Here is a 113,473-nt window from a genome sequence, read left to right as displayed (position 1 = left end):
GCGGTCGACGAGGTGCGCGGCGAGCAGGAGGTGGAAGGCGTGCCCGGGGGTGAGCGTCGCGGGGCTCGCCCCGCACAGCAGCCGGGCGGCCTGCTCGACCAGTGCGGTGTCGGCGAGCGAGGAGCCGTGCGCACCCGCTGCCCCCGTCGCCATGCCGCCGGAAGCCATGGCGGTTCCGTGCTGGCCCAGCCCGAACAGCGTGTGCAGCGCGGTCTGGCCGAACGCGAGGAGCGCCGCGATGCCCGGCAGCGAGCGGGCCCGCCCGGCGAGCGGCACCACGAGCAGCAGGCAGCCGAGGAAGCCCGCGCCCAGCGTCCACAGCGGCACCCGCGCGCAGGAGGCGAGGGTGTGCCCGGCCGCGGCCAGCGCGACGCAGACCGCGGCGAACACCGCGGCCCGCAGGATCCGGAGCCCGGCTCCGGGACGCGCCGTGCGCGGGTGGGGGGCAGTCATGGCGGGCCCATCATCGCACTGCCCCGGCCGGTGCCCCGCGGCAGGGCCGCGGGATCGTCCCTCATACACCGATTCCTCCCACGGCGCATCGACCGTATGGGCGGAGTCACGTCAACGGAGTGCTTACGGCCGCCTACGGGCGGCAATACGTAACGGTATGTCGAGCCGCGGCCAGGAGGCTGGAGCATGAGCATCTGGTGGTCACTCCATCTGCGCCGCGAGGCCGCGAGCGTGCCGCTCGCCCGGCGGCTGCTGATCGGCACCATGGAGACCGCGGGCGTCGACCCCGAGATCTCCTACGACCTGTCCGTCGCCCTCACCGAGGCCTGCGCGAACGCCGTCGAGCACGGCGGACACGGCTCGCACGGCGGCTCCTCGGGGGCGTACCGGGTGACCGCGTACCTCGACGGCGAGAAGTGCCGTATCGAAGTGGCCGATGCCGGACCGGGTTTCCCCCGCGTCCCCGAGATCCGGCCCGCGCGCGTGGACGCCGAGCACGGCCGCGGGCTCTGCCTCATCCGGGAACTCGCCGATCACGTCCACATCGGCGCCAAGCCCGGCCGTGGCGGCACGGTGGTCAGCTTCGACAAGATCCTCAAATGGAAGAAGGATCCTTCCCTGCTGACGGCATAGTGGGTCCGTGCAGATCGACGACGTGGACATAGCGGCCGGCGTGACGATGCGCCTCCTCGCCCGGGAGGACGCCGACGCCCTCTCCGCCGCGTACACCGAGAACCGCGACCACCTCCGGCCGTGGGAACCCCGCAGACCCGCCTCCTTCTTCACCGGGCCCGGGCAGCGGGAGCGGATCGAGGAGCTGCTGCGGGAGTTCGCCGGGGGCACGGCGGTGCCGCTGGTGCTCCAGGCGGCAAACGGCCGGATCGTCGGCACGATCACCCTGTCAGGGATCGTCCGGGGCCCGTTCTGCAACGGCAACCTCGGCTACTGGGTGGCCGCGGACCAGCAGAACCGCGGCCTGGTCAGCACGGCGGTGCAGCGGATCTGCGGCCTCGCCCGGGACGAGGCGGGACTGCACCGCATCCAGGCGGCCACGCTGCTCGCGAACACCGGATCCCAGCGGGTGCTGGCGAAGTGCGGGTTCGAGCCGATCGGGGTGGCCCCGGACTACCTGCACATCGACGGGAAGTGGCGGGACTGCCGGCTCTTCCAGCGGATCCTGCACGACCGGGATCCCCTCGCGGGCCGGCACTAGCCGTCCAGCACCTTCGCCAGGACCTCCAGCGCCTCCGGGTACACCCGCTCACGGGGCGTGCCGTAGCCGACGACCAGGCCCTGCGGGCGGCCCGGCCCGGGAGTGTGCCAGTGGTCGCCGAGCGCGCCCAGGGCCAGGCCCTCCGCCTCGGCCCGGGCCAGCGCCTCGGCCTCGTCGGGCACGTCGATCAGGGCGTGCAGGCCCGCCGCGATCCCGTGCACGCCGCGGCTCGCCCCCAGCCGGTCCAGCAACTGGTCGCGGCGGCGCCGGTAGCGCAGCCGGCACGCGCGCACGTGCCGGTCGTAGGCGTGGCTGTCGATCAGCTCGGCGAGGGCCAGCTGCCCGATGGTCTCGGTGTGGTGGTCGCTGTGCAGCTTGGCGTCGGCCACCGCCTCGACCAGGTGCGGCGGCAGCACCATCCAGCCGAGCCGCAGCGCCGGGCCGAGCGTCTTGGAGGCGGTGCCCAGGTACACCACCTGGCCGGGCGCCATGCCCTGCAGCGCGCCCACCGGCTGGCGGTCGTAGCGGAACTCCCCGTCGTAGTCGTCCTCGACGATCAGCCCGCCACGCGCGCGTGCCCAGTCGCCGAGCGCCCGCCGCCGCTCCGGGTGCAGGGTCACCCCCGTCGGGTACTGGTGCGCCGGGGTGACCACCACGGCGGCGGCCTCGCCCAGCTCCTCGGGGCGCACCCCGCGCGTGTCGACCGGCACCGGCAGAACCGTTCCGCCATTGCGCCGCACCACCTCCCGGTGGAACGCCAGCCCGGGGTCCTCCATGGCGACGGCGGCCCCGTCCAGCACGCGGGTGAGCAGCGCCAGGCCCTGGACGTATCCGGAGGTGACGACGATCCGCTCCGGCGGCGCGAGCACCCCGCGCGCCCGGCCCAGATAACCGGACAGTGCCGTGCGCAGCTCGATGCGGCCGCGCGGATCGCCGTAGTCGTACGCCAGCGAGGGCGCCGTCGCTATCGCCCGGCGCAGCGCGCGCAGCCAGGCCGCCGCGGGGAACGCGCCGACGTCCGGGCTGCCCGGGCGCAGGTCGAAACGCGGGGCACGCGTGCGTGCGGCGGTGCCGGGTTCCGCCGACTCGACGCTCGGCAGCTCGGCGACCCGGGTGCCCGAACCCTGGCGCGCCGTCAGATAGCCCTCGGCGACGAGCTGGTCGTAGGCGGCCTTGGCGGTGCCGCGCGAGATGCCGAGTTCGGTGGCGAGCCGCCGGGTGGCCGGCAGCCGGGTCCCGGGCACGAGCCGCCCGTCCCGTACGGCGTCCCTCAGGGCCCGCTCCAGCCCCAGACGGCGGCCGTCCGCCGCCTCGGGTTCGAGATGCAGGTCCACGCCCACGCCGGACCAGAAGTCGTCCACGAACACCCTCCCCCTAGGTACGTGCAGCCCTCGCACTCGTCAGGACACGCCGATGGCCGGGCACCTCCCGGGTGCCCGGCCATCACTGTCCTATCAACCCTTCAGCGCGGCCATCCACGCCTCGACCTCGTCGGACCGGCGCGGCAGACCGGCCGAGAGGTTGCGGTTGCCGTCCTGCGTGACCAGGATGTCGTCCTCGATCCGGACGCCGATGCCCCGGTACTCCTCCGGCACGGTCAGGTCGTCGGCCTGGAAGTACAGGCCCGGCTCGACGGTGAGCACCATGCCGGGCTCCAGCGTGCCGTCGACGTACGTCTCGGTCCGCGCGGCGGCGCAGTCGTGGACGTCCATGCCGAGCATGTGGCCGGTGCCGTGCAGGGTCCAGCGGCGCTGCAGGCCCAGCTCCAGGACGCGCTCCACCGGGCCCTCGACCAGACCCCACTCGACGAGCTTCGCGGCGAGCACGCGCTGGGCGGCGTCGTGGAAGTCGCGGTACTTGGCGCCCGGCTTCACGGCCGCGATGCCGGCCTCCTGGGCCTCGTACACGGCGTCGTAGATCTTCTTCTGGATCTCGCTGTACGCGCCGTTGACCGGGAGGGTGCGCGTGACGTCGGCGGTGTAGAGGGTGTGGGTCTCCACTCCGGCGTCCAGCAGGAGCAGGTCGCCGGAGCGGACCGGGCCGTCGTTGCGGACCCAGTGCAGCGTGCAGGCGTGCGGGCCGGCGGCGCAGATGGAGCCGTAGCCGACGTCGTTGCCCTCCACGCGCGCGCGGAGGAAGAAGGTGCCCTCGATGTAGCGCTCGGACGTGGCCTCGGCCTTGTCCAGGACCTTCACGACGTCCTCGAAGCCGCGGACCGTGGAGTCGACGGCCTTCTGCAGTTCGCCGATCTCGAACTCGTCCTTGACCAGCCGGGCCTCGGAGAGGAAGACGCGCAGCTCCTCGTCGCGCTCGGCGGTGACCTTGTCGGTCAGGGCGGCCTCGATGCCGGCGTCGTGCCCGCGCACCACGCGCACCGGGCCGGTGGCCTCGCGCAGCCTGTCGGCCAGCTCGCGCACGTCGGAGGCGGGGATGCCGTACAGCGCCTCGGACTCGGTGAGGGAGTGCCGGCGGCCGACCCACAGCTCGCCCTGGCCGGAGAGCCAGAACTCGCCGTTCTCACGGTTGGAGCGGGGCAGGAGGTAGATCGTCGCCTCGTGGCCGTCGCCGCTGGGCTCCAGGACCAGGACGCCGTCCTCGGTCTGGTTGCCGGTGAGGTAGGCGTACTCGACCGAGGAGCGGAAGGGGTACTCGGTGTCGTTCGAGCGGGTCTTCAGGTTGCCCGCCGGGATCACCAGGCGCTCGCCCGGGAAGCGGGCGGAGAGCGCGGCGCGGCGGCGCGCGGTCTCGGCGGCCTGCGGGATCGGCTCCAGGTCACGCAGCTCCGTGTCGGCCCAGCCGGACTTCATGTTCTCGGCCAGCTCGTCGGAGACGCCCGGGTACAGGCCGTTCTTCCGCTGCTTGATGGGCTCCTCGGACTCCTCCGGGGTCTCCGGGTTGAGTTCGTCGGACACGTGATCCTCCTCGATACGCCTTCTGATCTCCCCCGGCGGCCCGGCGCTCGCGACTGTGACCGAGCGGGGGGCCTCCATCATCGTACGGTCGTACCGTGGGCGGACCAGGGACGGATGCCCTGCTATGCCCGGTCATGCCGGCGCGCGGGCGCTGCCCGGACGCGGGTCCCAGGTGCCGCTCAGTCGAAGCGGGCCGCCAGCAGCACCACGTCCTCCTCGCTGTCGGCCCCGTCCAGGCCGTCCGGCAGAACGGTGCGCAGGACGTGGTCGGCGACGGCACCCGGGTCGTGACGCACCGCACGCGGGATGCTCGCGGCGGCCGAGTGCAGGCGGACGAAGGCGCGGTCCATCGCGTCGCCGGTACGGTGCAGCAGCCCGTCGGTGTAGAGCAGGACCGTCTCCCCGGCCTCGGCCTGGATCTCCACGCTGGGCGCCTCCCAGCAGGCGAGCATGCCGAGCGGGGCGGAGACGGAGGTCTCGGCGAACTCGGTGCGCCGCTCGCCGATCAGCAGCGGCGGGCTGTGCCCGGCGCCGGCCAGGGTGATCTTGCGCAGGGCGGGCTCGCAGTAGGCGAACAGCGCGGTGGCCGAGCGGGCGGGCTCGGTCAGCCGCAGCAGCAGCTCCAGATCGGACAGGACCGCGACCGGGTCCTCGCCCTCCATCACGGCGTAGGCCCGCAGCGAGGCGCGCAGCCGGCCCATCGCGGCGACAGCGCTCGCGCCGGAGCCGGTGACCGAGCCGACGGAGAGGCCGAGCGCGGCGTCCGGCAGCGGCAGCGCGTCGTACCAGTCGCCGCCGCCGCGCTGGCCGGTGCGGTGCCGGGCGGCGAGCTGGACGCCCGGCACGCGGGGCAGCCGGCTCGGCAGCAGTTCCTCGGTGATGGTCGCCATGCGCGCGCGGGTGCGCTCCACCTCCACCAGCCGGGCCAGGTGCTCGCTGGCGTGCCGGACGTAGAGGCCGGCGAGGTGGCGTCGGCGTTCGTCGGGTTCGGCCGGTTCGTCGTAGAGCCAGACGGCGGCGCCGAGGCGGCCGGCGGGTTCGCTCGCCAGGGGCAGGGCGTAGCTGGCGGCGTAACCGAGGCGGACAGCCACCTCCCGGTGCCGGGGATCCAGACCGTCCTCGGCGAGCAGATCGGGGTGGACGATCTCGGCGGCCGTGCCCGTGTCGTACGGCAGCGCGCCGCGCGGGACCGTCTCGATGTGGCCGAGGTCGGCGCGGCCGAGACCGAGGCCGAGGGTGGTGCGGGGGCCGTGTCCGTCGCCGGGCTCCAGGACGACCAGGCCGCGGCGGGCGCCGACCAGGGCGGCTCCGGCGCGCAGCAGTTCGTGCAGGGCGCTTTCCAGTGTGTTCGTGCGGGACAGGCGCTCGGTGAGTTCGTGGAGGGTGGTGAGGTCCGAGACCCAGCCGGCCAGCCTGTCCTGCAGGAGGGCGCTGGGCGCGGGGGCGCTCGGGGCGGGGACGGGGGCGGCGTCCGGGCACGGGGCGGGGGGAGTGGGCGCAGTGTGTGCGGGCGCCGGAACTGCTGAATCGATTCCAGCCACTTTCGGAGGGTGCGGGGCGTTCATGGCGTCCGGCCTTCAGACCGGTGCGTATTGCTGAAAAGCATCGCAAACCCCCATGTCATTCTGCGCCGCTAGCAGTGTCTCCACATGTACACGCACTCGTGAGGGGATGTCCAGCATTGTCCTGCTGGGATTCCTGGTGTCCATGGGTCGTACGAGGTTTTTCTCGAACCCCTTGCCTTACTGCCAAGTTGGCTGAAAACTGCCTCGGGTATCGGTTCATTGCGGTCGACTGGCCTTGCTCCACGGAGCGTCACAGCGGTCGTGATGGGTACGTACTCGGTGAAGGCCAGGGGTGGTTGGGGGCCACCCGGAACCTGGCGACGGACCCGGGCGTCATAGCCACCGACGGCCGAGCCCCATCCTCCTTGGCGGAGGCGGAGAGAAACACGCGCGACGGCAAAACGCCATACTTCGCCACCCCCACGCCGCAACCGTGCTTGTGTCAGACGCACCGGGGACGCGGACGCGGCCCATGCTCGACCCCTTGGGGTTCCCCCTGCCGTACGCGGGGGTGTGATGCGCCCATAGGTACGCACAGTGAAGTGACCGACACATGGTGTGATGTGGACCACGGTGTTGCCAGCGGTGCAACGGAAAGGAACGAGCGCTCATGCGCGAGATCCTCGGAAGGCGACGCAGGCTCCTGTCCAGGCGGAACGACGGGAGGCCTGAGCTGATCAGCGCGGCCCTGACCTTCGCGACCGAGTGGCAGTGGCCCGTACTCCCGGGCGTGGCGCCGGACCCGCAGGGCCGGGCCCGCTGCGGCTGCCCCGACCCCGAGTGCACGGTGCCCGGTGCGCACCCCTTCGACCCCGGCCTGCTCGCGGCCACGACCGACGCCCGCATGGTGCGCTGGTGGTGGACCAACCGGCCGGCCGCGCCGATCGTCCTGGCCACGGGGGGCAAGGCGCCCTGCGCGGTCAGCCTGCCGGCGCTCGCCGCCTCCCGCGCTCTCGCCCTGCTCGACCGGCGCGGCATGCGTCTCGGCCCGGTGATCGCCTCGCCGACCCGTTGGGCGCTGCTCGTCAAGCCGTACTCCATGGAGCAGTTGGGCGAACTGCTCTACGCCAAGGACTTCGTCCCCGGCTCCCTGCGCTTCCACGGCGAGGGCGGTTACCTCGCCCTGCCCCCTTCCGAGACCGGCCAGGGTGCCGTCCGCTGGGAGCGCGCCCCGCTGCCCGGCTCGGCCTCGCCCTGGGTGCCCGATGTGGAGGCCGTGGTCGACGCCGTGGTCGACGCCCTCACTCGTACGGGTGTGAGCGCGCCCGAGTTGTAAGGGTGTCGGCGCGGGCGCGGCGGGCGGGCACCGCTTGCTCGTTATCGTCCGCACATGCTGCGAATTTCTGGGGGACACGGCCGCCGGGGCTCCGGGCGGCACAGCCGCCGGTCACCGCGACGCGCGGCGCCGTCGGCAGGGGTGCGCCCGGCGGTGGTGCGCCGGCCCGACCCCCGAACCCTGCGGCTGCTCGCGCTCGTGGGCACCGTGACGGCCGCGGTCGTGCTGCCGCTGGCCATGGCGTCCGCCAGGCAGGTGGGTGAGGCCACCCGCAACGCCGTGACGGCGAAGGCACCGGACGCCCCGCCGGTCCCGGGGCGCGTCGGCGCGTCGGAGGGCGCCCGGCACACCGGCGAATCCGCCGAGAGCACCGGGGACTTCGGGCGGCATGCGGAGGGCTCCGGGTCGGACGCCAAGGCTCCCTCGTCCGGCAGGCAGGCCGGCCTGCTCGGGCTCGGCCTGGCCACCGCCGCGCGCTGCGGCCCCCAGCTCACGTCCCCCGAGGGAATCGAGGCGCAGACCTGCGTACTGACCCAGGGCGCTGACACCTGGGCACGCACCTACTACCGCAACGCCACCGGCAAGGCACTGGACTCCGCGCTGAGCCTGATGGGCCCGGACGGCCACAACGTGCAGATGCGCTGTCTCACCGGCACCGACGACGAGCCCGCCACCTGCGAGACACCCCGGCGGCGCAGCGAGGGCGGAATGGATGCCTACACCGCCGTCACCGAGTTCGCCGAGCCCGGGGCCGACGGCGGGCTGCTGCTGCGCTCGGGCAGCGACTCCGCGGACGTGGGCGGGAACTCCGGAGTCCCCCGCAGCAGTTGATCATCCCCGACGCGGCGCCCACCGCGCGCGGACATGGAAAGACCCGGTTGCTGGCGACGGGGGATGCACCAGCAACCGGGCTACTGGAACGGTAACAAGAGATCGGCGGTTCGCAAATTCCGGCTCGGTCATTCGGCCACCGATTTCCCTGTCACCAGGGGGAGTTGTGACAGGAGTCACCTGTTTCGCGGCCGTGCGCGCGCCTTACCGACCGTTCAGTCGTGGCACGCGCACGGCGGCTGTCAGCTGAGCGTGACCTGCCGGTTGGTCAGTCCGCCGCGTGCCCGGCGCTCCTCCGCCGTGAGCGGCTCGGTGACGGCCAGCGCCGCGGCGAGACGCTCGGCGAACTCGGCGGCCGGCTTCTCCACGTCGTCCGCCGTGACCCCGCTCGGCAGGTCCCACACCGGCACGGTGAGGCCGTGAGCACGGAAGGAACCCACGAGCCGGGTGCCCTCGCCCAGGCTGGAACGGCCCGCCGCGTGCAGCCGCGCGAGAGCGTCCAGAAGCTGCTCCTCGGGGTGCGGCATGACCCAGCGCAGGTGGTTCTTCTCCGGGGTCTCGCACCAGTACGCGGCGTCCACACCGGTCAGCCTCGCCGTAGGGATGGCCGCGGCGTTGGCCCGCTCCAGGGAGGCGGTCACCTCGGGCGTGGCGTTCTCCGCGTCCGGCACCCAGAACTCGAAGCCGCTGTGCACGACCGGCTCGAACGGCGTGTCGAGGTCGAGCAGCTCCTGCAGCCGCGGACCGCCGGCCGGGGCGCGGCGGCCCTGCACCGGGGTGCCGGGCTCGGCCTCGAGGGCCCGCTGGAGGGTGTCGGCGAGGTCGCGGCTGAGGTCGCCGGACGACGTGTCGTTCTGCAGGCCGAGCAGGACCGAGCCGTCGTCGCGGCGCAGCGCGGGCCAGGCCATCGGCAGCACTGTGGCCAGCGTGACCGACGGAACGCCCTCGGGCAGGCCCTCCTTGAGGGTCAGCCCGACCGTCGCCGCCGGCACCAGCTCGCGCAGCGCCACCCAGTCGCACTCGCCGGTCAGCCCCTCGAACGGGCGGTGCACCAACTCGGTCACCGCGTGCGCCGCTGCACGGCCGTGGCACGCCTTGTAGCGCCGGCCGCTGCCGCAGGGGCAGGGCTCGCGGGCTCCGACAACCGGGATCTCCTCATCCGTCAGCTGCGGCTTGGCCTTCGTCTGGGGTCGCTTCTTGGCCATCGTGGGTGTCTCCCGGTTACGGCGCTTCTCGTACGGGCGCGAGCCTAGCCCCTACGGCCGTGACCGTCGGGAACCTGTGGACAACGCACGTCCGCTCGACGCCGACCGTGTGAACCGGCGGACGGTCCCGGTGTGCCCGCGGGCCGGTCCGGGCCGTCGGCCGGATCCGTCGGTCCAGGAGCGGCCGAGGCCGTCCAGCCCCGGTTTCCAGCCGCGCTTTCGGCACCGTGCTCGACGGCGCCGCCCTCGCTGCACCGGCTCGGCACCCGTCCCCCGACTCGCGGGCGTCAGGCGCTCGACCCGCGGGGCTGAGGCGCTCGACCCGCGGGCCTGAGGCACTCGCCCATCGGCCCGCGGGTGTGGTGCGCCTCGTCAGTCCAGGCCCTCGAACGCGTCCGCGAAGTCCAGGTCGGCCATGCCCGCGAGGGCGGGAGACGCGACGCGCGTAGCGAAAGCGTCGCGGCGGCACCCGGCATCGGGGTCGTGGACGTCCTCGTGGACCACCACCCAGACCGTCACCTCGCCGTGGACGTCGTCCCGGACACCCCAGTCGTCGGCCAGGGCCGTGATGATGTTCAGCCCCCGGCCGCCGTGCGCGGTCACCGACGGGGTGGCCGGCGCCGGGCGGGTCGGACCGCCGCCGTCGGTCACCTCGACGACGAGCCGGCCGCGCGTGTCGACCCCCCACGAGGCGCGCACGTCGCCGTCGCCGGAGAGCGCGTCACCCAGGGGTCGCCCGTGCTTGCAGGCATTGCTCAGCAGTTCGGAAAGGATCAGTACGGCATCGTCGATGACCGATTCGGCCACGCCACCGCTGCGCAACTGCGAACGCATCCGGTGCCTCGCCTTCCCCACGCCCGCAGGACCATGGGGAACGGCCATGCTCGACGACGTGGGCACCTCCTGTGCCACCACCAACGCCACCCCCGAGACCTCCTTTGCCCCACGCCACGGTGTGGATGCCCCCTTGGCCTGTACCGGAAACCGGCCAATCCCCTTCCGCTGACGCATTCGCAACGGCCTTGTGCGGAGCGAACGCGCCGGAGCACTCCCTGTGACGAGGGCCTCTTCCTCTGGTCGTCGCATGGCTGGATTTCAGTGGTGTGGCCGAGAGTGGAGGATTCAGCAGCCGCACAGCCGGGTCAAGGGGTGTACGCGGGTCCTTACCGGCCTCTTTAGGTCACAGTGGCCGCACGGGATCACAGCCGACCCAGCCGACCCAGCACCGCGCGCGGGCGGTTGGTGATGATCGCGTCGATGCCCAGCTCCACGCAGAGGTCGACGTCCTCGGGCTCGTTCACGGTCCACACGTGCACCTGGTGACCGGCGCGCTTGAGCCGCTCCACATAGGCGGGGTTGTTGCGCACGATGCGGATCGAGGGTCCCGCGATCCGCACGCCCGCGGGCAGCCGGCCGTCGCGCAGCCGCGGGGTGAGGAACTGCACCAGGTAGACCGTCGGCAGCGTCGGCGCGGCGGCACGCACGCGGTGCAGCGAACGCGCCGAGAAACTCATGATCCGGACCGGCGACTCGGCGGCGGAGGCCGGCGCGTCCAGGCCGAACCGCTTGAGCAGCGACAGCAGCCGCTCCTCGACCTGGCCGGCCCAGCGCGTGGGGTGCTTCGTCTCGACGGCCAGCTCCACCCGGCGCCCGGCGTCGGCGACCAGCTCCAGCAGGCGCTCGAGAGTCAGCACGGACGTGTCCGCCGGGTCCTCCGGCCGGTTCACCCAGTCGGGCTCCTCGTCCCGCCCGCGCCAGGGTTCGCGCGTCTTCCAGGAGCCGAAGTCGAGGGCGGCGAGGTCGGCCAGTTCGAGCGCCGAGACGGCGCCGCGGCCGTTGGAGGTACGGTTCACCCGCCGGTCGTGGACGCAGACCAGATGGCCGTCCGCGGTCAACCGTACGTCGCACTCGAGGGCGTCGGCGCCGTCCTCGATCGCCTTCCTGTAGGCGGCCAGGGTGTGCTCGGGCGCATCCTCGGAGGCGCCCCGGTGGGCGACGACTTGGATGGAGCGCTGTGGTGCGTGGGTCACCGCGTCATGGTGCCACCGTCCGGCGGTACGCGGGGTGGCCGGGCGCGCCTGCTGCCCGTTTATATAACTTTTGCCGGAAAAGCCTTGTGTAAAGAGTGGCCGCGGACCCACAGCCACCGCTTATGGTGCTCTGACGGCCCATGGGAAAAGCTGACTGCATACAAACGGAACAGTGAAGACTGACCACAGCACCATGCACAGCTGCCGAGCGTGACGAGTGCGACCGAGAACAAACAGCCGTGGATCGAGGAGAAGAGCTGTGAGCACCGAGAACGAGGGCAACGAGGTACCCCCGGCCCCGTCCGCACCTCCCGTGCCGGTGGCCTCTCCCACAGCCCCGCAGGGAGCCGTTCCCGCGGGCAACGAACCGACGGCCCCCCTCCCGCCGGTCCCGCAGGACGCTCCGGCGATCGCTGGGGCGCAGCCCGACCCCGCCGCCGGAGCGCAGCCGGGCGGCCCCGGCACCCCGCACGCCCCCGGACCGCACGCCCCCGGTCCGTCCGCCCCCGGCGCGGCGCCCGGCGGTTCCTGGCCGCCCCCGCCGTCGGGCACCCCGCCGTACGGCGAGGGCCCGTCCCACGGTGCCGGCGGCTTCGGCGGGGGTGGCACGGACGGCCCCGGGGTCTGGGGAGCGTCGTACCAGCAGCCCGCCCCCAAGCCGCGCAGCGGCCGCGGCGGACTGGTCGCCGCGGTTCTCGTGGCCGCGCTGGTGGCGGGCGGCCTGGGCGGCGGCCTCGGCTACACCCTCGCCAAGGACAGCGACAACAACGGCTCCACCACCGTCTCCGCCTCCGACAGCAACGCCGCGCAGGTCAGGCGCGCGCCCGGCACGATCGCCAACGTGGCCGCCAAATCCCTGCCCAGCACCGTCACCATCGAGGCGGAGAGCAACAGCGGCGAGGGCGGCACGGGCACCGGCTTCGTCTTCGACACCCAGGGCCACATCGTCACCAACAACCACGTGGTGGCGGACGCCCTCGACGGCGGCAAGCTGACCGCCACGTTCCCGAACGGCCGGAAGTACGACGCCGAGGTCGTCGGCCACGCCCAGGGCTACGACGTGGCGGTCATCAAGCTCAAGAACCCCCCGTCGGACCTCAAGCCCCTCGCCCTCGGCGACTCCGACAAGGTCGCCGTCGGCGACGAGACGATCGCCATCGGCGCCCCCTTCGGCCTGTCCAACACCGTGACCACCGGCATCATCAGCGCCAAGAACCGCCCGGTGGCCTCCAGCGACGGCAGCTCCACCAGCAAGGCGTCGTACATGAGCGCCCTGCAGACCGACGCGTCGATCAACCCGGGCAACTCCGGCGGTCCGCTGCTGGATGCCTCCGGCGCGGTCATCGGCATCAACTCGGCGATCCAGTCCACCAACAGCGGCGGCGGCTTCGGCGGCTCCGGCCAGGCCGGCTCGATCGGCCTCGGCTTCGCCATCCCGATCAACCAGGCCAAGTACGTCGCCCAGGAACTGATCAAGAACGGCAAGCCGGTGTACGCCAAGATCGGCGCCTCCGTCTCCCTGGAGGACTCCACCAACGGCGCGAAGATCACCGACCAGGGTGCGGCCGGCTCCGCCGCGGTCGAGGCGGGCGGTCCCGCGGACAAGGCGGGCCTCAAGCCCGGTGACGTCATCACCAAGCTGGACGACATGGTGATCGACAGCGGCCCGACCCTGATCGGCGAGATCTGGACCCACAAGCCCGGCGACAAGGTCACCATCACCTACAAGCGGGGCGGCCAGGAGCACACGGCCGAACTGACCCTGGGCTCCCGGGCGGGCGACAACTGATCCCGAGAGGTCGTACGCCCCACCGCGCCCGCCGACCGTTCGGTCCCGGTACGCTGTACCCGCTCCGCCCCAGGTGGGCGATGCCGGGAGGCGTGCCCGAGCGGCCGAAGGGAACGGTCTTGAAAACCGTCGTGGCAGCGATGTCACCGTGGGTTCAAATCCCACCGCCTCCGCAGGTGAACGGCCCCTGACCAGGTAAGTCGGTCGGGGGCCGTTCTCATGTGCACTGTCCGTCAATCACCGCGGTTCCCCGTCAGTTACCGGTCGATCGGGCACGGCAAGGGCACGGCCCTTCGGCTACTCGTAGACGACAGCCGCGCTGAGGGCCCGCGCAAAGAACGTCCAGTCGCCGTCCGGCGGCAGCTCTTCGCCGAGGTACCGGTAGGAGCCGGGCGAGTCCGTGATCCACGCGGCGAGCGCACCGAGGTAGTCCTCTACGGTGCGGTTCTCCCACTCCTCGCCTCGTCGGTGAAAGTCGTCACAAAGGCTGTGGATCATGACGGCAAGGGACTCACGAGTCATGACTTCCTTGAAGGGATCGGGCGCATCGTTGGACATGGCTGGACCGTAGCGTGGTCGGCGTAGGCCCGTCCGTCGATGGGTGACTGCTCCGCGCCAGCTTTGCAGTCCGGCCTCATCCTTAATCAGGTCAATCATCGCGAGCTCTAGGCACTGGATCTTGGCCGCCATGCGGCGTGGGAGCGGTCGCCAGGGTTCGCCCTGATTTGCCTTCGTCCGCCCTTGTTGGTGTCAGCCGCTGGTGTCAGGCATCAGCGGCCCACTTGACGGTCGTCCTGGATAGGGAGTGGGGGCGCCACTCAGTCACCGTCGCCAGCACGACGAGCCTTGGCGAACGCTCCGCGCCAGACCTGAAGCACCGCACCAAGCACGATCAGCCCCATAGCCACGGCGGAAAGAGCCGCCGCCGCTGCGGAAGAGAAGCCGAGGAGTTTGGGTCCTCCGTCCAAGACGAAGCCGCCACCCATCGCTATCCAGCCCCAACCAGCCCAAGGCGACGGCGTATACGCCGCAGTCCCTCGGCCACTCAAGGTGAACACGCCCATGGCTACGAAAAAGCAGCCGGCACCCAACATGATCCACGCTGACATGGCACCCCTCCGCGGGAAGGCTACGGCACGGGTCGAACGGCTTTGGGTGGCGGGCCTGGCGGTGTCGTAGAGCACCAGTTTGGAAGATCGCGTGTGCGGACCGGGCCTGAGCTGGCACTTCGCTGACCTGCGGTTCCCCGGCTCGCTCTCCGGTGTTCCCCGCTACTCCCCGCCACTTGCCGCCCGATCGGACACGCGAAGGGGACGGGCTGGACCCCCGCTGAGTGATCTACGGCTCACCCCACTCGGGGACGCACATCATGCTGTGAGCCGGTACGACGGGTTCGCTCGGCAGTGGATCGATTCCACGGACCCGTACGGCCACGATATCGGCGGGGATGAGGGAGATCGGGTCGGAAGTCTCATCAAACGCCACCTGAAGGCCTCTGGGACGTCTTTGGCGGGCAACTCCACCATGGCGAGACTGACCCATCGGTCGTAGGTCGTGGGGTACACGGGAATCGAACCGCCGCATTCCGCGCAAACTGGTGGCTCGATCCAGGTCACGTCATCGGGGTCGGGCTCGGGTCTGGGGCGGCTGTCGCTCCATCAGCTCGGGGGCACCCTTCGCGGCACCCCCGGCAATGCCGTGATGGCGACGAGGGTTGCAGTCGCGGTGTCGAAGGATTGCAGTGATGCTGTCAGGGGGAGCGTGGCTGGCCACGCACGGGCAGTGTGCGTCGGTGACCGCGCTGTACAGGAAGGGTGCTGCCATGACAACGGTGCCGGACAGGACACGGAGAGGACCCGGAAAGCCCGGCAGCGGCGAAACGATCAACGATGCTGCCTCGTTCGCCGGGACCATGATGCTGCTCAGCGGGCCCCTCAGCATTCTCATGGGCGCGTCCGGCATCGCACAGGACACCCTGTTCTCCGCGTCCCGGTACGCCTACCGGTTCGACCTGACCGCTTGGGGCTGGATTCACCTTGTGATCGGAGTGGCACTTGTCATCACCGGCCTGGGAGTCCTGACAGACCAGAGCTGGGGGCGCGGGGCCGGTGTAGCGGTGGCAGGGATCAGCCTGATCACCCAGTTCATGTTCGTTCCGTACTACCCGTTGTGGGCCATCCCTGCGATGACACTTGACCTCCTGATCCTGTTTGCGCTGACGAGGGTCCATATCGAGACCAGGGGCGGCCGGTGAACCCAGCACTCTCGGCTCTGCCTGGGTCGATGGTGTGCGGGATGAGAGCCCCCAGCGTCCGCCACAACGGGGCCGCAGCCGGGAACGGCGCCCCCTCCACCCCGGTGCCGGCCGATCCCCTGCCGGAGGCACCGTTCTGACCGTGGCCGCGATGTGCGGTGATCGGCTCATGGCCACCGGCCCTGTCCACACGTGGGCGCGCGTCGGCGCAGCGCGGGTGGAGCGGGCCGGAGGCAGGAGCATCGCCCGCGGCGGAGCCGGGAGCGCGCCCGGCGGAGCGGAGCGCAGCCGGGGCTTGATGAGGCACCGCCGCCGCAGTCTGAACGCGGCCTCAAACTGACGTTCCCTGCACCGTGTCGTCCTCAAGGTCGCGAGCTCGTCGCAGCTCTCCCACCCGCTTCCTGACGCGGACCCGCCCGGCCTGGAGCACTGGCGCTGGTGGGCAGTCACCGGCTGCCGCGACGTTCCCCGCTGCCCCCCGCCGCTCGCCGTCTGACCGGGCGTGCCGGGCGCCGCGTCACGGCCGGTGCCCCGTCATCCGTGCTGCCGAGGCGATCGTCGCGCGGGCCTCGTGTTCCGTCAGGCCGGTGTTGAGGGCGGCCTCGGTCAGGGGGTCGGCCAGGGCCGGGCCGATGCCGTTCTCGTAGGCGCGGCAGGCCGCCCAGAAGAGGCGGGTGTTGCGCTGGCCCTCGTGTGCGGAGAGGACGAACTGGACGAGGCCGCGGCCGTGGTCGCCGGGGGCCGGCGGGGCCGCGTGCGCGGGGCGGGGCGGTGGCGCGAGCAGGCGCAGCAGAGAGGGCGGACAGGGCGCCGGGGCGAGGTGCGCGGTGCCGGGGGCGGTCGTGTACACGCCGTGGTCGGTGCGGGAGCCGGGGCCGACGAGGTAGCCGCCGGCGCCGCGGATGTCGATGCCGGGGGCGAGGCGGCCGGCGGAGTTCGGCACGACGACGTCCGGCGGGCCGGTGAGCCACAGGTGACGGCCGCCGGACGGAGTGCGGACCACGACCGTCTCCGGGATGGTGAACAGGTGGCGCAGGGCGAGTTCGCGCAGTGCGGTGGAGGAGTTCGTGCCGGACTTGGTGTCCAGGTCGACGCCGATGAGGTGGTACGGCGGGAGCCCGCAGGCGATGCCGTAGCCGGTGGCCCAGGGTGCGGCGGCGAAGAGTTCGCGGATGCGGGTGGGGTCGCTCGAGGCGTCGTACACGCCGTGGCCGAAGCGGCCGCACGCGCCGTGGCAGCGCGGTCCGGCTGGGTCGGGGTCGTCGTGGTGGGGGGAGCGCAGGGCCGGGAGCTTCGTCCGGGACAGGGGGATGACGGCCAGTCCGCGTTCGGCGGCTGACAGGGCGTGTGCGAGGGCCAGCGTCGTGGCCTGCCGGTCGATGGTGGCCATGACTTCATGTTCGTACGTCTGTTCGAAAAAAGGAAGAGGGGGCTGTAGTGGCGCGCCGGGTGCGGGAAAGTTGGCCGGATATGTGAAGGAACGATTCGTCCCTTGTGTCGCTTGAGCGGGGAAAGGGGTGGCGGAGGGCGCTGGGGGTGCGAGGCGGCGGAAGGTGGCGAAAGGGGTTTATCGACTTGTCATCACGCTTGCGTGCGAATCGGGCCTTGTGAGGTGGTTCGCCAGGGATGCGGTGGGCAACTCTGACTCGCGACGTCGTCCACGACAGTCGGAGCGGTCGGCCAACTGCCCCGGCACAAGCCTTACTTGACGTACTCCTGGCCCCAGGGCCGGAGTGCTTGGTTCTGGAGGAACAACATGGCAAGCATCCGTACCGCCCGCGTTCTCACCGCCGTCGCCGCGCTCCCGCTCGCAGTCGCCCTCTTCGGCGGCATGGCGGCCGCCGACAACGGTGCCCTCGCGGGCAACGGATCGAGCGCCAACACCGGTGTGGCGGGCATCATCGGCAGCGGAGTCGGCCACGACAACAACGGAAACGCGTCCACCACGCAGCAGAACGCGGTCGGCAACGGTGCCTCGAACCAGAGCAACAGCGCCCAGGTCAACGGTTCCGCGTTCACAGCCGTCCAGCAGGGCAACGAGAACGCGGCCATCCACTTCACCCCTCTGTGGTGAGCCTCGGGCGAGGTCCCTCCCGGTGAGGGGTCTCCAGGGGTGTGCTCAGGGGTCGTAACGCGTCTGCGCGGCGGTACTCGGTACCGCCGCGCAGGTGTATCCGGGTGCCGGTGCCGGTGCCGTCGCCGAGGTGGGCGGCCGGCCGTGACAGGTGGCCGACCTTGACAGGCGATCATATCTGACGGACAGTCAGAAACTGTCCTGTCAGGTACACGAGGCCGGGAGGGCCCCCGCCGTGCACCTCGCCCCCACCGAACGGCAGCAACGCCTGCGCGCCGAACTGCGCGCCTACTTCCGGTCCGTGCTGCCCCCGCGTCCCGAACCGGCCGGCTCCCGTGCCGTGCTGCGCCGTATCGGCGCCGACGGCTGGCTCGGCCTCGGCCGGCCGGTCGGGTACGGCGGCCAGGGCCGCGGCCCCGACGAGCAGTTCGTGTTCTTCGACGAGGCGCACCGGGCCGGCGCCCCGGTCTCCATGGTCACCCTCAACACCGTGGGCCCCACCCTCATGAAGTACGGCAGCGGGCCGCAGAAGGCCCACTTCCTGCCCCGCATCCTCAGCGGCGAGGCCGTCTTCGCGATCGGATACACCGAACCCTCCGCCGGCACCGACCTGGCCGCGCTGCGCACCCGCGCCGTACGCGAGGGCGACGGCTGGCGGATCGACGGGCAGAAGGTCTTCACCTCGGGCGCCCAGCACGCCGACTGGATCTGGCTCGCCTGCCGCACCGACCCGCGGGCGCCGAGACACCGGGGGATCTCCGTCCTCGTCGTGCCGACCGACGCGCCGGGGTTCTCCTGGACGCCGATCGAGACGGTGGGCGGTCAGACGACCACGGCCACCTTCTACGACGGCGTCCGCGTCCCGGCCGACAGCCTGGTCGGCACCGAGAACGAGGGCTGGTCGCTGATCACCGGCCAGCTCAACCACGAGCGGGTCGCGCTCGCCGCCCTCGGCATGCAGGCGGAGCACTTCCTCGCCGCCGCGCTCGCCGCCGCCCGTACACCCGATCCGGTGACGGGCAGGCGCCGGATCGACGAGCCATGGGTGCGCTTCCGGGCGGCCGAAGCGCATGCCCGGCTGGCGGCATCGCGCCTGCTCAGCTGGCGTCTGGTGGCGGACGTGGGGGCGGGGCGGCTGGCCCCCGGGGACGCGAGCGGGGTGAAGTTCGCGGGAACCGAGTCGGCTGCCGCGACGTATCGCATGTGCCAGGAGATCGCCGGGGAGGCGGCCCTGGTCCGCTCCGGTTCGCCGGGTGTGTTCGGGGACGGCGAGCTGGAGCGGCTGAACAGGGCGGCGCAGATCAACACGTTCGGGGGCGGGGTGAGCGAGGTGCAGCGGGAGATCGTCGCGACGACGCGGCTCGGGATGGCCAGGGGGCGGCGGTGAGCACGGCGGAGCCGGTTCCCGACCCGCTCGGCGCGCGCCTGAAGGCATACGAGGAGCAGGCCGCCGCCGTCGCCGGGGTGGGCAAGGACCCGGTGAACGCGCCGATGATCCGGCACTGGTGCGAGGCCATGGGCGACACCAACCCGGCCTACAGCGGCCCGGACGCCATCGCCCCGCCCACCATGCTTCAGGCCTGGACGATGGGAGGCCTGTCCGGGCACGAGGGCCGCACGGGCGCCTACGACGAACTGCTGTCCCTCCTCGACGCGGCGGGCTGCACGGCCGTGGTGGCCACCGACTGCGAGCAGGAGTACCTGCGGCCCCTGCGCCCAGGGGACCGGGTCACGTTCGACTCGGTGATCGAGTCGGTCTCCGACCGCAAGGCCACGAAGCTGGGCACCGGGTACTTCGTCACCACCCGCACGGACGTCCGGGCCGGCGGCGACCTCGTGGGCAGGCACCGCTTCCGCATCCTCAAGTACGCCCCGGCACGCCGCACACCCCCGGCCCCGCGCCCCCGCCCCGTGGTCAACCGGGACAACGCCGGCTTCTGGCAGGGCGTGGCCGAGCACCGGCTCCTCGTCCAGCGCTGTGCCGGCTGCGGGACCCTGCGCCACCCCTGGCTGCCGGGCTGCAACGCATGCGGCTGCCTGGACTGGGACACGGTCGAGGCGTCCGGCGCGGGCACGGTCCATTCCTACGTGGTGATGCACCACCCGCCCTTCCCGGCCTTCGAGCCGCCCTATGCGGTCGCCCTCGTCGAACTCGCCGAGGGCGTACGGATGGTGAGCAACGTGACCGGGGTCCCGTACGACAAGGTGCGCATCGGCCTGCCGGTCCGGGTGGAGTTCCGCACCTACGAGGACGCCGGAGGCGCGCTCGTCCTGCCGGTCTTCCGGGTGGCCGAGGGCGAGGGCGGGGTCTGACATGGACTTCACGCCCACCGACGCCCAGAGTGAGGCCCGTGAACTGGCCGCGCGGATCTTCGGCGACCTCTCCACGCACGAGCGGCTGAAGGCCGCGGGCACCGGCAGCGACCCGGACCTGTGGAAGGCGCTGTGCGCGGCCGGCCTGGTCGGCGCGGTGGCGGATCTGGGCCTGCTCGGACTGGTGCTGCTCCTGGAGGAACAGGGGCGTGTGACGGCCCAGGTGCCCTATGCGGCGAGCTGTGTGTACGGCGTCCTGGCGGTCACCGCCCACGGCAGCCCCGAGCAGCGGGACCGGCTGCTCCCGGCCCTGGAGGACGGCTCGGCGGTGATCACGGGCGCGTTTCCCGCGCAGGTCGCCGTAGGGAGCTCGGCCGCGCGGGATGCGGTACGAGCCTCGGCGCCGGGTGAGCTGTCCGGCACCGTACCCGTCGTGCCCTGGCTGCGGGATGCCACCCATGTCCTCGTCGCCGGCACCGGCCGCCGGCTGTGGCTGGCGCCGCTCGGCCGGGGCACGGGCATCACTCCGGTCGAGCTGACGGCCCCCTGGTCGGCGGGCCGTCTCACTCTCGCCCGGGCACCGGCCGAGCCGCTGGGCGGCCCGGGCGCCTGCGCCGACGTCCTGGCCACCGCGCGTACGGCCTTCGCGGGACTGCAGGCCGGGGTGTGCGCGGGCTCCCTGGCACGGGCCGTGGCACACGTCGGCAGCAGGGAGCAGTTCGGGCGCCCGCTCGCCACCCGGCAGGCCGTCCAGCTCCGCGCCGCCGACGCCCACATGGACATCGAGGCGATACGGGTGACCGCCTACGAGGCCGCCTGGCGGCGGGACGCGGGACTGCCGTACGCCTCCCATGCGCTGACCGCCGCCTGGTGGGCGTCCGAGGCGGGGACCCGGGTGGTGCACACCGGCCAGCATCTGCACGGCGGGGCGGGCGCCGACCTCGGCCATCCGGTGCACCGGCACTTCCTGTGGGGCAGGCAGCTGGACGCCCATCTGGGCTGCGGGGCCGAAGTGCTCCAGGAACTGGGGGAGTTGATCGCGCGTGGGGAGTGAGAGATGAGGACGCCGCCGACGGCGGGCGCCGAGCTGCCCCCGCTGGAGATCCCGGTCACGCGGACGCTGATCGTGGCGGGGGCGATCGCGTCACGCGACTACCAGGACGTGCACCACGACGCCGAGGCGGCCCGGCAGAAGGGCTCGCCGGACGTCTTCATGAACATCCTGACGACGAACGGCCTGGTCGGCAGGTACATCACCGACCACTTCGGTCCGGCGGCCGTGCTCCACAAGGTCGCCATCAGGCTGGGCGTGCCCAATTACCCGGGCGACACGCTGGTGCTGAACGGCAGGGTCGAGGCGGTCGACGGGGACAGGGCCACCGTTCGGGTCGTCGGCGCCAACGCCCTCGGCACCCATGTCACGGGCACGGTGACGGTGACGGTCCCGACGGCCACGTCGGCCCCCGCCTCGGAGGGTGCCTCATGAGCCGCAACGCCCGCGACACCCTGGGCGGCCGCGCCGCGATCGCCGGGATCGGAGCCACCGAGTTCTCCAAGGACTCCGGGCGCAGCGAGTTGCGGCTGGCCGTGGAGGCGGTGCGGGCCGCCCTGGACGACGCCGGTCTGGTCCCGGCGGACGTGGACGGGATGGTGACGTTCACGATGGACACCAACCCGGAGATCACGGTCGCCCAGGCCTGCGGGATGGGCGAGCTGTCCTTCTTCTCCCGGGTGCACTACGGCGGCGGCGCGGCCTGCGCGACGGTTCTGCAGGCGGCGCTGGCGGTGGCGGCGGGCGTGGCGGAGGTCGTGGTCTGCTACCGCGCCTTCAACGAGCGCTCGGGCCGCAGATTCGGTGCCGGCGTGCAGCACCGCGAGCCCTCGGCGGAAGGTGTGGCGCTCGGCTGGGTGCTGCCGTTCGGGCTGCTCACCCCGGCCTCCTGGGTGGCGATGGCGGCCCAGCGGTATCTGCACGCGTACGGGCTGACGCCGGAGGTGTTCGGGCATGTGGCCGTGATGGACCGCAGGTACGCGGCGACCAATCCGGCGGCGTACTTCCACGGCCGCCCGATCACCCTGGCCGAACACGCGGCGTCCCGCTGGATCGTGGAGCCGCTGCGGCTGCTGGACTGCTGTCAGGAGACCGACGGCGGCCAGGCGCTCGTCGTCACCTCCGTGGAGCGGGCCCGGGACCTGCGGCATCCGCCCGCGGTGATCGCGGCGGCCGCACAGGGGGCAGGCCGGGCGCAGGAGCAGATGACCAGCTTCTACCGCGACGATCTGACGGGCCTGCCGGAGACGGCCACGGTAGCCCGCCGGCTGTGGCGGACCTCCGGTCTGACGCCGGCCGACATCGACGTGGGGATCCTGTACGACCACTTCACGCCGTTCGTGCTGATGCAGCTGGAGGAGTTCGGGTTCTGCGGGAGGGGGGAGGCGGCGGACTTCGTGGCCGAGGAGCGGCTGCCGCTCAACACGCACGGGGGCCAGCTCGGGGAGGGGTATCTGCACGGGATGAACGGCATGGCGGAGGCGGTGCGCCAGCTGCGGGGCACGTCGGTGAACCAGATACCGGGCGCGGCACGCACCCTGGTGACGGCCGGCACCGGAGTACCGACATCGGGTCTGCTCCTGACGACGGACACCTGACCGCCCCGGCCCGGACCTCCGCCCGGGGATCAGGGTCGGCCCGGTGGGGACGGCCAGGGGGATCGGTGCCGAGTCAGGGTCTGACCCGCAGACCGGTTGGGCCCGCCGTCCACCTTCAGGAGGTGGAGCGGACCCCACCCCTACAACCTGAGGGGGACTCCGCTTCGGGACCTGCGGCCGATCCGGCGGAGGGGGCCGCGCTCCTAGCGTGGAGCCATGACCACACCCGTCTGCACCAGCGCCTCGGCCGCCGCCGCACCCGGGCGGCAGGCCCTGCCCCACTCCCGGCTCCGGCCGAGCGGGGAGGCTCCCGCGTACCCGACGTTCGCGGCGTATGTGCGGGCCCGTCAGCCGGTCCTGCTGCGCACCGCGCGCTCGCTGACCGCGAACCCGAGCGATGCCGAGGACCTGCTGCAGACCGCGCTCGCCAAGACCTATGTGGCCTGGGAGCGGATCGAGGACCAGCGGGCGCTCGACGGCTATGTGCGCCGGGCGCTGCTGAACACACGGACCTCGCAGTGGCGCAAGCGCAAGGTGGACGAGTTCAGCTGCGAAGAGCTGCCCGAGCCGGAGCCGGTACCGGGCGACGACGACCCGGCCGAACGGCAGGCGCTGCACGACGCCATGTGGCGGGCGATCACGAAACTTCCGGCGCGGCAGCGGGCGATGGTCGTCCTGCGCTACTACGAGGACCTCAGCGAGGCCCAGACCGCGGAGGTGCTCGGGGTGTCGGTGGGCACGGTGAAGTCGGCCGTGTCCCGCGCGCTGGCCAAACTGCGCGAGGATCCCGAGCTGGGCCTGGTGCGTTAGCCCCTCCAATTCGCCTCCCCCTAGTGACATACCGCGCGGTATGTGAGCAGAATCAGCGCAACCTCTACCACCGCGTAGGCGACGCTGCCCCGGGAGGACTCCGTGCTGAGCACCATGCAGGACGTACCGCTGACCGTCACCCGCATCCTGACGCACGGGACGCTGGTGCACGGGCGGTCGCAGATCATCACCTGGACCGGGGAGGCCGCACCGCAGCGGCGCAGTTTCGCCGAGGCGGGAGTGCGGGCGGTGCAGCTCGCCAACGCCCTCCGTGACGAACTAGGGGTCCGGGACGACGACCGCGTGGCGACCCTGATGTGGAACAACGCCGAGCACGTCGAGGCCTACTTCGCGATCCCGTCCATGGGCGCGGTGCTGCACACGCTCAACCTGCGCCTGCCCGCCGAGCAACTGGTGTGGATCGTCAACCACGCGGCCGACAAGGTCGTCATCGTCAACGGCTCGCTGATCCCGCTGCTCGCCCCGCTGCTGCCCAAGCTGCCGACGGTGGAGCACATCGTCGTGTCGGGACCCGGCGACCGTTCCCCGCTCGCGGGCGCCGCCGCACGGGTGCACGAGTACGAGGAGCTGATCGCGGACCGGCCGACCACGTACGACTGGCCGGAGCTGGACGAACGCCAGGCCGCGGCCATGTGTTACACCTCCGGCACCACCGGCGACCCCAAGGGCGTGGTGTACAGCCACCGTTCGATCTATCTGCACTCCATGCAGGTCAACATGACCCAGTCGATGGGCCTGACCGACCAGGACACCTCACTCGTCGTGGTGCCCCAGTTCCACGTCAACGCCTGGGGTCTGCCGCACGCCACCTTCATGACCGGCGTGAACATGCTGATGCCGGACCGTTTCCTGCAGCCCGCACCGCTCGCCGAGATGATCGAATGCGAGCGGCCGACCCACGCGGCGGCCGTCCCGACCATCTGGCAGGGCCTGCTCGCCGAGCTGAGCCACAGGCCCCGCGACGTCGCCTCCCTCACCCAGGTCACCATCGGCGGCTCCGCCTGCCCGCCGTCCCTCATGCGGGCCTTCGACGAGCTCGGCATGCGGGTGTGCCACGCCTGGGGCATGACGGAGACCTCGCCGCTGGGCACGGTCGCCCGTCCGCCGGCCCACGCGGCCGGCACCGCCGAGGAGTTCGCCTACCGTCTCACCCAGGGCCGCTTCCCGGCCGGCGTCGAGGCCCGCCTCACCGGCCCCGGCGGCGAACGCCTCCCGTGGGACGGCGAGTCCGCGGGGGAGCTGGAGGTGCGCGGCCCGTGGATCGCCGGCGCCTACTACAACGGCCCCGACGCCGAACCGCTGTGCCCCTCCGACAAGTTCAGCGAAGACGGCTGGCTCAAGACCGGTGACGTCGGAACCATCTCCCCCGACGGCTTCCTCACGCTCACCGACCGCGCCAAGGACGTCATCAAGTCCGGCGGCGAGTGGATCTCCTCGGTGGAGCTGGAGAACGCGCTGATGTCCCACCCGGACGTCGCCGAGGCCGCGGTGGTCGCCGTACCCGACGACAAGTGGGGCGAGCGTCCGCTGGCCACGGTCGTTCTCCGGGAGGGCGCCACCGCCGACTTCGAGACGCTGCGCGCCTTCCTCGCCGAGGAGGGCCGGATCGCCAGGTGGCAGCTGCCCGAGCGCTGGACGATCGTGGAGTCGGTGCCGAAGACGAGCGTGGGCAAGTTCGACAAGAAGGTGCTGCGCAGGCAGTACGCCGACGGACAGCTGGACATCACCCGGCTGTAGGCCGCCGTCCGCAGCGCCCCGGCACCGACTGACCCGGGCGACAGGTCAGTTGGTGCCGATCCGCGCCAGCAGGTCCACGATCCGGCTCTGTACGTCGGCGCTGGTGGACCGCTCAGCGAGGAACAGAACGGTCTCACCCGAGGCCAGCCGGGGCAGGTCGGCGGGGTCGACCGCGGCGGTGTAGACGACCAGCGGGGTGCGGTTGAGCTGCCCGTTCGCCCGGAGCCAGTCGATGATCCCGGTCCGGCCGGCCTGCCGCCGCTGCACCTGCATCAGATCCATCACCACGAGGTTCGGCCGGAACTGCCCCGCCAGCGTCACCGCGTCGTCGTCGTTCGCGGCCCGCGCCACCTGCATCCCGCGCCGCTCCAGCGTCGAGGTCAGCGCCAGGGCGATCTCCGCGTGCTCCTCGATGAGCAGCACCCGCGGCGGATGCTGCTCGCTGTCGCGCGGCGCCAGCGCCTTCAGCAGGACGGCGGGGTCGGCGCCGTACGCCGCCTCGCGCGTCGCCTGCCCGAGCCCGGCCGTCACCAGCACCGGCACCTCGGCGGCCACGGCGGCCTGCCGCAGCGACTGCAGGGCCGTACGCGTGATGGGCCCGGTCAGCGGGTCCACGAACAGCGCGGCGGGGAACGCTGCGATCTGCGCGTCGACCTCCTCACGGGAGTGCACGATCACCGACCGGTAGCCGCGGTCGCTCAGCGCCTGCTGGGTCGTCGCGTCCGGCGCGGGCCACACCAGCAGCCGGCGCGGGTTGTCCAGCGGCTCCGGCGGCAGCTCGTCGTCGAGCGGCTGCGGACGCGGGGTGTCGGCGACCTCGACGGCACCGCCGGGGCCGTCCAGCGGTTCGGGACCTTCGGCGGCGTTGGCGTCCGGCGCGCCTATGGCGTAGGACCGTCCGGCGCCCTCGGTGCCCGGGACGAGCCGGGACTGCCCGGCGAGCGACGCCTGGGCCGGCGCGGCGCCCGGCTGACCGGGAGCCGCCTGCTCCCCCGGCTGCTCCGGGCGGATGGCCGGGTCGGGCGGCGTGCCCAGCTTGCGCCGGCGGCCGGAACCGCCCGGTGCGTGCGGCGGCGGGGTGGCCGTCGGCTGCTGCACCTGCGCGGCCTGCCGCGAGAACGGCACGCCCTGCCCGAGCGTGCGGACGCTGATCGCCCGACCCTGCGTCGAGTTCGGGTCGGTCGCGAGCCCTTCGGCGGGCAACGGCTGGGCGGCCCGCGACGCCTGGGTGCCGGGGGCCGGCGTGCCGGCCGGCGGTACGGCGGTGCCCGCGCCGGGGGTGTCGTCGGTGCCGGGCCACTGCTGCGGCACGCCGGGCGTCTGGGCGCCCGCCGGCACCGGTCCGGCAGCGGCCTGAGCGGGCAGCGGCTGGGCGCTCGGGACACCGCCGGGCGGCGTCGTGGCGGCGGGCTGCTGGGCCGGGACCGCCTGTACGGGTGCCGCAGGAGCCGCCGGTACGGGCCGGCCCGCGGCGTCCCGCGCGGGCGCGGCCGGGTGCGGCACGGCCGGCTGCTGACCGGGCACGGAGACACCGGCCTGCGCGCCGGGCACCGCCTGCGCCGTAGCGGGCGTCTGCCCCGCGGCCGCGCCGGGACCGGCCTGGACGGGGATGCCCTGTCCGGCCGTACCCTGCGCCGGAACGCTGTGAACCGGCGTGCCGTGACCGGGGGTCGGCGTCCCCGCCGGCTGCGGCCCGCCCTGCCCGGCTGCGACCGGTACGGCCTGAGGGGGAGTCACCTGTCCCGGAACGCTCGGGACGGCCTGCGCGGGAGCGGCCTGCGCCGCAGGCGCCGGCTGTACCGGGGCCGGCTGTGCGGCGCCCGGCGCCACCGCGGAAGCGGCCCCCTGCGCCGCGGCGCGGCGGCGCCGGCCGGTCGGCGCGCTGGTCGGATGCGGCTGCGGCGGAGTATGGTCCCCGGCCTGGTCGAGCGGTACGGCGTCGTGCCGGCCGTCGCCCCCGGGCGGCCCCTCGACGGACAGCGGCAACTGAGCGGGCACCTGCACCGGGCCGCGGGCCTGACCGGGAACGGCACCGGAAGCCTGCACCGGAACCGGCGGCTGCCCCTCGACGGCACCCGCGACCGGGCCGACGGGCACACCGGTGCCCGGACCCAACGGCCCGGCGGTCCCGGGCCCCGCGGGCCCGGCCGGTACCCCCGCGGCCGGGACCGGACCCACTCCGATCGCCGAGTCCGCGGACGCCGGTGATCGGTCGGCCTCGGCCGGCGGCAGGGCGAAGACGGCACGGGCACCGGCCGCCTCCTGGGCCGCGGCACGCTCCGCCGCTGCGGCCAGCGCACGCCGGCGCCTCCCGGTCGGCTGCTCGCCCTCGGCCGGAGCGGCCTGCGCGTTCGCCACGGCGTCGGCACCCACTGCCGGCTCGCTCCCCGCCGCCGGCAGTGCGGGCGGCAGTGCGGCCTGCGGGGCGCCGGAGTCGGTGCGGGCGGGCCGGCCCGCGGGCATGCCCTGGGGCGGGACGGCGGAACCGAGTCCCGTACCGGAGGCGGCGGTCCCCGCGGCATGCTCGGCCGCGGTCATCACCGCACCCTCGCTCACGCCCTCGCCGTCACCGGCGCCGCCCTCGGCGGGCCGGCCACGGCGCCGCCCGGTACCCCCGGAGGGGGCGTCCGCGCCCTCGGCCGGGACTGCGCCGGCCTCGAGGGCGGGCGCGGCTGCACGCCTGCGGCGCCGCCCGGTCGGCGTGGTCGCCTCGGCCTCACCGGCCTGGACCGCACCGGGCACGTCACTGTCCAGGAAGGCGTCGGTGGAGGCCCGCCGGGCCCGCCGCCGCCCGCCACCGGCCCGCTCGGCGGCACCGGCCTCGACGACGGCCGGCTCACCGCCGCCGGAGACGAGTCCGGCGGCCCCCTGCCCGCCCGGTTCCTGCACGGCCGGAAGCGCAGCGGCAGGCGCCCGCCCGGCGGCCGCCCCGTCGACCGTCCCGGCGCCCCCGCCGAGCGGTACCTCCAGCACGAACGCGCTGCCGCTCATGCCCGGCACCTCGTGCGTCTGCAGCACGCCGCCGTGGGCCCGGACGATCCCGCGCACGACCGGCTCGTGCACCGGGTCTCCCCCGGCGTACGGCCCGCGCACCTCGATCCGCGCGACCTCACCGCGCTGCGCCGCCGCGACCACGACGGTGTTGTCCAGGTAACCGCCCACGGACACGGGCGAGTTCCCGGTCGCGTCCACCCCGGCCACGTCCGCCACCAGGTGCGCGAGCGCGGTGGCGAGCCGCTGCGGGTCGACCTCGGCCTCGATGGGCGGCGCGTGCACGGCGAACTGCACCCGTCCGGGACCGATCAGCTCGACGGCCCCGTCCACACCGGCGGCGACGACCGCGTCCAGCATCACCTTCGTACGGGTGATCTCCTCGGCGCCCGCGTCCAGCCGCTGGTAGCCGAGGACGTTGTCGATGAGGGTGGTGATCCGCGAGTACCCGGCCGACAGGTGGTGCAGCACCTGGTTGGCCTCGGGCCACAGCTGCCCGGCGTCGTCCGCCGCCAGCGCGGCCAGCTCGCGCCGCAGCTCCTCCAGGGGCCCGCGCAGCGACTGCCCGAGCAGCGTGAGCAGCTGCTCGTGCCGCCCGGCGAGGGCCTCGTAGCGGTCCTTCTCCCGCTCGGCGAGCGAGGCGTACCGCTCCTCGCCGGCCGCGAGCTGCTCAGCGTGCTTTTCGTGCAGCTCCTCGAGCTCGGTGACGTGCTGCTGGCGCAGCGCGGTCAGATCGGAGGCGTGCTCCTGCGAGAGCCGCTCCAGCTCCTCGGCGTGCGCCTGCTCCAGCGCGGACTTCTCCTCGGCCAGCGTCTCCAGCGGACGCCGGTCGGTGAAGGTCATCACGGCACCGACGAGCTGTTCCCCGTCGCGCACCGGCGCGGTGGTGAGGTCGACGGACACCTTCTCGTCGCCCTTGGACCACAGCACCTGTCCGCGCACCCGGTGCTTGCGCCCGGAACGCAGGGTGTCGGCGAGCGGCGACTCCTCGTACGGGAACGGCGAGCCGTCGGCGCGCGAGTGCAGCACCAGCGTGTGCAGCTCCTTGCCGCCCAGCTCACCCGCCCGGTAACCCAGTATCTGGGCGGCCGCCGGGTTGACGAGCACGATCCGCCCGTCGGTGTCGGTTCCCACGACACCTTCCGCGGCGGCCCGCAGGATCATCTCGGTCTGCCGCTGCGAGCGCGCCAGCTCCGCCTCGGTGTCCACGGTCCCGGACAGGTCCCGTACGACGATCATCAGCAGCTCGTCGCCGGTGTAGCCGTAACCGTCGTACGCCTGCTGCCCGTTCTCCAGGGTCGCGCTCGTGACCTCTACCGGGAACTCCGCCCCGTCGGTCCGCCGCGCCACCATCCGCGCGGGCTTGGTCCGCCCCTGCGGGTCCATGTGATCGGGCCGGCGCATCGAGCCGGGGATCAGCCGCGAGTCGAACTGCGGCAGCAGATCGAGCAACCCGCGTCCGACCAGCGCGGTGCCGGGCGCCTCGAAGGCCTCCAGCGCGATGGTGTTCGCGTTGACGACGGTTCCGTTCGCGTTGACCAGGACCAACGCATCCGGCAGCGCGTCGAGTATGGCTGCGAGGCGAGCAGCGCCTCGGGATGGCCTGCTGCTCACGAGACGCTTCCTCCCTGTTACCGCACCTTGCCGACCGCTCGGGCCATCTTGCCAACCGGCCCGCGACGTGTCACGCGAGGGAGTCTAAGGGCACACGTTGCGCTCGCGACGCCGGATGAGAGGGAGGTCCCACGACGAAGTGACACCGAACCGGCCACCACCCGCCGACCACGGCCGAAAGGCTCCGCGAGACCTTCGCCGGACCTTTACGCGGCCGGTGGTTCCGTCAGGAGAACCCCACGAGCCACCCGGCCCGCCCGGGCCGGCGGGCCTGCACCTCGGGGCCCTGCTCCGGCAGCAGCGGCACCATCCGGTCCCACCGTCCGGTCGCGCACCCGTTGCTGCGGTCGTACGCGGCGTCGACCCTGCGGCCGGCCCAGGTGCCGGTCACCCGGGCCGTGGCCGGTCCGCCGTAGAGCAGGGTGCAGGGGGTGCCGGGTGCCACCGGAGCGAAGAGGTCCCGCCCCCACCGCGTGCGCCCGTCCAGCGCCCGGCAGGCCTCCGCCGCGTCCGGGTGACTTCCGCCGGCCGGATGACAGAACAGCTCGTAGGTCCCGTCCTGCCCGGTTCCCGCATGCCGCACCACGACGGTGAGGTGATCACCGGCCCGGTCCTCGGGCCGCACGGGTGGCGGCACGACGGGCGCGGCGACGGCCGGTACGACGGAGAGGGCGACCAGGCCCGATGCGGCGGCGACGAGCACGGAGGACGCGGCGACGCGCCCCGGCCCCCGCCGGACGAGTGCCCGGACCGGTCCCCACTGGAGAAGAAAAGCCATGCCCTGACCAACGCCCGGGACCCCCGGACGTTGCGTCCGCGCCTCGCCGGGTGGGAAGCCCTTTGCCCTGTGGCCCGACTGCCTAGTACCGTGGGGGGCGATTGGTGACAGGCCGCTCGGCTGTGTCATCATCTGCACGCACCACTCGCGCGCTCGCGTGAGCGGTTGTGCTGGAGGCGTCGCCTAGTCCGGTCTATGGCGCCGCACTGCTAATGCGGTTTGGGCCTTAAAGCCCATCGAGGGTTCAAATCCCTCCGCCTCCGCACCGATCCCGAAGCCCCGGTCCCCAGGACCGGGGTTTCGGCGTTCCCGCCCTCTGTCGCCGCTCGCCCCCGTCTGCGGGCGTTTTCCCAGCTCACAAGGGGTGTGCCAATCAGATTTCACATGTCGGCGGCAGTCATGTAATGTTCTTCCTGTCGCCGGGACGGGCCGAAAGGGCCGAAACGGAGACAAGAACAACAAGAGAACAAGCACTCGTAGCTTAACGGATAGAGCATCTGACTACGGATCAGAAGGTTGCAGGTTCGAATCCTGCCGAGTGCACACAGAACAGAGGCCCCGGAGCGATCCGGGGCCTCTGGCGTTTCACGGGCGCACCAGGCCGGCGCACACGAGGCCGGCGCACACGGCCGTGAACGCGCCCGGCCGGGCACCGAGGTGTCGTGCGTCAGCACTCCTCGTCCGGGTCGTCGCTGTTCAGCTTCTCCAGGTACTCGTGTGCCAGGGCGGTGGCCCGGGTGAACCAGTCGGTGATGATCGCCAGTTCCTCGGGAGAGTAGTCGGAGAACAGGGCCGTCAGGCGTCTGTAGTGGCCCGCGTACACCGCCTCGACCCGGGTGACGGCGTCCGGAACGGCGGCCACGCGGACCCGGCGCCGGTCCACGGAGTCGGGTCGGCGGGTGACGTAGCCGGAGCGTTCGAGGCGGTTGAGGATGCCGGTCACCGCGCCGGTGGTGACGTGGGCGCGGGCGGCGAGGTCGCCGGCCGTCAGCAGATCGTCGCCGGCCTCGAGGACGAAGGCGAAGCACGTCAGGTCGGTGACGTTCAGGCCCAGCCGGCGGGCCAGCTCCTGCTGTCCGATCAGGTGGGCGGCGATGAGGTGGTCCATCGCGGCCAGCGCCTGGGCCGGCGTGGCGGGCGGTCGCGGCGTGCCCTGCATCTTTCGTAATCCCTTAGTTCGTGAGATGTTCGGTCATGCAAACGTCTTAGCTCGTGAGGGAAAAGCGTTTCCCCGGAGGCAGCTGTATGAGTCTGTACGACGAGGGTCATACGATCGCCGGCTGGACCGGCTTCGGTGTCGCGGCGGTGGGCAGCGGTGCGGTCGGGTGGGGGGTGTGTACGGCCTCGCTGCCGTTGGCCGGCGCCGGCCTCGCGGTCGTGGCCCTGAGCCTCCTGGTGACATGGGTCCTGCACCTGGCGGGCTGGGGCAAGCCGCCGGGAGTGCGGCCGCGGGAGCAGTGGGGGATACGGATCCGGGACGCGCGGGCCCGGGAGGGCCATCCGGCGTGCATGAGCTGCAGGCTGGCCGGGCGGGGGCGCGAGGAGAGTTTCGTGGCGCCGGCCGTGGTGCCGGTCGCGGAATCCGCCGAACCGGCCCCCCTGTCACCTATTGAGTGAACCTCGCCTGCCCGGACGGCAGTTGGGCGACGAGCGCGAGGGCGTGCGTGCGGAGTGGCCATGGCTGGGGACCGAGGCGTGATCGAGTCCCCTGCCGCCGGTGCCCCGTTGTCGGACCCACCTTCTACCCTCACCGGTGATGGCACGCGTATGGAAGTGCACGGGGCTGCGCTGGTCGCCCGAGGGGCCCGCGCTGGTGTGGGACGGCGGGCGGCGCAGTGCGCTGCCCTGGGGGAAGCGGGTCGGCTTCGCGGTGCCGCAAGGGGATGTGCGCAGGTGTGCGGGGGCCCGGGGGCATGCCTGTCCGCTGCGGGCCGTGGTGCCGGCGCGGAGTACGGGGGCCCGGTGCGAGGAGTGCGCGCGGCTGGACCGGGCGCACTCCGTGGCCGCCGACACGATCGCCGACGACCCACGGCCCTACCGGGTGTATCTGGCCTGGTTCGGGCCCGGCATGGTGAAGGTCGGCATCACCGCCGTCGAGCGCGGCGACGCCCGGTTGCTGGAGCAGGGCGCGGTCTGTTTCAGCTGGCTCGGCACCGGCCCCCTGATGGCGGCCCGGCGCACCGAGGAACTGCTGCGGGCCGCACTCCAGGTGCCGGACCGGATCACGTACGCCGAGAAGCGGGCGGTGCGGGCGGCGCTGCCGGAGACGGGGGCGGACCGCGCCGCGGAGGTGCGCGAGCTGCATGCGCGGGCCGTGGCGCTCTCCGGGTGGCCGGAGTCCCTGCGCCCGGAGCCCTGCGAGGTGACCGACCATGTGCGGGTCTTCGGGATCGCTGCCGCCCCCGCCCCGCTCGGGGAGGTCGTCGAGCTCGTCCCGGGCGGAGCCGTGAGCGGGGAGCTGGTCGCGGCCGCCGGACCCGATCTCCACCTGGCGGTCGACGGGCGCGGGGTGGTCGTGCTCGACACACGGCTGATGGCCGGTTGGGAACTCGTGTCGCCGGGTGACGCCCGCGCCGCCGCAGGCGCGGGCGGACTCACCTTTCCGGTCAGGGAGTTCCGCCGGCCGCCCCAGGGACTGTTCTGAGGATCGCGAGGCGGGGGCCGGGGAAGGCAAAGACTCGGATCCCGTACGGATCCCTTTCGGCAAGGGCCATGGACGCCGGCCGGCGCACAGCTGACCGTGGTGGACATGAGCGATCACGCCGACACCGGTGGACGGCCCGCCGGCCTTCCCGAACCGCCCTACTACGCCGTCGTCTTCACCTCCACCCGCACCGCCCAGGCCCTCGCCGACGGCCCCGACGGATACGCACGCACCGCCGAGCGCCTCTCCCGACTGGTCCGCGAAGTCCCCGGCTTTCTCGGTGAGGACTCCGCCCACACCCCCGGTGGACTCGCCGTCACCGTCGCCTACTTCCGTGATCTCGCCGGGATCGAGCAGTGGCGCGACCATCCGGCGCACCTCGTGGCCAAGCGGCGCGGGCGGGAGCGGTGGTACGAGCGGTACGCGATCCACATCGCCCGGGTCGAGCACAGTCACGCCTTCTTCCGAGGGGCTGCCTGAGAGGTGCCTGTGGGTTTCTCAGGCAAATCACAGACAGGGGAAAGTCTCTTCTCAGAGGGCGCCGACAGGGTGTGCACCATGACCACGACCTCGCCCCAGGGGCGCACCGAACTGCTGAGGCCGGACGGGAGCCCCGTCCGGGTGCTTGTGGTGGACGACGAGCTGCCGATCACCGAACTGCTGAGCATGGCCCTGCGTTACGAGGGCTGGCAGATCAGGAGTGCGGGAGACGGGCAGGGCGCCATCCGGACCGCTCGTGAGTTCCGTCCGGACGCCGTCGTGCTCGACATGATGCTGCCCGACATGGACGGGCTCTCCGTCCTCGGGCGGCTGCGCCGTGAGCTGCCGGACGTGCCCGTGCTGTTCCTGACCGCCAAGGACGCGGTGGAGGACCGTATCGCCGGGCTCACCGCCGGCGGCGACGACTACGTCACCAAGCCGTTCAGCCTGGAAGAGGTCGTCGCGCGGCTGCGCGGGCTCATCCGCAGGTCCGGCGCCGCCGACCGGCGGTCCGACTCCGTGCTCGTCGTCGGGGACCTGACGCTCGACGAGGACAGCCACGAGGTGTCGCGGGGCGGGGACTCCATCCACCTGACCGCCACCGAGTTCGAGCTGCTGCGCTTCCTCATGCGCAACCCGCGGCGCGTGCTCAGCAAGGCGCAGATCCTGGACCGGGTCTGGTCGTACGACTTCGGCGGGCAGGCCAACGTCGTCGAGCTGTACATCTCCTACCTGCGGCGGAAGATCGACGCGGGACGTGAGCCGATGATCCACACCCGGCGTGGGGCCGGTTACCTGATCAAGCCCGCCGCGTCATGAGCGGACGACGACGGCCGGGTCCTCCGCAGCGACTGAAGCGACGTGGGGGTCCCCCCGCTCGAGCGGAACCGAGAGTGGGGAAGGGACAGCCGCGCACCCTGCGGACCCGGCTCGTCGTCGCGTCGGTGCTGCTGATCGCCGTGGTGTGCGCGGTGATCGGCACGGTGACGACGCTGGCGCTGCGTTCGCATCTGTACGGCCAGTTGGACGCGCAGCTGCGTGAGGCCGTGACGCGCGCGTCGGGCGACTTCGCGCCGCCGGGCCCGGCCCGGAACGACGGCGTGCCCGGGCTGGGCAACCAGCAGAACCCACGCCGTAGGGCGACCGATCTCAGCGAGTTCGTCAAGCACGGTCCCCAGCCCAGCGGCACGGTGGCGGCCACCGTCGTCGACGGCTCGGTCGGCGACGGCGAGGTCGGCAAGAAGTCCGCGTCCACGTTCGACATGAGCGCCAAGGAGCTCACCGGCCGTCAGAAGGCGGCTCTCGGCGAGGTCGCCCGCGACGACAGAGCGCACACCACGGAGCTTCCGGGGCTCGGCACGTACCGCGTCCAGTACAAGGGCGGCTACTACGTCGGCCTTCCCACCGAGGAGACCGACAGCAACATCAACGCCCTGATCCTCATCGAGGTCAGCGTCACCGTCGCCGGGCTCGTCGCCGCCGGTATCGCCGGTTCCGTGCTCGTCGGCCTCGCCACCCGCCCCCTGCGCAAGGTCGCCGCCACCGCCACCCGCGTCTCCGAACTCCCCCTGCACACCGGTGAGGTGAACCTCAGCGAGCGGGTCCCGGCGTCCGAGTGCGACCAGCACACCGAGGTCGGCCAGGTCGGTGCCGCGCTCAACCGGATGCTGGACCATGTGCACGGAGCGCTGCACGCACGGCAGCAGAGCGAGATGCGGGTACGGCAGTTCGTGGCCGACGCCAGTCATGAGCTCCGCACACCCCTGGCCTCGATCCGCGGGTACGCCGAGCTGACCCGGCGCGGCAGGGAGCAGGTCGGACCGGACACCCGGCATGCGCTGGGCCGCATCGAGTCCGAGGCCGGCCGTATGACCCTGCTCGTCGAGGACCTCCTTCTCCTCGCCCGTCTGGACGCCGGCCGGCCGCTGCAGTTCGAGCAGACCGATCTGATTCCGCTGGTCGTCGACACGGTCAGCGACTCCCGCGCGGCCGGCATGGACCACAACTGGCGGCTCGACCTGCCCGACGAGCCCGCGCTCGTGTCCGCGGACGCCGCACGCATCCAGCAGGTGCTGGTGAACCTGCTCGGCAACGCCCGTAAGCACACCCCGCCGGGTACGACCGTCGTCGCGCGGGTGCAGCGGCGCGGGCCGTGGATGTGCGTCGACGTGGAGGACAACGGGCAGGGGATCCCGCCCGGGCTGCTGCCGCACGTCTTCGAGCGGTTCGCGCGCGGGGACTCCGCCCGGTCGCGGGCCACCGGGTCCACCGGGCTCGGACTCGCCATCGTGGAGGCGGTCGCGGCCGCGCACGAGGGTGCCGTCAGCGTCGACAGCGTTCCCGGACGGACCGTGTTCACCGTGCATCTGCCCGCGCTCCTGCCCGCCGCCCCGCGGCCCGCGCCCGAGAACGACTGGCAGGCGCACTCACAGGCACAGCACAGTGCCACCACACGGGTGCAACAGGGGGCGTGACGAGAGTCGGTCCCATGCGAACCGACTCTTCTCCCGGCACCCTGCCGGCGCGGGAGCACCTCCCGGCCGCAGACGCCGGAACGCCTGTCCTGGACGTAGTGATCCCCGTCTACAACGAGGAGAAGGACCTGCAGCCGTGCGTCCGCAGACTGCACGAGCACCTCACGCGCACCTTCCCGTACGCCTTCCGCATCACGGTCGCGGACAACGCGTCCACGGACACCACCGCGCAGGTCGCGGCGCGGCTGGCGGCGGAGATCCCCGAGGTCGCCAACGTCCGCCTGGAGCAGAAGGGGCGGGGCCGCGCCCTCAGGACCGTGTGGTCCGCGTCCGAGGCGCCGATCCTCGCCTACATGGACGTCGACCTGTCCACCGACCTCAACGCCCTGCTGCCGCTGGTGGCACCGCTGATCTCCGGCCACTCGGACCTCGCGATCGGCTCCCGGCTCGCCCGCACCTCCCGGGTCGTACGCGGCCCCAAGCGCGAGTTCATCAGCCGGGCCTACAACCTGATCCTGCGCGGCTCGCTCCAGGCCCGCTTCTCCGACGCGCAGTGCGGTTTCAAGGCGATCCGGCGGGACGTGGCACAGGCGCTGCTGCCGCTGGTGGAGGACACCGGCTGGTTCTTCGACACCGAGATGCTGGTGCTCGCCGAGCGGGCGGGCCTGCGGATCCACGAGGTGCCGGTCGACTGGGTCGACGACCCGGACTCCACCGTGCACATCGTGAAGACGGCGACCGACGACCTCTTGGGCGTGTGGCGGGTCGGCAAGGCGCTCGCCACCGGTTCGCTGTCGCTGGACCGGCTCACCCGGCCCTTCGGCGACGATCCGCGGGACCGCGAACTGGCCGACGTCCCCACGGGACTTGCCCGTCAGCTCGTCGGATTCTGCGTGGTGGGAGGCCTGTCGACCCTGTTCTACCTGCTCCTCTACAGCGGCTTCCGGCAGTTCTGCGGCTCCCAGGCCGCCAACGCCCTCGCCCTGCTGGTCTCGGCGGTCGCCAACACGGCCGCCAACCGGCGGCTCACCTTCGGGGTGCGCGGCCGGGGCGGTGCCGTACGGCACCAGGCGCAGGGCCTGGTCGTCTTCGGTATCGGTCTGGCGCTGACCAGCGGCTCGCTGGCCGCCCTGAACGCGGCCGGCGGCCACCCGGCACACTCCACCGAGCTCGCGGTGCTCATCTGCGCCAACCTCGCCGCGACCGTGCTGCGCTTCCTGCTCTTCCGTGCCTGGGTCTTCCCCGACCGCGGCGGTCGAACGTCGGCCACCGTCGTCGCCGCGCACATCCCCTCCTCGCCGACCTGCAGCACGACGGCCGCCCCGAGTGCGCCGTTCCCGCAGCGGCCGGTGCCGTACCAGCGGCCCTACGGCCCGTATCAGACGACCACCCAGGTCCGCGCCGGTGAGGCTGCGGACGGCGACTGGAGGGACGCCACCGTGCGGCTGCAGCCGGTGCGCCCTCACGACACCGAGCCGGGGGAGCCCCGATGACCGTCCACCAGGAGAGCCGTACGACCGTCTGGGGGCCGCCGCCCACGGCACCGCCGCAGGCCGCCCGGGCCGGTGAGCCCGGGCAGCCGTTCGCCCGCAGACTGTGGCGCGGCCGCCCCGAGGACCCGTGCTGGGCGCGCCCGGCCTTCCTCGGCCTGCTGGCCGCCACCCTCCTCCTCTACCTGTGCGACCTCGGCGCCTCCGGCTACGCCAACTCCTTCTACTCCGCGGCCGTGCAGGCGGGCAGCAAATCCTGGAAGGCGTTCTTCTTCGGCTCGCTGGACGCGGGCAACGCCATCACCGTCGACAAGCCGTCGGCCTTCCTGTGGCCGATGGAACTGTCGGTCCGGGTCTTCGGGCTGAACTCGTGGGCGATCCTCACCCCCGAGGTCCTCATGGGCGTCGGCACGGTGGCGGTCGTGTACGCGGGCGTCCGGCGCCGGTTCAGCCCCGCGGCGGGTCTGATCGCCGGCGCGGTGCTCGCGCTCACCCCGGTCGCCGCGCTGATGTTCCGGTTCGACAACCCGGACGCGATGCTCGCCCTGCTGACGGCGCTGGCCTGCTACTTCGTCGTACGGGCCGTGGAGGACGGGCGGACGAGGTGGCTGGTGTGGGCCGGGACTGCGATCGGCTTCGCGTTCCTCGCAAAGACCCTGCAGGCGTTCCTGATCCTGCCTCCGCTGGCGATCGTCTACGCCGTCTGCGGCCCGGTGAGGCTGCGCGGGCGCCTGGTCCAGCTGGGCCTCGCGACCGTCGCGCTGGTCGTCTCCGGCGGCTGGTGGGTGGCGATCGTCGAGCTGTGGCCGGCGTCCTCGCGCCCGTACATCGGCGGTTCGCAGGACAACAGCTTCCTGGAACTGACCTTCGGCTACAACGGCCTCGGCCGGATCAACGGCGACGAGACCGGCAGCGTCGTCCCCGGCGGCAACGGCAACAACGGCGGGGCCGGGATGTGGGGCGCCACCGGCTGGGACCGGATGTTCAACTCCGAGATCGGCGGCCAGATCTCCTGGCTGCTGCCGGCCGCGCTGATCCTGCTGGCCGCGGGCCTGTGGGCGACCCGGAAGGCGCGCCGTACGTCCGTCGGGCGGGCGTCCTTCCTGGTGTGGGGCGGCTCGCTGCTGATCACCACGGTGGTCTTCAGCTACATGGCGGGCATCTTCCACCAGTACTACACGGTGGCTCTCGCGCCCTACCTCGCGGCCGTCGTCGGCATGGGTGCCGGGCTGCTGTGGGAGCGGCGCAAGGAGATCTGGGCGTCGATCACCCTCGCCGCGGCCGTGGTGGCCGCGGCGGCCTGGGGCTACGTCCTGCTCGACCGCACCCCGGCCCATCTCCCCTGGCTGAGGTGGCTGGTGCTGATCGGCGGGCTGGCGGCCGCGCTGGGCCTGGTCTTCGCCGGCCGGATCTCCCGGCGGTCGGCCCTGGGGGCGGCGGCGGTGGGGCTGGTGGCCGCGCTCGCGGGTCCGACGGCGTACACCCTGAGCACGGTGGACTCCGCGCACACCGGCTCCATCCCGACGGCCGGTCCGGCGGGCGCGAGCATGATGGGCTTCGGCGGTGGCGGGGGGCCCGGAGGCGGCGACGGCGGCGGTCTGCACGGGGGTCTCGGCGGTGGTGGCACGCCTGGGCGGCAGGGCCGGCAGGGCCGGAACGGCAACGGCTTCCCGGGCGGCGGCTTCGGCGGCGGCATCCCCGGCCGGCAGGGACAGAAGGGTCAAGGCGGACAGGGGCGACAGGGCCGACAGGGTCTGCAGAACGGCCACGGCTTCCCCGGTGGCGGCCGGACGGGTGAGGGCGGCCGGGCGGGCGGTGGTGCGGGCGGACTGCTGAGCGGCGCGAACGTGTCCTCCGCCGCCGGGAAGCTGCTGGAGAAGGACGCCTCGAAATACACCTGGGTGGCCGCGTCCGTCGGTTCGCAGAACGCGGCCGGCTATCAACTCGCCACCGGTGAACCGGTGATGGCGATCGGCGGCTTCAACGGCACCGACCCGTCCCCGACACTCGCCCAGTTCGAGAAGTACGTGGCGGAGGGAAGGATCCACTACTTCATCGCGGGCGGCGGCATGGGCGGGGGCATGGGCGGCAGCAGCAACGGCACCGCCTCCCGGATCAGCTCGTGGGTCCAGAACACCTTCAGGAAGGTGACGGTCGGTTCGGCGACCTTCTACGACCTGACCCGGAAGAAGAGCTGACGGAGGGCAGCCGACGGAAAACCGTGTTGTACACCGTATAGCGCACGCTATACGGTGTACAACATGTCTTCGTCCCCCGGTCATCCCAGGCGCTGGCTGATCCTCGGCGTCATCTGCCTCGCCCAGCTCACCGTGCTGCTCGACAACACCGTCCTGAACGTGGCCATCCCCTCGCTCACCCGTGAGCTGCACGCGGCCACCTCCGGCATCCAGTGGATGATCAACGCCTACTCCCTGGTGCAGTCGGGCCTGCTGCTCAGTGCCGGCAGCGCCGCCGACCGCTACGGGCGCAAGAGGATGCTGATCGCGGGGCTGGCCCTGTTCGGCACCGGTTCGCTGGTGGCCGGGCTCGCCGGGTCCACGACCCAGCTGATCGCCGCGCGGGCCGGCATGGGCGTCGGCGGCGCGCTGCTGCTGACGACCACGCTGGCCGTGGCCATGCAGATCTTCACGCCCGAGGAGCAGCCGAAGGCGATCGGCGTCTGGAGCGCGGTCGCTGCGCTCGGCTTCGCGGCGGGCCCGCTCATCGGCGGGTTCGTACTGAACCACTTCCGGTGGGGAGCGATCTTCCTGATCAACATCCCGGTCGCGGTGCTGGGCCTGGTCGCCGTGGCCGCTCTCGTACCCGAGTCCAAGAACCCTCGGGGCGAGGGTCCGGACCTGCTCGGCGCGCTGCTGTCGACCATCGGCATGGCCGCGCTCGTCTTCGCGATCATCTCCGGCCCGCGCCACGGCTGGACCTCGGCGCGGGTGCTGGGCACGGCCGCCGTCGCGGTGGTCGTGCTCGGTGCCTTCGCCTGGTGGGAGAGCCGGGTGGCCGAGCCGATGCTCGACGTCCGCTTCTTCCGGGACCAGCGGTTCATGGGCGCGGTCGCCGGGGCCGTGCTCATCACCTTCGGCATGGGAGGAGCGCTGTTCCTGCTGACCCAGCACCTTCAGTTCGTGCTCGGGTACGGGCCGCTGGAGGCAGGCCTGCGGACCGCTCCGCTGGCGTTGACGGTGGTGCTGCTCAACTTCACGGGACTGTCGGCGAAGTGGTCCCGCCGGCTGGGGACGCCGGTGTCCATCGCGCTCGGGATGGCGCTGATGTCCTTGGGACTGGTGGCCGTCGGGCAGTGGGACTCCGGTGGCTATGGCGGGACGCTGCTCGGTCTGCTGCTGATCGGGGCGGGGTGCGCCGTCGCCAACCCGGCGATGGCGCACGCGATCATGAGCGCGATCCCTCCGGAGAGGGCCGGGGTGGGGGCCGGCATCAACGGCACCGTTGCCGAATTCGGGAACGGTCTTGGTGTTGCCGTCCTGGGTGCTGTGCTCAGCTCTTCCGTGGCCTCGGGGAAGTCGTTGTCGGCCGGGCTCGGAGCCGGGCAGATGGTGGGGGCCGTTGCCGTGCTGACGGGTGGGCTGCTGGCCGCGGGCCTTTTGAAGCGGGCGGAGGGGAAGGCCGCCTGAGAGCTCGGGGCGCCCGGGTATGTGTGGCACGTGCGGGTGTGCGGTGGTTTCTCGCGCCCACGCGGCGGTAGCCGCATATCGAGGCAGCCTCGCGCCCCTTAAGTTGGACCAGTGGCCGGAAACTAGGAAGGTGTGCCGGTGGTGAAGGAAGCAGGTCGGTCCCCGCGGGCCAGCGTCTGGCTGGAGGAGAAGACCCGCCGCGGTGGCCGGAGCGGCGGGCAGCCGTCGGGACTCGACCGCGGACGGATCACCTCGGTCTCCGTACGACTGCTGGATGCCGAGGGCCTGGCGAAGTTCTCCATGCGGCGGCTGGCCGCGGAGCTGAACGTCACCGCGATGTCCCTGTACTGGTACGTCGACACCAAGGACGACCTGCTCGAACTCGCCCTCGACGCCGCCTTCGGGGAGTTGCGGCTGCCCGATGCGGACGCCGGGGCCGAGGACTGGCGCGAGCAACTGCGCGCACTGGCCACCGAGTACCGGGCCCTGCTGGTGCGCCACCCCTGGCTGTCCCCGCTGGCGGGACGCTACCTCAACATCGGCCCGAACTCACTGGCCTTCTCCCGCGCGGTGCAGCGGGTCGTCCGCAGGGCGGGGCTGCCCGCGCGCGGAGTGACGGGGGCGATCGCTGCGGTCTTCCAGTTCGTGTACGGCTTCGGCACCATCGAGAGCCATTTCATCGCCCGGATCGCGGACACCGGGCTGAGCCCCGACGAGTACCACGAGCAGGCCATGGCCATGGTGTCCGAGGCCCCCGGGACCGCCGAGGTGGTCAAGGAGTCCACGGACATCATGGCGGCCCGCGGCGGCGACACGGTCGGCGAGATGCTGGACCGGGACTTCGACTTCGCCCTTGACCTGCTGGTCGCCGGCATCGAGGCGATGGTCGGCCGCGGCTGACTACTCCTCGCCCGCAGCCAGCCGCGCCGGAAAGCCTCCGGTGGCGACCGGTCCCCAGCGCTCCGGCGTCACCCGGATGATCGACTTGCCCTGCTTGACCATCGCCGCGCGGTACTCTTCCCAGTCGGGGTGCTCGCCGGCGATGTTGCGGTAGTACTCGACCAGGGGTTCCACCGAGTCGGGGCTGTCGACGACCTCGGCCGTGCCGTCGATCTGGACCCAGGGGCCGTTCCAGTCGTCGCTCAGCACGACCAGGCTGACCCGGGGGTCGCGCCGGGCGTTGCGGGTCTTGGCCCGCTCGGGGTAGGTGGAGACGACGATCCGCCCCGAGTCGTCGACCCCGCAGGTCAGCGGGGAGGCCTGCGGCCCGCCGCCGGACCGGCGGGTGATCAGCAGGGCGCGGTGACGAGGTCGTACGAAGTCCAGCAGCTCGTCCAGCGATACACGGGTGTTGGTAGCGATGTTCGGTGCCATGGGGGCAGCCTAGGGGCAGTGCGGGCCCCCGGGGCTGACCCTGCTGTGCCTACGCCTGGGGCAGCGCGTCCCCTTGCACCGCCTGGATGTCCAGCTCGACCTTCAGGGTCGTGCCGATCGCGGCGATACCGGCCTGCAGCACCTGGTTGTAGTTCATGGCGAAGTCCTCGCGGTGCAGCTCGGCCGTCGCGCGGAACGCGGCGCGGGTGCCGCCCCACGGGTCCGCGCCGGTGCCGAGGTAGGCGAGGTCCAGGTCCACCGGTCGTACGACGCCGTGCATGGACAGCTCGCCCTGGACCGTCCAGCGGTCGGAGCCCGACTGGGTCAGGCCCGTCGAGCGGTAGGTGATCTCCGGGTGGTTCCCGACGTCGAGGAAGTCACCCGAACGAAGGTGCGTGTCCCGCATGCCGTTGCCCGTGTCGATGGACGCGGCCTTGATCACCGCCTCCACACGGGACTTGGCGACGTCGTCCGGCGCGATCTCGATCGTGCCGCCGAACTCCGTGAACCGGCCGTGCACACTGGAGATCCCCAGGTGCTGGGCGACCGCGGCGACGGAGGAGTGCACCGGGTCGATGGTCCAGGGCCCGGGCGGCGGCAGCTCGGTGCCGCCCTGCCGGGCCAGTGTGATCGTGCCGACCTCGGCCCGCCCGCTCGCGGTGACGATCGCGGAGGAGGCCGCGGGCGCGTAGCCGACGGCCGTCACGATCACCGTGTACGCCCCCGGCGTCAGCTCGGTGGTGTCCCGTACGGCTCCCTCGGCGTCCGCGTCGGCGCGCAGCACCTGCGTACCGGTCATGTCGGTCACCGTGACGACCGCGTGCGACACGGCCCACCCGTCCCGCGTACGGATCTTCGCGGTCAGTCCCATCCCGTTTTCTCCCTGCAAAGCCTTACAAAATGGTCGTAGTGAACCGGCCCGTGACGGGGACACCTCCGCTCGGAGCGTGCCCCGCCACGGGCCGGGTGGAACTACTCGCCGGGGTGGGCGAGTTCGATGTCGTGGCCGTCGGCCCCGGCGCCGGCGAGGGTCAGCGCGGTGGCCACCGGCGGGTAGCCGGTCGCGATGACGGTGTACTCGCCGCTGTCCAGGTCGGTGAAGGCGTACGCCCCGTCGGCGCCGGTGGTGGCGGTGCCGACCACGTTGCCCGCCTGGTCGACGAGGGTCACCCGGGCGTCGGCCAGCGGGCCGTGCGGGGCCCGGACCACGCCCTGGAGCTGGGCGCCGGCGTCCAGGTCGACCTCGATCCGGGTGACCCCGGTGGCGCCGATCTCGACCGGCAGCGCACGCGGCCGGAAGCCGTTCGCGTTGACGGCCAGGGTGACCGTGCCCGGCACCAGGTCGGTGAGGGCGAACTGGCCCTGCTCACCGGTGGCGGCGGTGGCCAGCAGGTCACCGCGCACATCGGTGACGATCACCATGGCGTCCTTGACCGGCAGCGCGCTCCCGGCGGCCCGGACCACACCGGTCAGCCCGCTGGTGCCGCTGAGCAGGATGTCGTACGACAGCGGCTCCTCGCCCACCACGACGGTGGAGGCCTGCGGCTGGTAGCCGTCGGCGGAGGCGATCAGGACGTAGCTGCCGGTGCCGGGGGCGTCGACGGAGTAGGAACCGTCGGCCTGCGCGACCGCGCGGCCCAGCTGGCGGCCGGACAGCGAGATCAGGGTGACCGCGGCCTGCGGGACCGGGGCGCTCTCGGCACCTCGGACGAAGCCGTGCAACGGGGTGCCGCCACCGGTACCGGGCCCGGCGATCGTGGCGACGGCGGTCGCCACCGGGTGGGCGGCCGCTGCCGTGGCCGGCGACTCGGCGGAGGCGTCCGGCACGACGGGCGTGGCCCAGCTGGGCACCTGCTGCGCTGCGGGTTCCTGCACGGTGTCCTCCAGGGTGGTCTCGACGGCGGCGGCTTCCGCGACGGCGCCGGCCTTCTCCTGCGCGGCCTGGGTCAGCGCGCCGGTGGTCCGCAGCGGAACCTCCTTGATGAACAGCACCGTGACGAACGCGATCAGGGCGAAGGGGGCCGCGTAGAGGAAGACGTCGGCGATGCCGTGGCCGTAGGCGCCTTCCAGCCAGTTGCGGACCGGCTTGGGCAGCGCGTTCATGTCCGGCAGCTCGCCGCCGCCCACGGCCTTGGCCGCGGCCAGCCGCGCCTTCGGGCTCAGGTCGGTGATGGAGTCCTTGGCGTAGTGCGTGATCCGCTCCGACATCACCGAGCCGAGCACGCCGACGCCGACCGCACCGCCGAGGGAGCGGAAGAAGCTGACGGTGGAGGAGGCGGCGCCGAGGTCCTTGGGGGTGACCTGGTTCTGCGTGGACAGGACCAGGTTCTGCATCATCATGCCGACGCCGATGCCCAGGAGCGCCATGTAGACGGACAGCTCCCAGTAGGGGGTGTCGTAGCGCATCAGGCCGAGCAGGGCCAGACCGGCCGTCAGGAACACACCGCCGGCGACCAGCCAGCCCTTCCAGCGTCCGGTGTTGGTGATGAACCGGCCGGAGACCATGGAGGCGACGAACAGGCCGCCGATCATGGGGATGGTCATGACGCCGGACATCGTCGGGGACTTGTCGCGGGCCAGCTGGAAGTACTGCGAGAAGAAGACGGTGCCCGCGTACATGCCGACACCGACGAACAGTGAGGCCAGCGAGGCCAGTGAGATCGTGCGGTTGCGGAACAGGCGCAGCGGGATGATCGGCTCGGAGGCCCTGGTCTCGGTGAACACGAACAGCAGCGCCAGCACGATCGTGCCGCCCACCATCGTGTACGTCTGCCAGGACAGCCAGTCGTACTTGTCGTTGGCGAAGGTCACCCAGACCAGCAGCAGCGAGGCCGCGGCGGTGATGAAGAAGGCGCCGGTCCAGTCGACCTTGACCTTCCGCCTGGTGACCGGAAGGTGCAGCGTCTTCTGCAGGACGACCAGCGCGATCAGCGCGAAGGGGATACCGACGTAGAGGCAGTAGCGCCAGCCGAGCCAGGAGGTGTCGGTGATGACGCCGCCGAGCAGCGGGCCGCCGACGGTGGCGACGGCGAAGGTGGCGCCGGTGTAGCCGGAGTACCGCCCGCGCTCACGCGGGGAGATCATCGCGGCCATGATGACCTGCACCAGGGCGGACAGACCGCCGGCGCCGAGGCCCTGGATGACACGTGCGCCGATCAGCATCGCCGGGTTCTGCGCGAGACCGGCGACGACGGAGCCGATGATGTAGATGACCAGGGATATCTGGACGAGGGCCTTCTTGCTGACCAGGTCGGCGAGCTTGCCCCACAGCGGCACGGAGGCCGTCAGGGCGAGCAGCGCCGCGGTGACGACCCAGGTGTAGGCGGACTGACCGCCGCCGAGGTCCTTGATGATCGTCGGCAGTGCGTTGGTGACGATCGTCGAGGAGAGGATGGCGGCGAACAGGCCCAGAAGCAGGCCGGACAGCGCCTCCATGATCTGCCGGTGCGTCATGGGGGCGTGCTCCGCGGAGCCTCCCCCGTGCTTGGCATGAGCCCGCACACCGGCTGGTGTGGTCGTTGCCATGGGCTTCCTTTTCTTACGTGCTTGCGGGTGTACGGGTGGTCTGTTCGACTGCGGGGGCGGCCACGGCGGCCGGGAGCCGGAACTGGGTGGCCCGGCAGTCGCCGAAGGACTCGCGCAGGCGGGTCATCAGCCGGATCAGCTGGGCGACCTCCTCGTCGGTCCAGTCGGCGAGCCGTTCGGCGAGCAGATGCGTGGTGCGCCGGGACAGCTCGTGCAGCTGCTCCAGGCCCGCGGGCGTCAGGCGCAGGATGCGCGAGCGCTTGTCCGCCGGGTCCGGGTGCCGTTCGATCCAGCCGCGCACGGCGACGTGCGCCACATGCCGGCTGGTGACCGACATGTCCACGGCGAGCAGCTCGGCGAGCTTGCTCATGCGCATGTCCCCGTGGCGCCCGAGCAGGGTCAGCACGGCGGCCGAGCCGGCCGGACAGTCGGGCGGCAGGATCCGCCCCATGTCCCGCTTCACGGCTCCGACGGCGCTGAGCTGACGTGCCAGCTCCTCGAACTGCGCCTGCTCCGCCATCACACCTCCCGCATTCGTTGCTTGGGGCAACCATAATCCTGTTTGGTTGCTGCAGGCAAATAAATGGGGGTCGAGGTGAGTAAAAACTTGACAAAAGCAAGTATTGCAACTGTAAACATGCAGGTCGGTGCGGGCGAGGTGCCCCCGTCTGTCCCGGTGGCCCCCTACTTGGGCGGCCCGGCCCGTCTTCGCTAAGGTCTCGGGCCATGGCTAACACCCAGGGCCCCCAGGGCAATTACGACCCCGCCGGCAACACCCAGATGTTCCGCGCGTTCGTCGACGAGGCTCCCCAGGGCCGGCAGCAGCAGGCGGCCGCATCCTCCGGTCCCCGCATCGGCCTGATCATCGGCGTCATCGTCGCCATCGCCGTGGTGGCCGGTGTCGCCTGGCTCGCGCTGAAGTAGAGCTCACCCGGGACTCGCCTCCCGGGCTCACTCCCACTGGACGGACACGTCCCGCGTCTCGATGTGCATGCCGAGCGGCACGCGCCAGGCGTCGACGCACACCGTCCAGGTGGGGTTCCTCTGCGTGCCCGGCGCGATCGGCACCGGGAGGTCGACCGTCGAGGCGACCGTCCCCCAGTCGATGCCGAGCGCGCCGATGATGTGCGTCCCGAACGTCACCGAGCCCGAACGCACCGCCGTCCCGCCGGAGTTGCGGAAGCCGACGGTCACCTTCTGGCACCAGCGCTGATCGGTCGGCTTCGTCGTGGGCCCGTCCCAGAAGAGGTCGGCGGGCGTGGGCGGCCTGCTGCTGGGTCCGGGGGCCGGGGGCGGTGAGGCGGCGGGCGGTGTCGTACCGGCGCCCGGGCCGCCGGAGGGGCGGGGCGCGCCCGACGGGCTGGGCGCGCCAGAGGGGCTGGGCGTGCCCGGTGGAGGTGCCGTCCGCTCCGGGCTGCCGGGGGCCGCATTCGAGGCGCTGTTCCCCCGGGGCGAACCCGGCTCGCGGGAGACCGGGTTGCCCCTTGCGCCGCCGCCGTCGAGCGGTACCAGCGTCACCGGCCCCGTAGGTGCGGCCGCCGCGCTCCCCCTCGGGCCACCGGCCGCGCCGACCGCGACATAGCCGCCGCCCGGGCCGTGGTCCCCGCAGGCGGCCAGAACCCCGCCCAGGACGACGACGGCCGCCGACGCTGCCGTTACGGCGCCTCGGCGGCCACGAGTCCGTCTCGCACCTGTCGTCCCGGCCGTCCCGCGCGGCCCTGTCGCTCGCAGCATCGGGCCAGTGTGGATGACGGGTCGTCAGAAATGAAGGGTCAGTCCGAGATCAGGCCCTCCCGCAGCTGGGCCAGCGTCCGGGTCAGCAGCCGGGAGACGTGCATCTGCGAGATGCCGACCTCCTCGCCGATCTGCGACTGGGTCATGTTGGCGAAGAACCGCAGCATGATGATCCGGCGCTCCCGGGGCGGGAGTTTGGCCAGCAGCGGCTTCAGCGACTCGCGGTACTCCACGCCCTCCAGGGCCGTGTCCTCGTAGCCGAGCCGGTCGGCGAGCGAGCCCTCGCCGCCGTCGTCCTCGGGGGCCGGGGAGTCCAGCGAGGAGGCGGTGTAGGCGTTGCCCACCGCCAGGCCGTCGACCACGTCCTCCTCGGAGACGCCGAGGACGGCGGCCAGCTCGGTGACCGTGGGGGAGCGGTCCAGTTTCTGGGACAGCTCGTCGCTGGCCTTGGTCAGGGCGAGGCGCAGCTCCTGCAGCCGGCGCGGGACCCGGACCGACCAGGAGGTGTCCCGGAAGAACCGCTTGATCTCGCCGACCACCGTCGGCATCGCGAAGGTCGGGAACTCCACGCCCCGCTCGCAGTCGAAGCGGTCGATCGCCTTGATCAGGCCGATGGTGCCGACCTGGACGATGTCCTCCATCGGCTCGTTGCGGGAGCGGAAGCGCGCGGCCGCGTAGCGGACCAGCGGCAGGTTCAGCTCGATCAGGGTGTCGCGGACGTAGGCACGCTCGGGGCTGTTCTCGTCGAGCGCGGCGAGCCGCAGGAACAGGGATCGGGACAGAGTGCGGGTGTCGATGTCACCCGCGGCCGGCAGGGCCGGCAGGTCGGCGGCCGCCGGGGCGGGCGGGGCCGGCACGGCGTCGAGGGCCGTGACGCCCTCGATGCCGTCGAGGACGTCGAGTGCGTCGAGCTCCTTGGGCGCTGCCTCGCTGGTCGCGGGCGTCAGCACCTTCGAGCTGCCCTGTTCTGCGGACATGCCACCCCCTTTGGGTCGCGGGACGGTCGTGGCGGCGTCGTCTTTCGAGCAACGCAGCCTTCACCTGAATACCGGCACGGAAGGCTCGGCAAACGCGTCTTCCGCAGAATGTCACATGTCGGCAACACGCTGTAGTGACATGTCGACATGTGTGAGGTGAATCGGCCCTGGAAAGAGGGGGTCTGACGCTTTTTCGGGGCTGAACTGTCGGCATCTGCGCTGGTGAGCGATTCGCTCGCCGCGGTGATGGATCGCTCGGGTTTGCGATGCAGGCCGTGTTCCCGGGTGTGCTTCCGTGCGCCCGCTGTGCTCCGCCTCGGGCCCTTCTACGCGTCGATGCGATTCGCGGAGCGCAGGCGCTGGAAGCTGCGGGCCAGGAGCCGGGAGACGTGCATCTGGGAGACGCCGAGTTCCGCGCTGATCTGCGACTGGGTGAGATTGCTGTAGTAGCGGAGGAGAAGGATTCTCTGTTCGCGCTCGGGGAGTTGGACGAGCAGATGCCGGATCAGATCCCGGTGCTCCACGCCGTCCAGGGCCGGGTCCTCGTAGCCGATGCGGTCCAGCAGTCCGGGCAGGCCGTCGCCCTCCTGCGCGGCCTCCAGGGAGGTGGCGTGGTACGAGCGCCCGGCCTCGATGCAGCTCAGCACCTCCTCCTCGCTGATCCTGAGCCGCTCGGCGATCTCGGCGGTGGACGGGGAGCGGCCGTAGAGCGTGGTGAGGTCCTCGGTGGCGCTGTTGACCTGCACCCACAGCTCGTGCAGCCGGCGCGGTACGTGCACCGTGCGGACGTTGTCCCGGAAGTACCGCTTGATCTCGCCGACCACCGTCGGCATCGCGAAGGTCGGGAACTGGACTCCCCGGTCGGGATCGAACCGGTCGATGGCGTTGATCAGGCCGATGGTGCCGACCTGGACCACGTCCTCCATCGGCTCGTTGCGGGAGCGGAAGCGGGCGGCGGCGTAGCGCACGAGCGGGAGGTTCGCCTCGATCAGTGCCCCCCGCACCCGGTTGTGCTCCGGCGTGCCGGGCGTGAGCTGCTTCAGCTCTGCGAAGAGGATCTGGGTCAGGGCGCGGGTGTCGGCGCCGCGCCGCTTCTCGGGTGGCGGGGAGGCGGGCGCGGGAGCGGGAGTGGCTGCCTCCTCCTGGGGTGGCGCAGTACTGGCCGACACGGTCAACGCCACCTCTTCATCGGTCAATCATCCGTCAAAAGCGGTCATAGCATCACAAGACATGTGCACGCTGCGCAAGCACCGCATAACGCCGTGTTGTGGTCGCACTCTGACAGCGGGGACGACGAGTTGGGGCGCCGAACACACGAAAGCCCCCCGCCGTTCCGGCAGGGGGCTCGGGTGGGCGTCGGCTCAGAACTCGTAGTCGGCGATCACCCACGTGGCGAACTCGCGCCACAACGCGACACCCGCCTGATGGGCCGGGTGCTCCAGATAGCGCTTGAGGGCGTCGGTGTCCTCGACGGCGGAGTTGATCGCGAAGTCGTAGGCGATCGGCCGGTCGCTGATGTTCCAGGCGCACTCCCAGAAGCGCAGCTCCTCGATCCGGTCGCCCAGCGACCTGAAGGCCTCCACGCCCGTCACGACCCGCGGATCGTCGCGCTCGACGCCCTCGTTGAGCTTGAAGAGGACCAGGTGGCGGATCATGGGGGGTACCTCAGCTCTTTCCTCCGTTGGCGACCCAGGTCATGAAGTCGCCGATGGCCTTGGCCGCGTCCGATATGCCCTCGAAGCCTATCTGGACGTAGTCGGCGGCCTTGGCCGGGTCCGTGATGATCACGTACAGCGCGAAGACCACGAGCACGTATACGGCGATCTTCTTGGCGTTCACCGCCACCGCGGCCTCCCCTGTGCGTGCGCCCTGCGCGCCCCTGTATGTCCGCCCTGCGGGCCCCTGCTGCCGGCGGCGAGTGTAACCTTCGCGCCCCTTCCGGGAACCAACGGCCCGCTGTCCGGGCTTTTTTGCCGGGCCCGACACCCGCGTCGCGGCACGGGACGGACCCGCAGGCCGGTGGGTCCGGCAGGGATCCGCAGGGCGTGGACGGGCCCCGACCACCGGGCGCGGGCCGCCGCCATTCCCCCGCGGACGGCGCGCACTTGGGGGTCCACTCGCCCTCCGTCGCCTCCCCGGGACGTGCGAAGGGCCCCGTCCTGCGACGGGGCCCTTCTCGGAGCGGTAGCGGAGGGATTTGAACCCTCGGTGACTTGCGCCACACTCGCTTTCGAGGCGAGCTCCTTCGGCCGCTCGGACACGCTACCGAGGGAGACCTTACAGCACACGGGGGTGTGGTTCTAAATCGGTATTCAGCGGTCCCGGAAAAACTCGGTGAGGAGCCGGGCGCAGTCCGTCGCGAGGACGCCCGCGACGACTTCCGGCCGGTGGTTGAGCCGCCGATCGCGGATCACGTCCCACAGCGAGCCGGCCGCTCCCGCCTTCTCGTCCCGGGCGCCGTAGACGACCCGGTCGACGCGGGACTGGACGACCGCGCCCGCGCACATCGTGCACGGCTCCAGGGTGACCACGAGCGTGCAACCGGCCAGCCGCCACTCCCCGAGCCTGGTGGCGGCCCGCCGCAGCGCGAGGACCTCCGCGTGGGCCGTGGGGTCACCGGTGGCCTCGCGTTCGTTGTGCCCGGCGGCGAGCACCGTCGTACCGTCCGGGGACAACACGACGGCGCCGACGGGGACGTCCCCGCCCCGGACGGCCCGTCGGGCCTCGTCCAGGGCGAGCAGCATCGCGGGCCGCCAGCGGTCGCGTACCGGGTCCGTCGGGACTGCCGTGTCGTCGTTCGCGGTGGTCAGCGGACGGTCTCCAGGACCTCCGAGGCGCCCAGGGCCTCGGCGATCGTGCCCAGCGCGTCCTCGGCGTCCAGCGAGCGCAGCTCCTTCTCGCTGATGCCCAGGTCGTCGAGGATCTGGCTGTCGCCCACCGGGCTGTGCGGCACCGCGTCGGCGGCGGTGCCCTCCTCCTCGTCGTCCTCGTCGGACTCGGACTCGCCGTCCTCCGTGCCGTCGAGGTCCAGGGAGTCCAGGTCCGGACCGTCGTCGGCGCCGGGCTCCCGGCCCAGCAGCTCGTCGGTGAGCAGCAGCTCGCCGTACGCGCTGCGCTGGGCGGCGGCCGCGTCCGAGACGTAGATGCGAGGGTCGTCCTCGCCGTCCACGCGGACGACGCCGAACCAGGCGTCCTCCTGCTCGATCAGGACGAGCACCGTGTCCTCGTCGGGAGAGGCTTCCCGGGCCAGGTCGGCCAGATCCGACAGGGTCTCCACATCGTCGAGCTCTGTGTCGCTCGCTTCCCACCCGTCTTCGGTGCGCGCGAGCAGTGCGGCGAAGTACACCGTGACTCTCCCACTGGTCATAGGCGTGCCGGTTGGGGGTCCCCCCGGCGGAGGTACTTGGGCGGAGAGAGCCTGGGCTCCGAGCCCCACCCACTCGGAATCGTGGCAGAAACAAGGCGCTCAGGGGACGTCTTCGGCTCCCTGTGTCTTGCAGCCACCTGCGGATCGTACGCGGCTTTGCCAGGCACGCACGCACACCCACCTCGCAAACACCGGTGCGGGCGCGGATCTTCCTTACTCAGGACTTCCCTGCCAGATCTTGCCCAACAGTGTCCCTTTCCTGCAGGCGGCCTACCAGCGGAACGTCCGCATGCGCATCGCGTGGCGCAGTCGGGCGGCCTTGGCGCGCCGGGGCTGGACCCGGGCACGCAGGGCCCGCGCCTCGGCGAGTTCACGCAGGAACCGGGCGCGGCGGCGCCGGCGCTCGGCCTCCGTCTCGGGCGCGGCGGCATCGTGTGTCGCGGGCTCGCCGGCGGCCCCGGCGCGGGCCGTGCCGCCGGGCGTGTTCTCGGGAAGGTCAGGCAGGTCAGGCACGTCACACCACCCCAGTTCCGTCCTTCCCACTTTCCCTCGGACGGCCGCTTCGATGCCAGGGCCGGAGGGGTTTCCCGCCGCGGGTACCGTTAGGGGCATGCGTCTCCACGTCGTCGACCACCCCCTGGTCGCCCACAAGCTCACCACGCTGCGCGACCAGCGCACCGACTCCGCGACCTTCCGCCGGCTCGCCGACGAACTGGTCACCCTGCTGGCCTACGAGGCCACGCGGGACGTGCGCACCGAGGCCGTCGACATCCGGACGCCGGTCGCCCGGACGACCGGCGTCAAGCTCGCCCGCCCCCGCCCGCTGGTCGTGCCGATCCTGCGCGCCGGCCTCGGCATGCTGGACGGCATGGTCCGGCTGCTGCCGACCGCCGAGGTGGGCTTCCTGGGCATGATCCGCAACGAGGAGACGCTGCAGGCCTCCACCTACGCCTCGCGCATGCCGGAGGACCTCTCGGGCCGTCAGGTGTACGTCCTGGACCCGATGCTGGCCACGGGCGGCACGCTGGTCGCGGCGATTCAGGAGCTGATCAAGCGGGGGGCCGACGACGTCACCGCCGTGGTCCTCCTCGCCGCCCCCGAGGGCGTCGCACTGATGGAGCGGGAGCTGGCGGGGACGCCGGTGACCGTGGTCACGGCGGCCGTGGACGACCACCTCAACGAGCACGGGTACATCGTGCCCGGGCTGGGGGACGCGGGGGATCGCCTCTACGGGGCCGCCGAGTAGCTGTCCGGGGCGGTTCTCAGCAGCCCTTCTTAGCAGAAGCCGTCGGCTTCGGCGCCGTCAGGGCCGTCAGTGCCTGCTGTGCCGCCGTCGGCTCGGCCAGGCTCTTGAAGCCGTCCCCGAGGATCAGGTCGACGTCGGCGCCCTTGCGGGTGTCGGTGCGCTGCTCGGCGCCCGGGAGCTGGGTGCCGAGCACTGCGAGCGAGGTGTTCTGCGCGCTGGCCGGTCCGAGGACCACGCCCGCGCTCTGGACCTTCTTGTCGAACTCCTTGCCGGCGTTGCCCACGTCACCGATCTTGAAGCCGCGCTTCTTCAGCTCGTCCGCGGTGGTCTTGGCGAGCCCGGTGCGCGCGGTGGCGTTGTAGACGTTCACGGTGATCCGGTCCGGCTTCGGCAGGGCGTTCACCTGTGCGGCCGTGGCCGTCCTGGGACGGCAGGCGGTCTTCGAGCCGGCCGCCGCGGTCTTCTTGGCACCGCCGGCGAAGACATCGATGAGCTGCAGGGTGCCCCAGCCGATCAGGCCGAGCACGGCGACGGTCGCCACCACGGCGGCGACGAGTCTGCCGCGTCGGCGCGGCGGACGCATCCGGGGGTATTTGTCCCCCGTGATCCGGTACTGGCCGCCCATGCCGGGGGGAGTGAGCATGCTCATGGGCGCAGCGTAGTGCGCCCGAGCGGCGATGCCTATTAAATGATCAGTCGATGCCGCTCAGCGGAACCCGAAAGGGCCAAGGTCCGGCGGCCGTGCCGCGGCGGGTCAGTCGAGTTCGAGCACGCGTGCGTGCAGCACCTGGCGCTGCTGGAGAGCGGCGCGGACCGCGCGGTGCAGCCCGTCCTCCAGGTAGAGGTCGCCCTGCCACTTCACGACGTGCGCGAAGAGGTCGCCGTAGAACGTCGAGTCCTCCGCCAGCAGGGTCTCCAGATCGAGCTGCTGCTTGGTGGTCACGAGCTGATCGAGGCGGACCGGGCGCGGCGCGACGTCCGCCCACTGCCGGGTGCTTTCCCGGCCGTGGTCGGGGTACGGCCGGCCGTTTCCGATGCGCTTGAAGATCACACGGAAAGCCTACCGGTCAAGACCTTCCGGGCGCAGCCATGGCGGCGGAGTGCACCGCTTGAAAAGATGCCGCGAAAGGGTCAAACATGCCGCTATTGGGAGCAGGGTACCGAGATGAGCGGCAGCGGGACGCGGCGCGATCCGCCCCGGGTGCCCTCCGCCGAGAAGGTGAAGATCGTCCCGGGGCACGTCCTTCAGGGCTCCGCTCTCGCCCCCGCGCGGCCTCCTGTGGGACGGCGCCTGCCCCCGGACGCCCGGGGCCCGCATCCCGCTCCCGGGCAGTCGGCGGCTCGCCCCTCCACGCCGTGCACACCGTTGTGCACAGGCTGTGGACCGCGAGCCGGAGCAGGAGCGGCTCAGTGCCCGGGTGGTGTTCGGCTCCGGCGGTGTCCGGGTCCGGCGAGTGTCCGGGTCCGGCGGTGTCCGGGCCGGACGTGAGAGCACCGGCTCCCGGTTTTGCACGGCCCGGCGTGGGCGGTGGTCCGCCCACGCCGGTACCGGTTCAGTGGTTCCGCTCCTTGGGCGGCCGCTGTGGTTCCTCCTTCTGTTCCGGCCTGGGCGCCGTCGCCCGCCGGGCCTCGGCGCGCAGCAGGGCGCGCAGCACGGCGTAGGGATCCATGGGCATGGCTGTGCTCCTTGCGTCTGACGGACCTTGCGCGGGGACGCGGGTCTGTCAGCAGCGCAGGACCACCGTGCGGAGCGGGGGCGGGGCGTACGGCACGCGGGGCGCGGCGCGGCACGGCACGGCCGCGGGGTGGACGGGCGCAGCGCCGGGGAGGGGCGCGGGGCGCTCGGGTACGTCGGCCCGGTGGACGGCGCGGGCGGGGGGCTCTACGAGCGTGTCCAGGACGTCGTGCTCGAAGGTCCCGGCGGACATGCCCAGCGCAGGGGCCGCCTGGGCCTGCACATGGGCGCCGGGCACCCACAGGGCGAGCAGCAGCACGAGCACCCGCAGCAGACCGCGGCTGCGGGGGAGGCTCGCGGTCCTGCTCACGGCAGGTGTGTGCCCGGGGCGGGCGCGGGGGGGCAGCACCGCGTGCAGGAGATTCGCCCGCACGGCGTACGAGCGGGCTCCTCGTTCGACGCCGGCGTTCACAGCGTCCGTGGCACCGACTTGGCCCGGCCGCGGATGCCGAACGCGGTGACGATCTCCAGGATTCCCACGACGACCAGCCAGATGCCGGCGACGACGGTCAGTACGGCGACCGACCGGAACGGCGAGTCGATGAGCACGATCCCTGCGGCGAAGGTGACGACGCCCAGCAGGATCTGCCGGCCCCGGCCGGGCATCCGGGAGTCCTGCAGGGCGGCGATGGTCTGGGTGATCCCGCGGATCAGCCAGCCGATGCCGATCCACAGGGCGAGCAGCAGGATCGACTGCATGGGCCCGCGGAAGCAGAGCAGGCCGAGCAGGATCGACAGGGCGCCGCTGATGAAGGCCAGCACGCGCAGCGAGGTGGTCTGGTGCGTGCCGAAGGCGGACATCAGCTGGAAGATGCCGCTGATCAGCAGGTACAGACCGAAGAGGATGCCGGCGGCGAGCAGGGAGTGGCCGGGCCAGACCAGCACCAGGACGCCCAGGACCAGCGAGGCGATGCCGGTGCCCAGGACCACCTGCCAGGCGGCCCGGGACAGCGCGTGCAGCGGGCCCTCGAACGCTGGTTCGGGCTCGTGCCGGTGGCCCGGTCCCGGCGTCGCGTGGACGTTGCGGTCGTCGTACTCACGGCCCCAGTCCGGACCGGTGTTCGGTGCCTCGGTCATGGTCCATGCTTGGACCGGCCGCCCACCGTCCGCCACCCGGGTGGGCCGACGGGCTTACCTCCCGGCCTTCGCCGACTTGGCGGACTTCGCCGCCGCCTTCATCTCCTGCTTGTGGGCGCGGACCTTGGCCAGCGACTGTGGGCCGGTGATGTCGGCGACCGACCGGAAGGACTTCGGCTCGCCGTACGCCCCCGCGGCCTCCCGCCAGCCCTTCGGCGTGACCCCGAGCTGCTTGCCGAGCAGCGCGAGGAAGATCTGTGCCTTCTGTTTGCCGAACCCGGGCAGCTCCTCCAGCCGCTTCAGCAGCTCGGGACCGGTCTGCACGCCGCGCCACACCGCCTCCGCGTCGCCGTCGTAGTGCTCGGCGAGGTACTGGCACAGCTGCTGGATGCGCTTGGCCATCGAGCCCGGATAGCGGTGCACGGCCGGCTTCTCGGAGAGCAGCGCGGCGAAGGCCTCCGGCTCCATCGCGGCGATGTCGTGCGCGTCGAGGTCGCCGGCGGCTCCCGCGCCGAGCCGGTCGGCGATGGTCCGGGGACCCTTGAACGCCCATTCCATCGGGACCTGCTGGTCGAGCAGCATGCCCACCAGCGCGGCGAGCGGCGAGCGCCCGAGCAGCGCGTCGGCCTCGGGATCCTGGGCGAGGTGCAGGGTGACGTCCATGGGTCGATGATCACCCGGCCCCGCGCCGGACGCAGCCGGGGGGCCCGACCACCCGGTCACTGCGGCGGACCGCCCCGGTCAGGTGAGCAAGGTGGCCGATCTCTGCGTACCTGTACGAAGGCGCGCCTGCAGCGAGGCGGGTGGGCCGGTCCTGGTGGTGGACGGAGGGGACGAGGTGCTGCGCGACCGACACCGATGGCCACGACGGCTGACCATGCTGTGCGCGGGCCTCCTGCTCCTGCTGCTCGGCACCGCGGCCCCCGCCTCGGCCCACGCTGCCCTGCGCACCACCGACCCGGCCGACGGAAGCGTCCTGGGCACGGCCCCGCGGCACGTCACCCTGACCTTCAGCGAGTCGGTGGGCCTGCTCACCGACTCCTTCCGGGTCTACGCCCCCGACAACCATCTTCTGCGCACCGGCGCCGCCGACCACGTCCCCGGCCGCTCGGACACGGCCCGTGTGCCGCTCCCCGCCAAGCTCGCCACCGGCACCTACACGGTCGCCTGGCGGGTGGTGTCCGCCGACAGCCATCCGGTGTCCGGCGCCCTCACCTTCTCGGTCGGCAAGCGCACCGCGACCGCCGCGAGCCCGGTGCCCGACCGCACGGAGAACCCCGCCACGGCGGCCCTGTACAACATCGCCCGCTACCTCTCCTATCTGTCCGTGGCCTTCCTCCTCGGCAGTGCGGCGTTCGTGGCGTACTGCCGCCCACCGGCGGCGGCCCCGCTGCGCACCCCGGCACTCGCCGCAGCCTGGACCCTCCTCGCCACCACGACCGTCCTGTACCTCCTGCGCACTCCCTACGAGGAGGGCACCGCCCCCGCCCTCTCCCTGCGCGACCTCACCCATCCGGCCGCCACCCGACCGGGCGCCCTCCTGCTCGTCCGGCTCGTGCTGCTGCTCCTGGCCGGCGCCGCCGTGACGCTCCTGCGGGCCCGCCGCAGAAGACTCCCGCGCCGTACGACGCTCGTCGTGGCCGCGTCCCTCTCGCTGCCCCTCGCCCTGACCTGGACGGCGGCCGAACACGCCTCGGCGGGCATCCAGGTGCCCGTGGCGATCACCTCCGGCACCCTCCATCTGCTGGCCATGGCGGCCTGGCTGGGCGGCCTGGCCTCCCTCCTGCGCACCCTGCCCCGCACCTCCCTCGCCACCCTGGCCCGCTTCTCCCGCCTGGCGTTCGCCTCCGTGACCGTCCTGGTCGTGACCGGCGTCTACCAGTCCTGGCGGGGCCTCGGCTCCTGGCAGGCGCTGACGGACACCACGTACGGCCGCACCCTGCTGGCCAAACTGGCGGCGGTCACCGCACTTCTGCTGGCGGCGGCCTGCTCCCGCACCTGGACCACCCGCCTGCTGCACATCCGGGCGACCCGTACGACGCCCGCGGTCCGCACCCCGGAACCGGCGAACGGCCCCCCACTGCCCCCGCTCCCCCCGGAACCCGCGACCCCGCTCCCGGACCCCCCGTTCCACGTCCTTCGCCGTTCGGTGCTGGCCGAGGTGGCCGTCGCCGCGGTGGTCCTGGCCCTGACGACCCTGCTCACGAGCACCGTGCCCGGCCGCGCGGCCGTCGAGGCGGCCGAGGCGCGGACACCGGCGGCCGGCATCCCGACGGCTTCCGTCACCACGGTTCCGTTCGACACCGGCACGCCCGGCGGCCACGGCATGGTCCAAGTCACCCTGGACCCGGGCCGCGTGGGCCGCACCTCCGTCCAGGCGGTGGTCTACGGCCCCGACGGCGGCCTGTCCACGGTCCCCGAACTGCGTGTCTCCTTCACCCTGCCCAGCCGGCGGATCGGCCCCCTGGACACCAAGCTCACCGACCGGGGCGGCTACTGGGCGGCCGACTCCTTCGGCCTGCCGATGCCGGGAACGTGGACGATGAGGGTCACGGTGCGCATCTCGGAGGTGGATCAGGTCAGCGTGACCCGGAACGTGCGGATCAGCGGCTGACAGAGGAGTCCGGAAAACCCCCGAAAGACAGAGGGTAATCCATCGGGCCGCACCGGGCCAGTGCCGTTCAAGTGCCGTCCTGCGGCAGTTGAACAGGGAATTCGACTGCTGCCGGACGGCAGTTGAACAGCCATTCAGGACGGTTGACCCAACTCCCGTCCCCGGGCCAAGATTTCATCAGTCGCCGGGAACAACCCGGGGAAAACGGTGAAGGGAAGTGAATCACGATGGAGAACGTCGAGTTCGACGACATCGAGTTCATCGAGACGGCCGAGGAGCTGCTCGCCACCTCCTACTACAAGAACATCCAGTAATTGTTCTTGAAGTAGCGCAGTGGTGAGAGGGCGGCGTCTTCGGACGCCGCCCCTCGCTGTATGACCGGCAGAACCGAGCAAAGAGCTGGAAGGTTGTCGCAGTGACGACATCAGATGAGGCCTGGGAAGAGCGGATCGCCGCCCTGTGGGCAGCCCTCGACGACCACGAGGAGGAGGAATTCCTCGAAAAGGTGAGGGGGCTCACGGCGGAACTTCCGGCGGGTGACCCGAGGATCCCCTTCGAACTCGCCTGTGCGCATGACTCCACGGGCAGTTCCGACCGCGCGGTCCCGCTCTACCGGCAGGCGCTGGAGGCCGGCCTCACCGGCGTGCGCCGCCGCCGCGCGGTGATCCAGCTGGCCAGCTCGCTGCGCAACGTCGGCCAGGTCAAGGAGAGCGTGACCCTTCTGGAGACCGAGCGCGAGGCCGGTTCCGACGCCCTGGACGACGCGGTGGCCGGCTTTCTCGCCCTCGCGCTCGCGGACGTCGGCCGGGAGCGGGAGGCCCTCTCCTACGCACTCGTCGCACTGGCCAGACACCTGCCGAGGTACAACCGTTCGCTCGCGAACTACGCCCGGGACCTGACCGGAGAGCCCGCGTAATCGCCCGCTGCGCGCGGCCCGGGTGCCTTCACCACGGCACCCGGGCCGCTTTTTGTTTTCCGTCGCTGTTCAAGTGCCGCCGGGCCGAAGTTGAACTCATTGACCCAACTCCCGGTTCCGGGCGAAGATTTCATCAGTCGCCGGGAACAACCCGGGGAAAACGGTGAAGGGAAGTGAATCACGATGGAGAACGTCGAGTTCGACGACATCGAGTTCATCGAGACGGCCGAGGAGCTGCTCGCCACCTCCTACTACAAGAACATCCAGTAATTGTTCTTGAAGTAGCGCAGTGGTGAGAGGGCGGCGCCTCCGGGCGCCGCCCCTCGCCGGAACCTTCGCGGGCCACTCACGGCTTCCCCGTCCCATACGCAATCGAATTAATTGAGAGGCAGGCATGGCGGAGTACGCATTCGCGGACCTGGTGGGAGACGAGCAGGTCTTCTTCACCGAATACTTCAACAAGAAGCCCATGCTGCGGAAGAACGCCGTGCCGGGGGACCCGCGCGACATACTCTCGCTCCGCAAGCTGGACCAGCTGGTGAACCTCGAGGTGATCCGGCCGCCGTACATCAAGGCCAACCTCAAGGGCAACGGCGTGCCCGAGCAGGGCTACAGCCGCAATGTCGTCGTGCAGGGGCAGACCATCACGGACGTCGTCGACCCCGAGAAGCTCTACGAGCTCTTCCGGGCCGGCGCCACCCTGACCTGGTGCTCGCTCAACCAGATCGACCCCGGCATGCGCGACTTCACCCGTGTGATCACCGAGAAGATGGCGGTGCGCACGGACACGGTCGCCTTCCTGACGCCGGCGGGGAAGAAGGGCTACCCGCCGCACCACGACCCGGTCGACCTGTTCATCGTCCAGCTCGAGGGCACCAAGCACTGGAAGCTGTGGAACCCGCCGACCCCGCGGCTGGGCGACAACGCCCAGTACACCCTGGAGGGTCTCGGCGAGCCGGAGATCGAGGTCTCCCTTCAGCCCGGTGACGTGCTCTACCTGCCCTACGGCACGCCGCACGCGGCGACCGCCGAGGCCAAGGCCTCCCTGCACCTGTCCATCATGATGCGTCCGCGCATGTGGCGGGACCTGTTGTGGGAGACCCTCGAACCGCTGTTCACCGACGAGGTGTTCACCGGCTACCCGCACATCGGCGAGTGGCGCGAGGTGGACGTCGAGGCCGCCTTCAAGGACAAGGTCCAGGAGCTGGTGGCGCGTCTGGCGTCCGTCGACGCGGCGGCCGAGCTCGACCGGCTCGCCGACATCGGCCGGCACCTGGACGGCAGCTCCAAGGGCACCACCTTCCAGAACATCGCCGACACCGACGACATCGGCCCGGACACGCGGTTGCGCCGCGGCAGCGTGGCCGTGACGTTCGGTGACGACGAGGACGGCCGCACCCAGCTGGTCGTCAAGGGCCACAAGATCGCGGTACCCACACCGATCGCCGAAACCCTGGCCGCGCTCGGCCCGGACGCGGAGATCGCGGCGTCCCACGTGTTCCCCGGTGTGGACGTGCTCCGCTCGGCCAAGGCCGCTCAAGGACTCACCCGCCTGGGCGTGTTCGAGCTGGCCGCGGCCGGGTGACGAGCCGCCGGTACCCCTCGCGAACCGTCGCGGGTCCCCGCACCTGAGGGGCCCGCGGCGGCTTCGCCGGGTGTCGGGCGGCGCCAGCCCCGACCCAGCAGCAGGAGGCAGGAGAAGGTGGACACCTACTCTTTCGAGGACTTCGTCGGCGACACGGACGTCTTCTTCACCCAGCACTTCGACCGGAAACCGCTGCTGCGCAGGGGTGCGCTCGCGGGCCGGCTGGCCGGTCTGCCCTCGGTCCGGCACCTCGACGACCTTCTCGCCCTGGAGACGGTCCCGCCGTCGTACGTGCGGGTGACCAAGGGCGGCAAGGGCGTGCCCTCCGGCGCCTACACGCGCACGGTCGCGCGCGGCGCCGCGCTCGCCGAGGCGCTCAACCCGGAGAAGGTGTACGAGCTGTTCCGCTCCGGCGGCACCGTCACCTGGAACTCCCTCAACCACGTCCTGCCGTCCGCCCGCCGTCTGAGGGAGCCGTTCACCGACGCGCTCGCCTGCGACGCCGAGGTGGTCCTGTTCGTCACCCCGGCCCGCACCGACGGCTTCTCCCCGCACCACGACTCCATCGACGTCTTCGTCGTCCAGGTCGACGGCACCAAGACCTGGCGGGTGTGGGCCACGCCGGAACACCGCCGAGGCGACGAGGCCTCCTACACGCCGGAGGAGCTCGGCGAACCCGTCATCGAGGTGACGCTGGAGCCCGGTGACGTCCTGTACGTGCCGCACGGCACCCCGCACGCGGCGGCCGCCAAGAGCGAGCTGTCGCTGCACCTGTCGGTCGGGGTCGAGCCGCGCCGCTGGCGCCACCTGCTGCAGGACACGGTCACCGCGCTGGTCGAGGACGACGACTTCCACGCCTTCCCGTACCTGGCCGACGGCGAGGACGCCGCCGTGGCCGCGCTCGCCGGGAAGCTCGAGCTGCTGCGCGAGCGGCTCGCCCACCTGGACGCGGCCGCCGAGGCCAAACGGCTCGTCGCCGCCGGCCGCACCCGCAACGGGGCGGGCGGCACCCGGGAGTTCGCCCGGCTGGCCACGGTCGACACGCTCGGGCCCACGACCGTGATCCGCCGTACCGCCGTCCCCGTCGAGTTCGGCGTCAGCGACGGCGGCAAGACCACCCTGCAGGTCGCGGGCCACCGGCTGGCCGTGCCGGACGCCGTCGCCGACGCGCTGCGGGCTCTCGACGGCGACCGGACCGTCACCGCCGCCGCGTTCTTCCCCGAAGTTCCCGAGGCCAGGTCCCTCGGTGTCGCCCGCGGCCTCGCCCGGCTGGGCGTCCTCGAAGCCATGGGCGGCCCCTCGGTCGCACCCACCGCTCACCACGAGAGGAAGTGAGCCACGAGATGGCCACCGACACCACATCACCCACCACCGGGGCCGGCAGCCCGCCGGTCTCCCGGGCCGCCTGGCGCGACGTGTACATCCTGGCCGGGATGCGCGGCCTGTCCTTCGCCGGTGACATCGCCGCCGAGACGGCGATCGCCCTGCAGCTGCAGGCCAACGGCGCCGGCTCCTACGCCGTCATGGCCCTGCTGCTGGCCGCGACCGTGCCGCCGGTGCTGCTGTCGCCGCTGACCGGCAAGGTCGCCGACCGCTTCGACAGCCGGACCCTGATGGTCGCCGTCGGCTCCCTGCAGGCCCTGATCTGCGTGGCGATGACCATCTGGACCTCGCCGGCCGTCCTGATCGCCCTCTCCGCGCTGCTGTCCGCCGGACTCGCCTTCACCCACCCGGTGTTCGGCGCCCTGCCCAGCGCGATCGTCGGCAAGGACAACGTCCCGCGGGCCTCCTCGATCTCCCAGACCTGGGCCATGGCCGGCATGGTCGCCGCGCCCGGCATCGCCGGCTTCCTCATCGGCCGCTTCGGCGTGACCGTGCCGCTGCTCATCGACGCCCTCAGCTTCGCCGCCGTCGTGGCGGGCGGCCTGCTCATCCGCACCCGTCTGCACAAGGGCCGCGACGCCAAGGCCGCGGCCGGCAAGGACGCGGGCGCCGACGAGCCCGCCGCCACCCCGTACAAGGTGACCTCCGACCGCTTCCTGACCGCGGTGCTCATCCTGAGCGGCGCGGTGATGGCGGCCGCGAGCATCATCAACGTCCTCATCGTCTTCTACGTCCGCGAGACCTTCGGCGCCTCCGAGGAGACGTACGGCCTGATCATGTCGGCGTGGATGCTGGGCCTGATCCCCGGCGGCATGCTGGTGCGCCGTCTGAAGCGGCTCAGCCACGAGGCCATCCTGATCGGCACGTTCCTCTGCATCGGCGTGGCCATCCTCGGTACCGGCCTGGCCCCGGGCGTCTGGTGGATCCTGCCCTTCTACGTCCTCGGCGGCATCGGCAACGGTGCCCAGGCGACGGTCACCCACATCCTGCTCAACGTCCGGGTGCCCGACACGCACCGCGGCCGTGCCTTCGCCGCGCTCGGCGCCGTCTCCAACACCGGCCCCGCGCTCGGCTACCTGATCGGTGGCGCCATCCTCAGCTTCACCACGCCGCGCTACGGCTTCCTCGCCGCCGGTGTGTTCGCCCTGGCCGCCCTGGCCGTCTTCGCCAACGGGGTGCTGAAGAACTCCGACGCCGAGGCGCCCGCCGCTCGACTGAGCGAGGCCACGCGATGACGGTGGCCTCGGACCCGGCACTCGCTCCCGCGTACCTGCCGCACGACACGGAACCGGATGCTTCCGTCAGGCCGCAGGACGACTTCTACCGCTTCGTCAACGGGCGCTGGGTGGACGGCTACGCACTGCCGGCCCACCGGGCCGAGGCCACCACCCTGACCCTGCTGGCGGACCAGGTGGAGGGCGACGTGGAGCGGGTCATCCACGACGCCGTCGCCCACCCGGAGCGCAGCGGTGCCGACCGCCGCATCGCCGGCCTGCACGCCAGCTTCATGGACGAGGAGCGCATCGAGGAACTGGGCGCCGCCCGGGGTTTCGCGGCCGACCTGGCCGCCGTCGGGGCCGCCGCCGACCGCGAGGCGCTGGCCGAGGTCATGGGCCGGCTGCAGGCCCAAGGGGTGGGCAGCGCCTGGGACTTCTCGGTCGCCGTCGACACCGCGCGGGCCGACCAGTACGTCCTCACCCTCTCTCAGGCGGGCCTCGGGCTGCCCTCGGCGGGCCACTACGGGCGCACGGAGCTGGTGGCCGGCTACACCGGGCACATCGCCGTGATGCTCGGCCACGCCGGGCTTCCCGACGCCGGCCGGGCCGCGGACGACGTCGTACGCCTGGAGACCGGGCTGGCCGCACGGCACACCGTGGCCCAGCCCGGCAGCCGGACCCCGGTACGGCCGCTGACCTGCACGGCCGGCGAACTCGCCGCCCGGGAGGGCGGGTTCCCGTGGGCGGCCTGGCTGCGCGGCCTGGGCGACGTGCCGGAGACGGCCACGGTCCGGCTGCGCCAGCCGGACTTCGCCGGCGGACTGGACGAGTGGTGGCGCAGCACCGGCCTGGACGAGCTGCGGCTGTGGCTGTCGTGGCGGTACGTGCACGAGATGGTGCCGTTCGGCCCGCGCCAGGTCTTCGCGGACAACTTCGCCTTCTACGGCCGTACTCTGAACGGCTTCACCGAGCCGCGGCCGCGCCGCCTGCGGGTGATCTCCTTCGTCGAGACGTTCCTCGGCGACGCCATCGCCGAGCGCTATCTCGCCGAGCACCTCGCCCCGGGCACGGTCGAGGCCGCCCGCGAGCTGGTCGCGGCGCTCGTGGACGCCTACCGCGAGCGCCTGGAGCGGGCCGCGTGGATGGCACCCGGCACCCGGGAGGCCGCCCTGCGCAAGCTCGACGACATGGTGTTCGAGATCGGGCACCCGCAGGCCGCCGGGCCGGACGGCGAGGACGCCCTGCACGTGGATCCCGCGGATCTGCTGGGCAACGTCAAACGCGGCCGGGCCCGGCACATCGCCCGGGAACTGGCCCGCCTCGGCACCCCGGTCGACCGCACCGAGTGGAAGATCCACCCGCATCAGGTCACCGCCTACTACCGGCACGGACTCAACCAGGTCGTCATCCCCGCCGGACTGCTGCGGCCACCCGTGTTCGACCCCGCGGGCGACCCCGCGCGGAACTTCGCGGTGCTGGGCGCGATCGTCGGGCACGAGATGGCGCACGCCTTCGACAGCCGCGGCTCGCGCTACGACGGCCGTGGCCGGCTGCGGGACTGGTGGGCGCCCGAGGACCGGGCCGAGTTCGCCCGCCGCACGCAGCTGCTCGTCGCCCAGTACGACGCGTACGAGCCGGAGGGCTTCCCGGGGCTCAGGGTCAGCGGGGCCCGCACGGTCGGCGAGAACATGGCCGACATCGCCGGAGTCACGGTCGCGCACGCGGCGTTCGCCGCCCGCCGGGGCACGTGCGGACCCGAGGAGACGCGCCGCTTCTTCGCCCACTGGGCGACCATGTGGCGCGCCCGCACCACCGCGGCACGGATGGCCGAACGGCTCGCGTCGGACCGGCACCCGCCCGCCGAGTTCCGCTGCAACGGCGTGCTCGGCCACGTCGACGCCTTCCACGACGCCTTCGACGTGCGTCCCGGCGACGGCCTGTTCATCGACCCCGCACAGCGTTTCTCCCTTCTGTGAGCCTTCCGTGAGTCTGTGAGGACCCGACATGCTGCCCACCGACATCGACCTGCTGCCCGTCCTGGGGCGCCCCACGCTCTCACCGGACGGCACCCACGCCGTCGTCGAGGTCACCCGCGCCGACGTGGCGGGCGACGACTACACCACCGAGATGCTGATCGTGGACACCACGGGCGCCACCCCGCCGCGACGCGTCACCCAGGGCCCCTACGACGGCGCGCCCGCCTTCTCGCCCGACGGCCGCTTCCTCGCCTTCCTGCGCCCCGGCGCCCACGGCCGGGCCCAGATCCACCTGCTGCCGATGCAGGGCGGCGGCGAGGCCTACCCGGTCACCGACCACCCGATGGGCGCGGGCCAGCCGGTGTGGAGCCCGGACTCGACCCGGATCGCCTACACCAGCCGGGTGCCCGCGCCCGGCCGCTACCGGGGCCCGGCCGAGCAGGAGCGGCCGCGCCGCATCACCACGCTCGTCTACCAGCTCGACGGCTTCGGCTACACCTACGACCGGCCGCGCCAGGTGTTCGTCACCGACCCCTTCGCCCCCGACGCCCCGGCGCTCCAGCTCACCAGCGGCGACTACGACCACGGCGACCTGGCCTGGAGCCCCGACAGCCGGCTCCTGGCGTTCGTGACGGCCCGGCACGCGGAGCGCGGCGACGACTCCCGCAACGACGTCTGGGCCGTCGGCGCCGACGGCACGGGCCTGCGGCCGCTGACCGACGGCGGGATGTACCTGTTCACGCCGCGCTTCTCCGCCGACGGCCGCTCGGTCGTCTTCTGCGGCGCCGAGCTCGACAAGAACAACAACTCGTGCGCCACGGCGAGCTACGCCCTGTGGTCGGTCCCGGTCCGGTCCGCCGACGAGGCGCCGGCCGCCGGTCCGGCCGTACCGCGCCGTCTCACCGGCGACGCCCATCACCTCAGCTTCGCCAGCCAGATGATCTGGCCCGCCACCGACGGGGTGTACTTCGCCAGTGACCACCGCGGCGAGGTCAACCTCGTCCTGGTGCCGTACGACGGCGGCGAGCCCGTCCCGGTCGTCACCGGCCGCCGGCAGGTCAACGGCTACGCGGTCGCCGAGACGCCCGCCGGGACCACCGTCGTGGCCGTCGCCGCGAGCGACCGCAGCGCGGGCGACCTCCTGGTGTGGCGCGACGGCACCGAGCGCGTCCTGACGACGTACGGCGCCGAACTCGAGGCGCGCGGCCGGCTCCTGCCCATGGAGGAGTTCACCGCCCACGCCGCCGACGGCTACCCGCTGCACGCCTGGGTGGTGCGCCCCGAGGGCCCCGGGCCGCACCCGGTCATCTTCCAGGTCAAGGGCGGCCCCTACACGCAGTGGGGCTACACCCTCAACGGTCCGGCCGCCTTCGACGAGGCCCAGGTGTACGCGAGCGCCGGGTACGCCGTGGTGCTGGGCAACCCGCGCGGCTGCTCCGGCTACGGCCAGGCCCACGGCGCCCACGTGCGCGACGACCTGCCGGGCAAGTCGGCATCCGACCTGCTGGCCATCCTCGACAAGGCGCTCGAGTCCCCCGACCTGGACGGCAGCCGGGTCGGCGTGATGGGCGGCTCCTTCGGCGGCTACATGGCGGCCTGGTTCAATGCCCACCACGGCGAGCGGTTCCGGGCCATGATCGGCGAACGGGGCCTGTACGCCATCGACAGCTACGCGGCCACCAGTGACGACGGGGCGGACCTCGCGGTCTCGCTGTACGGCGGCGACCGGACCCGCTGGGCGGAGCAGAGCCCGCTGACGTACGTGGACCGGATGGCCACGCCGATGCTCATCATCCAGTCCGAGGACGACAAGCACTGCCCGCAGGAGCAGGCGCAGCGCCTGTTCACGGAGCTGAAGGTGCGCGGGGTGCCGGTGGAGATGCTGCTGTTCCCGGGCGAGGGGCACGACATGTCCCGCACCGGGCTGCCGAGTCACCGGCTGGCCCGCTTCGAGGCGGTCCTGGAGTGGTGGGGGCGGCACCTGTGAGCGGCCTGGCGGACGTGGCGGGCCTCGCAGACCTACGACCGAAACGGGAGGACGTACCGATGGCCGACATCCTGGTGCAGGGGACGGGCGGCCGGCTCTCCCTGGACATCGACGCGGACCGGCTGCTGCGGCGGATCGGCGAGCTGGGCCGGATCGGCCTGGACGAGCGGACCGGCGGCATCACCCGCGAGGGTTTCAGCGCGGCCGACCGCCAGGCGCGGGGCTATCTGATGGACGAGGCCCGCGGCGCTGGCCTCGTCCCGGCGGTCGACGCGGCCGGGAACGTCATCGTGCGGCCCGGTCCGTGCCCCGGCGAGCAGTCCGGCGACCGGCAGGCCCTGATGATGGGCTCGCATCTGGACACCGTCGTCAACGGCGGCCGCCTGGACGGCGCCTACGGTGTGCTGGCCGCCCTGGAGGTGCTCCAGACCCTCACGGAACGCGGGGTCGCGCTGCCGTACGAGCCGGTCGCGGTGGCCTTCGCCAACGAGGAGGGGGCGCTGTTCCCGCAGCCCTTCTGGGGCTCCATGGCGATCGCCGGGCGGCTGGCCGAGCTGCCCCGGGAGCCGCGCGACCACGACGGACGGCCGCTGCGCGAGGCGCTGCGGCAGGCCGGCGGCGATCTGGACGCGCTGGGCAGCGCGGGCTGGGCGCACGGTTCGGTCGCGGCCTACCTCGAACTGCACGTGGAGCAGGGGCCGGTGCTGGAGCGCAGCGGCAGCAGGATCGGCGTGGTCGACGCCATCACGGGCCGTACGGTGCTGACGGTGGAGGTGCGCGGCGCGGCCGGGCACTCGGGCACCAGCCCCATGGAGGGGCGGCGGGACGCGCTCGCGGCCGCGGCCCGGGTGGTGCTGGCCGTGGAGCACATCGCGCGGGACCGCAAGCTGTGCCGGGTGGGCACAGTGGGCCGGCTCGACCCGCACCCCAACACACCGAACACCATCCCCGGCGCGGTACGGCTGTCCGTGGACCTGCGGGACACGGACGTGTGGCGGGCCGCGACGGCCGAGGAGACCCTGCGCCGGGCCCTGAAGGCGATCGCCGCGGACACCGGAACCGAGATCGAGGTGGTCGCCGAGACCCGCTCCGACCCGGTGTCCACCGACCCGGTGCTGCGCGCGGCGATCGAGTGCAGCGCCGAGGAGCTCGGCCTCAGCCACGAGACCCTGCCGAGCGGCGCCGGGCACGACGCACAGATGGTCGCCGACATCGCGCCGATCGGGATGGTCTTCGTGCCGAGCATCGGCGGCATCAGTCACGTCCCCCAGGAGGACACCTCCCCGCGGGACCTGGTCGCAGGGGCGCGGGTGCTGCTGCGGACCGCGCTGCGCATCACCGGACACGCCGAACGGACCGTTCCCGCGCGGGCGGCCGGGCCGCGTCCGGCTCATCAGGACTAGCCCACAGGGAGTGGAGAAGCCATGCAGACGAAGCTCAAACAGAGCGAACGCGTCGCGGTGTTCTGCGGCGCCAGGCCGGGTGTGCAGCGCGAGTACACCGACTTCGCGCGGGAGTTCGGCCGGTCGATCGCCCGGCGCGGACTCGACCTGGTGTACGGCGCCGGAGGCGTCGGGGTGATGGGCGCGGTGGCCGCCGGGGTGCTGGACGGCGGCGGCACCGTCACGGGGGTGATCCCGCGCAGCCTGCACGAGCGGGAGCGTGCCGACAACGCGCCCGGAGGGGTCTTCGTGGTCCGTTCGATGCACGAGCGCAAGGCCCTCATGTACCGGCTGTCGTCGGCGTTCGCGGTGCTGCCCGGCGGCATCGGCACGCTGGACGAGCTGATGGAGGTGGCGACCTGGAACCAGCTGTCGCTGATGCGGAAGCCGATCGTCGTGGTGAACCACAGGGGTTTCTTCACGCCGATGCTGGCCATGCTCGACCACCTGGTCGCCGAGGGCTTCCTGAGCGAGCAGGAGCGGGGGCTGGTCCAGGTGGCAGACACGGCGGAGGAGGCCCTAGACCGGCTCGGGCACCCGGAGCCGACGGGGTCGGCGGCCGCCCTGCCGGTGCCGGCGGCGACCGCGGCCGTGCCGGCCTGACGGCCGGTGCGGCACCGGTGAGGAACCGTTTCCCCAGGTGCTCGTGGGCGGCAGCGGCTATTCGGGCGTCGCCGGCAGGTAGCCCTTCTGCACCGCGTACACACCCGCCTGGAAGCGGCTGCGGGCGTCCAGATGGGTCATCAGGCCGTGGGCGATCCGGCGGGCGGTGCGGGGCGAGACCCCGAGCCGCTTGGCGATCGCCTCGTCCGTGGAGCCCTGAGCCAGTAGTCTCAGGGCCTCCAGCTGCTGACGGGTGAGGGAGCCGGGATCCGGCGTCCTCACCCCGTCCAGTGCGTCGGCCGACTGCCACACGCTCTCGAACAGGGCGTGGAGCGAGGCGATCATCCCCTGGGACGTGACCTGGACGGCACCGGCGGCGGTGTTGCCGCTGTCGGTGGCGAGGATCGCGGCTTCCCGGTCGTAAATGATCATCCGATTGGGCAGTGTGGGCATTGTCCGGACCTGGCACCCCAGTTCCGTGAGCCACCGCGCGTAATCCATGGTCTCGGGGCAGGACCGAATGGAGTCGAGATAGATCGTGCGCATGCGCACACCACGTTGCAGCAACTGCTCGTTCAGCGGACGGGACGCGCGCATGTTCGCGGGCGTCTGCGGACCTCCCGGCGCGAAAGTCAGCAGCTCGTGCGTGACTTTGTCGTGCATGGCCGCGAGGTGATCGCGAATGGCGTCCAGCCCGTCGAGATACTGCACACCGGAAGCGGAGGGCTGGGTATGGCGCTGACCGTCGAATTCGAGAATGAGTTTCGCGGCCGCCGCCCGACTGGCCTCGAGACGCTGCTGGTGCGCGGCGAGCTGGGCCTGTTGCTGGGCCAGCAGGACCTCCATGCCCACGTGCGGGCTGACCGCGTACAACTGGCTGGGATCCTCGGCCGAGACGCGCACCAGGGCCAACTCGCTGAGTTGGTCGAGTGCCCCCCGCACTTCCTGCTCCGAGAGATTGAGAAGTGAACAAAGTCCGGTCACGCCGCTGTGCGGGTTGGCGAGCATCGCTCGGTAGACGGACTCTGTAACAACGTCAAGGCCTAGAACATGAAGCATTTAATTCGCCAGCTCCAAGTCGATGTCCAGAACCCACTGCCGGATCGATACCGCTCGTGAACAGCGCTCAAGGGTGTGCTGACGATACGTTGCCGGGTTGTTATCGGCAAGCAGGTGTCCGTAAACGGGTGCTTTGTAACCGGCTTCCAGGCATCGGTAAGGCGCACTCCATGAGAATGTCCCTGGATTACCTGAGGTAGCGCCATGTATCTCGTCCATGTACATCTGCAGCCCCATCCGCGCGGCGAGGTCATGCCCGACGTGGCCGCGGCGGCCATCGCCGGCTGCGGGGCGGGCATCGAGGGGTTCGAGCACGTCAGCGTGCACCGGGGCGAGGAGGCGGCTCCGGTTGTGGGGATCTATCTGCGGGCCCGCTGCCTGGAAGAGGCGGAAGCGGCCGCCGAGTTCCTGTGGTGGCGCGCCTGCGCCTCCCATCCCTGGCTGCGCGACTGGCGATTTCGGCGTGCCGAAGTGCCGCTGGTGGAATCCCACTTCCAGCCGTGGACGGCGGAGTGAATTGTTCCGCCACTGGTTCTCGGCTCCCTTGACCGAGTCCGGCACCACTCAGGGGATCGACCGTGCCGCCGGGGCCGGGCTGGACAGAGTAGGACAGGGACGGTTTGCCCCACGCGGAACCACTTTTCCCGCCCCTCGGCCTGCGTCAAAACTTCTGTCTGCCAGCGCAGCACAGCCGACAGAAAGGCAGCAGATATGTCGCGCAGGATCTCTCGCAGGGCGCCCCGTCGCCTCTTCCAAGGTGTGATCGTCGCCGGAGCGGTCTTCATGACCGCGAGCGCGGGTGTCACCGCCGCAGCCGCCCTGGCCCCCGCCCCGGCCGGCCACGTCTCCGCCTCCGTCGCCCCCGGCAACAGCGAGGACGACCTCGGCTGGCAGTGACCGTCCCGCAGGTGACTTCCGCACTACTAGGGGGAGCTGTTGTGGAGCAAGACACCCAGGGCACCAAGGGGACACCGCACACCGCGGACGAGCTGATCAGACTCCGTGACCAGGGACTGGGGCACCAGCCGGTCGAGCGGACACCGATCGCCGCACTCGTCGTCGACTTCGACGACTTCTCGCCCCGCATCGACGGCGAGGACGAGGACTACGTCCGCACACTGGCCGAGTCGGAGGCGGAACTGCCGCCCATTCTCGTCCACCGCGCCAGTATGACCGTCGTCGACGGCGCGCACCGGCTGCGCGCAGCGTGCCTGCGCGGTGCCGACCACATCGCCGCACGCTTCTTCGACGGGGACCTGGCCACCGCACGGCTGCTCGCCGTCGCCACCAACGTCACGCACGGACGGCCGCTCACCACCGACGACCGCGTCGCCGCCGCCCGCCGCATCTTCGCCTCGCATCCGCGCTGGTCCGACCGCGCGGTCGCGGCCGTCACCGGCCTGTCCGCGAAGAAGGTCGCGCAGGTGCGCAGCGGTGCCGCGGCCGAGCCCGGGGCCCGCAGGATCGGCCGCGACGGCCGCTCCCGGCCGGTCGACTCCTCCCAGGGCCGCGAACTGGCCGCCCAGCTCATCAGGAGCGAACCCGGTGCCTCGCTGCGGCAGATCGCCGCGCGCACCGGGCTGGCGCCGGCCACCGTCGCCGACGTCAGGGCGCGGCTGCGGCGCGGCGAGAGCCCGGTACCGGTCCGGCGGGACCGCGCCGCCCGGCCGGTACCGGTCACCGAGCACACCGGCCCGCCGCCGGAGCGGCGGATCTCCGCCCCGCCCGCGCGCCGGCCGCTGCGGGACGACGAACTCCTGCGCCTCTTCGACGCGTTGCGGCGCGACCCGTCGCTGCGGTTCAGCGACACCGGCCGCAGCGTCCTGCGCATGCTCGACGCGTGTGCCGCGGTCGCCCGCGACCGCGGCCGTATCGCGGCCACCGTTCCCCCGCACTGCAGGGAGTCCCTGGCCCAGCTCGCCCAGGGGTACGCCGGCATCTGGAACCTCCTCGCCGACGACCTGCAGGGCGGCGGGGACGGGGCGATGGCCTCTCTGGGCGCCTGAGCGCGCACGAACGAAGGTGACCGAGGGGGAGGAGGGAGGCATGGAACCCACGACGAGCCGGGCGGCGCACCCGCCGGCCACCGTCCCGCGCCCGGAGACCGCCGCCCTCCGCCCGGGCGCCGGAGCTTCGCAGCCGGCCGGCGGCGTCGCTCTGGGGCGGCTTCTGGGGGACTGGCGGGGTGGGGGCGGAACCGTCTGCCGGCAGCTGGCCGGAGCGCTGCGCGCTCTCGTCCGAGACGGCCGGGTCGCCTCCGGAAGCCGGCTGCCCAGCGAGCGGCGGCTCGCCGCCGACCTCGCCGTCAGCCGTACGACGGTCGCCGCCGCGTACCGGTTGCTGCGCACCTCGGGCCACGCGGAGAGCAGGCCCGGCTCGGGGACGTACGCCGCACTGCCGGCGCCGCGGGCGGCAGCCGGCACGGGAGTTCCCGAGGGCGTCATCGACCTGGTGACGGCCGCGCTGCCGGCACCCGAGCCGTGGTTCTCGGCGGCGCTGGACGCGGCCGTACGGGACCTGGCGGGATACGCGCGCACCCACGGCTGCTTCCCCGCCGGGCTGCCGGAGCTCAGGGAGGTCGTGGCCGCGCGGTACACCCGGCGCGGTGTGCCGACCCACCCCGAGCAGATCCTCGTCACCGGCGGCGCGACCGGCGCCCTCGCGCTGCTGCTGCGCACGCTGACCGGCCGGTACGACCGGGTGGCGGTCGAGTCGCCCGGACACCCGAACCTGCGGCGGGCGGTGGACGCGGCCGGCGCCCGCCCCGTGCCCGTCGCCGTGCGCGAGGACGGCTGGGACCTGCCGGCCTGGGCCGCCGCACTCCGCTCGGCCAACCCCCGCCTGGCCTGTCCGACCCCCGACTTCCAGCAGCCGACCGGCCTGCTGATGCCCGAGGAGCAGCGCCGCGCCCTGCTCGCCCTGGCCGTGTCCGCCGGCGTGACCCTGGTGGTCGACGAGACCCTGGCGGAGCTGCCCCTCACCCCCCAGGTCACGCCCCCGCCCCCGCTCGCCGCCCTCGACGCGGAGGGCGCGGGGAACGCGGGCACCACCGTCATCACCGTCGGCTCGGCGGCCAAGACGCTGTGGGCCGGGCTGCGCGTCGGCTGGATCCGCGCCACGCCCCAGCTCGTCCGCACCCTGGCCGCCCGGCGCGTCGGCGTCGATCTCGCGCCGCCGGTCCTCGAACAGCTGGTGGCGTGCCGGCTGCTCGACGACTCCGACGCCGCGGCGGACGCCGTCGCCCTGCAGCGCGCACGCGCCCGCAGCGGGCGGGACGCCCTCGTCGCGGCCCTGCGACGTGACCTGACCGGCTGGACCTTCCGCGTCCCGGACGGCGGCCTCGCCCTGTGGGTCCGCGCCGGGGGCCGGCCGGCCCGGGAACTCACCGCGGCGGCGGAACGACGGGGCGTGCGGCTGGCCGCGGGCTCCCGCTTCGGCACCGGCGACGTACACGACGGACACCTGGAAGGATTCCTGCGCGTCTCCTTCGCCCGGCCTCCCGAGGTCCTCGAGGAGGCGGTACGCCGCATCGCACGACACGGGAAGGGTCCGGTTCCGGCATGACGGACAGCGCCATCATCAAGCTCACCGCGGCACAGGCCGCCGAACGGATCGCCTCGGGGGAGGTCACGGCCGTCGAGGTCACCGAGGCCCACCTCGCCCGTATCGACGCCGTGGACGAGAAGGTGCACGCCTTCCTGCACGTCGACCGCGAGGGCGCCCTCGCCCAGGCCCGGGCCGTGGACGACAAACGGGCCCGCGGCGAGAGGCTCGGCCCGCTGGCCGGCGTGCCGCTCGCGCTCAAGGACGCCTTCACCACCCGGGGTGTGCCCACCACCTGTGGTTCCCGCATCCTCGAGGGGTGGCTGCCGCCGTACGACGCGACGCTGACGCAGCGGCTGAAGGCGGCCGGGGTGGTCATCCTCGGCAAGACCAACATGGACGAGTTCGCCATGGGCTCCTCCACCGAGAACAGCGCGTACGGCCCCACCCGCAACCCGTGGGACATGACGCGCGTCCCCGGCGGCTCCGGCGGCGGCTCGGCCGCGGCCCTGGCGGCGTACGAGGCGCCGCTGGCCATCGGCACCGACACCGGCGGCTCGATCCGCCAGCCGGCCTCCCTCACCGGAACCGTCGGGGTCAAGCCGACGTACGGCTCGGTCTCCCGCTACGGCCTCGTCGCCTACTCCTCCTCGCTGGACCAGGGCGGTCCCTGCGGCCGCACGGTGCTGGACACCGCTCTGCTGCACGAGGTGATCGCCGGTCACGACCCGCTGGACTCCACCTCCATCGACGCCCCGGTCCCACCGGTTCTCGAGGCCGCCCGCGACGGCAGTGTGCGCGGCATGCGCGTCGGGGTGGTGCGCGAGTTCGCCGGCCAGGGCTACCAGGAGGGAGTGATGCGGCGCTTCACGGAGTCGGTGGAGCTCCTGCGGGAACTGGGCGCCGAGGTCGTCGAGATCTCCTGTCCGTCCTTCACCTACGCCATGCCCGCGTACTACCTGATCGCGCCGTCCGAGTGCTCCAGCAACCTGGCCCGCTTCGACGCGATCCGGTACGGCGTCCGGGCGGGCGACGACGGCACCCGCTCGGCCGAGGAGGTCACCGCGCGCACCCGCGAGGCCGGGTTCGGCCCCGAGGTCAAGCGCCGCATCATCCTCGGTACGTACGCGCTGAGTTCCGGCTACTACGACGCCTACTACGGCAGCGCCCAGCGCGTGCGCACCTTGATCATCCGGGACTTCGCCCAGGCGTTCGCCCAGGTGGACGTCCTGGTCTCGCCGACCATGCCGACCACCGCGTTCCCGCTCGGCGAGCGCGTCGACGACCCCATGGCCATGTACCTCGCCGACCTGTGCACGATCCCCGTCAACCTCGCGGGCAACGCGGCCATGTCGCTGCCCTGCGGCCTGGCGCCGGAGGACGGCCTCCCGGTCGGCCTGCAGATCATCGCCCCGGCACTGGCGGACGACCGCCTGTACCGCGTCGGCGCCGCACTGGAACGGGCGTTCACCGAGCAGTGGGGCCACGGCCTGCTGGAGCAGGCCCCGGCCCTGTGACCCAGCCGCGCGAGAGAACCGCCGACAACCAACGCGTCACAACAAGGGAGGAAGCTCCATGAAGGTGCAGTTCGAGGAAGTGACCCCGCACGAGATATCCGGCGTGGTCGACGCCCTGGTCACCACCAATCGGGGCGCCGACGGCAGCGTGGCGTTCCACCTCGTCGTCGGGCCGGCCGACCGCCCCGCGGAGTGCGACCGCATCGAGTTCGCCCTCGACCCCGAACACGCGGCCGCCCTCTTCGCCAACCCCCCGGCTCCGTCCGCCGGTTCCCTCCCCGCGGTCCCCTGCCGGGTCGGCGTCGAGTTCCACTCGACGTCCTCGGCCCGCTGGTGACGCCGGGCCGTTCCCTGCGCGCCTAAGGGCCGGACCACGGAAGTGACCCGGCCCTTGGGCGCAGCTTCGTCCGTACGACGCGGAGGACTCGGCCATGGGCGCGATTCCGCAGGAAATCCGCGGCGCCGCAGGCAGGGCGGGCGCCTCTCGCGCGGCCCCCTGCCCGCGGCGCCGCATCACCTCCCTGTGCCGGCCGGACGCTCCGGGTTCCGCGGCGGGCCGTCGCAGCGGCGGACCTCCACCCGGCCCGAATCGCTGAGCGGCATCCTTTCCGCCCAGCTCAGCGCCTCCGCCTCGGAGGGGACGTCGATGATCCAGAGTCCGCCGACCTCCAGCACCCCTTCGCCGGCGCGCCCCTCGTGTGCGGCGCAGGTGGGGCGGGCGAGCCGTGCTCCGTAGACGACCGGGACGCCGGCCTCCGCCATGGCGCGGCCGTACGCCCGGTTGGCGGCGAAGCGCTCCTCACGCTCCTGCGGGGTCATCCGGTCCCAGTCCGTCTCCTGTCCGAAGACCAGCAGCGCGAAATCCATGTCCGTCCCCTTTCCGGGCCGCTCACCGGCTCTCCGGCGCGGCTACATCTGACGGCTCGCCAGGCGGGCGAAGAGCCCGTCCCGGTCGGCGAGCAACTCCTCGTACCGGCCCTGCTGGACGATCCGTCCCTGGTCCATGACGACGATCCGGTCGGCCTCGGCGACCGTGGAGAGCCGGTGCGCGATCACCACCCGGGTGGCGTTCAGGCGCCGGGTGCTCTCGGTGACCAGGCGCTGTGTCGGGTTGTCCAGTGCGCTGGTGGCCTCGTCGAAGAAGACGATGCGGGGCCGGGAGACCAGCGCCCGGGCGATCATCAGGCGCTGGCGCTGGCCGCCGCTGAGGGTGCTGGTGCCCTCCGAGAGCACGGTGTTCATGCCCATCGGCAGGGCCGCGATGTCCTTGTCGATTCCGGCCATCTCGGCCGCCGCCCAGGCGTCGTCCAGGGAGTGGTTGGTGCTGCCGACGATGTTGGCCTTGATGTCGCCGGCCAGCAGCGCCCCGTGCTGCAGCACCACGCCGCACTGCCTGCGTACCGCCGAGACCTCCAGCTCGCTCAGGTCCTGCCCGTCGTAGAGCACCGTCCCGCTCTCCGGCCGCTCGAAGCCGAGCAGCAGCCGCAGCACCGTCGACTTGCCGCTGCCGGACGGACCGACGATCGCCACGAACTCCCCGGGCTCGATGGTCAGCGTGACGTCCTGCAGTGCGGCGGGGCCGTCCTGGCCGTAGCGGAAGGTCACGTGGCTCAGGCCCAGCCAGCCGGACAGGTCGCCCGGGTCCGCCTTGGTGTCGTCCACCTCGGGCTTGCCCTCCAGGATCGGCCGCAGCCGCTCCAGCATCGGAACCACGCCCAGGGCGGTGACCGCCGCCGAGGTGAACTGCAGGCTCGAGGCGATCAGCAGATTGAACGCGGTGAAGAAGGAGAGGAAGACCGGGATGGGGACCTCGCCGTCCAGCGGGCCGGCGATCACACCGAAGACGACCACGGAACACACCAGGGGGAAACCGGCGTTGAAGGTGGTGACGGCGTTCTGGATCCGGCGTGAGGAGGCGGCCAGACCGCGTCCCTTGCCGAACTCCGCCGACCACACCCCGAACACCCGGTCCTCGGCGGCGGTGACCCGCAACTTCGGTACCGCGGTGAGCAGTTGGAAGACGCGCGCGGACATGGTCTGCTCGTGTGCGTAGAGCCGCCGCTGCCAGCGGACCTCCAGCCGTCCGGCGAGCAGTCCGAAGCCGACGCCGAACAGCACCAGCGCGGTCGCCAGGCCCGCCAGCCGCAGATCGTAGAAGTAGACCAGCACCAGGTTGGCCAGTCCGGTCAGCAACCCGAGGGTCGCCGTGGTCATCATCCCGGACAGCGTCTCCTGCGCCGCGCTGACGCCCAGCACGGTCGTCCCCAGCTCCCCGGTGGAGTAGCCGGAGAAGAACGACGCGGGCAGCGAGAGCAGCCGGGTCCAGACTCCCACCTGCATGGCGGCGGTCGAGCGGCTCTCGATGCGCAGCACGGCGATGTTCTGCACCACCGAGAGCGCGGCGACGGCCATCGCGGAACCGATCACCACCACCGCTCCCTCGGTGATCAGGCTGCGCTGGGCGTGCGCCACGAAGGTGCCGAGCACCGCACCCGTCATCACCGGGACCAGCAGCCCGATCACCGAGACCATCGTGGCCATCCCCGCGAACATCCACAGATCGCGCCGGTTGTTGCGGATCCCGAAGCGCAGCAGCCCGCCGACCGTGCGGACGGTGAGCGGCAGCGGCCGGTAGAGCACCGTCGCCTTGTTCTGCAGCTCGCCGGCGAGTTCGGGGGTGAGCGCGGTGACCGCGCCGTTCTCGGCCAGGACGTAGCGGCCGCTCACCGGGAGCAGCGCGACCGCGCCTCCGCCGACCTTGCGGTAGCCGACCATCGGGCCGAGGTCCCCCCGCCACCAGCGGCCGTCGAGCCGGACGCTCCGGGTGCGCACGCCCGAGGCCAGGGCGATGGCCTGCAGCTCGTCCAGATGCCGGTCGTGGCCGTTGCCCGCCACCGGCGCCCTGACGGTGAAGCCCTGGTGGCCGGCGACCAGCCTGGTCGCCGCGAGGGTCGGCGGGTCGCCGGCGGCGTCACCGATGCGCACCCGTGAGGACGTGTCGTGCAGGATGGACTCGAAGCCGCGCGCGGAGTGCGCCAGCGTACCGGCGTCGCGCTCCTGGCGGGCGGCGAGCAGTTCGGTCTCGGCCGCGCGCCTGGCCCCGACCCGGCGGTCCACCGCGTAGAGCAGCCGGCCGCAGTGCGTCTCCAGCCGCTCCCACAGCTCGCCCCCGTCGAGCAGTTCGGGCAGCGAACGGGCGCCGACGGTGGCGGCGCTGCTCGCGACGAGCCAGTCCCGCTCGGTGAGGCACACGTCCGTTCCCGCGGTGAGCTCGCCGTCCGCCCCCTCGGGCAGTTCGACGGTGCCGTCCTCGATGCGCACCCACTGCACCCCGTCCACCGAGCGGAGCGCCTGTCCCTTCTTGAGCACGGTGGGCCCGGTGGTGGACAGCGGAGTGAACTCGCGCGGCGGCAGGGTGTCGCGCAGCGCACCGGCGAGCGCGGTGAGGCCCTTGGCGAGTCCGCGAAGGAACTGGTCCACGGCCTGCTGCTGTTCGGATGCGAGCAGGGCCCGGGCGGCGGCCCCGGCCGCCGTACCGCACGGGCGGCCCAGTGCCGCGAGTCCCTCGGTCCAGGCGGTGGCCAGGAAGGCGACCTCGGCGCCGAGCACCGGGCGGGCCACGATGCCGTGCAGCGGGCCGGCGGGTGCGCCTGGCAGCAGCGCGCCGGCCTCGATCCGGCACAGGAAGTGCCAGCGGCCGCTGGGCGCGCCGCCGGAGAGCTGGACCGCGAACACGTCGACGGCTCCGGCCAGCACGAGCAGCATCCGGCTCGGGTCGTCCAGCACGAGGTAGCGGTCCGCCTGCTGGTCCACCGGATCGGCGGCCTCGGTGAAGAACGCGGCGAAGGCACAGCCGGCGGTGGGGGAGCCGCCTGTGACCGGGGCGGTCCCGGTGCCGGCCTCCCCGGTGGCGGCGGCCTTGCCGGTGACAGCGGTACTCACAGCTCGTCCTCCTCCTCGCGCCGCGAGGACTCGATGAGGGCGGTGTAGTGGCCGCCCAGCGCCAGCAACTCCTCGTGGGTGCCCCGTTCGACGATCCGGCCCTGCTGCAGCACGACGATCTCGTCGGCGTCGCGGACCGTGGAGAGCCGGTGGGCGATGATCAGGCAGGCGCAGCCGCGCCGGCGCAGGTTGTCCATGATGGTGCGCTCGGTCTCCGGGTCGAGCGCGCTGGTCGCCTCGTCCAGCACCAGCACGGTGGGCTCCGTGGCGAGTGCCCTGGCCAGCTCCAGGCGCTGGCGCTGCCCGCCGCTGAAGTTGCGGCCGCCCTCCAGGACCGGGCTGTGGACGCCGCCGGGCCGGGTCATCACGGTGTCGAAGACGGCCGCGTCGCGCAGCGCGGCGGTGACCGCCTCGTCGGGCACGTCGTCGTTCCAGAGCGTCAGGTTGTCGCGGACGGTGCCCTCGAAAAGGGAGATGTCCTGGTCGACGTAGGCGAGCGAGGCGGCCAGCACGGTGCGGGAGATCTCCTCGCGCGGTCTGCCGTCGAGCAGGATCCGTCCCTCGCCAGGGGCGTAGAGCCCCGTCAGCAGCCGGCCCAGGGTGGACTTCCCGCTGCCCGAGCCGCCGACCACGGCGACCCGCCGCCCCGGCACCACCGTCAGGCTCAGGTCCTTGATCACCGGCTCCGACAGCGGGCTGTAGCTGAAGCTGACGTTCCTGAACTCCAGCGTGCCGTCGAGTTTGGCGGTGGCCGGGGGGTCGGGGACGGCGAAGCAGGCGGCCACCGGGTAGCGCTCGACGTCGTACAGCCGCTTGATGTCGGCCGTGACGTCCTGCAGCCGCCCGCCGAGATTGGTCAGTTGGGTGACCGGTCGGCTGAGCGCGGACAGCAGCGTCTGGAACGAGACCAGCAGGCCCACGCTCATCGCTCCGTCCACCACCCGCTGCCCGCCCACCAGCAGGATGAGACCGCTGTTGAGGGCGGCCAGCATCGGTGGCACCACGGTGAGGACCGCGCTGGGGATGCCGAGCTTCTGCTTGGCGGAGACCACCTTGGCCAGGAAGCCGGCCCAGCGGCTGAACGCCTCCGGTTCGGCGCCGGACGCCTTGACCGTCTCGATCAGCGACAGGGTGGTGAAGGTGGTCGCCGTCAGATTGCCGCGGTCCGTGCGCAGGGCGGCCACCGCGTCCGTCCGGGCGCGTGACACGGCGTGCAGCACCACGACGTTGAGCAGCGCCATGCCCACGCCGATCACCCCGAGCAGGACGTCGTAGCGGATCAGGATCGCCGCGTAGAACAGCACCAGGCCCAGGTTGATCACGGTCAGGGCGAGGTCCCGGGACAGGATCTCGGCGACGGTGTCGTTGCCGGCCACCCGCTTGGCCACCTCGGCGGGGCGCCGTTGCAGGAAGAAGTCCACGGGCAGCCGCAGCAGATGGCGGAAGAACCGGGCCGAGCTCACCAGCCCCATCCGGATCTCGAGCCGCAGCAGGTAGTGCCGCTGCACCGACGTGAGGACGAAGACCGCCACCGAGGTCAGGGCCATGGCGACCAGCAGGGGGAGGAGATAGCCGCTCCCGCTGCCGGCCAGTACCCGGTCGATGAAGACCCGGGTGTACGCGGGGATCGCGATGCCCGGGACGACCAGCAGCAGACTGGCCATCAGAACCAGCGGCATCGCCCGGCCGGTCGGCAGCCGTCGCTCCAGCAGGGCACGCCCGACCCCGCCCCTGCTGCCTCCGGGCCGGAAGTCCGGGCCCTTCTCGAAGGACAGCACGATCCCGGTGAAGCCGGAGTCGAACTCCTCCCACTCCATCAGCCGCGGCCCGCTCGCCGGATCGTTGACCGCGACGACGGTCCGGCCGTACCGGGTGCGGATCCCCTCCACGACCATGAAGTGCTGGAAGGCCCAGAAGATGATCACGGGGCCGGTCAGGTCGCGCAGCCGGTCGGCCTCGGTCTGGTAGCCGCGGGCCGTCAGGCCGAAGGCGCGGGCGGCGGAGAGCAGTGTGGACGCGCGGGCGCCGTCCCGGGACACCCCGCAGACGCCGCGCAGATCCTCCAGCGGAACGTGACGGCCGTGGTGGGCGAGGATCATGGCGAGGCTGGCCGCGCCGCACTCCACCGACTCCATCTGCAGAACGGTGGGAACGGCGTGCCGCCAGCGGCGTGGCCGCCGTGTCCAGCGGCCCCTGGCACGGGACCCGTCGCCGCGCCCGGGGGTGCCGCCGGGCCCCGTGCCCGGTGTGTCCCGCCGGGCCTCGGACATCGTGGATGTCATCGCAGCGCCCCCTCAGCGGCCGAGAATCAGGTCGAAGGGCGTCTGTCGGCCCACATTGATCGTCGCGGTGACGGACACCTGGGTGCTCAGCGGCATCGGCGGACCGTTCTGCGAGGTCCAGGCGAAGCCGGTCCGGGTCGACGCGTCGGGAATCAGATCCACCACCACCAGGCGCGGCGGCGCCCCCCTCAGATAGGGCTCGGCGGCGAGTTCCCCGCCGACCAGGCCGGACACGGCCTCCTTGGTGAGCGCGTACGGGCTGATCGAGCCGATCCTTCCGCGCAGCAGGCCGAACGCACCGGCCGGCGCGGTGGACACCGAGAGGTCCACGAGGTCGCCCTGGTGCAGTGCGGCCGCGCGGGTGGCGGGGACGAAGACCATCGCGACCATCCGGTCCCGCGCGTCGTCGGTGCGCTCGACGGAGACGACGGGCGAGCCCGGTGCGACCACCTGCCCGTCGGTGACCGACAGCCCGACGACCCGGCCGCCGAAGGGGCTGGTGATCGCCCGCAGACGGCCCTGGGCGTCCTGCACCTTGACCACCGCCTGTCCCGGCCGGACGCTGTCGGCGGGCCGTGCCAGGACGCTGCGCACCATCCCGCCGTACTGGCTCTGGATCATCGCGGTGCCGCTGGGCCGGGTCAGCAGGCCGGGCGCGTCCACGGTGATCGGGATCCGGCCGGCGAAGGTCCACAGCAGCGCCGCGCTCATGGTGATCAGCACGACGAACAGCGCGATCCAGCCGCGCGGCGCGGCCAGCAAGGTCGGGGAGTCGAGCTCGTCCGGCTCCCGCATCCGCTGCAGAGCCTTGAAACGGAACTTCATCGCCGGTCCCCTCTTCGGGATGTCATCTCTTGGGCTCTCTTCGCGGCACGCCGACGTCCTGCCGCAGCGTCGTCGGCCTGCTGCCGACGACCAGTTCGCCGACCGTGCCCTCGGTGAAGAAGTCCAGGCCGCTGGCCGCGGCGAAGTCGGCCGCGTCACCTCCGCCGAGGCCGCAGACCGCGAGGTCCATCGCGGTGCCGACCAGGTAGAAGGTCTGGTAGAGCACGCCGACGTGCTTGAGGATCAGCGGATAGGCGACCGTCTCGTACTTCCACATCACCCGGCCGAAACGGGCGGTGACCAGCAGCACCACCTGGGGATCGGCCGTCATCAGGGCGGACTCCCGGGCACCGGAGACCAGCGCCGCGGTGGCCGGGCCCGGCTCGGCGACCAGTTCCAGCTCGTGCCGGTCGGTCGCGTAGTGCCACAGCCCCGGTCTCAGGCCCTCGCACTCGGTCACCAGCGGATAGACCTCCAGCTCGTGCACCGCGCCGCCGCTCGGGTACGGACGGTCGGCGTGCTCCTGGCGGTCGCCGCCGGTGAAGGTCTGCCGCCGGCGCATGGTGCGGTAGAGCAGTTCACCGAGCCGGTCCACGGTCAGCGGCGCCCCCTCGTCGTGGTCGCGGACCGAGCGGCGCTGCTCCAGCACCTCGGTGAGGGGCTTGTCCGTACGGGCGAGCGCGGCGAGGTCCGGAACGGCCAGCGCGACCTTCTCGCCGGGGAACGGCGGGGGAGAGGCGGGCTCGGGCGCGAAACGGTCGCCGAACCGGTAGGTGCCGCCGTACCCGGCCACCGTGGAGGGCTGACGGGTGCGGGCGTGGAACATCAGGTCGAGGGCCGACCACTGGGCGAACCGCCGCTCGGTCGCCTCCGGTTCCTGTCCGGCCGAGCCGTACGCCAGCAGCCCGGCGACGTCGAACAGCCGGAGGATCTGGCGGACGGCGTCGAGCGTGATCCCGCCCGGCAGCTGGGCCAGCGCGGCGGGGCTGGTCCAGGCGGCGAGCGCGGGAAGCAGCGCCGCCGCGCCGGTGCCGAGCTCCACGGCCAGCGCGCTGCCGGGTGCGCGGACCACCAGGGCGCCGTCCTCGGCCCCCGCGGTGGCGAAGCGGGAGAGTTTCACCTGCCGGGTGGGGTCGGGGACCGGGCCGGGCAGGGCGGAGCCCCGGCCGATCGGACGCAGCCGGGCCAGCGGTTCGTCGGCGGCGCCCGTCACCGCGTGGACGGAGTGCTCCAGCATTCCGGCCATGCCGAGCCGGCGGAACGTCAGCTGCCAGCGCAGCAGCCCGCTCTCGCCGTCCCGGGCGGCCACCAGGGCGCCGAGATCCTCCTCGGTGTGTTCCCCGAAGGCCAGCGCGGCCACCGCCTCGCGGGCCCCGGCGGACAGGTCCGGCAGGTTCAGTGCGCCGATGGGGGCGGTGAGCCGGATCGTGCGCGCGGCCGGCGCCGGGTCACAGACGGCGTCGCGGCGCAGCCGGACGCGGCGGACCACCCGGGGGGTGCCAGGGCCGCTGCCGGTCGCCGCGGGGGCGGCGGGGCCGGCGGCCGCGGCCGTCGTCCGGGTGCCGGTGTGAGCGGCGGCCCTGTGTGCCGCGGTCTGCGCGGCTGTCGCTGTCGTCTCTGCGGTCATCTCTGCGTGTCCCGGCCCGTTCTAGAAGAAGACGTTCTTCGGGTTGAGCTGCTCCTCGGTGTGCGCGGTGGCCAGCCAGCCCTGCTCGACCGGTACGTCGTAGAGCCGTCCGGGAGCCAGCCGGCGCCAGAAGTGCCGCATGCCGGGGGCGATCACCTTCACCACGCTGAGGTCGAGGTCGGGCCGGCTCTGGTCGAGGACGATGATCTCGATGCCGCGGGCCCGCGCCCGCTCCACGCAGTCCCGCACATGGTCGGCCAGGTCGTCGCCGGCGGGCGGAGCGAAGTCGGTGACGGCGGTGGGCGCCAGGTGCTGGGCCGGGAGCAGCCAGGGCTCCTGGGCGACCGTGGCCGTCCGGCACCACTCCAGGGTCTCCAGGTCGTCCGTCCGGTACAGGGTGGCGCCGTTCTCGTCGCGGCGGTCCACGAACGGGAGGAACTGGTTGACCTCGGTGAGCGCGCGGATCGCGGCGATCCGCGGGTCCGGGTGCGCCCCGAAACCGACCATGATGTCCTCGACCTCGTGCCTGCGCCGGGAGATGGCCGCGAAGGTGGGCACGCCCAGGTCCGAGGTGATGTCCAGGACCCACAGCTCACGGTCGACCGAGGCGTAGAACTCACGCATGGTCCGCACGTAGGGGTCGTTCAGCGAGTCCAGGTCGAACTCGGGCCGCGGCAGCCGGTTGTACCACCACAACGCCACCGCGTCCCGCTCGACGACCTCGCAGAACCCCTGCAGGATCGCCTCCTCCAGGGTGTTGCCGCTGGCGCAGCCGTTGGAGTCGCCGACGCAGTAGAAGTGCCGTGCCAGGTCGGGATGGCCGTACCAGGCGTAGCCGGAGGGGATCAGCCGCTCGGCGTCGTGGGTGAGTGACCAGGCGCGCGACCAGTCGAGTGGGGCGTCGGCCGGGAACGGGTCGGGCACCAGGTGCAGCCGGTGGGAGGGCTGCGCGTTCCATTCGGCGCGGCCCTCGAACTGGACCTGGGAGAACAGCAGCAGACGGTCCATGTGGACGGCGGTGTCCGGGTCGAGGTCCCGGTAGGCGGCGCGCACCACGGGCTCCTCGCCGCGCCAGACCGCCGAGTAGCGCTCGATCGCCTCGCAGACGGCACTGACCTTGGCCTGGATCTCCGAACGGCCCTTCCCCCCGCTCTGGCCGCGCATGTTGCGGCGCAGCAGGTCCATGTTGTCGTTGACCATCGCGAAGTTGTGGCCGGCCGTGAAGCTGTAGGTGATGCCGTTGCCGGTGTCGTCGTGCGCGCCGAGCCGGGTGATGGCACCCAGGTGCGGGCTGATGTGGTGCTTCAGCCGGTCGTAGGTGAACTGCGGTGCCTGGACGCGGTATCCGCCGTCGGTGGTGTGCCCGGCCGGGCTCGACGACAGCACGACCTTGGGGCTGCGCTCGGCGATCAGGCCGGGGTCGCCGCAGCTCGGGCACTGCGGCTGGCGGACCAGGGTGTGCTCGGCGCTCTGCAGGGTGGCCAGGTCCCAGGTGACCATCAGCCCTTCCAGCGCGGCACAGGAACCGCTCGCCAGGAGCTTCGCCGCCTGGGCGGCCAGCAGCTGCCCGAGCACGGCGGGACCGGCCGGGATGGCCGCGCGCGTCGGGTGCAAGGGGGTGGCCTCGCCACGCTTGCCGGCCAGGTAGCGCTCGACCTGCCGGTTGCCGCTGATCCGCTGCGCGATGCAGGTCCAGCAGCCGGTGACGCCCGGCCGCAGCAGCGGGCCGAGCCAGAGGCTGGTGCCGGTCGGCTTGGCGAGCAGCCACGGGCGTTCATCGGCCAGCCGGGCGGTGTTGAGCCGTTCCAGCGCCGGGTCGAGGTAGTCGTCGGCCAGCACGATGAGCAGGGCGTCCGCACCGGCGGCCAGTGCCCCGGCCTCGTCCACCGCACGGGCGCGCAGGCCGGTCGTCTCCAGCGCCTCGACCACCGGCGTGGCCGTGGTCCCCCCGAGGGCCAGGACCAGCAGCTCGGTGCGGTCCGCGGCAGCCTGCACGGCGGCCGGGTCGACACCCTGGGCGTCCCAGTAGGCCAGCACGTCCTCGGGCAGGTCGGGGCGGCCGTCGGCGAGGTGTCCGGCGGCCTCGTAACGCCGCAGCGCGGTCAGCGCCTGACCGAGCGGCACACTGCCGCCGAGCTCCTGCAGGATCTCGGCGACCGTGCGCCGGCCGTCCAGATACGGCAGGAGACGCACGGCGGCGGCCCCCGGGACCATGTAGTCCTGGCCCTCGCCGAGCAGGAAGACCTTTCCGTCCACCACTTCGCTCAGAAAATGAGCCTTGAGTCGTGGCCTTTCCATGCGTCATCCCCCCGTGTTCACGAGTACTGCTGTCTCCGCCGATTGAGAGGTGAATTGCTCTCACGGCATTCGAACACGACGTGAAAACCTGTGTACATACTGCACATTCGGCGCCCGGCGGATCCATACGCATCGGCGCTCATTACGTATTCGGCGGCTCCCGGTACGTAGGCGCATACGTATCCCGACGCGCGTTGACAGCGTCCTGGTGTGCGCGATACTGGTGTGCCGGTGGGCCCTTGACGGCCCAGGCGCGGGCGGGGCCGCGACCGCGCCGTGGCGCCAACGGGGGGACGCATTGTCGGCAAGCAGTCTGCTGCATCGTGAGCGGGAACTGGCTGAGCTGGACCGGGCTCTGGACGAGGCCGGCGCCGGACGGCCCGCCGTGGTTCTGATCCAGGGGCCGAGGGGAATCGGGAAGACGGCGCTGCTTCGCGCCGCGCTGGGCCGGATACCCGGCGATGCCGTCGTGCTGCGGGCGCGATGTCACGACAACGAACGTGACTTTTCCTACGGCGTCGTCCGTCAGCTTTTCGACCCGTTCATGAACAAGCCCGACCAGCTGAACGAGCCCGACCGGCAGGACCGGTCGCAGCGGCCGGAATCCACGGCGAAATCACCCGGCGGATATCTCGCGGAGGCCCTCCCGGGCGCCGAACCGGCGGTCTTCGGCCCGGACGGCGAAAACGGCCGTCACCATGTGCTGAACAACCTTTTCAACGCCGCCCGTTCCCTCACCACCCGCACCCCGGTGGTGATGGTGATCGACGATCTGCATCTGGCGGACGAAGCGTCCCGGCAGTGGTTCTCCTACCTCGCCCGCCGGCTCGACGGCCTGCCGGTGGCGCTCCTCGTCACCGCCGCCGCCGAGGCCGCCGACCCGCTCACCGCCGACCTGGGCGCGCTCGGACACACCCGCACCCTCACCCCGGGACCGCTCTGCGACAGCTGTGTCGCCGAGCGGGTGAGCTCCGTGTTCGGGGCGCCGGTCGATCCCGAGCTCGCCGCCGTCTGCCACGACCTGTCACAGGGGAACCCGCTGGTCCTCGAGGAGCTGACGGCCCGGCTGCTGGACGCTCGTACCTCGCCCGGCGCGCCCGACCTGGAGGCGGTGCTGCGGATCGGCGCCGCGACCCTCGCCGACACCACGCTCAGCTGGCTGCGGCGCAGCCGTCCACGGGCGATGGAGCTGCTCACCTCCCTGGCGGTGCTCGGCCCCGGCGCGGAGCTGACCACCGCCGCGCTGCTGGCCGGCCAGGGCGACCTGCTGGCCGACGAGGCCCGCGAGGCACTGCGGCGCACCGACCTGATCGACCCCGGCCCGCCGGAGACCTTCCGCCACGAGCTGGTCCGCACGGCCGTGCTGGCCCGCACCGATCCGCGTGACCTGGTCGCGCTGCACGAGCGGGCCGCAGCCCTGCTGGTCCGGCTCGGCGCACCCGCGGGCCGGGTCGCCGAGCACCTGATGTCCTCCGGCACCACCGGCCTGGACTGGGCGCTGCCGGTCCTGCGGGCGGCCGCCAGGGAAGCCGCCGCCGACGGCTGCCTGGACGACGCCGCCTGCTATCTGCAGCGGGCGCTGGCCGAGGCGACCGACCCCGAGCTGATCCAGTCGCTCACCGTGCAGCTCGGCACCGTCGAGCTGCACCGCGATCCGGCCGCCTGCGCCCGGTACGCCGCCGGTCTCGCGGTGGCCGCCGACCCGGTCGAGCGCGCCCGGCTGCTGCTGCCCTTCGCCCATCCGGTCCTGGCGCTCACCGCCGCCGGAGCCGCGGTGCCGTTCGCCGAGACGGCGGGCGCACTGGCCGCCACCGGGGACCCGGCGGCCGAGTTGCTGCTGCCGCTCGCCGCCCAGGCGGTCCTCGCCGGACAGCGCACCGCCGTACGGCGCGCGGTCGCCTCGCTGCGTGCGGCCGGGGACGAGCCGGCCGCTTCGGACTTCCTGGGCGCGCTGGCCGCCATGGCCGCGGCCGGCGGGCGCTCACCGCGGCGCGCGGTCCGGCTGGCGGCCCGCTGTGTGAGCGGTGCTTCACCGGCCGAGGCGGGCATCGGTGTGCTCGGCGCGGCGATGGCCTTCGCCTGGAGCGGCCGGCTGGACGAGGCCGCCGCCTGGGCCGCCCGGGTGGTCCGCTCCGCCCAGCGCCTGAACCACCCGGGTGAGCTGGCGCTGGCGCTGCTGGCCCGCTCCGACATCGCCTACCGGCAGGGACACCTGGACACCGCGCTGTCCGACGCCGACCGGGCGGCCCGGTCGGCCGAGCAGGTCCATGCCGACGAACTGGTCAGCGCGGCGACGGCACTGCGGATGCGGGTCCTGTTGCGGCGCGGCCGGACCCCGGACGAGTCACGGCTCACCGGCGCCCCGCTGCCCGCCGACGCCCATCCGCTGGTCCGGGCGGTGGTGCTGGAGGCCCGTGGGCTGGTCGCGGCGGCGCGAGGCGACCACGAGAAGGCGCTCCGGCTCTTCCTGGAGTGCGGCCACCAGCTGGCCGTGCGGGGCATCGCCAATCCGGCCTGTGTCCCCTGGCGCACCCACGCCGCCCAGGCGTACCAGAACCTGGGCGAGTACGCCGCGGCCCGGACCATCGCCGCCGACCCGCTGCCCGGCGCGGACAGCCGCCCCCGCCCGGCACCGGTGCGCGGCCCGGTGATCGGTACGCGCGATGCGGGGCCGGTGCGGCTCACCCCGAGCGAGCGCCGGGTGACCGAGCTCGTCCTGCAGGGGCTGAGCAATCTGGAGGTGGCCGAGCGGCTCTGCCTGAGCAAACGCACGGTCGACACCCACCTGGGCCGGATCTACCGCAAGCTCGCCATCAAGGGGCGCGCCGAACTCGGCGCCGCGGTCAAGGCGTTGTGACGGCGGTCAGCCCGAACTCGGCGCCGAACGGGTCGCGCAGCACGGTGGGCTCACCCGGGCCCGAGCGGATCACGGTCGCCCCCCCGGCGAGCGCCCGGCGCACCGCGTCCGCCGGGTCGGCCGCGCCGAAGTACGGCAGCCACAGCGGTCGGCCCTGGTCGCTCTCGACCACGCGGGCCCGGGCGGTCCCCTCCAGTTCCAGCTCCGGCTGCTCCTCGTCCGAGGCGAGCCGGTAGCCGAACAGTTCGCCGTAGAAGCGGGCGGCCCGTGCGGCGTCGGGCACCCGCAGCTCGTGCCCGGACACCGCGCCGGGCTCGTCCGCCAGCACCACTCCCCGGTCGTGGTGGCCCTCCCAGAAGCCGACGACCACGCCCGAGGGGTCGACGGCGAGGAAGAGCCGCCCGTCGTCACCCGCCGGCACCGGGTTCATCACCACGCGTCCGCCCAGCCGGCCGACCTGGAGGCAGGTGTGGTCGGCGTCCTTGGTGGCCAGATACACGTTCCAGGTGGCGTTCGGCGGCATTCCGGCCGGGCTGGCCCCGAAGCCGGCGACGATGTGCCCGCCCAGCGTGGCGAGCTGGTAGCCGGACGCCTCGGTGGTGAACTCCCAGCCCAGCAGGGCCGCGTAGAACGCCTGACTCGCCGTCAGGTCCGGAGTGATGCAGTCAACCCAGCACGGTGTGCCGGCAGCGTAGTGGGTACGTAAAGGCATGATGCGCGCTCCTCGTGGCGTACTTCCTGGTCGATCAATCCCGCCGCCTCCTCCGCCCCGCTGACGCCGGGCAGTTCCAGACGGTAGGCCGGTGCTCCGTCGAGCAGTCCGGCAGAGCCCTCCGGCCATGCCTGCGCGGTGCAGGCGCGGGGCGTCAACCGGACGGCTTCATCGGCACTTCGGCACAGTTGGACCAGCGTAGGCCGACCCAGCCTGGCCCGGACCGGGGCCACCGGCCCGAGACACTCCGGCCGCACCAGCAGCACCTCCCCGCCGGCCGGCGAGGCGGCCACGCGGCACAGCTCGTTCGGCAGCCCCGCGCCCCGCAGCCAGGCGGCGGCCCGGCCACGCGCCTGCAGGGGCACGAGATACGGCAGGACCTCACCGGTACGGCGGTCCAGCACGAGCAGCCGCCCGGAGACGAACTCCCAGGAGCGGTGTGCCAGTGCCGCCCCGACGTTCGCCTGCTCCGCGTACGGTCCGCCGATCAGCGCGACCGTGGTGTCTCCCCGGGCGAGCACGACGGCCTGCACCAGGCAGAACCGGTCCTGCAACGCGGCGAACGGTGGCAGGGCCGGGGGCACGTTCCCCCAGCCCCGGAAGGCCCGGCGCAGCAGGGGGGTGCCGTCACCGCGCCGGACCAGGAACTCCGCCGGAGCGGAACCGGCCGGCCGGAAGAACTCGACACGCAGGTGCTGGGGGTTCCCGGAGTTCTTCACCATGTGCGGACCGAAGTGGAACGCGACCTCGTCGCGGTCGGCCGAGATGACACCGACTTCGATGCCGAAGAAATTCAGCACAATCGGTTCCAAAGCCGTCACAGCATCTCCTGACGGGTTGTCGCACATTCCCTCGCGCTTCGCCCAGGGCGCGGGCCGGCGCTAACGCGGACCCGAACGCAGGCGCCAGCCGTCGAGCTGGGCGGCCGCCCACAGCGCCCGGCGGCACAGGTCGGCGCCGGCCGCGTCGGCCGCGCAGGGGCTGGCGCCGGTGTAGAAGAGCACCACGTCGGTGCGCCCCGGACGGGCGGCCACGCTGACATGCTGCAGCCCGCTGTGCTTCTCGGCCACGGCCCACAGCAGCGAGCCCAGCAAGGTCCCGTCCAGGACGTGGTCGGCGCTCGGTCCGACCAGCGTCGCGGTGGCCATGTGCACGGTTGTTCAACCCTTTTGGATCGGTGGTGCGGATCGTGCCCGGGCTCGGGCCCGGTCTCAGTCCCAGTGGATGTCCTCGTCACCGACGTGCGTCGCGCGGTAGAAGTCGCCCGGGAGCAGACCGGAGAGCGTTCCGTCGTGGACGGCGGTGTGCACAGCGGCGTCGACGACGGCGGTCGTGGCCGTCGGCAGAGAGCCGCCCGCCACCGCGTGCGCCGGCCCGGCCAAAGCGCCCAGCGCGGCGAACATCGCAAGCAGAGTGGACCCGACAAGTCTGTTGCAAGAAAGCATGATTCCCCCAGGAATTGCGGTACTCCGATTACCGTCGCAGGTCGATTTCTGATGTCCGGCCATCACCGGGTGACGGCGAATCATCAGCGACGGATGGTTCGGAAGGAGAAGGCCCCCGTGGCCTTCCGGCAGGGAAGAGTCTGCTGGAGCCGTCCACGTATCGGAAGGTCTTCCGGGCGGCATGAAAAGCGCTTTGGCACGTTGGTGCCACGCGAATGCGGCGGCACGGGAGTGGGGCGCTGAGGCGCAGTCGGCCGCTTGTCGGCCGCCGGGCCCACTCACGTCGTAGGATGATCCGTCGGCGGGTACGCCCGGACGAGTGCCGGGGGACAGGGGGCGTGCGTGCGAGGGGTGATACGCCAGTCATGCGGGGAATCGACAGTGCGGCGCAGACGGTCTACCGTCTGATGCTGACTGATCATCATCTAGGGGTCGAGGAGCTCGCCTCCCGGCTGGGCATGAGCGAGGCCGAGGTGCGGGCGGCGCTCGACCAGCTCGCCGACCTCCGCTTGCTGCGGCCTTCCGAGGAGGTGCCCGGGGCGGCCCCCGGCGGACTGCTGCCGGTCGATCCGCGGGTCGGACTGGCGGCCCTGCTGCAGCACAACGAGTTGCTGCGGCAGCGCCGCGAGCAGGACTTCGAGGAGAGCCAGGCCGCCATCACCCGGCTGCTGGCCGAGTACCGCGACGAGTCGGCGAGCGAGGACGACCACCGGATCGAGCGGCTGATCGGAATGGCGACCGTGCAGGCCCGGCTGGAGGAGCTGACACGCTCGATCTCCACCGAGTGCCTCGCGTTCAGCCCCGGTGGCGCCCGGTCCGCCGCCTCCCTGGAGGCGAGCCGCCCGCTCAACATGGAGGCTCTCACCCGGGGCGTCCAGATGCGTACCGTCTTCCTGGACAGCGTCCGCAAGGACCGTGCCACGACCAGGCACGCCGAGTGGCTGACGGACCTCGGCGGACAGGTGCGGACGGTGCCGGCGCTGCCGTTGCGGATGGTCATCTTCGACGGGGAGATCGCCCTGGTCCCCCTCGACCCGGCCAACACCCGCAAGGGAGCGGTACAGATCACCTCGGTGGGTGTGATCACCGCCCTGGTCTCGCTGTTCGAGCAGGTCTGGGCCGACGCGACGCCGCTCGGCACGCCACAGGAGCGCGACGAGCAGGGACTGACCCGCCAGGAGCAGGAGTTGCTCAGGCTGCTGGGGCAGGGCTACACCGACGAGGCCGCCGGCAAGCACCTCGGGCTGTCCCTGCGCACCGTCCGCCGGATGATGGCGGATCTGATGCAACGGCTCGGCGCCCGCAGCCGCTTCGAGGCCGGCCTGTACGCGGGCCGCCGCGGCTGGCTCTGAACCCACCACGACGGCAGTCCCGGCGCGAGCGCGCCGGAATGCTGAATTCCGTTGTCGGGTCACTGCGCATACGTACACCGGGAATTAGCCGCCGTACGTACCTCCGTTTTTCGGTATGTACGGGCTTCGGCGGGGGTGTTTGAATGGCCGCGTTGTCACCGACGCCGGGGAAGGCGGCTGGTCTTTGGCGGGGATGACTCTTCCCTGCGCGGCGGACCGGAAATACCTCGTCCTGGCAGCAAGAGGAAAGAGGAACCGTGACCGAGTATTTTCTGTCCGCCTATCTCACTCCCCCCGGTCCGGGCGCGGTGTTCTCCGTGCGGCACGACCAGAACGTCGCCCTCTGGCGGCGTGAGGGATCGGCCCTGTCGCTGGTGCGGGTCTGGGAGCTGGAGCGGGTCAGCGGACAGAAGCACCACTTCTGGCCGCTCTACACCGAGAAGCGCGCCACGGCGTTCCTGGACGGCCTGCTGGCCGAGGAGGGCCTGACCCTCGCCGACATCACCGCCTGCTGGGGCACTCCGGGGCTGCCGAACGACCGGCCCGTGGCGAAGCCGGCCGGTGCCGAGGACTTCCCCGTCCACAGCCTGGCCCACCTCTTCAGCGGAGTCATGCGCGACACCACGCTCTTCCGCGAGGAACAGATCATCGGCCTGGCCATCGACGCGCTTCCCGACTACGCGCAGGAGAGCCGTCCCAATCGCTACTGGTACGCGGGCTGCGTCGCCAAGGCCGGGCGGATCACGTTCGCGCCGGTCGAGTCACCCGGTCCGCTGTACACGGCGGCCGAGACCGTCTTCGGCCTGGAACCGGGCTCGCTGATGGCCCTGGCCTCGGCCTCACCGACCAGCATCGAGTTCGACACCGAAGCCGCGATCGCGGATGTCACGTTCTTCGGCGGGTCGGCGACGCAGCCGTGGAAGCAGGCGCACGATCTGGTGCGCGACATCGTCGCCGAAGCCGAACGTCAGCTGGAGGGAAGGACCCTCGACCCCGCGCTCAGCCGCGAGGACAACCTGCGCAGCGCGGTGATGAAGGCCGTCCAGCGCTGCTGCGAGTCCATCGCCGTCCGCAATGTCGAGCGCCTGCTCACGACGGGCGGGATCCGCGCCGAGGACACCTATCTGTCCACCAGCGGTGGCTACGCGCTCAACTGCCCCACCAACACCCTGCTGATGGACCGGTTCGGCTTCAAGGGGCTCATCACCCCGCCCTGTGCCAACGACTCCGGACAGGGCATCGGCCTGGGGCTGCTCGGCCTGTACGGCTCGGGTGCGCTGGAGACGGCCGACCTCCACATCGACTCCGCCTACTTCGGCCGCGACGTCACGGACACCGAGGACGCGCTCGCCGAGTTCGCCCCATGGATCGCCTCGGTCACCGACTTCTCGGCGGACCGGTTCGTCGCCGATGTGTCCGACGGTGCCATCGCCTGGGTCGACGGCCGGGCGGAGCTCGGTCCGCGCGCGCTGGGCCACCGCAGCCTGCTCGGCGACCCGCGGTCCGCGAAGGTCAAGGACCTGCTGAACGACATCAAACGCCGCCAGTGGTGGAGGCCGGTCGCGCCCGTCGTGATGGCGGAGCACGCACCCCGGTGGTTCGCCTCGGACCGCGAGTCGCCGTACATGCTCGAAGCGGTGCAGGTGCGGCCCGAAGTGCGCGACCTGGTGCCCGCGATCGTCCATCTGGACGGCTCGGCACGGCACCAGACCGTCACCGCGTCGGCCAACCCGGCCCTGCACCGGGCGCTGGACGCCTTCCGGGCCGCGACCGGCGTGCCGATCCTGTGCAACACCTCGCTCAACGACAAGGGCGAGGCCATCGTGGACACGGCGGCGGAGGCGCTGAACCTCTGCGTCCGCAAGGGCATCGGCGTGCTGTACCTCTGCGGGCGGCGGGTGGAACTGCGGGCGGATCCGGTGCCGGCGACCCCGGCGCCGGGGGGCCCGCGTCCGCGTGCCCTCGAGTACTTCGCGGGCCAGGAGGCCGACCGCGACGCGCTGTGGCAAGGGTGGCTGGACCGGGGCTACACGGTCGAGGGCATGTACCACCTGTCCCGCAGCCATGGACTGCGCGCCGAGCAGGAGTTCTCGACCCCCGAGCGGGTCAACATGCTCGCCGCCTACCGCGCCGAGGTCGACCCGTCCTTCGCCGGGCTCGTCGAGAACTTCCGGCGAACCCACGGCCCCGGCGGTTCCTTCGTCGACCCCTCGACGCTGACCGGCGCCTTCGGCGTCATCAACCCGCTGCGCCGGAGCCGCTGACGCGTCGGCCGCACGGACGGACGGGGGGCAGGGCGTGATGCCCTGCCCCCCGTCCGTACGCCTGCTCAGCCCAGATGCGAAGCGATCAGTGGGGCCACCGCCCCGGGACGCTCCAGGAGCGGCAGGTGCCCGGAGTCGAGCAGGGTCAGCAGCCGGCAGTCCGGGACCGTTGCCTGCAGCAGCTCGCCGTTGCGGACGAAGGCGGGCATGTCGTCGTCACCGACGATCACCAGGGTGCGCGCGGTGATCCGGCGCAGATCGTCCTCGGTGTGCCGGCAGGCGGTCAGGCCGTCCATGGCGCGGTTGCCGAGTTCCGCCCAGCTGTGCCGGGCGACGACCGCCCGCAGCGCGGCCCGTACCTTTGGGTGCCGCTCGGTGCCCTTGAAGATGTCGGGCGGCGACTGCATCCACAGGTCGGCAAGCTGCTCCCCCGGGCCGGTCATCCGGTACAGCATCGCCAGCTGGCGATAACGCACCTTCGCCGCGCCGTCGTTCGGGGTGCCGGCCAGGGTGGGTGCCGCCACGACCAGGCGCTCGACCAGCTCCGGCCGCTGTGCGGCGAGTTGCACCGCGGCCATCGAACCGAAGGACAGCGCGACGACCCGGCGGGCTCCGGTGTCCTCGGCGATCCCGGCGAGCCGCCCGGCCAGTTCGGTGAGTGTCAGCCCGGCCGGGATCGGGGCGGAGCCGCCGTGGCCGGGCAGGTCCACGCCGATGTGGCTCCAGCCGGGCAGCCGGTCCCACAACGGTCGCCACACGGTGGAGTCCATGGTGTAGCCGTGCAGCCAGAGCACGGCCGGTCCGCTGCCGTGACGGTGCAGACGGAGGTCCGTCATCGTTCCGCCCTTCCCGCCTCGCCGCACGCCCGTGCCTCGTCCGCCGTTCCGGTCAGGTCACCGAAGGCGGCGCAGAACGCGCGGAAGGCGCGCACGGGCGCGTCGCGCGCGTCGTAGGCGACGGGCGCGCGGGGGTTCAGGTGCTCCCAGACCACCTTGTCCTCACCGAGCGCCTTCTCACTGCCCTGGATCAGGGCCGGCAGCGCGGACCGCCGATCGCCGCGCACGCCGATCGCGACCCGCGCGACGCAGCCGCCCTCGGCCGTCGGCACCGAGCCGGTGACGATGACATGCACCTCGTCCGGCGGCCCGAATTCGGTGACCACCACCGACGGGCTGAACGCGCGGGCCAGGAAACGGGGTCTGTAGTCCCACCGCACCGTCCTGGTGCGCACCGCCTCCCAGCGCACCTGCTCCAGCCGGCGGGCGTCCTGCCAGGGCGAGGTCTGCATCAGGAACTCGCCCTCGATCACGAGTTCCCCGTCGTCACCCGTCCGTGTCGCCATCCCCAGGGTGCCGGGCACGCCGTGGACGGACTTGAAGTGGTCGGGGTCGAAGGCGTTCTCCACGACGTACTCGGGCGTCACCGCGACCGGCAGAGTGATGGCCTTGACCAGCGGATACGTGGTCTCCCAGGCTTTCACGGCCTGCTCGAAGCCGCGGTCGCCGTCCGGGGCGCCGGAAAGCCGGACGAAGAGCGCCTCGCCCCAGGCGAGCACCGTGTGCTCGCTCACCGACCAGCGCTTGGAGGTGTCCCCGAGGGCGATCCGCTTGCCGTGGAAGGGGCAGACCACACAGTCGCCCTGGCGCTTGCCGCCGTATCCGAGATGGGCGCCGCGATGCGGGCAGTCGGCGTCGAAGACCCGGATCCGGTCGTCCTCCCGCACGGCGATCAGGCGGCGGGGGCCGACCGCCAGCGGGGTGACCTCCTGGGCCAGTTCGGACCGGAAGGCCAGCAGGTACCAGCCGTTGTGCACAGTCGTGGATTCCATCGTCATCGATTCGCCAATACCTTGAGCAGTTCCTCTGCCGCCCGCTCGCCGCTCGCCAGGGCTCCTTGCACCCAGGGCAGCCGACTGCCGCCGACGGTCGCCTCGCCGGCGAAGAAGAGGGTGTCGTCCAGTGGCGCGGCCCAGGTCCGTACCGCGCCCTCACAGCCGATGCGCGGGGCCGTGAACGCGCCGGTGGCCCAGGGATCCCGCCCCCAGTCCGCGGTGGTCAGGCCCGCCACCCGGGCGCCGGCGGTCCAGGGCATGACGGTCTCCAGCAGCGCCGACAGCGCCGGGGCGCTGCGCACGGTGGCCCGCAGGGCGTCCGCCGCCCCGGCCTTCGCCACGAACAGCACCTCCGGCCGGCCCGCGGAGCAACGGACGAAGCCGCCCCTGCCGTCGACGTCGAAGGTGATGACGGTGTCGGGCGCTGCGCGGCCCAGGGTCACCACCGCGCAGTACCCGTCGCCGAGCGGCATCCGGGTGGCAGCCGCGATCTTCGCGTCGAGCTCCGCGCACGCGGGCCCGGTGACGCGCAGCCGCCCCCGCGCCACCACCGGCGGCGGCACGGTGATCACGGCGGCGAGTGCGCCGGTCGTCCCTCGCGCGGTGCCGGCCTCGACCCGTCCGGGGGTGTAGCGGATCTCCTGTACGGGATCGCCGAGAGCGATCCGCAGATCCTGTGCGAGCAGCAGCGGCAGCCGGTCGAATCCGCCGCGCACGGCGAACTCGCCCTCGCCGACGACGGTGTCGCCCCGATGGGCGTCCGACACACCCGCGGTGCTCAACTCCTCGGGATCGGCGGCCCAGTTCTGCCGGAACCACTCCCGTGCCACCCGTCCCTCCCGATGCGTGGTGCAGCGGGCACGCAGCCACGCGCCGACCGACCGGTCCTGCGACCCCGGCTCCCGGTGCAGCCCGGCTTCCAGCAGCCAGGGGGGACGGCGACGGTCCTGGCCCAGGACGCCCATGTCCTGGTTGCCGCCGTCCTGGACGACGCGGGCGGTGATCCGGCGTGGCACGGTGGTCATCCGGTCGGCGCCGACCAGCGCGTGCACCGGATTGCGCGCGCCGTGCACCACCTGGGCGCCGAGCTCCAGCGGGGGTCCGCCGTCCGCGGGGTGGAAGGTGTGGATACGGCCGCCCACCCGGTCCCGGGCCTCGTGGACGACCACGTCCAGCCCCTCTCGGCGGAGGCGCCCGGCGCAGGCCAGGCCGGCGGCGCCGGCGCCCACCACGATGACGTCGGCCCGCATCAGCCGCGGCCCTCCTCTGCTGTGCCGGGGTCCGTGGAGGCCGGGCCCGCAACGCCCAGGTCCACGGGGAAGGCGCGCAGGCGTCGCGGCACCAGACACCGGTCCCAGTCGGGGGCACCGTGCGGGCCGCGCATGCCGGGGAACCGTCGCAGCAGGTGCGCCAGCAGCAGGCCGCCCACCTGCCGTACCAGCTGGGCGGCGAGACAGAAGTGCGGGCCGCCGCCGAAGGCGAGGTGCGGGTTGGGGTGCCGGTCGATGCGCAGCTCGTCGGGGTCGGCGAAGACGGCCGGGTCACGGTTGGCCGCGGAGATCACCGCAAGGACACGGCTGCCGGCCGGCAGGGTGGCGCCGGCCAGTTCCACGGTGTCGGTGGTGACCCGGGCGGTGAACGGGATGGGTGCCTCGAGACGGAGCAGCTCGTCCACGGCGCGGCGGGCCGCCTCCCCGCCGGGTTCCCCGTCCGCGTCCGCGTCCTGCCGGGTGGTGAGCCGGCGCACCGCGGCCCGGTCGGGGAGGAGCGTGCAGAGCGCGTTGCCGACCAGCTCGGCCAGCGGCTGCCAGCCGCCGATCACCGCCAGGTTGAGGACACCGAGCATCTCCGGCCTGGTGAGCCGGTCGTCGGCCGCGAACGCGGCGAGTGGCGCGCCGCGTTCGCGTGGCGCCGACGAGGCGCTGTGCGCGTCCAGACAGCGGGTGAGCGCGACGGCCGCGGTCCGGCCGAGGGCGGCACGCGCCGGCGGGACCATCGGGTCGAGATTGATGGAGGCGGCCCGGGCGAGGGTCTCGAACCGCGCGTACTCGGCCGTCGGGAGCCCGAAGAGACGCCCGAAGACGGCGGTGGCCAGCGGCCGCCCGATGTCGGCGATCGCGTCCGGTCGTCCGGCCGCCGGGCGCCGGCCGAGCCGGTCGAGCAGCTCGTCGACGTCGCGGGCCAGATCGCCGGCCACGGACCGGACGGCGGACGGCCCAAGGAGCAGCGCTCCCGGGGCCCGGAGCCGGTGATGGCCGGGCGGGTCGGTGGTGAGCATGGACGGCGGGAGCGCGTCGTCCCGGGCACGCTCACGCTGCCCCCCGGCCGCCGAGAACCGCGAATCCCGGAGCACCGTCTGACAGTCGGCGTGCCCGGTGACCAGCCAGAGCCGGGAGCCGGCGTCGTAGTGCACCGGATCGTTCGTCCGCAGCCACCGGTACGCCGGATGGGGGTTGGTCCGCCCCGCGGGGGAGAAGGGGTGGTCGAGGTGCTCCGGCAGGCGCACCGGCGCCGTGGTCATGGTCCTGCTCCTGCTCCGGGGATCGTCGGCGGGCTGGTGGTCGGTGGACCGTGTGGCCCTTCGTCGTCGAAAGGGTCGTCGCCGTCCGTCAGCGGACCCGCGGACCGCGCCAGCGGAAGGTGAGGGCGGTGACCGCCAGTCCGCCCAGCGCCCAGAGCGCGAGCACCAGCGCGATGTGTCCCAGCTCCCAGCTGCCGGCCGGCTCCACGACGGTGAAGGAGTCCGGCAGGAAGACCGAACGGAAGCCCTGGGCCATCCACTTGACGGGGAAGAACGCGGCCACCGTCTGCATCCAGTGCGGCAGCTGGCCGAAGGGGAAGAAGACGCCCGAGATGAACTGCAGCACCATGAAGACCGGCGTCACGATCGCCGCCGCGGAACGGCTGTTGGGGATCAGCGCCGCATACGCGGCACCGGCCAGGGCACAGGCGATGGTCCCGAGGGCGAGGTCCCAGCCCAGGGTCATCCAGCGTTCGCCCGTGCTCGGCAGTGGGAGGCCGAACAGGGTCAGCGCGATGCCGAGCAGCAGTGCCGTCTCCAGCGCGGTGGTGACGATCACGCGCACCAGTTTGCCGATGAAGTAGGCGGACTTCGGCATCGGCGTCATCGCGAGGCGGCGCACCGTACCGGTGTCCCGTTCGATCGCGATGCTGATCGCGAGCCCGGAGAAGGAGGTGCTCATCACGCCGGCCGCGACGATGCCGGCCATGAAGACCTGTTTGAGATCGGTCTGGGTGCCCGCCACCTTGCCGGAGAAGATCGAGCCGAAGACGACCAGCAGGATCACCGGGAACATCAGGGTGAAGACCAGTGACTGCTTGTTGCGGAAGAACGCCTTGAGCTCGACCTTGGAGCGGGCCGCGGAGGTCCGCCAGACGCCGGGCATGCGGGGGGACTCGGCCGCCGTACGCTCCGCTGCAGGCGGGGTCCGGTCGGTGCGGCCCGTGGAGGGTTCGGTGAGGGTCATCGGATGCCCGCCTCGCTGGTGCGGTCGTCGGTGCCGTCGCCGCCGCGGCCGAACGTGTCGGTGCCGCCGGCGTTCTCCTTGATCAGGTCGAGGTAGATGTCCTCGAGCGTGGGGCGGTGCACCCGCAGCTCGGGGAGCTCCCCGACGCCCGCCTCGTGCGCCCAGGGGACCAGTACGGTCAGCAGCGCGGTGGGCGTGTGGGTGGCGATGCGCAGCACGCCGTCCGGGGTGCCCGGGAGCGCCTGCGCCCCCGGCGGCAGCACCGGCAGCGCCCGTCCCGCGAGTTCCGGCGGGATCCGGAAGGAGACCGTGGTCGGAGTCTGCGAGCGGTCGCCGAACTCGGCGAGGGATCCGGACAGGACGACCTTGCCGGCGACGATCACCGCGGCACGCTGCGCGAGCGCCTCGGCCTCGTCGAGGTAGTGGGTGGTGAGCACGGTGGTGGTACCGCGCTCGGAGAAGTAGCGGACCAGGTCCCAGGCCTCCCGGCGGGCCACCGGGTCCAGCCCGGTCGTGGGCTCGTCGAGGAAGATCAGGTCCGGGTCGCCGACGATGCCCACCGCGACGTCGAGGCGCCGGGCCTGCCCTCCGGACAGGTCCGTGCTCTGCTTCTTCTCGTGTTTGCCCAGGCCGACCATGTCGATGACCTGGCCGACCGGGAGCGGCGCCGGATAGAACGCCGCGAAGTGCTCGACGACCTCGCGCACGGTCAAGTCCGCGTAGGCGCCGGTGTTCTGGGGCACCACGCCGATGCGTGAGCGCCACCCCCGCCGGTCCTCGGCTGGGTCACAGCCGAGGACCCGCACGTCACCGCCGGTTCGCTGGCGGACGCCTTCCAGGATCTCGACGGTCGTCGTCTTTCCCGCGCCATTGGGCCCGAGCAGCGCGAAGACTTCTCCCGGACAGATGTCCAGATCCAGTCCCTGCACCGCGTGCCAGTCGCCATAACTCTTGCGAAGGCCGCGGACCGAGACGGGATTCTCCCCGACGGAAGTTGCCACGTGGATCGCTCCTGGGTGGATTTAAGATTGATCGGGTGGATCAGGTGCAGCAGCAGCACGGGCAGCAGCAGGAGTTGCCGCCGGCCGCGATGTCCGACAGATCGCCCTCGCTCAATTCGGCGGTGTCGATCTGCGGGGTCTCCGGGATGTGGAACTCGTAACGGCCGGTCGCCAGACCGATCTCGTAGAGCTCCACCTGCACCTCGAGGTTGCCCTCCTGCTCGCCCTCGGCGGCGGTGGAGACGATGACGATCTCCGCGTCGGCCGGGAGTTCCAGGCCGGCCTCGGCGAGCGCGGCACGCGGGTCCGACTGCAGGCGGGCCGCGTACTCCTCGCTCGACCAGGCGCTGATCAGGGCCCGGGTGTAGCCGTTGACGAACTCGGCCCGCTTTCGCTGGTCCAAAGCCATAAGACTTTTCCTTTTCTCGGTTCCGGTTTGCCCGCGGCGCCTTCTGTCGCTGCCGGCGAATGAAGAGTTGCACGCCGTCTGGAAGGCTGCCAAGACGTCAGTTCCGGCTCCAGGGGTAAGTATTGAGCACGTTCGGCGGGTGCGGTAGATTCCGAGTCGGGTGAAGCCGTGAATACGTATTGGATTACGCATCGGAATACGTATCCGAATGCGTATCGCCAAGTGGGGTGTACGTATTCGGGAATTCGGAGTACGTATGGCGCGCGGAATGCGTATGCGCGTACGTCGGCTGACGCCGACTCACCCAGTTTTCACCTGACTTGACATGACATGAGAGGAATCACGGAGGTGGTCCGCACCGTGCCTACGCACACGACGGCGCCGCGCGTCCCGCGGTCAGGCCCCCGGGGCGAGGCCCTTCCACCGGGCCCGCCGGGGGACATCGACATGGCCGTGATGCGGGAGTCGCCGCTCGCCTTCATCACCGAACTGGCCCGCACCTACGGCGGGATCACCCGTCACCGGGCCGACGGCGAGACCGTCTACCTGCTCAACACCCCTGAGTACGCCCGTCATGTGCTCAAGGACAACGGCGCCAACTACACCAAGGAAGGCACCCCGGACGACGCGATGCTGCGTCCGCTGCTCGGAAACGGGCTCCTGACGAGCAACGGCGAGGACTGGGCCCGCCAGCGCCGTCTGACCGCCCCGGCCTTCCGGCCCAGCTCGGTCAGGACCTTCGACGGCATCGTCACCGAAACCACCTCCGGCATGCTGGAGCGCTGGCGCCCGGCGATCGAGTCCGGCATCCCGCTCGCGGTGGACGATCACCTCACCGCGCTCACCCTCGGCATTCTCACCCGGGCCATCCTCGGCACCGACCTCGACGGCATAGGCGAGGGCTTCGGACGCGCGGTGGACGCCGTCAACCGGTGCATCGGCCACTACGTGCCCGACCCGGACCCCGACCCGGCGGACACCGCACGCCGGTTCGCGGACTTCAGCCGAGCCCGCGCCTTCCTGGACATGGTGACCCGCACGCTGATCGCGTCCCGGCGTGCGGCGGGGCCCTCGGCGTCCGGCTCGAGCCGGCGTCCCGGCCATGCGGGCAACCTGCTGGACACCATGATGTCCGCCGGCCACCTGGTCTCGGACGAGGATCTGCGTGACCAGGTGCTGACCATCGTCATGGCCGGCCATGAGACCACCGCCAAGTCCCTGACCTGGACGCTCCATCTGCTGGACCGGCACCCGCACGAGGCGGCGAAGGTCCGCGAGGAGGTCGACCGGGTGCTCGGCGGCCGGCCCCCGACGGCCGAGGACCTCGCCGACCTGCCGGTCTGCCAGCGGGCCATCAAGGAGGCGATGCGGCTGTATCCGCCCGTGTGGCTGATCTCCCGCCGGGCGGTGGGCGCCGATGTCATCGGCGGGTACCACGTCGAGCCCGGCACGCTCGTCTGCGTCAGCCAGTGGGTGCTGCACCGGCACCCCGCGTACTGGGACGCCCCCGACGCGTATCGCCCGGACCGCTTCGACGGCGCCTCGCTTCCCAGCCACCTCTACCTGCCGTTCGGCGGCGGCGACCGGATCTGCGTCGGTCAGCACTTCGCCCTGCTCGAGGCGGTGCTGGTGCTCGCCACCCTCGCCCAGTCAGTGCGGCTGGAGACCGTCGGAGGGACCGAGGCGGAGCCCGAGGCGCTGGTCACTCTGCGCCCGAAACACGGCATGACCATGATTGCGAGGCCCAGGTGAGCACGCCCGTCCCCGACACCGTCCGCCCACCGGGCGGCTCCTACGATCCGGTCCGCACCACCGGCGGCGGTCTGCCGGCGGAGCTGGCCCGCCTGGAGGCCCAGGCCGAACTCTCCTTCGCCGAGGAACTGCGGATCCTCCGCGACCTCGGGATCTGCGGCGCCGCCGGCAGTCCCCGGCCCACCGTTCTCGAGGTCGGCGCGGGTTCGGGCGCGGTGACCCGCCGGCTGCGCCCCGTGCTGCCGGCCGGCAGCACGCTCATCGCCGCCGACATCGACGCCCGGCTGCTGGCCCACGCCGCCGGTCCCGGCGTCACCTTGCTGGTCACCGACGCCGTGAACATGCCACTGGAGGACAGCAGCGTCGACTTCGTTCTGCTGCGTTATGTGCTCCAGCACGTTCCCGATCCGGCCGCCGTACTGGCCGAGGTACGCCGGGTGCTGCGGCCGGGCGGCCGGGTCGCCTGCACGGAGGTCGACTCCTCCTGCTGGGGTGCGGCCGAGCCGTCCTACCCGGAACTGGGCGGTGTGCACGCCAAGATGGCCGCCGCACAGCGCGCCGCCGGCGGGGACCGCGCGATCGGCCGACGCCTGCCCCGGCTGCTGAGGTCGGCGGGCTTCGAGGACATCGTCCTGCGACCGTTCGCCACCACCAACGACGATCACCCCACGGACGCCTTCGCTCCGCAGCTGGGTCCGCAGCGCCTGGAGCCCCTGGTGGCCCAGGGCGTCCTCTCCCTGACCGAACTCGCCCTCGCGTCGGATCGCTGGAACCGCTTCCGGGCGGACCCCGATGCCTGGGTGATGCTGCTCGGTCTCACCGTCGCCGCGACCACTCCCGCGGGTCGCGGACCACAGGAAACCCCTGAGAAAACCCCTCGCACCACCGAACGAAAGGCACCCAAGTGAACCCCAACGTGAAGATCTTCATCACGATCTTCTGCTACATCAGCGCCGTGGCGGGCCTGCTCACCGCCGTGATGGACGCCAGCCACAAGCCGGCCGACACCACCTCGGCCATCGTCGCCGGCGTACTCGGCGTCGCCTTCCTGCTCGGCGGTATCGCCCTGACCCGTAAGCCCCGCTACTGAGCCGGGAGGTGGGGCGGCCGGCGCGAACGCGCCCCGGCCGCCCCACCGGGCCACCGCCGGGACCGCCGCCGCGCGGGCCGACCGGTCCTTCGACGCCCAGGACCGGCCTGGCCTCGTGTGCCATGGCCCATACGGCGAACCCTGCCTTCGCGGCCGGGGGCGCCACCGCCCGGCTTCCGCTCCCGCTCGCCGAGGCCCCGGGCCTGCCCGAAGGATGGGCCTACGTCCACCGTGTTGTGCAACGCGCGCGGCGCGCACCACGCGAGCGTCGCGGAGCCGGCGCTGACCCTCACCCTCACCCTCGCCTCGCTGCGAGGCGACCCGCACTTCGTCTCACGCCGTTCGAGTGCGACGTGCTGCGGGTCGCGCGAACCGCCCGAACTGCGTCCCTGGGCACTGTTCACGCCCTTGCGGACTCTCCCGACCTGCTCCCACGCGCCGACCTGGTGATCCTGGCCACGCCCCTCACCGACGCCACCGTCCACCTCGTCGACGCCGCCTTCCTGGCGCGCATGCGAGACGGCACCCTGCTGGTGAACCTCGCGCGCGGCCGCGTCGTCGACTACTGGATCACGCCCTTGTCGGGGTCGCCGAGGGGGACGCTCTCCACCGGCCAGATCTCGCTGGGTGCGGCCAGGAGGGGCTTTGTCGCGTCCCTGATCCGCCGGAGGTTCGAGCCGGCCAGGTGCGCCTGGAAGTCCTCCGAGGTGAGCCAGTGCTCGACGATGAAGACGCCCTCGCCGTCGGTGTGCAGGGCGAACAGCCCGCACCCCGGTTCCTGATGGACCAGCGGGGCGAGCTCGCGGTACACGTCAAGCACGTTCTGGACCTGGCCCGGCGCGGGGATCAGGCGGGCGATGACAACGGGCATGCGCGCACATCCTTCCGTGAAGGTCTCACTGGCCGCGCACGTGGGATTCGGACGAAGCCGTACTTTCAGGATGCACATCACCTGTGGATACGCGACGGCACGGGAGGACGTCACGGCAACGTCGAAGGGCCCCACCGCGAACGGTGGGGCCCTTCGACATCGTGCCCGGTGAGGCACTGGCGGAGGATACGAGATTCGAACTCGTGAGGGGTTGCCCCCAACACGCTTTCCAACTGTGTTGGTGGTCTCGGGAGCCTCGGACGGGACCGTTCAGCTGCGTTCATCTGTATTCGGCCGCGGGAGCGGCGACCGGCTTTCGTCTCGTCTGAACGGCCGTGAACGTCGCTGAATGAGACGGAAACTGAGACGGTCGCCCATGGTCCTAGAGCTGACCTCGCCACCATGGCACGTCCAGGCTGTCAGCCGGGATCACCTTGGCTCTCGCGAGGATCTTCCTGTCGAGGGCCCATACGAGGGCGCGTAGCTCATGCGCGCTCTTCCTCGGCAGTGCGTGAAGCGCGGTTTCGAGGTGGCCGCGGAAGTCGACGCCGTAGCACCCGCACTCGAGGATGCCGCAGTCAGGACCTACGAGTGGGTCCGCAAGTTGTCTGAGAGGGCCGTGGGCCAGGGCCTTCCAGTGCCAGAACGCTTCTTCCGTGGCTTCGGGCCAGAATCGGGTCCGCTCAAGCCGACGCAGGTCAGCTGTGCAGGATCCTGAAAGGCGGTCAATGGACGGGTACCGGCGCTGCCTCGGCCGGCGGGTAGGAATGTCGCCTCGCAGGGCTGACGGGCGCCTACGCGGCATTGCCCCTTCGGTTGTCGGTCATGGCGGCAAGGTACAGAACGACCTGTTCGGTGGCCACTGCGTATCCGGTGGCCGAAGCCCTGAGCTTGGGAAGCTGCGGTCATTTGGGATTGGTCCAGGCGTCGACCTGGGTGAACGGCCGGAATGGGCCTCGCCGGGCCAGGCTGCTTTCCCCGAGCTTCCCCGCTGTTCCCCGCTCGATCTGGTGCGCTTGTGGTGCGGGGTGCTCGCATGCCGTATGCCCCGCAGAGCCTGTTCGGCCGTAAGGTGCACCGCGTAGGGCCATAAGATGCAATTCGGAATGAATTATGTCATGTCGCGCGGTACGGCGGGCACTTTTCGCTCGCCCTCCCGCCTGCGGCGCCGCATCGCCTCATCCTGTTGGCCGGACGCTCGCGGCGGGCGACTTCAAAAGGAGTGACATGCTCACGCGTGAGTCCTTTGTCCGGACCGCCCGGGTGCTCTGTATGGGCGCCGCCTCCGCGTTCGTCCCCATCGCGCTGGCCGCCCCTGCTTCGGCCGCGACGCTGCGCGTGGCGTGCAGCGAGGCTGCCTTGCAGAGCGCCATCAACACCGCCAATAGCACCCCTGGGAGCGACACGCTCAACCTGGCGCCCCGCTGCACCTACCGGCTAACCACCGAGCTGCCGGCCATCACTTCACCGATCCGCATCAACGGCAACGAGGACACGATCACCCGTGTTTCGGGAACGTTCCGTATCTTCACCGTCAGCGGTGGCGACTTGACCCTGGTAGGGGCCACCCTCACCAACGGCGACGCCACGGGCAGCCCGATCCAGACCGGCGCTGGTGGAGCCATCGTCGTCACCGGCAACGGCTCCCTGACCCTTCTCGGCGACCTGATCGCGAGGAACCACGCCAACTTCGGCGGCGGCATCAGCGTGTTCACTGGCTCCCAGGCGCAGGTGACCGGGAGTGTCTTCACGGGCAACACGGCCGCTGTGAACGGCGGCGCCATCGCCAGCGACGGCCAGACGACCGTCAATGCCAGCAACCTCAGTGGGAACACGGCCGACAACGTGGGTGGCGCCATCGCCAACACCGGAACGCTGACGGTCAACGCCAGCACGATCCTCAACAACACCGCGCCGAACGGTGGCGGTGGTCTCGCCAACGGTGTGACCGCCCAGCCAGGCGGAACCTCCACCGTGACCGCCAGCGTCATCATCGGAAACTCGGCCAGCGGTACGAACCCCGGTGGCATCTACAACAATCAGGGCACCGTGGACCTGCGTGCCACCGTGGTCATCCGCAATAGCCCGAGCAACTGCCTCAACAGCCCGACCCCGGTCCCCGGCTGCCGCAACTGACCTCCGGCACCCGTCGCCGACTACCGTCGCGCGGTCCGGTGCGCACTGACACAGATCTTGAAAACCGTCTGGAAGCGATGTCACCGTGGGTTCAGATGCACGCCCACCGCGCAGTTGAACGGCCCCTGACCAGGTGAGACGGTCGGGGGCCGTCGCGCTGCGCGTTGACCGCCAGCCACCGTGGTTTCCCGTAGCCCCTGCACGGTCGGGCACGGATGGGGTACGAAAATTTGTATCCTCCGAAACACCTCTCGCGGAAGTCCGCCCGTGAGTCAGCGAGCGACTGACCTGCGGCGCGCTTACACACCTTCCGCGGTACTCGACAGCCCTAGCCGGTGGTAGAGGAGGCAGGGTGGTGATGCGGTGCCAAGGGGGCGCGTTCTGTCCGATGCTCGGCTCTGGGCGCGCCTGCGCTCGCTCTATCCGGCGACGGCGCATCCGAGGCATGGCAGCGCGTCGGGCATTGCGGTGGACTACGACTCGCTCATCCGCGGTCGGGAAGCACGAGGAGAAGGGCGCAGCCTGTCTCAGGGTGCCCATCTTGCGAGCGGTTCCCGACAGTGCGGAGCAGCGAGGAGTCGAGTTGCTTCGGCAACCGGGTCAACTCGTGCGTCGTCCGCCTGAGATGGGGGTTTGCAATGACACTGTCACAGTGGCAGAGAGCGTTGGAGTGGCTGGCTGCCGCGGCAAAAGACCCGCGCGCATGTCGCGACGACTGGATGCACGGGGTGACCGGGATCCACCTCCTGGCCACCGGGCGCATGTGGGACGTCCTGACTGTTCCTGAGCGCCTCGGCCTGTACACCGCCGAGTTACTGGGCGCCATTTCGGTGACGGAACGGGGACCAGTTCTGCATGACGGTCGAGGCGGCCGTGTGGGATTCCTGCTGCCGGCCGACCCCACCGCCTTGTGGGCCGGTCACAACCTGAGATACGTCTCGAAAGGCGGCTGGATCGCTGCCCCCGCCCCGCACTGCCGGTCGGGGACACTGCACTGGCTCATCCCACCGGACGGAAGCGGCGCCCTCACCCCACCTGAGCTTCTGGAACTGGCCCTGGACGAGGCACTTCGCGAGATGGCCCATACCCAGGGCTGCTCTCGCCACCAGCTTGTGCCTTGCCGTCGCGCACCAGAGCCGGCCGCGAGCGGCACCGACCGACGATCGGGATCCTGATCACGGCGGTGATCTACGGGGTCTGTGACAAGCACCTTCATGAGGTCCGCGGTCAAGGAAGGTGGACGCAGGTTCCCGTCACGTACCCCGGAGCCACGTTGCAGCACCGCAGCCCCCATCACCCGGACAACACGCTTCCAAGTCTGTTGGTGGTGTGGCTGTCTGATGCCGGGTCGTTCACCTGGGTTCATGTCCATCCGGCCGTTCAACGAGATCCGAGGGCCGAACCCTCCTGAACGTCGGCGTCCGTCCCTGAATGAGGCGGAAACTGAGACGGACAGCCTGTGTCTTCGGGGTGCTGGTACACCGAGCACCTCGTCTGCCGGCACCAGTAGCCGAAGAACTGGTTTCAGTGGGTGCTCAAGTCGACGGATGCTGTTGGGCGTTGGTCTGACCTGCGCTGACGTGCGCGCTGTCTGTCGTCGCCTGTCGACGTTGGTCACTGTCGGACGGCCCAGAGACGGCCCAGCCCTCAGAGCGGTTCTCCTGGCGCCGTGGCTGCTACACAGTGCCTGCGCCGGCGCTTAGAAGATGCGGGCGCACCTTGGCGGACCGGTCCGAAGAGCCCGCGCCGCCATCGTGCCCGGCTGTTGGGTGCCGCTGCCGTCCGCCGTCGTTGCCGTCAGCATTGCCGTCACTGCCGCTGACGTCAGCGTGTTGTGACCGCCGCATCAGGGAGTTCGGTCTTCCCCTGGCACTGTGGTCGGCGCTTGCCTCCCCTTCATCCCACAGTCGTCCTGCGCCGGTAGTACGCGAGCGTCGTGGCCGCGAGGAGGGGCGCCCAGGCCAGCAGCGGGGAATAGCACACCACGAGGAGTACTTGCTGGGCCGGCGTCTGCGTGACACGCCCGATCAGCCCTGCCGCCTGTGTACAGGCGAACCACCCCACTATCGTGCACAGCACCGCCGCCCCGAGCATTGCCGGTACTACCACCGCGAGTGTATGCACGCGCCGTCCGCCGATGAGGGGGAGCCAGCGGGGTGCGACCTCGCCCCACGGTCGCACCAATCCGAGTGTGAGCAGGGCGAGACCTTCGGTTATCAAGGTCAGCGAGATGGCTACGACCGCCTCGCGACCGTTCCGGCCCAATTGCTCGGCCACCGGGAGCCCCGCAACCTGGGCGATCCGCCACAGGCCGGACGGCAGGGTGACAAGTGGCACCGTGTGGGCCGCGAGGACAGCCCAACGTGGAGCATTGGATAACCCGTCGATCTTCACCATGAGTTCCATCGTGCTCACGCCGAGATGTCCGCGCATCCGCATGCAGGATGACAAGCCTCTCCTCTACGGGGAGTACCTCGCTACCGCGTCGGGGGGCAAACGAGAACTCGCTATCGCCGCACTTCCAGAGCTCAGACCGGCGGCCCGAAGGAACGAGTCAAGACCAGGTCCGCGCTGACTACCGCGCTGCCCAGGAACACACCGCCATCGGCCTGGAGGACCGCGAGCCGGTGTCCAAGCCCGCCCTTTCGGTCACTCCGGTACGGCCGTGGCCGAGGAGGTCTATCGGAAGCAGAAACAGGTGGGGCACCTAGGAACGTTCCTAGGTGCCCCACGTGGCGTTTCTCTGTCGGGGTGGCGGGGTTTGAACCCACGGCCTCTTCGTCCCGAAGCAACTTGGACGGGGGTTCTGCCTTGGGCTGGTATGGCTCTCAGCTGTGCTGATGGTCCGCAGACGTTCGTGTGCGTCCGCCGCTGTTCGTCGGCGTTGTCACGCAGTTAGACACTCATGCCTGCTGCGCAGCTTGCTTCGCGGCCGCGTTCCGGGCGTGAGCCTCGCGTCGCAGTCGGCGTTCGTAGTCCGCGATCTGGCGGGCTATGGGGACACTGGTGGCAGTTCGGATCAACCGTTCGTTTTCACGATCCACCAGGAAAGGGCCGTTGCCTCCCAACCGAGGGCGCTGCCCGCTCTGACCGTCCCGGACTGCCCCCCAGTAGAAGATCCACCCGAACGGCAAGGCCTCCACGCGCAGGATCTGAAGGTCGTACGCGCTGTGGCTCCGCACGTCGTCGATCTCGGCAAGCACCAGTCGGCGCGCGTCCTCGTCGGTCAGCATTATCCGATGATGGCATGGCGCCTTCACGTGCTGGCTCGCGTACACCCGCTTTAGGAGTTCGATCACTCCCCGGCACTGCCGGGGACCAGCCGGCCACGCTGGCTATGCCAGGCGGCCTAGGAGTGCAGGTGTCCGGTGTCGTTGATGGCACTTGTGGATGTCAGAACGGCCCAACTGCGTGCGCCCACAAGTACATCAATTACTTCATTTCGGCCACCAGCCACTTCCCATGGCTTTCAGACAGAAGCAACTCGGTGATCTGGAGCGGGTTGTCGCGGACGTTGACGTGCCCGAAACTCCCCTCTTTTGCGAAGAATGCGGAGTCATAGGAGGTGGCCACTCGGTGCCGCTCGGCGCGGCCGAGAGGGCCGACCAAGGCGTCGACTGCCTGTGGGCAACTCTTCTGGCGCTGGTCCGCGGCGAGCTCGGTCTGTGCGGTCCGGGTCATGTGGGCACACACATTCTCGCCCTCATCTGAACCGAGGGCCTTCAGGAACGTACTGCCGGCGTCCCTCACGGCGTGGATACGGGAGGTGGTGTCACGAATGGTGTGGGCGATTCCCAGCCCCCCGACCACCACGAGAAGCGCTGTCGCGCACAAGATCGGCACGCGTCTCTTGCCTTGCCCGCCTTCCGTGGCGACCACTGCACCTCCGAGTAAGTCTCGCGGATCCGATAAGAGTACGAGGCTGGTGTCGCGCACGTCACTGCCCGATCCGAGCAGTGTCGGGGCTGTGACTGCCAGGGGTTCCCCGTGGTTCCCGCTCGACGGGCACGCATGGGGCACGGCTACCTTCTGATCCGTAGCTCTATGTGGATCGGTCGGTCAAGGTCATACCGGTCGCGCTACGGCCTTACGAGGTCGTCGCCGGACGGGGTCGGTTGCTGTGGTTGCTGTACTTCGCTGCTGTACCGCCACCGGCCTCGTCGGCCGACCACCGCTTTGGTTTCGACGGGAGCAGCTCTCATCGGCGGCCTGAGCCTGCGCGGTCTCGTCGCCGCCCACGGCGGCACCCTGCGCTGACCTGCGGCATACCCCCGGGTAGGACTCTCAGGGGACACCCCTATCCTCTCCCCAGTCGCGCACGTGTTCGTGCGCATCGGGTGGGGAGAACAGCGGTGGACAACAGCGCCATGCCGTCGGACGGCGTCGGAATCGTGCGGGAGTACCGCAAGTACAAGAAGACGCCCTTGGTGAGGATCCTGGGGCCGTCGGTCATTCCGATCCTCGCCTTCTCCCAGACAATGGGGCACGGCGACCCGTTCCGGTGGCCGATGCTCATCCTCGCCGTCATTTTCGTGCTGACCCTCGCGCGGCTGGGGCTCTACATGCGGCGCGGCCGCACGCTGGTCGACCCTGACGGCATCACAGTCCGCCGCGCCCTCACCGAGCGCACCCGCGCCTGGTCCGCCATCTACGACATCCGCGCCGAGCCCGTTCCGAACGCCATGGGTTCCGCCCGCCACTGGCTCACCTACATGTACGACACCGACGGCCAGCGCCTCCTCCTGCCGCACATCGACGACTGGCAGCTGGACAACCCGCCGGCCGAGGTCGCCGGTCTGCTGGCCGTCGGTGCCCCGTACCGCGGCATGGCGTGGGAGCGCCGGCCGGAGGTGGAGGCGCTGATCCGGCAACGGGCGGCGCACCGCAGGGCCTGGCTGTGGGCGTTCTACGGGGCGCTCATCGCCTTCGGGTGCATGACCGTACTGTCGATCGGACTGTTGTTCACCTCGGACGGCTCGCCCGTGGTCCTGCTGACGACGCTGGTTCCGCTGGGCTCCTTCGTCCTGTTCGCCGCCCTCTTCCACGCGTGCTGGAAGTACCTGGTCCCCCGCGACCAGCGGAAGGCCTGACACACGTCGGGGGCGGCCGGTCCGGCCCCCCCCGCCCACACATACGGCGCACGGCGCCAAACCAACAGCTCTAT

At 72.0% G+C, this 113,473-nt stretch carries 101 protein-coding genes, 4 tRNA genes and 1 pseudogene (1 of these 106 cut by a window edge); 51 read left to right on the top strand and 55 right to left on the bottom strand.

Annotation, left to right across the window (positions count from 1 at the left end):
* Positions 1-453: the 5' portion of a hypothetical protein gene (locus ABZ919_RS29665; protein WP_361253585.1), read on the bottom strand. Its footprint begins 393 nt before the window's first position; the window shows 453 of its 846 coding nt (coding positions 1-453); its start codon is at positions 451-453; its stop codon lies off the left edge, out of view.
* 186 nt (positions 454-639) lie between these two features.
* Between ABZ919_RS29665 and ABZ919_RS29660 the strand changes: the two genes are divergently transcribed.
* Together ABZ919_RS29660 and ABZ919_RS29655 are read left to right on the top strand one after the other, a co-directional pair.
* Positions 640-1,086 carry an ATP-binding protein gene (locus ABZ919_RS29660; protein ID WP_361253583.1) on the top strand — a complete coding sequence of 149 codons (447 nt, stop codon included), beginning with the start codon at positions 640-642 and terminating at the stop codon, positions 1,084-1,086.
* Between the two features lie 46 nt (positions 1,087-1,132).
* The gene (locus ABZ919_RS29655; protein WP_361253649.1) at positions 1,133-1,666 is read left to right on the top strand and encodes a GNAT family N-acetyltransferase; all 534 of its coding nucleotides are present in this window, start codon (positions 1,133-1,135) and stop codon (positions 1,664-1,666) included.
* Here ABZ919_RS29655 and ABZ919_RS29650 read toward each other — a convergent pair.
* The 3 genes from ABZ919_RS29650 to ABZ919_RS29640 form a co-directional block, all read right to left on the bottom strand.
* A complete protein-coding gene (locus ABZ919_RS29650) occupies positions 1,663-3,027 on the bottom strand; it encodes a PLP-dependent aminotransferase family protein (RefSeq protein ID WP_361253581.1) in 1,365 nt (454 codons plus the stop codon). The two genes, ABZ919_RS29655 and ABZ919_RS29650, sit on opposite strands and share 4 nt — an antisense overlap.
* A gap of 93 nt (positions 3,028-3,120) precedes the next feature.
* Positions 3,121-4,578, bottom strand: a complete 1,458-nt coding sequence (locus tag ABZ919_RS29645) for an aminopeptidase P family protein (RefSeq protein ID WP_361253579.1) — start codon at positions 4,576-4,578, stop codon at positions 3,121-3,123.
* 179 nt (positions 4,579-4,757) lie between these two features.
* A complete protein-coding gene (locus ABZ919_RS29640) occupies positions 4,758-6,143 on the bottom strand; it encodes a PP2C family protein-serine/threonine phosphatase (RefSeq protein ID WP_361253577.1) in 1,386 nt (461 codons plus the stop codon).
* 610 nt (positions 6,144-6,753) lie between these two features.
* Between ABZ919_RS29640 and ABZ919_RS29635 the strand changes: the two genes are divergently transcribed.
* Both ABZ919_RS29635 and ABZ919_RS29630 read left to right on the top strand, forming a co-directional pair.
* On the top strand, positions 6,754-7,419 hold the full coding sequence (locus tag ABZ919_RS29635; RefSeq protein ID WP_361253575.1) for a bifunctional DNA primase/polymerase: 666 nt from the start codon (positions 6,754-6,756) through the stop codon (positions 7,417-7,419).
* A 237-nt stretch (positions 7,420-7,656) separates the two neighbouring features.
* Positions 7,657-8,250, top strand: coding sequence for a hypothetical protein (locus tag ABZ919_RS29630; protein WP_361253647.1), 594 nt, complete (start codon positions 7,657-7,659; stop codon positions 8,248-8,250).
* Positions 8,251-8,492: 242 nt separating this feature from the next.
* Here the strand turns inward: ABZ919_RS29630 and ABZ919_RS29625 are convergent, their stop codons facing one another.
* The 3 genes from ABZ919_RS29625 to ABZ919_RS29615 all read right to left on the bottom strand — a co-directional run bounded on the left by ABZ919_RS29625 (position 8,493) and on the right by ABZ919_RS29615 (position 11,485).
* Positions 8,493-9,455 carry a DUF5926 family protein gene (locus ABZ919_RS29625; RefSeq protein ID WP_361253574.1) on the bottom strand — a complete coding sequence of 321 codons (963 nt, stop codon included), beginning with the start codon at positions 9,453-9,455 and terminating at the stop codon, positions 8,493-8,495.
* A gap of 372 nt (positions 9,456-9,827) precedes the next feature.
* Entirely contained in the window at positions 9,828-10,466 is a 639-nt protein-coding gene (locus ABZ919_RS29620) for an ATP-binding protein (RefSeq protein WP_361253572.1), read from the bottom strand.
* A gap of 188 nt (positions 10,467-10,654) precedes the next feature.
* Entirely contained in the window at positions 10,655-11,485 is an 831-nt protein-coding gene (locus tag ABZ919_RS29615) for a glycerophosphodiester phosphodiesterase (protein WP_361253570.1), read from the bottom strand.
* 259 nt (positions 11,486-11,744) lie between these two features.
* Here ABZ919_RS29615 and ABZ919_RS29610 point away from each other — a divergent pair, with 259 nt between their 5' ends.
* Positions 11,745-13,274 carry a trypsin-like peptidase domain-containing protein gene (locus tag ABZ919_RS29610; RefSeq protein WP_361253569.1) on the top strand — a complete coding sequence of 510 codons (1,530 nt, stop codon included), beginning with the start codon at positions 11,745-11,747 and terminating at the stop codon, positions 13,272-13,274.
* A gap of 86 nt (positions 13,275-13,360) precedes the next feature.
* Positions 13,361-13,447 (top strand) — tRNA-Ser (locus tag ABZ919_RS29605).
* Positions 13,448-13,571: 124 nt separating this feature from the next.
* On the opposite strand, the gene ABZ919_RS29600 is transcribed toward ABZ919_RS29605, so the two are convergent.
* The 3 genes from ABZ919_RS29600 to ABZ919_RS29590 form a co-directional block, all read right to left on the bottom strand.
* Positions 13,572-13,832 (bottom strand): hypothetical protein, encoded by a 261-nt coding sequence (locus tag ABZ919_RS29600; RefSeq protein ID WP_361253567.1) that lies wholly within the window; start codon positions 13,830-13,832, stop codon positions 13,572-13,574.
* A 260-nt stretch (positions 13,833-14,092) separates the two neighbouring features.
* A complete protein-coding gene (locus ABZ919_RS29595) occupies positions 14,093-14,383 on the bottom strand; it encodes a hypothetical protein (protein WP_361253565.1) in 291 nt (96 codons plus the stop codon).
* A 258-nt stretch (positions 14,384-14,641) separates the two neighbouring features.
* Positions 14,642-14,839, bottom strand: coding sequence for a hypothetical protein (locus tag ABZ919_RS29590; protein WP_361253645.1), 198 nt, complete (start codon positions 14,837-14,839; stop codon positions 14,642-14,644).
* Positions 14,840-15,066: 227 nt separating this feature from the next.
* Here ABZ919_RS29590 and ABZ919_RS29585 point away from each other — a divergent pair, with 227 nt between their 5' ends.
* The gene (locus ABZ919_RS29585; RefSeq protein WP_361253563.1) at positions 15,067-15,528 is read left to right on the top strand and encodes a hypothetical protein; all 462 of its coding nucleotides are present in this window, start codon (positions 15,067-15,069) and stop codon (positions 15,526-15,528) included.
* Positions 15,529-16,045: 517 nt separating this feature from the next.
* On the opposite strand, the gene ABZ919_RS29580 is transcribed toward ABZ919_RS29585, so the two are convergent.
* Positions 16,046-16,918, bottom strand: coding sequence for a bifunctional DNA primase/polymerase (locus tag ABZ919_RS29580; RefSeq protein WP_361253561.1), 873 nt, complete (start codon positions 16,916-16,918; stop codon positions 16,046-16,048).
* Between the two features lie 366 nt (positions 16,919-17,284).
* Between ABZ919_RS29580 and ABZ919_RS29575 the strand changes: the two genes are divergently transcribed.
* The 8 genes from ABZ919_RS29575 (at position 17,285) to ABZ919_RS29540 (ending at position 25,132) form a co-directional block, all read left to right on the top strand.
* Positions 17,285-17,602: a hypothetical protein gene (locus tag ABZ919_RS29575; RefSeq protein WP_361253559.1), complete on the top strand. Its 318-nt coding sequence runs from the start codon at positions 17,285-17,287 to the stop codon at positions 17,600-17,602.
* 235 nt (positions 17,603-17,837) lie between these two features.
* Complete coding sequence (locus ABZ919_RS29570) at positions 17,838-18,989, top strand: acyl-CoA dehydrogenase family protein (protein WP_361253557.1); 1,152 nt, start codon at positions 17,838-17,840, stop codon at positions 18,987-18,989.
* Positions 18,986-19,915 (top strand): bifunctional MaoC family dehydratase N-terminal/OB-fold nucleic acid binding domain-containing protein, encoded by a 930-nt coding sequence (locus ABZ919_RS29565; protein ID WP_361253556.1) that lies wholly within the window; start codon positions 18,986-18,988, stop codon positions 19,913-19,915. Before ABZ919_RS29570 ends, ABZ919_RS29565 begins: the two co-directional genes overlap by 4 nt.
* Before the next feature lies 1 nt (position 19,916).
* Positions 19,917-20,969, top strand: a complete 1,053-nt coding sequence (locus tag ABZ919_RS29560; RefSeq protein ID WP_361253554.1) for an acyl-CoA dehydrogenase family protein — start codon at positions 19,917-19,919, stop codon at positions 20,967-20,969.
* 3 nt (positions 20,970-20,972) lie between these two features.
* On the top strand, positions 20,973-21,401 hold the full coding sequence (locus ABZ919_RS29555) for a MaoC family dehydratase (protein ID WP_361253552.1): 429 nt from the start codon (positions 20,973-20,975) through the stop codon (positions 21,399-21,401).
* Positions 21,398-22,564, top strand: a complete 1,167-nt coding sequence (locus tag ABZ919_RS29550; RefSeq protein WP_361253550.1) for a lipid-transfer protein — start codon at positions 21,398-21,400, stop codon at positions 22,562-22,564. The genes ABZ919_RS29555 and ABZ919_RS29550 overlap by 4 nt, the downstream gene beginning before the upstream one ends.
* Before the next feature lie 216 nt (positions 22,565-22,780).
* Positions 22,781-23,374, top strand: a complete 594-nt coding sequence (locus ABZ919_RS29545; protein WP_361253548.1) for a SigE family RNA polymerase sigma factor — start codon at positions 22,781-22,783, stop codon at positions 23,372-23,374.
* Positions 23,375-23,476: 102 nt separating this feature from the next.
* A complete protein-coding gene (locus tag ABZ919_RS29540) occupies positions 23,477-25,132 on the top strand; it encodes a long-chain fatty acid--CoA ligase (protein ID WP_361253546.1) in 1,656 nt (551 codons plus the stop codon).
* A gap of 45 nt (positions 25,133-25,177) precedes the next feature.
* Here the strand turns inward: ABZ919_RS29540 and ABZ919_RS29535 are convergent, their stop codons facing one another.
* Both ABZ919_RS29535 and ABZ919_RS29530 read right to left on the bottom strand, forming a co-directional pair.
* The gene (locus ABZ919_RS29535; protein WP_361253544.1) at positions 25,178-29,737 is read right to left on the bottom strand and encodes a PAS domain-containing protein; all 4,560 of its coding nucleotides are present in this window, start codon (positions 29,735-29,737) and stop codon (positions 25,178-25,180) included.
* Positions 29,738-29,963: 226 nt separating this feature from the next.
* On the bottom strand, positions 29,964-30,515 hold the full coding sequence (locus ABZ919_RS29530; RefSeq protein ID WP_361253542.1) for an SSI family serine proteinase inhibitor: 552 nt from the start codon (positions 30,513-30,515) through the stop codon (positions 29,964-29,966).
* A gap of 172 nt (positions 30,516-30,687) precedes the next feature.
* Between ABZ919_RS29530 and ABZ919_RS29525 the strand changes: the two genes are divergently transcribed.
* Positions 30,688-30,778 (top strand) — tRNA-Ser (locus tag ABZ919_RS29525).
* 207 nt (positions 30,779-30,985) lie between these two features.
* Positions 30,986-31,058: transfer RNA gene (locus tag ABZ919_RS29520), tRNA-Arg, on the top strand.
* A 124-nt stretch (positions 31,059-31,182) separates the two neighbouring features.
* Here ABZ919_RS29520 and ABZ919_RS29515 read toward each other — a convergent pair.
* Complete coding sequence (locus ABZ919_RS29515; RefSeq protein WP_361253540.1) at positions 31,183-31,674, bottom strand: MarR family transcriptional regulator; 492 nt, start codon at positions 31,672-31,674, stop codon at positions 31,183-31,185.
* Between the two features lie 86 nt (positions 31,675-31,760).
* Between ABZ919_RS29515 and ABZ919_RS29510 the strand changes: the two genes are divergently transcribed.
* From ABZ919_RS29510 to ABZ919_RS29470, 9 genes are all read left to right on the top strand, one after another.
* Positions 31,761-32,132: an HGxxPAAW family protein gene (locus ABZ919_RS29510; RefSeq protein WP_361253538.1), complete on the top strand. Its 372-nt coding sequence runs from the start codon at positions 31,761-31,763 to the stop codon at positions 32,130-32,132.
* Between the two features lie 139 nt (positions 32,133-32,271).
* Positions 32,272-33,159 (top strand): DUF2797 domain-containing protein, encoded by an 888-nt coding sequence (locus ABZ919_RS29505; RefSeq protein ID WP_361253537.1) that lies wholly within the window; start codon positions 32,272-32,274, stop codon positions 33,157-33,159.
* Positions 33,160-33,264: 105 nt separating this feature from the next.
* Complete coding sequence (locus tag ABZ919_RS29500; RefSeq protein WP_361253535.1) at positions 33,265-33,639, top strand: antibiotic biosynthesis monooxygenase; 375 nt, start codon at positions 33,265-33,267, stop codon at positions 33,637-33,639.
* 78 nt (positions 33,640-33,717) lie between these two features.
* Entirely contained in the window at positions 33,718-34,458 is a 741-nt protein-coding gene (locus ABZ919_RS29495) for a response regulator transcription factor (RefSeq protein ID WP_361253533.1), read from the top strand.
* A complete protein-coding gene (locus ABZ919_RS29490; RefSeq protein WP_361253531.1) occupies positions 34,455-36,113 on the top strand; it encodes a HAMP domain-containing sensor histidine kinase in 1,659 nt (552 codons plus the stop codon). Before ABZ919_RS29495 ends, ABZ919_RS29490 begins: the two co-directional genes overlap by 4 nt.
* A gap of 14 nt (positions 36,114-36,127) precedes the next feature.
* Positions 36,128-37,606 carry a bifunctional glycosyltransferase family 2/GtrA family protein gene (locus ABZ919_RS29485; RefSeq protein ID WP_361253529.1) on the top strand — a complete coding sequence of 493 codons (1,479 nt, stop codon included), beginning with the start codon at positions 36,128-36,130 and terminating at the stop codon, positions 37,604-37,606.
* Positions 37,603-39,801, top strand: coding sequence for a glycosyltransferase family 39 protein (locus ABZ919_RS29480; protein WP_361253527.1), 2,199 nt, complete (start codon positions 37,603-37,605; stop codon positions 39,799-39,801). The genes ABZ919_RS29485 and ABZ919_RS29480 overlap by 4 nt, the downstream gene beginning before the upstream one ends.
* A 63-nt stretch (positions 39,802-39,864) precedes the next feature.
* On the top strand, positions 39,865-41,250 hold the full coding sequence (locus ABZ919_RS29475; RefSeq protein WP_361253525.1) for an MFS transporter: 1,386 nt from the start codon (positions 39,865-39,867) through the stop codon (positions 41,248-41,250).
* 141 nt (positions 41,251-41,391) lie between these two features.
* Positions 41,392-42,150 carry a TetR/AcrR family transcriptional regulator gene (locus ABZ919_RS29470; protein ID WP_361253523.1) on the top strand — a complete coding sequence of 253 codons (759 nt, stop codon included), beginning with the start codon at positions 41,392-41,394 and terminating at the stop codon, positions 42,148-42,150.
* Here ABZ919_RS29470 and ABZ919_RS29465 read toward each other — a convergent pair whose 3' ends face one another.
* From ABZ919_RS29465 to ABZ919_RS29450, 4 genes are all read right to left on the bottom strand, one after another.
* On the bottom strand, positions 42,151-42,624 hold the full coding sequence (locus tag ABZ919_RS29465) for a PPOX class F420-dependent oxidoreductase (RefSeq protein ID WP_361253521.1): 474 nt from the start codon (positions 42,622-42,624) through the stop codon (positions 42,151-42,153). It abuts the gene before it with no gap.
* Between the two features lie 49 nt (positions 42,625-42,673).
* Positions 42,674-43,495: a YceI family protein gene (locus ABZ919_RS29460; protein ID WP_361253519.1), complete on the bottom strand. Its 822-nt coding sequence runs from the start codon at positions 43,493-43,495 to the stop codon at positions 42,674-42,676.
* A 101-nt stretch (positions 43,496-43,596) separates the two neighbouring features.
* Positions 43,597-46,149: an MFS transporter gene (locus ABZ919_RS29455; RefSeq protein ID WP_361253517.1), complete on the bottom strand. Its 2,553-nt coding sequence runs from the start codon at positions 46,147-46,149 to the stop codon at positions 43,597-43,599.
* Between the two features lie 13 nt (positions 46,150-46,162).
* Positions 46,163-46,669, bottom strand: coding sequence for a MarR family transcriptional regulator (locus ABZ919_RS29450; protein WP_361253515.1), 507 nt, complete (start codon positions 46,667-46,669; stop codon positions 46,163-46,165).
* A gap of 206 nt (positions 46,670-46,875) precedes the next feature.
* Here ABZ919_RS29450 and ABZ919_RS29445 point away from each other — a divergent pair, with 206 nt between their 5' ends.
* A complete protein-coding gene (locus tag ABZ919_RS29445; RefSeq protein ID WP_361253513.1) occupies positions 46,876-47,073 on the top strand; it encodes a hypothetical protein in 198 nt (65 codons plus the stop codon).
* A gap of 27 nt (positions 47,074-47,100) precedes the next feature.
* Here the strand turns inward: ABZ919_RS29445 and ABZ919_RS29440 are convergent, their stop codons facing one another.
* The 9 genes from ABZ919_RS29440 to ABZ919_RS29400 all read right to left on the bottom strand — a co-directional run bounded on the left by ABZ919_RS29440 (position 47,101) and on the right by ABZ919_RS29400 (position 52,740).
* Entirely contained in the window at positions 47,101-47,883 is a 783-nt protein-coding gene (locus ABZ919_RS29440) for a hypothetical protein (protein WP_361253512.1), read from the bottom strand.
* 38 nt (positions 47,884-47,921) lie between these two features.
* Complete coding sequence (locus ABZ919_RS29435; RefSeq protein WP_361253510.1) at positions 47,922-48,860, bottom strand: RNA polymerase sigma factor SigF; 939 nt, start codon at positions 48,858-48,860, stop codon at positions 47,922-47,924.
* 326 nt (positions 48,861-49,186) lie between these two features.
* The gene (locus ABZ919_RS29430; RefSeq protein WP_361253643.1) at positions 49,187-50,035 is read right to left on the bottom strand and encodes an RNA polymerase sigma factor SigF; all 849 of its coding nucleotides are present in this window, start codon (positions 50,033-50,035) and stop codon (positions 49,187-49,189) included.
* Between the two features lie 186 nt (positions 50,036-50,221).
* Positions 50,222-50,515 carry a Dabb family protein gene (locus ABZ919_RS29425; RefSeq protein ID WP_361253508.1) on the bottom strand — a complete coding sequence of 98 codons (294 nt, stop codon included), beginning with the start codon at positions 50,513-50,515 and terminating at the stop codon, positions 50,222-50,224.
* Positions 50,516-50,525: 10 nt separating this feature from the next.
* Complete coding sequence (locus ABZ919_RS29420; RefSeq protein ID WP_031164587.1) at positions 50,526-50,705, bottom strand: hypothetical protein; 180 nt, start codon at positions 50,703-50,705, stop codon at positions 50,526-50,528.
* A 337-nt stretch (positions 50,706-51,042) separates the two neighbouring features.
* Positions 51,043-51,127: transfer RNA gene (locus ABZ919_RS29415), tRNA-Ser, on the bottom strand.
* A 45-nt stretch (positions 51,128-51,172) separates the two neighbouring features.
* Complete coding sequence (gene tadA / locus ABZ919_RS29410; protein WP_361253506.1) at positions 51,173-51,604, bottom strand: tRNA adenosine(34) deaminase TadA; 432 nt, start codon at positions 51,602-51,604, stop codon at positions 51,173-51,175.
* Positions 51,605-51,666: 62 nt separating this feature from the next.
* Positions 51,667-52,206 carry a hypothetical protein gene (locus ABZ919_RS29405; protein ID WP_361253641.1) on the bottom strand — a complete coding sequence of 180 codons (540 nt, stop codon included), beginning with the start codon at positions 52,204-52,206 and terminating at the stop codon, positions 51,667-51,669.
* Positions 52,207-52,497: 291 nt separating this feature from the next.
* On the bottom strand, positions 52,498-52,740 hold the full coding sequence (locus tag ABZ919_RS29400; RefSeq protein WP_361253503.1) for a hypothetical protein: 243 nt from the start codon (positions 52,738-52,740) through the stop codon (positions 52,498-52,500).
* A gap of 97 nt (positions 52,741-52,837) precedes the next feature.
* On the opposite strand from ABZ919_RS29400, the gene upp reads away from it, so the two are divergent.
* The gene (gene upp, locus ABZ919_RS29395; RefSeq protein ID WP_361253501.1) at positions 52,838-53,473 is read left to right on the top strand and encodes a uracil phosphoribosyltransferase; all 636 of its coding nucleotides are present in this window, start codon (positions 52,838-52,840) and stop codon (positions 53,471-53,473) included.
* 16 nt (positions 53,474-53,489) lie between these two features.
* Here the strand turns inward: upp and ABZ919_RS29390 are convergent, their stop codons facing one another.
* The 6 genes from ABZ919_RS29390 to ABZ919_RS29365 all read right to left on the bottom strand — a co-directional run bounded on the left by ABZ919_RS29390 (position 53,490) and on the right by ABZ919_RS29365 (position 56,948).
* The gene (locus tag ABZ919_RS29390) at positions 53,490-54,122 is read right to left on the bottom strand and encodes a LytR C-terminal domain-containing protein (RefSeq protein ID WP_361253499.1); all 633 of its coding nucleotides are present in this window, start codon (positions 54,120-54,122) and stop codon (positions 53,490-53,492) included.
* A gap of 105 nt (positions 54,123-54,227) precedes the next feature.
* Positions 54,228-54,524, bottom strand: a complete 297-nt coding sequence (locus tag ABZ919_RS29385; protein ID WP_004943146.1) for a type II toxin-antitoxin system VapB family antitoxin — start codon at positions 54,522-54,524, stop codon at positions 54,228-54,230.
* 502 nt (positions 54,525-55,026) lie between these two features.
* Complete coding sequence (locus tag ABZ919_RS29380; protein ID WP_361253497.1) at positions 55,027-55,149, bottom strand: hypothetical protein; 123 nt, start codon at positions 55,147-55,149, stop codon at positions 55,027-55,029.
* A gap of 48 nt (positions 55,150-55,197) precedes the next feature.
* Complete coding sequence (locus ABZ919_RS29375; RefSeq protein WP_361253495.1) at positions 55,198-55,518, bottom strand: hypothetical protein; 321 nt, start codon at positions 55,516-55,518, stop codon at positions 55,198-55,200.
* Between the two features lie 98 nt (positions 55,519-55,616).
* A complete protein-coding gene (locus ABZ919_RS29370) occupies positions 55,617-56,285 on the bottom strand; it encodes an HdeD family acid-resistance protein (RefSeq protein WP_361253493.1) in 669 nt (222 codons plus the stop codon).
* A gap of 54 nt (positions 56,286-56,339) precedes the next feature.
* The gene (locus tag ABZ919_RS29365) at positions 56,340-56,948 is read right to left on the bottom strand and encodes an HhH-GPD-type base excision DNA repair protein (protein ID WP_361253491.1); all 609 of its coding nucleotides are present in this window, start codon (positions 56,946-56,948) and stop codon (positions 56,340-56,342) included.
* A 214-nt stretch (positions 56,949-57,162) separates the two neighbouring features.
* Here ABZ919_RS29365 and ABZ919_RS29360 point away from each other — a divergent pair, with 214 nt between their 5' ends.
* The 9 genes from ABZ919_RS29360 (at position 57,163) to ABZ919_RS29320 (ending at position 70,008) form a co-directional block, all read left to right on the top strand.
* Entirely contained in the window at positions 57,163-58,899 is a 1,737-nt protein-coding gene (locus ABZ919_RS29360; RefSeq protein WP_361253640.1) for a copper resistance protein CopC, read from the top strand.
* Positions 58,900-59,314: 415 nt separating this feature from the next.
* Complete coding sequence (locus ABZ919_RS29355; RefSeq protein WP_361253489.1) at positions 59,315-59,815, top strand: tetratricopeptide repeat protein; 501 nt, start codon at positions 59,315-59,317, stop codon at positions 59,813-59,815.
* Between the two features lie 394 nt (positions 59,816-60,209).
* Positions 60,210-61,400, top strand: coding sequence for a cupin domain-containing protein (locus tag ABZ919_RS29350; protein WP_361253487.1), 1,191 nt, complete (start codon positions 60,210-60,212; stop codon positions 61,398-61,400).
* Positions 61,401-61,517: 117 nt separating this feature from the next.
* On the top strand, positions 61,518-62,735 hold the full coding sequence (locus tag ABZ919_RS29345) for a cupin domain-containing protein (protein WP_361253484.1): 1,218 nt from the start codon (positions 61,518-61,520) through the stop codon (positions 62,733-62,735).
* An 8-nt stretch (positions 62,736-62,743) separates the two neighbouring features.
* Positions 62,744-64,018, top strand: a complete 1,275-nt coding sequence (locus tag ABZ919_RS29340) for an MFS transporter (RefSeq protein ID WP_361253482.1) — start codon at positions 62,744-62,746, stop codon at positions 64,016-64,018.
* Positions 64,015-65,976, top strand: coding sequence for a M13 family metallopeptidase (locus ABZ919_RS29335; protein WP_361253480.1), 1,962 nt, complete (start codon positions 64,015-64,017; stop codon positions 65,974-65,976). The genes ABZ919_RS29340 and ABZ919_RS29335 overlap by 4 nt, the downstream gene beginning before the upstream one ends.
* 28 nt (positions 65,977-66,004) lie before the next feature.
* Complete coding sequence (locus ABZ919_RS29330) at positions 66,005-67,963, top strand: S9 family peptidase (protein WP_361253478.1); 1,959 nt, start codon at positions 66,005-66,007, stop codon at positions 67,961-67,963.
* Between the two features lie 59 nt (positions 67,964-68,022).
* Positions 68,023-69,366, top strand: a complete 1,344-nt coding sequence (locus tag ABZ919_RS29325) for a Zn-dependent hydrolase (RefSeq protein WP_361253477.1) — start codon at positions 68,023-68,025, stop codon at positions 69,364-69,366.
* A 21-nt stretch (positions 69,367-69,387) separates the two neighbouring features.
* A complete protein-coding gene (locus ABZ919_RS29320; RefSeq protein ID WP_361253474.1) occupies positions 69,388-70,008 on the top strand; it encodes a TIGR00730 family Rossman fold protein in 621 nt (206 codons plus the stop codon).
* A gap of 57 nt (positions 70,009-70,065) precedes the next feature.
* Here the strand turns inward: ABZ919_RS29320 and ABZ919_RS29315 are convergent, their stop codons facing one another.
* Positions 70,066-71,016, bottom strand: coding sequence for a LuxR C-terminal-related transcriptional regulator (locus ABZ919_RS29315; RefSeq protein WP_361253473.1), 951 nt, complete (start codon positions 71,014-71,016; stop codon positions 70,066-70,068).
* 255 nt (positions 71,017-71,271) lie between these two features.
* Between ABZ919_RS29315 and ABZ919_RS29310 the strand changes: the two genes are divergently transcribed.
* The 5 genes from ABZ919_RS29310 (at position 71,272) to ABZ919_RS29290 (ending at position 76,464) form a co-directional block, all read left to right on the top strand.
* Positions 71,272-71,583, top strand: coding sequence for a hypothetical protein (locus ABZ919_RS29310; protein ID WP_361253471.1), 312 nt, complete (start codon positions 71,272-71,274; stop codon positions 71,581-71,583).
* Positions 71,584-72,005: 422 nt separating this feature from the next.
* On the top strand, positions 72,006-73,073 hold the full coding sequence (locus ABZ919_RS29305) for a ParB N-terminal domain-containing protein (protein ID WP_361253469.1): 1,068 nt from the start codon (positions 72,006-72,008) through the stop codon (positions 73,071-73,073).
* 40 nt (positions 73,074-73,113) lie between these two features.
* Positions 73,114-74,631: a PLP-dependent aminotransferase family protein gene (locus ABZ919_RS29300; RefSeq protein ID WP_361253467.1), complete on the top strand. Its 1,518-nt coding sequence runs from the start codon at positions 73,114-73,116 to the stop codon at positions 74,629-74,631.
* Positions 74,628-76,127, top strand: a complete 1,500-nt coding sequence (gatA, locus tag ABZ919_RS29295; protein ID WP_361253465.1) for an Asp-tRNA(Asn)/Glu-tRNA(Gln) amidotransferase subunit GatA — start codon at positions 74,628-74,630, stop codon at positions 76,125-76,127. The genes ABZ919_RS29300 and gatA overlap by 4 nt, the downstream gene beginning before the upstream one ends.
* A gap of 58 nt (positions 76,128-76,185) precedes the next feature.
* Positions 76,186-76,464 carry a hypothetical protein gene (locus ABZ919_RS29290; protein ID WP_361253463.1) on the top strand — a complete coding sequence of 93 codons (279 nt, stop codon included), beginning with the start codon at positions 76,186-76,188 and terminating at the stop codon, positions 76,462-76,464.
* Between the two features lie 176 nt (positions 76,465-76,640).
* Here ABZ919_RS29290 and ABZ919_RS29285 read toward each other — a convergent pair whose 3' ends face one another.
* Genes ABZ919_RS29285 through ABZ919_RS29260 form a run of 6 tightly spaced genes read right to left on the bottom strand, consistent with a single transcriptional unit; the run spans position 76,641 to position 87,101 of the window.
* Complete coding sequence (locus ABZ919_RS29285; protein WP_361253459.1) at positions 76,641-76,994, bottom strand: YciI family protein; 354 nt, start codon at positions 76,992-76,994, stop codon at positions 76,641-76,643.
* A gap of 42 nt (positions 76,995-77,036) precedes the next feature.
* Positions 77,037-80,069, bottom strand: coding sequence for an NHLP bacteriocin export ABC transporter permease/ATPase subunit (locus ABZ919_RS29280; RefSeq protein ID WP_361253457.1), 3,033 nt, complete (start codon positions 80,067-80,069; stop codon positions 77,037-77,039).
* Positions 80,066-82,351 carry an NHLP family bacteriocin export ABC transporter peptidase/permease/ATPase subunit gene (locus ABZ919_RS29275; RefSeq protein ID WP_361253455.1) on the bottom strand — a complete coding sequence of 762 codons (2,286 nt, stop codon included), beginning with the start codon at positions 82,349-82,351 and terminating at the stop codon, positions 80,066-80,068. Before ABZ919_RS29275 ends, ABZ919_RS29280 begins: the two co-directional genes overlap by 4 nt.
* A 12-nt stretch (positions 82,352-82,363) precedes the next feature.
* Positions 82,364-83,176: an HlyD family efflux transporter periplasmic adaptor subunit gene (locus tag ABZ919_RS29270; protein WP_361253453.1), complete on the bottom strand. Its 813-nt coding sequence runs from the start codon at positions 83,174-83,176 to the stop codon at positions 82,364-82,366.
* A gap of 22 nt (positions 83,177-83,198) precedes the next feature.
* Positions 83,199-84,803, bottom strand: coding sequence for a SagB family peptide dehydrogenase (locus ABZ919_RS29265; RefSeq protein WP_361253451.1), 1,605 nt, complete (start codon positions 84,801-84,803; stop codon positions 83,199-83,201).
* A gap of 21 nt (positions 84,804-84,824) precedes the next feature.
* Positions 84,825-87,101, bottom strand: a complete 2,277-nt coding sequence (locus tag ABZ919_RS29260; protein ID WP_361253449.1) for a TOMM precursor leader peptide-binding protein — start codon at positions 87,099-87,101, stop codon at positions 84,825-84,827.
* Between the two features lie 298 nt (positions 87,102-87,399).
* Here ABZ919_RS29260 and ABZ919_RS29255 point away from each other — a divergent pair, with 298 nt between their 5' ends.
* Positions 87,400-89,958 carry an AAA family ATPase gene (locus ABZ919_RS29255; protein ID WP_361253447.1) on the top strand — a complete coding sequence of 853 codons (2,559 nt, stop codon included), beginning with the start codon at positions 87,400-87,402 and terminating at the stop codon, positions 89,956-89,958.
* Here the strand turns inward: ABZ919_RS29255 and ABZ919_RS29250 are convergent.
* The 4 genes from ABZ919_RS29250 to ABZ919_RS29235 all read right to left on the bottom strand — a co-directional run bounded on the left by ABZ919_RS29250 (position 89,945) and on the right by ABZ919_RS29235 (position 92,073).
* A complete protein-coding gene (locus ABZ919_RS29250) occupies positions 89,945-90,670 on the bottom strand; it encodes a VOC family protein (RefSeq protein ID WP_361253445.1) in 726 nt (241 codons plus the stop codon). The two genes, ABZ919_RS29255 and ABZ919_RS29250, sit on opposite strands and share 14 nt — an antisense overlap.
* Positions 90,604-91,491, bottom strand: coding sequence for a hypothetical protein (locus tag ABZ919_RS29245; RefSeq protein WP_361253444.1), 888 nt, complete (start codon positions 91,489-91,491; stop codon positions 90,604-90,606). The genes ABZ919_RS29250 and ABZ919_RS29245 overlap by 67 nt, the downstream gene beginning before the upstream one ends.
* A gap of 60 nt (positions 91,492-91,551) precedes the next feature.
* Positions 91,552-91,818 (bottom strand): hypothetical protein, encoded by a 267-nt coding sequence (locus ABZ919_RS29240; protein ID WP_361253442.1) that lies wholly within the window; start codon positions 91,816-91,818, stop codon positions 91,552-91,554.
* Positions 91,819-91,881: 63 nt separating this feature from the next.
* Positions 91,882-92,073: a hypothetical protein gene (locus ABZ919_RS29235; protein ID WP_361253440.1), complete on the bottom strand. Its 192-nt coding sequence runs from the start codon at positions 92,071-92,073 to the stop codon at positions 91,882-91,884.
* Positions 92,074-92,480: 407 nt separating this feature from the next.
* Here ABZ919_RS29235 and ABZ919_RS29230 point away from each other — a divergent pair, with 407 nt between their 5' ends.
* On the top strand, positions 92,481-93,467 hold the full coding sequence (locus ABZ919_RS29230) for a LuxR C-terminal-related transcriptional regulator (RefSeq protein ID WP_361253439.1): 987 nt from the start codon (positions 92,481-92,483) through the stop codon (positions 93,465-93,467).
* Between the two features lie 257 nt (positions 93,468-93,724).
* Positions 93,725-95,731: a carbamoyltransferase C-terminal domain-containing protein gene (locus ABZ919_RS29225; protein WP_361253437.1), complete on the top strand. Its 2,007-nt coding sequence runs from the start codon at positions 93,725-93,727 to the stop codon at positions 95,729-95,731.
* 65 nt (positions 95,732-95,796) lie between these two features.
* On the opposite strand, the gene ABZ919_RS29220 is transcribed toward ABZ919_RS29225, so the two are convergent.
* From ABZ919_RS29220 to ABZ919_RS29190, 7 genes are all read right to left on the bottom strand, one after another.
* Positions 95,797-96,567, bottom strand: coding sequence for an alpha/beta hydrolase (locus ABZ919_RS29220; RefSeq protein ID WP_361253435.1), 771 nt, complete (start codon positions 96,565-96,567; stop codon positions 95,797-95,799).
* A complete protein-coding gene (locus tag ABZ919_RS29215) occupies positions 96,564-97,565 on the bottom strand; it encodes a Rieske 2Fe-2S domain-containing protein (RefSeq protein ID WP_361253433.1) in 1,002 nt (333 codons plus the stop codon). Before ABZ919_RS29215 ends, ABZ919_RS29220 begins: the two co-directional genes overlap by 4 nt.
* Entirely contained in the window at positions 97,562-98,812 is a 1,251-nt protein-coding gene (locus tag ABZ919_RS29210) for an NAD(P)/FAD-dependent oxidoreductase (RefSeq protein ID WP_361253431.1), read from the bottom strand. Before ABZ919_RS29210 ends, ABZ919_RS29215 begins: the two co-directional genes overlap by 4 nt.
* Complete coding sequence (locus ABZ919_RS29205) at positions 98,812-100,083, bottom strand: cytochrome P450 (RefSeq protein WP_361253429.1); 1,272 nt, start codon at positions 100,081-100,083, stop codon at positions 98,812-98,814. The genes ABZ919_RS29210 and ABZ919_RS29205 overlap by 1 nt, the downstream gene beginning before the upstream one ends.
* 88 nt (positions 100,084-100,171) lie before the next feature.
* Positions 100,172-101,050, bottom strand: coding sequence for an ABC transporter permease (locus ABZ919_RS29200; protein WP_361253427.1), 879 nt, complete (start codon positions 101,048-101,050; stop codon positions 100,172-100,174).
* The gene (locus tag ABZ919_RS29195; RefSeq protein WP_361253425.1) at positions 101,047-102,051 is read right to left on the bottom strand and encodes an ABC transporter ATP-binding protein; all 1,005 of its coding nucleotides are present in this window, start codon (positions 102,049-102,051) and stop codon (positions 101,047-101,049) included. The genes ABZ919_RS29200 and ABZ919_RS29195 overlap by 4 nt, the downstream gene beginning before the upstream one ends.
* A gap of 40 nt (positions 102,052-102,091) precedes the next feature.
* On the bottom strand, positions 102,092-102,460 hold the full coding sequence (locus tag ABZ919_RS29190; protein WP_351209657.1) for a hypothetical protein: 369 nt from the start codon (positions 102,458-102,460) through the stop codon (positions 102,092-102,094).
* 447 nt (positions 102,461-102,907) lie between these two features.
* On the opposite strand from ABZ919_RS29190, the gene ABZ919_RS29185 reads away from it, so the two are divergent.
* The 4 genes and pseudogenes from ABZ919_RS29185 to ABZ919_RS29170 all read left to right on the top strand — a co-directional run.
* Positions 102,908-104,212, top strand: coding sequence for a cytochrome P450 (locus ABZ919_RS29185; protein ID WP_361253423.1), 1,305 nt, complete (start codon positions 102,908-102,910; stop codon positions 104,210-104,212).
* Positions 104,209-105,120 carry a methyltransferase domain-containing protein gene (locus tag ABZ919_RS29180; RefSeq protein ID WP_361253421.1) on the top strand — a complete coding sequence of 304 codons (912 nt, stop codon included), beginning with the start codon at positions 104,209-104,211 and terminating at the stop codon, positions 105,118-105,120. Before ABZ919_RS29185 ends, ABZ919_RS29180 begins: the two co-directional genes overlap by 4 nt.
* Positions 105,117-105,302 carry a hypothetical protein gene (locus ABZ919_RS29175; RefSeq protein ID WP_351209663.1) on the top strand — a complete coding sequence of 62 codons (186 nt, stop codon included), beginning with the start codon at positions 105,117-105,119 and terminating at the stop codon, positions 105,300-105,302. Before ABZ919_RS29180 ends, ABZ919_RS29175 begins: the two co-directional genes overlap by 4 nt.
* Before the next feature lie 234 nt (positions 105,303-105,536).
* Positions 105,537-105,865: pseudogene (locus ABZ919_RS29170) on the top strand (NAD(P)-dependent oxidoreductase); the annotation flags it as partial.
* Here ABZ919_RS29170 and ABZ919_RS29165 read toward each other — a convergent pair.
* The gene (locus tag ABZ919_RS29165) at positions 105,865-106,173 is read right to left on the bottom strand and encodes a putative quinol monooxygenase (protein WP_361253419.1); all 309 of its coding nucleotides are present in this window, start codon (positions 106,171-106,173) and stop codon (positions 105,865-105,867) included. The pseudogene ABZ919_RS29170 and the gene ABZ919_RS29165 overlap by 1 nt on opposite strands.
* A gap of 1,227 nt (positions 106,174-107,400) precedes the next feature.
* Between ABZ919_RS29165 and ABZ919_RS29160 the strand changes: the two genes are divergently transcribed.
* Entirely contained in the window at positions 107,401-108,309 is a 909-nt protein-coding gene (locus tag ABZ919_RS29160; protein ID WP_361253417.1) for a hypothetical protein, read from the top strand.
* A 1,896-nt stretch (positions 108,310-110,205) separates the two neighbouring features.
* Here the strand turns inward: ABZ919_RS29160 and ABZ919_RS29155 are convergent.
* The 3 genes from ABZ919_RS29155 to ABZ919_RS29145 all read right to left on the bottom strand — a co-directional run bounded on the left by ABZ919_RS29155 (position 110,206) and on the right by ABZ919_RS29145 (position 112,188).
* Entirely contained in the window at positions 110,206-110,706 is a 501-nt protein-coding gene (locus ABZ919_RS29155) for a hypothetical protein (protein WP_361253415.1), read from the bottom strand.
* Between the two features lie 506 nt (positions 110,707-111,212).
* The gene (locus ABZ919_RS29150) at positions 111,213-111,542 is read right to left on the bottom strand and encodes a hypothetical protein (RefSeq protein ID WP_361253413.1); all 330 of its coding nucleotides are present in this window, start codon (positions 111,540-111,542) and stop codon (positions 111,213-111,215) included.
* A 199-nt stretch (positions 111,543-111,741) separates the two neighbouring features.
* On the bottom strand, positions 111,742-112,188 hold the full coding sequence (locus tag ABZ919_RS29145; protein ID WP_361253411.1) for a hypothetical protein: 447 nt from the start codon (positions 112,186-112,188) through the stop codon (positions 111,742-111,744).
* A 473-nt stretch (positions 112,189-112,661) separates the two neighbouring features.
* On the opposite strand from ABZ919_RS29145, the gene ABZ919_RS29140 reads away from it, so the two are divergent.
* On the top strand, positions 112,662-113,399 hold the full coding sequence (locus tag ABZ919_RS29140; RefSeq protein WP_361253409.1) for a PH domain-containing protein: 738 nt from the start codon (positions 112,662-112,664) through the stop codon (positions 113,397-113,399).
* The last annotated feature ends 74 nt before the right edge of the window (positions 113,400-113,473 follow it).

Source organism: Streptomyces sp. NPDC046759 (assembly GCF_040645475.1).
Classification (GTDB): domain Bacteria; phylum Actinomycetota; class Actinomycetes; order Streptomycetales; family Streptomycetaceae; genus Streptomyces.
This window is presented reverse-complemented; position numbering and strand designations above follow the sequence as displayed.

Excerpts from the sequence above, each read along its gene's own strand:
- ABZ919_RS29660 (WP_361253583.1), top strand. The coding sequence starts at position 640 with ATGAGCATCTGGTGGTCACTCCATCTGCGCCGCGAGGCCGCGAGCGTG.
- ABZ919_RS29655 (WP_361253649.1), top strand. The coding sequence starts at position 1,133 with ATGCGCCTCCTCGCCCGGGAGGACGCCGACGCCCTCTCCGCCGCGTAC.
- ABZ919_RS29640 (WP_361253577.1), bottom strand. The coding sequence starts at position 6,143 with ATGAACGCCCCGCACCCTCCGAAAGTGGCTGGAATCGATTCAGCAGTT.
- ABZ919_RS29635 (WP_361253575.1), top strand. The coding sequence starts at position 6,754 with ATGCGCGAGATCCTCGGAAGGCGACGCAGGCTCCTGTCCAGGCGGAAC.
- ABZ919_RS29630 (WP_361253647.1), top strand. The coding sequence starts at position 7,657 with ATGGCGTCCGCCAGGCAGGTGGGTGAGGCCACCCGCAACGCCGTGACG.
- ABZ919_RS29625 (WP_361253574.1), bottom strand. The coding sequence starts at position 9,455 with ATGGCCAAGAAGCGACCCCAGACGAAGGCCAAGCCGCAGCTGACGGAT.
- ABZ919_RS29620 (WP_361253572.1), bottom strand. The coding sequence starts at position 10,466 with ATGCGTCAGCGGAAGGGGATTGGCCGGTTTCCGGTACAGGCCAAGGGG.
- ABZ919_RS29600 (WP_361253567.1), bottom strand. The coding sequence starts at position 13,832 with ATGTCCAACGATGCGCCCGATCCCTTCAAGGAAGTCATGACTCGTGAG.
- ABZ919_RS29595 (WP_361253565.1), bottom strand. The coding sequence starts at position 14,383 with ATGTCAGCGTGGATCATGTTGGGTGCCGGCTGCTTTTTCGTAGCCATG.
- ABZ919_RS29580 (WP_361253561.1), bottom strand. The coding sequence starts at position 16,918 with ATGGCCACCATCGACCGGCAGGCCACGACGCTGGCCCTCGCACACGCC.
- ABZ919_RS29575 (WP_361253559.1), top strand. The coding sequence starts at position 17,285 with ATGGCAAGCATCCGTACCGCCCGCGTTCTCACCGCCGTCGCCGCGCTC.
- ABZ919_RS29560 (WP_361253554.1), top strand. The coding sequence starts at position 19,917 with ATGGACTTCACGCCCACCGACGCCCAGAGTGAGGCCCGTGAACTGGCC.
- ABZ919_RS29555 (WP_361253552.1), top strand. The coding sequence starts at position 20,973 with ATGAGGACGCCGCCGACGGCGGGCGCCGAGCTGCCCCCGCTGGAGATC.
- ABZ919_RS29550 (WP_361253550.1), top strand. The coding sequence starts at position 21,398 with ATGAGCCGCAACGCCCGCGACACCCTGGGCGGCCGCGCCGCGATCGCC.
- ABZ919_RS29545 (WP_361253548.1), top strand. The coding sequence starts at position 22,781 with ATGACCACACCCGTCTGCACCAGCGCCTCGGCCGCCGCCGCACCCGGG.
- ABZ919_RS29530 (WP_361253542.1), bottom strand. The coding sequence starts at position 30,515 with ATGGCTTTTCTTCTCCAGTGGGGACCGGTCCGGGCACTCGTCCGGCGG.
- ABZ919_RS29515 (WP_361253540.1), bottom strand. The coding sequence starts at position 31,674 with ATGCAGGGCACGCCGCGACCGCCCGCCACGCCGGCCCAGGCGCTGGCC.
- ABZ919_RS29510 (WP_361253538.1), top strand. The coding sequence starts at position 31,761 with ATGAGTCTGTACGACGAGGGTCATACGATCGCCGGCTGGACCGGCTTC.
- ABZ919_RS29505 (WP_361253537.1), top strand. The coding sequence starts at position 32,272 with ATGGCACGCGTATGGAAGTGCACGGGGCTGCGCTGGTCGCCCGAGGGG.
- ABZ919_RS29500 (WP_361253535.1), top strand. The coding sequence starts at position 33,265 with ATGAGCGATCACGCCGACACCGGTGGACGGCCCGCCGGCCTTCCCGAA.
- ABZ919_RS29495 (WP_361253533.1), top strand. The coding sequence starts at position 33,718 with ATGACCACGACCTCGCCCCAGGGGCGCACCGAACTGCTGAGGCCGGAC.
- ABZ919_RS29490 (WP_361253531.1), top strand. The coding sequence starts at position 34,455 with ATGAGCGGACGACGACGGCCGGGTCCTCCGCAGCGACTGAAGCGACGT.
- ABZ919_RS29485 (WP_361253529.1), top strand. The coding sequence starts at position 36,128 with ATGCGAACCGACTCTTCTCCCGGCACCCTGCCGGCGCGGGAGCACCTC.
- ABZ919_RS29480 (WP_361253527.1), top strand. The coding sequence starts at position 37,603 with ATGACCGTCCACCAGGAGAGCCGTACGACCGTCTGGGGGCCGCCGCCC.
- ABZ919_RS29475 (WP_361253525.1), top strand. The coding sequence starts at position 39,865 with ATGTCTTCGTCCCCCGGTCATCCCAGGCGCTGGCTGATCCTCGGCGTC.
- ABZ919_RS29465 (WP_361253521.1), bottom strand. The coding sequence starts at position 42,624 with ATGGCACCGAACATCGCTACCAACACCCGTGTATCGCTGGACGAGCTG.
- ABZ919_RS29460 (WP_361253519.1), bottom strand. The coding sequence starts at position 43,495 with ATGGGACTGACCGCGAAGATCCGTACGCGGGACGGGTGGGCCGTGTCG.
- ABZ919_RS29455 (WP_361253517.1), bottom strand. The coding sequence starts at position 46,149 with ATGGCAACGACCACACCAGCCGGTGTGCGGGCTCATGCCAAGCACGGG.
- ABZ919_RS29450 (WP_361253515.1), bottom strand. The coding sequence starts at position 46,669 with ATGGCGGAGCAGGCGCAGTTCGAGGAGCTGGCACGTCAGCTCAGCGCC.
- ABZ919_RS29445 (WP_361253513.1), top strand. The coding sequence starts at position 46,876 with ATGGCTAACACCCAGGGCCCCCAGGGCAATTACGACCCCGCCGGCAAC.
- ABZ919_RS29440 (WP_361253512.1), bottom strand. The coding sequence starts at position 47,883 with ATGCTGCGAGCGACAGGGCCGCGCGGGACGGCCGGGACGACAGGTGCG.
- ABZ919_RS29435 (WP_361253510.1), bottom strand. The coding sequence starts at position 48,860 with ATGTCCGCAGAACAGGGCAGCTCGAAGGTGCTGACGCCCGCGACCAGC.
- ABZ919_RS29425 (WP_361253508.1), bottom strand. The coding sequence starts at position 50,515 with ATGATCCGCCACCTGGTCCTCTTCAAGCTCAACGAGGGCGTCGAGCGC.
- tadA (WP_361253506.1), bottom strand. The coding sequence starts at position 51,604 with ATGCTGCTCGCCCTGGACGAGGCCCGACGGGCCGTCCGGGGCGGGGAC.
- upp (WP_361253501.1), top strand. The coding sequence starts at position 52,838 with ATGCGTCTCCACGTCGTCGACCACCCCCTGGTCGCCCACAAGCTCACC.
- ABZ919_RS29390 (WP_361253499.1), bottom strand. The coding sequence starts at position 54,122 with ATGAGCATGCTCACTCCCCCCGGCATGGGCGGCCAGTACCGGATCACG.
- ABZ919_RS29380 (WP_361253497.1), bottom strand. The coding sequence starts at position 55,149 with ATGCCCATGGATCCCTACGCCGTGCTGCGCGCCCTGCTGCGCGCCGAG.
- ABZ919_RS29370 (WP_361253493.1), bottom strand. The coding sequence starts at position 56,285 with ATGACCGAGGCACCGAACACCGGTCCGGACTGGGGCCGTGAGTACGAC.
- ABZ919_RS29365 (WP_361253491.1), bottom strand. The coding sequence starts at position 56,948 with ATGGACGTCACCCTGCACCTCGCCCAGGATCCCGAGGCCGACGCGCTG.
- ABZ919_RS29360 (WP_361253640.1), top strand. The coding sequence starts at position 57,163 with ATGCTGTGCGCGGGCCTCCTGCTCCTGCTGCTCGGCACCGCGGCCCCC.
- ABZ919_RS29350 (WP_361253487.1), top strand. The coding sequence starts at position 60,210 with ATGGCGGAGTACGCATTCGCGGACCTGGTGGGAGACGAGCAGGTCTTC.
- ABZ919_RS29340 (WP_361253482.1), top strand. The coding sequence starts at position 62,744 with ATGGCCACCGACACCACATCACCCACCACCGGGGCCGGCAGCCCGCCG.
- ABZ919_RS29335 (WP_361253480.1), top strand. The coding sequence starts at position 64,015 with ATGACGGTGGCCTCGGACCCGGCACTCGCTCCCGCGTACCTGCCGCAC.
- ABZ919_RS29330 (WP_361253478.1), top strand. The coding sequence starts at position 66,005 with ATGCTGCCCACCGACATCGACCTGCTGCCCGTCCTGGGGCGCCCCACG.
- ABZ919_RS29325 (WP_361253477.1), top strand. The coding sequence starts at position 68,023 with ATGGCCGACATCCTGGTGCAGGGGACGGGCGGCCGGCTCTCCCTGGAC.
- ABZ919_RS29320 (WP_361253474.1), top strand. The coding sequence starts at position 69,388 with ATGCAGACGAAGCTCAAACAGAGCGAACGCGTCGCGGTGTTCTGCGGC.
- ABZ919_RS29315 (WP_361253473.1), bottom strand. The coding sequence starts at position 71,016 with ATGCTCGCCAACCCGCACAGCGGCGTGACCGGACTTTGTTCACTTCTC.
- ABZ919_RS29310 (WP_361253471.1), top strand. The coding sequence starts at position 71,272 with ATGTATCTCGTCCATGTACATCTGCAGCCCCATCCGCGCGGCGAGGTC.
- ABZ919_RS29300 (WP_361253467.1), top strand. The coding sequence starts at position 73,114 with ATGGAACCCACGACGAGCCGGGCGGCGCACCCGCCGGCCACCGTCCCG.
- gatA (WP_361253465.1), top strand. The coding sequence starts at position 74,628 with ATGACGGACAGCGCCATCATCAAGCTCACCGCGGCACAGGCCGCCGAA.
- ABZ919_RS29290 (WP_361253463.1), top strand. The coding sequence starts at position 76,186 with ATGAAGGTGCAGTTCGAGGAAGTGACCCCGCACGAGATATCCGGCGTG.
- ABZ919_RS29285 (WP_361253459.1), bottom strand. The coding sequence starts at position 76,994 with ATGGATTTCGCGCTGCTGGTCTTCGGACAGGAGACGGACTGGGACCGG.
- ABZ919_RS29275 (WP_361253455.1), bottom strand. The coding sequence starts at position 82,351 with ATGACATCCACGATGTCCGAGGCCCGGCGGGACACACCGGGCACGGGG.
- ABZ919_RS29270 (WP_361253453.1), bottom strand. The coding sequence starts at position 83,176 with ATGAAGTTCCGTTTCAAGGCTCTGCAGCGGATGCGGGAGCCGGACGAG.
- ABZ919_RS29265 (WP_361253451.1), bottom strand. The coding sequence starts at position 84,803 with ATGACCGCAGAGACGACAGCGACAGCCGCGCAGACCGCGGCACACAGG.
- ABZ919_RS29260 (WP_361253449.1), bottom strand. The coding sequence starts at position 87,101 with ATGGAAAGGCCACGACTCAAGGCTCATTTTCTGAGCGAAGTGGTGGAC.
- ABZ919_RS29250 (WP_361253445.1), bottom strand. The coding sequence starts at position 90,670 with ATGCCTTTACGTACCCACTACGCTGCCGGCACACCGTGCTGGGTTGAC.
- ABZ919_RS29240 (WP_361253442.1), bottom strand. The coding sequence starts at position 91,818 with ATGGCCACCGCGACGCTGGTCGGACCGAGCGCCGACCACGTCCTGGAC.
- ABZ919_RS29235 (WP_361253440.1), bottom strand. The coding sequence starts at position 92,073 with ATGTTCGCCGCGCTGGGCGCTTTGGCCGGGCCGGCGCACGCGGTGGCG.
- ABZ919_RS29230 (WP_361253439.1), top strand. The coding sequence starts at position 92,481 with ATGCGGGGAATCGACAGTGCGGCGCAGACGGTCTACCGTCTGATGCTG.
- ABZ919_RS29220 (WP_361253435.1), bottom strand. The coding sequence starts at position 96,567 with ATGACGGACCTCCGTCTGCACCGTCACGGCAGCGGACCGGCCGTGCTC.
- ABZ919_RS29215 (WP_361253433.1), bottom strand. The coding sequence starts at position 97,565 with ATGACGATGGAATCCACGACTGTGCACAACGGCTGGTACCTGCTGGCC.
- ABZ919_RS29210 (WP_361253431.1), bottom strand. The coding sequence starts at position 98,812 with ATGCGGGCCGACGTCATCGTGGTGGGCGCCGGCGCCGCCGGCCTGGCC.
- ABZ919_RS29205 (WP_361253429.1), bottom strand. The coding sequence starts at position 100,083 with ATGACCACGGCGCCGGTGCGCCTGCCGGAGCACCTCGACCACCCCTTC.
- ABZ919_RS29200 (WP_361253427.1), bottom strand. The coding sequence starts at position 101,050 with ATGACCCTCACCGAACCCTCCACGGGCCGCACCGACCGGACCCCGCCT.
- ABZ919_RS29190 (WP_351209657.1), bottom strand. The coding sequence starts at position 102,460 with ATGGCTTTGGACCAGCGAAAGCGGGCCGAGTTCGTCAACGGCTACACC.
- ABZ919_RS29185 (WP_361253423.1), top strand. The coding sequence starts at position 102,908 with ATGGCCGTGATGCGGGAGTCGCCGCTCGCCTTCATCACCGAACTGGCC.
- ABZ919_RS29165 (WP_361253419.1), bottom strand. The coding sequence starts at position 106,173 with ATGCCCGTTGTCATCGCCCGCCTGATCCCCGCGCCGGGCCAGGTCCAG.
- ABZ919_RS29160 (WP_361253417.1), top strand. The coding sequence starts at position 107,401 with ATGCTCACGCGTGAGTCCTTTGTCCGGACCGCCCGGGTGCTCTGTATG.
- ABZ919_RS29155 (WP_361253415.1), bottom strand. The coding sequence starts at position 110,706 with ATGGTGAAGATCGACGGGTTATCCAATGCTCCACGTTGGGCTGTCCTC.
- ABZ919_RS29150 (WP_361253413.1), bottom strand. The coding sequence starts at position 111,542 with ATGCTGACCGACGAGGACGCGCGCCGACTGGTGCTTGCCGAGATCGAC.